This window comes from Pseudomonas kitaguniensis (genome assembly GCF_049199985.1).
In the GTDB taxonomy this organism is placed as follows: domain Bacteria; phylum Pseudomonadota; class Gammaproteobacteria; order Pseudomonadales; family Pseudomonadaceae; genus Aquipseudomonas; species Aquipseudomonas kitaguniensis.
On the sequence record NZ_JBLZPT010000001.1, the window covers coordinates 271,866 to 383,919 of the forward strand.

The window sequence follows — 112,054 nt, forward strand, 5'->3', positions numbered from 1 at the left end:
GTGTTTGTCTTCGCTCCCCCACTCCCACCACCCCGCCCCGGCCGGTGTGGGCCGGCTGGCCCCGCGGGCCCCCCCCCCCGCGGGCGGGGCGCCCCCCCCCCCCCCCAGCGCCTGGATGACTTGGACATGCGCCTGCGCCGCGCCTTCGAGCGCAGCCTCAATACCCGTCGCGAGCGCTTGATACGCCTGGAAACCCGCCTCGCCGGCCAGCACCCCGGCCGGCAATTGGCGCTGCTGCGCCAACGCCTCGACAGCCTCGCCGAACGCCTGCCGCGCGCCATGCGCGAAGGCCTCAAGGCGCGTCGCCTGCAACTGCAAAGCCAGGTGCAGACGTTGCAGGTAGTCAGCCCGCTGGCCACCTTGGGCCGTGGCTACAGCATTTTGCTGGATGAACGCGGCCATGCGATTAGAAACGCTGCGCAAACCCACACCGGCCAACGCCTGACCGCGCGCCTCGGTGAAGGCCAATTGCAGGTGCGGGTGGAAGATAACCACCTGACACCCGTCACCCTTTCGTTATTGGATTGATTGATGCCCCGTCTATTTAGCCTGCTGATGCTGTTATGCCTGACCTTCACTGCCCACGCCGACAGCTACATCACGCGGTTGCTGAACAAGCCGGTGCCGGGTGGCGTCGCAGTGGTCGACCTCGGCAGTTCGGCGACCGCGCCTAAAGCCACCTACCAGAACCGACCGGTATTGGTGGTCAAGGAACAGAACAATTGGCTGGCGATTGTGGGCATCCCGCTGACGGTCAAACCCGGCACCCAACGCCTCACCAGTGGCACGCAAAACCTGCCGTTTATCGTCGGTTTCAAAAAATACCCCGAGCAACACATCACCCTGAAGAACAAAAGCCAGGTGAACCCCGACCCTGCACAGCTCAAACGCATCGAGGCCGAACTGGCGGTGCAGCTCAAGGCTTACCGCAGCTTCAGCCCGAACACGCCGAGCAACTTGCTGCTGGACAAGCCGGTCAATGGCCCGCTGTCGAGCAAGTTTGGCGTACGCCGGTTCTTTAATGGCGAGGAGCGCAACCCGCATTCGGGCCTGGACTTCGCGGTAGGCGCGGGCACGCCGATCAAAACCCCGGCGGCAGGCAAAGTGATTCTGACCGGCAACTACTTCTTCAACGGCAACACCGTGTTCGTCGACCATGGGCAGGGCTTTATCAGCATGTTCTGCCACATGTCAAAGATCGACGTGAAGGTCGGCGACCCACTGCAACGTGGTGCGGTGGTGGGCAAGGTCGGCTCGACGGGCCGGGCGACCGGGCCGCATATGCACTGGAACATCAGCCTCAACGATGCACGCGTAGACCCGGCGATCTTTATCGGCGCGTTCCAACCCTGAATGACTCGATTGCGCGGGCAATAAAGGCCGCGCAATTAAATCCACAAGCAGGCCTGCTTCCAGCCATAAAATCTCGCCCCAACCGCAAATAGCAAAACTTATATCAATTTTTATCGGCTGCTTGCCATCTTTCACCCCTGCGGTTAGGGTTGAGCTTATGAAAACCTCTCACACCCTCATTCAGCTCCGCCAGCACCGCAGCCTGTGCCTCGTCAGCGCACGACTGCCAGGCTGAATCGATCTGCCTCGCCTATGCTTCACCCCAATAAAAAGCATCCCAATAACAGTTTCACGGCAGGCCGCCTTTTTTCGGCCCCTACAACCAAGGATTTCCCGATGAGCATGCTCAAAGACCCGTCTTCGAAGTACCGCGCGTTCCCGACCATCGACATCCCGGACCGCACCTGGCCGTCGAAAACCATCACCGAAGCGCCTATCTGGTGCAGCTCCGACCTTCGTGATGGCAACCAGTCGCTGATCGAGCCAATGGACGCGGTGAAAAAGCTGCGCTTCTGGAAAACCCTGGTTGCGGTGGGCGTGAAGGAAATCGAAGCCTCGTTCCCGGCCGCTTCGCAAACCGATTTCGACTTCGTGCGTACCCTGATCGAAGACAACCACATCCCCGAGGACACCACCATTCAGGTGCTGACCCAGGGCCGTGAAGACTTGATCGCGCGTACCTTCGAATCGCTGCGCGGCGCCAAAAAAGCCATCGTGCATTTGTACAACGCCACCTCGCCGTCGTTTCGTCGCATCGTGTTTAACCAGGACAAGGACGGCATCAAGGCCATCGCGGTTAACGCCGCCAAGCTGTTCGTCAAATACGCCGCCCAGCAGCCGGAAACCCAATGGACCTTCGAATACTCGCCAGAGACCTTCAGCGCCACTGAGCTGGAGTTCGCCAAAGAAGTGTGTGACGCGGTAATCGAGGTGTGGAACCCGACGCCTGAGCACAAGATGATCCTCAACCTGCCGGCCACGGTTGAATGCGCCACGCCGAACATCTATGCCGACCAGATCGAGTGGTTCGGTCGCCACATCAACCGTCGTGACAGCGTGATCATCAGCCTGCACACCCACAACGACCGTGGCACCGGCGTGGCCGCCACCGAGCTGGGCCTGATGGCCGGCGCCGACCGTGTTGAAGGCTGCCTGTTCGGCAACGGCGAGCGCACCGGTAACGTCGACCTAGTGACGGTGGCACTGAACATGTACACCCAGGGCCTCGACCCGCAGTTGGATTTCTCCGACATCGACGGCGTGCGCAAAGTCGTCGAAGAGTGCAACCAGATCCAGGTGCACCCGCGCCACCCGTACGTTGGCGACCTGGTGCACACCGCGTTCTCCGGCTCCCACCAGGACGCAATCCGCAAAGGCTTTACTCAGCAAAAAGCCGACGCGTTGTGGGAAGTGCCGTACTTGCCGATCGACCCGGCCGACATCGGCCGCAGCTACGAGGCGGTGATTCGTGTAAACAGCCAGTCGGGCAAAGGCGGTATCGCTTACCTGCTGGAGCAGGAATACGACATCAGCCTGCCGCGCCGCATGCAAATCGAATTTAGCCAAGTGGTACAGGCCGAAACCGATCGCGTGGGCCTGGAGATGACCGCACCACAGATTTACGCGTTGCTGCAGCGTGAATACCTGCAAGCCAACACGCCGTATGCGCTGGTCAGCCATCGCCTGCAGGAAGAGAACGGCAACAGCTTTGTCGAAGTGGAAGTGTCAGGCAAAGGCCAGGGCGAAACCAACCTGCACTGGAAAGGCAAAGGCAACGGCGCACTCGAAGCGCTGGTGGCTGGCCTGCCGATTGGCGTGGAGATCATGGACTACAACGAACATGCCATCGGCGCCGGCACCAACGCCAAGGCGGCGGCGTATATCGAGCTGCGTGTGAACGGCGAGCGTCCGGTGCACGGCGTAGGCATTGACGAAAACATCACCACGGCCAGCTTCAAGGCCTTGTTCAGCGCGCTGAATCGTTCGTTGAGCCAGCAGGAAGCAAAAGCCGCGTAACTGGCGGCTGAAATGCGAAAGGCCCTTGGGTGAGAATCCAGGGGCCTTTTTTGTAGTGTTTGTGAGGGCCTCATCGTGAGCAAGCCCACTCCCACATTTTGAATGTGTTCACAAATCACTGCCCTGCCCCCACATTTGCCTGTGTTCACCTACCTAACTGTGGAAACGGGCTAACTGTGGGAGCGGGCTTGCTCGCGATAGCGGTCTGTCAGGCCAACTGAAAACTATCAGCATCCAGATTCGCCGGGAATTTGCTGCGATACGCCGCCAGCTCCGCCGCCTCCAGGCAAACCTGAAACACACCATTCGCCTCCCCCGCACTCAGCAAGGTCTCGCCCTGAAAGTCCAGCACCTGGCTGTCGCCGGTGTAGGCAAAACCTTTGCCATCTGTGCCCACTCGATTCACCGCCGCCACGTAGCACAGGTTTTCGATCGCCCGCGCAGGCAGCAGGCGGTTCCAATGCAGGCGACGGGCGCCGGGCCAGTTGGCGGTGTACAGCAGCAGGTCAGTGTCTTGAGCATCCCGGCTCCACACCGGGAAGCGCAGGTCGTAGCAAATCAGCGGACGAATGCGCCAGCCCTTCAATTCGAACTGCACCTGACGCTCGCCGGGGGTGTAGTGATCATGCTCGCCGGCCATGCGGAACAGGTGGCGCTTGTCGTAATGCAGCACCTCGCCATCCGGGCGCGCCCATAGCAGGCGGTTGCGGTGGCTGCCGTCGGCGGCCTGGATGATCACGCTGCCGGTGATCACCGCGTTGTATTTCGCCGCCTGGGCCTGGAGCCAGCGATGGGTAGGGCCATTCTCGCGTTCGGCGAGCGTGGCCGACTCCATCGAGAACCCGGTGGTGAACATCTCCGGCAGCACGATCAGGTCGGCGCCCCTGGCCTGCTCAAGCAGCAGTTCAAAGTGTTCGAGGTTGGCCTGGCGGTCATGCCACACCAGGCTGGTCTGGACCAAGGCAATATTCAGGTCGGGCAATACACTCAGATCACGCATAGTTTTTGCGCTGCGTGTCGCAGCGTCTCCTCGCGTTTGGCAAAGCACAGGCGCACCAGGCGCTGGCCTTGCGGTGGGCTCTGATAGAACACCGAAACCGGGATGGTCGCCACGCCGTGTTCGCGGGTCATCCACAGCGACATGGCGACATCATCCAGGTCCGGGCGAATCTGTGAGTAATCCACCAGTTGAAAATAGGTGCCGGTCACCCGCGTAAAGCTGAAGCGCGACGGCGCCAGCAGGTCGCAAAACAAATCGCGCTTGGCTTGATAGAACGCCGGCAACTCCTCGACGTGTTCCGGGTGTTCGGCCATAAAGCCAGCCAATGCATGCTGCAACGGGGTGACGCCGCAGAAGCTGACATATTGATGCACCTTGCGCAGCTCGGCGGTGAGCGCCGGCGGCGCAACCACATAGCCGGTTTTCCAGCCGGTGACGTGGTAGGTCTTGCCAAAAGAGCTGACCACGAACGCACGCTGATACAGCTCTTCATGCGCCAATACGCTGACGTGCCCGATGCCATCGAACACCAAGTGTTCGTAAACCTCATCACTGACCAGGTAAATATCCCGGTCGCGGATCAGTTCGGCCAGTTGGTCCAGCTCGGCACGGCTGATCAAGGCGCCTGTGGGGTTGTGCGGGGTGTTGAGAATGATCATGCGCGTGCGTGGCGACAGCGCGGCCTTGATCCGCTCAAAATCCAGCGCAAAACCTTGCAAGCTCAGTTGCACATGCACGCAGCGACCGCCCGCCAGCTCAACCGAGGGCTCATAACTGTCGTAACAAGGGTCGAACACAATGACTTCATCGCCGTTACGAATAACCGCCTGAATCGCGCAAAAGATCGCTGCAGTCGCGCCGGGGGTGATGGTCACTTCGCTGTCAGGGTTAACCGTGGCGCCATAGCTGCGGGCTATCTTGGCCACCACTTGCTGTCGCAGCGCCGGCAAGCCGGTCATCGGGGCGTATTGGTTATGCCCGCTGGCGACATGTTTACCCACGGCATCGAGCAAGCCCTGTGGGCCGTTGAAGTCAGGAAACCCCTGGGACAGGTTGAGCGCGCCGGTCTCTGCGGCGAGTTGCGACATGGTGGTAAAAATCGTCGTGCCGACATTTGGCAGCTTGCTGGTGATCATTGGTGAGCCCCTGCTGAACACCCGGCTCTACGGCGGCACGGGAGCGTTCGAGAATAGCTTATGCATTGCGCACAAAAAAGACGTCGGCCCTTATGAAAGGCTCACTTTACCCGCCAGCCAGCAGCGAAGATAAGTCGACAAGTGGTCATGGGTAAACGAAAGAACAGGTAATTTTCACAGTTATGTCGGCCAAAAACCTGGCGCTTACTAACCCGACAACTGTTTCAGCCAGGAGAAACGTCATGCCTTTAAAAACTGACACACCCTCTGCCTACCGAGCGGCCGGCGATCTCGATACGTCCTACGGGAACGCGGGTTATCAATTGATCAACCCGAACGGTGTCGAGCACTACGAAGCGCATGGGCTGAGCCTGACCCACAACAACGAAGCGTTGATTGCGGGTGCTGCGCCATCGCACTTGCCCACGCACACCCAATTTCAGTTCATTTTGATGCGCCGAGACGAAAACGGGGCGATGGTCGAGGGGTTCGGTGAACAGGGAATGGCATGCGGGCACTTCAACCCTGACGAACCCGGGTGGGGCTCTCACGGCTTAAAAACATTCGCATTGAACAACTCTGGGTGGTTGCTGCTTGGTTTTGTCCACGATCACGCGAATATGCGCATGCCCTCATTTGCCTGGCTTCGTGATGATGGAACCGCTGATACCAGCCACGGCGATAACGGTACTTTCGTACTGAAATCACCACTGCCAAATGAGTTAGGCAGCCACGGCAAGCCTATCGTCAACGCCCGTATTCAATCAACGGGGTCGGTCGTGACGTTGTATGAGTACGTCTTCGAATTAAATTATTGGGGCGGCCTGCTATCGCGCATTCAACCGGCCGGGGTGCTTGACGCTACCTTCAACGAAGGCTTGGGGTATGCCGAAGCACTTACTCGGGGTGGTGAAGTTTTCATCCCCTCTGTACTCGCTCTACAGGCTGATGACCGTATTCTCGTAGCGGGTAACACCGACGACAATCGCGGCGTCAAAGGAGGCCTGATTAAACGATTCGATAAGGATGGAAGGACGGATGTAACTTTCGCCGTGGGTGGCGAGCAACGCGACCTGGACCGGCATTACGCTGATATGGTCTCAAACGAAGACGGCATTCTGATTTGCGGTTCAACCTCGCAGGGTGCGCTTCTGGTCAAACTGAACCCTGACGGGTCCCCACATGCCGATTTCGGTGGGCTGCCGGTCATTACGCCGCAGGTGAATGCATGGCACAAGGTGCTTGTGTATCAAGGCAACATAATCGCCCTCGGTATCATTGATACCGGCTTCAGCGCTCTAGCCGTACTGGCACGCTTCGACCGCAACGGTAACCCCGATAATGCCTTTGGCGCTGCGGGGAACGGCCGAGTGTTACTGGAATTTGGCGGCCAGTTCGACACACCGCTTGATCTCGCTATCGACCAGCAGCAACGTATTCTGGTTTTGGGTTCCGCCAAAGGACCTATCGGCGCAGTGAATTTCTACACCACTCGCTTGTTCTATTGAGCAAGGCCTGGCGCGCACAATAAAAAAAAGGCGCCATCGGCGCCTTTTTAACCTTAATCAGCGTTTGTCGCGACGCTTCTTATCGGCTTTTTTGTGGTGCGTCATCATCCGACGCTTCTTGTTGACCTGGCGGTCGGTGAGGCTGTTTTTGTTACCTTCGTACGGGTTCTCGCCACCCTTGAACTCGATACGGATCGGCGTACCGACCAGCTTCAAGACACGGCGATAGGTGTTTTCGAGGTAACGCACATAAGACTTCGGCACCTTCTCGATCTGGTTACCGTGAATCACGATAATCGGCGGGTTGGCACCACCCAAGTGGGCGTAACGCAGTTTAATCCGGCGGTTGTTGACCATCGGCGGCGCGTGGTCGCCCACTGCGTCTTCGAGGATCTGGGTCAGACGGTTGGTCGGCCAGCGGGTGACCGCAGACTTGAACGAGTTTTGTACCGACGCGTAGAGGTTGCCCACGCCGGTGCCGTGCAGTGCCGAGATAAAGTGAATATCGGCGAACTCGACGAAAAACAGGCGGCGCTGCAGCTCGATCTTGACAAAATCGCGCTCGCTCGGCGTCATGCCGTCCCACTTGTTGATCGCGATGACCAGTGCCCGACCGGCTTCCAGGGCGAAGCCCAGCAGGTTAAGGTCGTGGTCTACCACGCCTTCGCGGGCGTCCATCACAAAGATCACCACGTTGGCGTCTTTGATCGCTTGCAGGGTTTTCACCACCGAGAATTTTTCAACTTCCTCGTGGATCTTGCCGCGCTTGCGCACACCGGCAGTGTCGATCAGCGTGTACTTTTCTTCGTTGCGTTCGAACGGAATATAGATGCTGTCGCGCGTGGTGCCAGGCTCGTCATAGACGATTACCCGGTCTTCACCGAGCATGCGGTTAACCAGGGTCGACTTGCCGACGTTCGGGCGGCCGATGATCGCGATCTTGATACCGTCTTTTTCGCTCGGGCCAGGAATGCGCTTGGCTTCCTCACCTTCGGCGACGATTTCTTCTTCGCCTTCTTCAGGCTCGTCTTCATCTTTCGGGAAATCGCTGAGGGCGATTTCGAGCATCTGCGTGATACCACGGCCGTGAGCACCGGCGATCGGAATCGCGTGCCCCATGCCCAACGGGGCAAATTCGGCGCGAGCCATTTCCGGATCGATGTTATCGACCTTGTTGGCGACCACGTACGAGCGCTTGTTACGCTTGCGCAAGTGCTCCGCGATCATCTGGTCAGCCGCAGTAAAACCGGCTTTGGCGTCTACCAGAAACAGAACAACATCGGCTTCTTCAATGGCCAGCAGCGACTGCTCGGCCATTTTTTCGTCCATGCCATGCTCGTCACCGGAAATACCACCGGTGTCGACCAGAATGTAGGAGCGCCCCTGCCACTTAGCCTCACCGTATTGGCGATCACGGGTCAGACCGGACAAGTCGCCGACGATGGCGTCGCGAGTCCTGGTCAGGCGGTTGAACAAGGTGGACTTGCCGACGTTAGGTCGGCCCACCAGGGCAATTACGGGAACCATGCGGCTCTCCACTTCGTTATTTCAGAAAATACAAAAGCCGCTGCAAGGCAGCGGCTGGTGCTCGGGGCAGCATATTCAAATGCCGCATGCCCCGCCGTAGCGGGGCCGCCTGGGTTTTACCCCAAGCAGGGTTCTTTACTTGATGGTCAGGGCTTCGAGCTTGCCGCTGTTGCCAAACACGTAAAGCATGTTACCCACAACCAGCGGACGCACACGCACGCCGTCGCTGTCGATACGCTCACGGCCTACGAAACGGCCGTCCACCTGGCTCAGCAGATGCAGGTAACCTTCGAAGTCACCTACCGCTACGTAGCTTGAGAACACTTCCGGTGCCGACAGTTGACGGCGGGCCAGAGAATCGTTGCTCCACAGCGCAGTGGTGGAACGCTCGTCGACACTTTCTACTGTGCCGGAGGCCAGGCTTACATAGACGCTGCCAAACCCTTGGGCGACACCGGCGTAGCTGGAAGCATCACGCTGCCAGTTGATGCGCCCGCTTTGCAGGTCCAGCGCGGCAACGCGGCCTTGGTAGGTAGCGACATAAAGGGTTTCGCCCGACAGCAGCAAGCCACCGTCGATGTCGACAACGCGGTCCAGCTCGGAGCGACCTTGCGGGATTGCCACACGGGTTTCCCAGGCCGGTACGCCGTTCTGGGTATCCAGGGCGACTACTTTACCGGTCGACAGGCCTGCAACCGCCAGATTGTTGGTCACAATCGGACCACTGGTACCGCGCAGGGTCAATACCGCAGGCGTGCTGTCGTACAACCAGCGCTGATTGCCGGTGGCGGCATCCAGACCGATAACACGGTCATCCTGGGTTTGCACCACAACGATATCGCCGTTGGTAGCCGGTGCGGAGAGCACTTCGCTGGTCACGCGGGCGCGCCATTTCTCTTCACCGCTGGCGGAGTCCAGGGCGACCACGTCGCCTTTCAGCGTACCGACCAGGACCATGCCGTAGCCAACGCCCACACCGCCGGACACCGGCAGTTCGAGGTCTTTCTTCCACTTGACGTCGCCATTCATGCGGTCCATGGCAATGATCACGCCGGTGGAATCAGTGGCCACGATGTTGTCGCCGTCAATCGCCGGCTGCAACAGGTTGTAGAGGTCACCCTGGCCGTCACCGACCGAGCGGCTCCACTGCTTTTGCAAAACCACTTCTTCCTTGAAGCTGGTCAGCTCGGCAGGAGGCAGTTCTTTTTTACTGTTGCTGCTGCAACCCGCGGCCAGAACGGCCAGAGCCAGCAATGCTGCATGTTTCCAACGGATCACGTCACGCATCCCCTTTGGCCAAGTCGTCGAGCTTGATTTGTAAGCCACCGACCGCCGCTTCATCAGACAGCGCCGCCTTGGCTTTTTGGTACGCAGCATGGGCTTCGTCGGTACGACCCAATTGGACCAACAGGTCGCCCTTGAGCTCTTCACGAGTGGCCACAAATGCTTTGTCAGCATCGCCGTCGAGCAGTTTCAGTGCTTCGTCAGCCTTGTTCTGTGCCGCCAATACCTGCGCCAGGCGCTGACGTGCGATTTCACCCAGCGTTGGGTTGGCCGGCTTGTCGGCGATAGCCTTCAGTTCAGTGGCGGCGTCATCCAGCTTGCCGGTATCGACCGCGACTTTCGCGACGAACAGGCTACCGTATTGCGCGTACGTGCTGCCGCCGAATTCGCTTTTCAGCTTGCCGGCCAAATCCGCCACTTGGGCAGGGTCAGGCTTACCGTTAGGCGTCAGCGTGGTTTCCAGCAACTGCTGATAGAGGATCGAGGCACCTTGAGACTGGTTGGCCTGATACTTGTGCCAGGCTTGCCAGCCAAACACCACCACTAAAGCCAGCAGACCGCCAGTCACCAAAGGCTTGCCGTTGCGCTGCCACCAGTCCTTTAACTCGACCAGTTGATCGTCATCAGTACTCGACACCCCAATACTCCTTAATCGCTAAATTCGGCTGTTCGACAGCTTCAACCCTGCACGGCGCAGGTGGCCAGGTGCGCGGCGAGCGCATCAAAGGCAATGTTCTGTTGCTCACCCTGACCACGCAGGGGTTTGAAACCTATCACTTGCTGGGCCAATTCATCATCGCCAAGGATCAGTGCGTACAGCGCACCGCTCTTGTCGGCTTTTTTGAACTGGCTCTTGAAGCTGCCGGCGCCGGCATTGACTTGCAGGCGCAGGTTCGGCAACTGGTCGCGCACTTTTTCGCTCAAGGCCAACGCCGCCAATTCGGCAGCCTCGCCAAAGGCACAGAGGTACACGTCCACCTGCCGCGAAATTTCTTCGGGCACTTGCTCCAGGGTTTCCAGCAGCAGGATCAGCCGCTCGATGCCCATCGCAAAACCCACGCCGGTAGTCGGCTTGCCGCCCATCTGCTCAACCAGACCGTCGTAGCGACCACCGGCACACACGGTGCCCTGGGCGCCGAGTTTGTCGGTGACCCACTCGAACACGGTCTTGCTGTAGTAATCGAGGCCACGCACCAGCTTCGGGTTGATCACGTACGGAATACCGGCCGCGTCCAGGCGAGCCTTGAGGCCCTCAAAGTGCATACGGGATTCGTCGTCGAGGTAGTCGGCCATTTTCGGCGCATCGACCAGTACGGCTTGGGTGTCGGCGTTCTTGGTATCCAGCACGCGCAACGGGTTGGTTTTCAGACGGCGCTGGCTGTCTTCGTCCAACTTGTCGAGGTGCGCAGACAGGTATTCGACCAGCGCCACGCGGTAACGACCGCGGGATTCGCTGGTGCCCAGGCTGTTGAGCTCCAGTTTGACCGCATCACGGATGCCCAACTGGCCCCACAGGCGCCAGGTCATCACGATCAGCTCCGCGTCGATGTCCGGGCCGTCGAGGTTGAACACTTCCAGGCCAATCTGGTGGAACTGGCGATAACGGCCTTTCTGTGGGCGCTCGTGGCGGAACATCGGACCGATGTACCAGAGTTTCTGCGGCTGGCCGGCACCGGTGAGGCCATGCTCAAGCACGGCGCGCACGCACGCGGCAGTCCCTTCCGGACGCAGGGTCAGGGAGTCGCCGTTGCGGTCTTCAAAGGTGTACATCTCTTTTTCGACGATGTCGGTGACTTCACCGATAGAGCGTTTGAACAGCTCGGTGAACTCGACGATGGGCATGCGGATCTGCTTGTAACCGTAGTTATCCAGCAGGCGCGCGACAGTGCTCTCGAAGTAGCGCCACAGTGGCGTCTGCTCCGGCAGGATGTCGTTCATGCCACGAATGGCTTGCAGAGACTTGCTCACATCAAATCCTTAAATTCGTTCAATCAGCCGCGCGCGATCAGCGCTGCGTCAGCCGCAACCTTTTCGGCTGCTTTCTGGCGGATCAGCCTTTCGAGCTCATCCACCAGATTCTCATTCGTTAACTTCTGCGACGGCTTGCCGTCGATGTAAATCAGGTTTGGCGTTCCGCCGGTCAGGCCAACGTGCGCTTCTTTAGCTTCGCCGGGGCCGTTGACCACGCAACCGATCACCGCAACATCCAACGGCACCAGCAGGTCTTCAAGGCGCAATTCCAGGTCGTTCATGGTTTTCACCACGTCGAAGTTCTGCCGCGAACAGCTCGGGCAGGCAATGAAATTGATGCCACGCGAACGCAGACGCAGCGATTTGAGAATGTCGTAACCGACCTTCACTTCCTCGACCGGGTCTGCCGCCAGAGAGATGCGGATAGTATCGCCAATGCCTTCGGCGAGCAGCATACCGAGACCCACCGCAGATTTCACTGTGCCTGAGCGCAAACCGCCAGCTTCGGTGATACCCAAGTGCAATGGCTGGACGATTTCCTTGGCCAGCAGGCGGTAGGCTTCTACCGCCATGAACACGTCGGAGGCCTTTACGCTGACCTTGAAGTCCTGAAAATTCAGGCGTTCGAGGTGCTCAACGTGGCGCAGCGCCGATTCAACCAGCGCCGCCGGAGTCGGCTCGCCGTATTTCTTTTGCAGGTCTTTTTCCAGCGAGCCGGCGTTAACGCCGATACGGATCGGAATGCCGCGATCACGCGCCGCATCCACCACCGCGCGCACACGGTCTTCACGACCAATGTTGCCAGGGTTGATGCGCAGGCAATCGACGCCCAGCTCGGCTACGCGCAATGCGATTTTGTAGTCGAAGTGAATGTCGGCAACCAGCGGCACCTTGACCAATTGCTTGATGCGGCCGAAGGCTTCGGCAGCGTCCATGTCCGGCACGGACACGCGAACGATGTCGACGCCGGCGGCTTCCAGACGGTTGATCTGCGCCACGGTGGCGGCCACATCATTGGTGTCGCTGTTGGTCATGCTTTGTACTGCGATGGGAGCGTCGCCGCCCACCGGCACCGAGCCGACCCAGATCTTGCGCGATACGCGACGTTTGATTGGAGATTCGCCGTGCATGACTATTGTCCCAACTTGAGGCGAGCGGTCTCGCCACTGGTGAACGGCGCCACGTCCACAGGCTGGCCGTTGTAGGCCACTTGCGCGCCGCGGGCATAGCCCAGACGCAGCGTCAAAGGAGGCTTGCCGCCCTGGTCAAGAGTATCTCCCTTACGCTTCAGACCGCTGAACAGCACTTTGCCATTGCCATCGGTGACTTGCGTCCAGCAGTCACCGATGAAGGTAATCTGGAGGTGCCCATCACCGGCGATCAACGCAGGGGTGGTGGGTGGCGACATCGCTGGCGCGGCCGGGGCAACGGGAGCGGTGGCCGCAGCAGCCGGCGCCTGAACCGGGGCCGCCGGGGTGGCTGGCGCTGCAGGCACGACCGGCGCGGGCACGGCGGCGCTCGCAGCAGGTGCAGTGTCTGCTTGCGCTGCGGGCTGCTCGGCGGCGGCCGGCGCTTGCGGCGCGGCCTGCCCTTCGACAACGGCCTGGTCTTCCGGCTCGTCGAGTGGATGAATTTGCGTGGTGCCGTCGGCGCTTTCGACTTCGACGTGCTCCATGGCGTTGCTGGTCAGGTCTTTGCTGCGCTGGGAGGTCTGGTCTTGCCACCAGACGAAGCCACCACCGATCACGGCAATCAGCAGCAACAGGCTGACAATGCGCAGGATCGTGTGGGAGACCCGCACCGGCTCTTCGATACGGCCCAAGCCGTGGACGTTGCTGCCCTGGGAGTCGGTGCCGGTAAACAGGTCGAATTGCTGAACCAGCCCAGCTTGGTCGATGCCCAGCAATTTGGCGTAGGCACGGATGTAGCCGCGGGCAAAGGTATGCCCTGGCAGCTTATCGAATGCGCCGGTTTCCAGATTGCCCAGCGACGTCGTGGTCAAATTGAGCTTGAGGGCCACTTCAGCCAGCGACCAACCATTGCTTTCGCGGGCCTGACGCAAGGTCTCGCCTGGGTTTACGCGATTAGCTGCTACAACTTCCGGGTGCGCCGCTTTCATCATTGCTCCGACAGGTATTGCTGATATTCCGGCGTACCGGGATAGAGTCGTTCGAGTTGCTGGCCAAACTGTGCGGCCGTGTCGTGTTCTTCATGAACCGTCGCCAGGCGCACACCGAGCAATAGACTACGTGCATTTTGCCCGCTGAGCAGGCTAAAACGCTCGTAATAGTCACGTGCCGGCACATAATGCCTGTCTTCGTAAGACATCTCAGCCATTTCGAGCAATGCGCGTGGCTGGCGAGCGTTCAGGTGCAGGGCTTTTTCCAGATGCTGGCGCGCGCTGTCGCGCTGGCCGAGGCGCATCGAGGTCACCCCAAGGTTCTCGAACACCCGTGAACGTTGAGGGTAAAGCGTGTCGGCCGAGGCTTGCTGGAAATAACCGGACGCTTGGTCATAACGTTTCTGCTCGAACAGGAAGCTGCCGTAGTTATTCAGCAGCCGAGCGTCGGCAGGACGTGCGGCCATGGCCTTGTGGAAATATTGATCGGCCAGCGCAGGCTCGGCCTGAGCCTGGAACACCAGGGCCAGTGCCGCATTTGCGTCGGCATCATCGCCGTCCAGCTCAAGCGCTTTTTTCAGCGGCACCTTGGCCTGCTCGCTCATGCCTTTGTGCAGGTAGCCAAGCCCCAGTTGCACATACGCAACTCGCGCCTCGTCACGGCCTTTACCGGTATGCAACGGGCTGTCATGGCCCGATGAAACACAACCGGCCGTTAGGCCGGTAACAAGCAAAAGCAGCGCGAGGCGCAATGGCATAGAGATCCTCTCTCAGATTCGATTCACAGCAATTTGCGGTAAATCGTCGGCGGCGTTCAGTTCGCGCCCGGCGATATAACGCTCGCTGCGACGGGTGCGATCCAGCACCTGTCCTACCAATTGGCCACAGGCCGCGTCGATGTCTTCACCACGCGTGGTGCGTACGGTGACGTTGTAACCGGCCTGGTGCAGTTGATCCTGGAAACGGCGAATGGCGTTGTTGCTCGGCCGCTCGTAGCCAGAATGGGGAAACGGGTTAAACGGAATCAGGTTGATCTTGCACGGGGTGTTCTTGAGCAGCTCGATCATCTCGATGGCGTGCTCAACCTTGTCGTTGATGTCCTTGAGCATAGTGTACTCAATGGTCAGCACACGCTTTTCGCCCAAGGTCGCCATGTAACGCTGGCACGATTCGAGCAGCATCTTAAGCGGATACTTCTTGTTGATCGGCACCAATTGGTTACGCAATGCGTCATTGGGCGCGTGCAGCGACAACGCCAGCGAAACGTCGATGTGCTTGGCCAGCTCATCGATCATCGGCACCACGCCAGAGGTCGACAGGGTCACACGGCGCTTGGAGATGCCGTAGCCCAGGTCGTCCATCATCAAATGCATGGCCGCAATCACGTTGTCGAAGTTCAGCAGCGGCTCACCCATGCCCATCATCACCACGTTGGTGATGGCACGGTCGACGGTCGCCGGGACGCTGCCAAAGGATTTGTTGGCAATCCACACCTGACCGATGACTTCGGCGGCGGTGAGGTTGCTATTGAAGCCTTGCTTGCCGGTGGAGCAGAAACTGCAGTCCAGGGCACAGCCTGCCTGGGACGAAACGCACAATGTGCCGCGTTTGCCCTGGGGAATGTAAACGGTCTCGACGCAGCTGCCGGACGCCACGCGCACCACCCACTTACGGGTGCCATCGGTGGAGATGTCCTCGCTGACAACTTCCGGACCACGCACCTCGGCAATGGCCTTGAGCTTGTCGCGCAGGGCCTTGCTGACGTTCGTCATGGCGTCGAAATCGTCGACGCCAAAGTGGTGAATCCACTTCATTACCTGACCGGCACGGAAACGCTTCTCCCCGATTGAGTCGAAGAATTTCTCCATTTCCGGCTGAGTCAGACCCAGCAGGTTGGTTTTAACAGTCGATGTAGTCATGGATTCACCCTCACTCTTTAAGCCGATGCTTAGCGAGCGGTTACTTCAGTAGCAGCGAAAAAGTACGAGATTTCGCGAGCAGCAGCAGCTTCGGAGTCCGAACCGTGTACAGCGTTGGCGTCGATGGACTCAGCGAAATCAGCACGGATGGTGCCGGCAGCCGCTTCTTTAGGGTTGGTAGCGCCCATCAGCTCACGGTTCAGAGCGATAGCGTTTTCGCCTTCCAGAACCTGAACAACAACAGGGCCGGAGATCATGAAAGCAACCAGGTCGCCGAAGAAGCCACGTGCGCTGTGCTCAGCGTAGAAGCCTTCAGCTTCAGCTTTGGAAAGTTGCTTGAGTTTCGAAGCTACAACCTTCAGGCCGGCTTTTTCGAAACGAGTGGTGATCTCGCCGATGACGTTTTTTGCAACAGCGTCAGGCTTGATGATGGAGAAAGTACGTTGAACAGCCATGGTGTAACTCCAGAAACGGTAATTTACGAAAAATTAAACCCGCGAATTATACGCGGGTTATCAGGTATTGCCTAACTGCGTAAAAAGGCGACTCAGTCTGCTTCTTCGATCCACAGGCCTTGAATCGCCTCCAGAACCTTTTCGCCACCCCGGTCCGGGATGTCGTCGAAGTCCGGCAGCGCCATTACCAGGTTGCGCAGCTTGACGAAGTTGACCGTCAGAGGATTGACCTCAGGGTGCGCTTCAGCAAGTTGTATAGCGATTTCTTGTACATCAACCCATTTCAGGCTCATGACATTTCCTTGAATCAATGCGGCGCTTCGGCCGCATGGTTGAGCGAATATTTCGGAATTTCGACGGTAATGTCTTCAGTTCCTACCTTTGCCTGACAGCTTAGGCGCGATTGCGCTTCCAGGCCCCACGCACGGTCAAGAAAGTCTTCTTCCAGCTCATCGGCTTCTTCGAGGGAGTTAAAACCCTCGCGAATGATGCAGTGGCACGTGGTGCAGGCGCAGACACCACCGCACGCACTCTCTATCTCGATGTGGTTGTCATGGGCAACTTCGAGGATGGACTTGCCGGTCTCAGCCTCCACAACCATACCGTCCGGGCAATGCTCGGCGTGTGGCAGAAAAATGACCTGCGGCATTAATTATTCCTCGAGTTCATTCAGGTTGCGGCCCGCCAGAGCGGCTTTTACCGACTGGTCCATACGGCGGGCGGCAAAGGCATCGGTCACCTGCGACAGACGCTTGGTCTGTTGCTCGATGGCGTAACCATCGGTGCCTTTCATCAGTTCGGTCAGTTCTTGCATGTGCAGGTCGATGACCCTGCGCTCTTCGGCGTCCAACAAGCGCTCGCCGTCGACGTCGAGGGCGCTTTGCACCGCCTCAAGCAGACGCTGGGCGTCCACTTGCTGCTCACGCACTACGCGGGCAACTTTGTCGTCACCGGCATATTGGAACGAGTCCTTGAGCATCTTGGCGATTTCGCCGTCGGTCAGGCCGTAGGACGGCTTGACCTGAATGCTGGCTTCCACGCCCGAGCCCAGCTCACGTGCAGCCACGCTGAGCAGGCCATCGGCATCAACCTGGAAGGTCACGCGAATTTTCGCCGCACCCGCCACCATCGCCGGGATGCCGCGCAGTTCAAAACGCGCCAGCGAGCGGCAATCACTGATCAGCTCACGCTCACCTTGCAGCACATGAATCATCATGGCCGTCTGGCCGTCTTTATAGGTGGTGAAATCCTGAGCGCGGGCAACGGGGATGGTGGTGTTGCGCGGAATCACCTTCTCCATCAAGCCACCCATGGTTTCCAGCCCCAGAGACAGCGGGATCACGTCGAGCAGAAGCAGTTCGCCACCGTCACGCTTGTTGCCTGCGAGGGTATCGGCCTGGATCGCAGCACCAATCGCGACCACTTGATCAGGGTCGATTTCGGTCAGCGGCTGACGCCCAAAGGCTTCGGCTACCGCGTCGCGAACGCGCGGCACACGGGTTGAGCCACCGACCATGACCACGGCGACAACGTCTTCCAGCTCGATACCGGAATCACGCACGGCGCGGCGACAGGCTTTGAGGCTGCGGGCAACCATCGGCTCGATCAACGAATCGAAGGCTTCGCGCGTCAGTTGCGCCGACCAAGTACCGTAGGAGACTTCAACAACGCTGGCGTTAGTCAGCGCTTCTTTGGCAGCGCAGGCAGTTTGTAACAGGTTGCGCTGCGCGCCTGGGTCGAGGTCCGCCGACAGGCCAGCGCTGCTGATGATCCAGCCCGCAATGGCGTGATCGAAGTCGTCGCCACCCAAGGCCGTGTCGCCACCGGTAGCCAGCACTTCAAACACGCCGCCGGTCAGGCGCAGGATCGAAATATCAAAGGTGCCGCCGCCCAGGTCGTAAATAGCCACCAGGCCTTCAGCGTGTTGGTCGAGGCCATAAGCCACGGCCGCCGCTGTCGGCTCGTTGAGCAGGCGCAGCACGTTCAGGCCGGCGAGCTTCGCCGCGTCCTTGGTGGCTTGACGCTGAGCATCATCGAAATACGCCGGAACGGTAATCACCGCGCCGACCAGCTCGCCACCCAAGGTGGTTTCTGCGCGCTGGCGCAGCACCTTGAGAATATCCGCCGACACTTCCACCGGGCTTTTCGGGCCTTGAACGGTGTCGATGAACGGCATGTGCGATTCGCCACCGACAAAGCGGTACGGCAACTGGTCGCCCAACTGCTTGACGTCGGACAGACCACGACCCATCAAGCGCTTGACCGACAGCACGGTATTCAAAGGGTCGGCAGACGCAGCCAGCTTTGCCGACACACCCACTTCGGTGCGGTCAGCGTGATAGCGCACGGCAGACGGCAGGATAACCTGGCCATCGGCGTCGGGCAGCGGCTCGGACAGGCCGCTGCGCAACGCAGCGACCAGGGAATTGGTGGTGCCCAGGTCAATCCCCACCGCCAGACGACGCTGGTGCGGTTGAGGGCTTTGGCCGGGTTCGGCGATCTGCAGTAGGGCCATGGTAATCAGGTCTTATCTGTCTATCAGGCGTGCAACACGGGCAGCACTGGGTTAATCGTCGAGGCGCTCTTCTAGCTGGCGCACTTCGTAGGTGAGCTTGTCGAGGAACTGCATGCGCCGCATCAGGCGTTCGGCCTGTTCACGTTGCGCTGCATCATCCCAACAGGCTGCGAAGCTTTCGTTCAGCTCATCCTGGGCCGTTTTCAGACGACGCTTGAAGACCGCGACACCCGCCACATCGGCTTCGTCCTGCAAGTCTTCGAGTTCTTCGCGCCACTGCATCTGCTGCATCAGGAAGTCCGGATCATGCACCGTGACTTCGATCGGCAACTCGCCACCGTTCATCGCAAGCAGGTAGCGTGCGCGTTTGGGCGGGTTTTTCAGCGTCTGATAGGCTTCGTTGAGGCTGGCCGATTGCTCCAGCGCCAAACGTTGCTCACGCTCTGAAGCGTCAGCGAAGCGGTCCGGATGCACTGCACGCGCCAACTCTCGGTAGCGCGTAGCAAGCTGCTCAAGGTCCAGCCGAAAACTCGGCTGCAGCTCGAATAAAGCGAAATGACAAGGAGTACCCACAAATAGCCTCAGATGTTGAAGCTTTCGCCGCAGCCACATTCACCGCGCACGTTGGGGTTGTTGAACTTGAAGCCTTCGTTCAAGCCTTCCTTGACGAAATCGAGTTCGGTGCCGTCCAGGTAGGTCAGGCTTTTAGGGTCGATAATCACTTTTTCGCCGTGACTTTCGAACACTTGGTCTTCCGCAACCACCTCGTCGACAAACTCCAGCACGTAGGCAAGGCCGGAACAGCCCGTGGTGCGAACACCCAGACGAATCCCCTCACCTTTACCGCGCCCATTCAGGGAGCGGCGAATGTGCTGCGCAGCCGCTTCTGTCATGCTGATAGCCATCGTTGACTCCTTACTCGTCGCCAAATGCTTAGATCAAGCCTTTCTTCTGCTTGTAGTCGTGAACGGCCGCCTTGATGGCGTCTTCTGCGAGTACCGAGCAGTGGATTTTCACCGGCGGCAACGCCAGTTCTTCGGCCAGTTGGGTGTTGCTGATAGTCACAGCCTCATCCAGGGTCTTGCCTTTCATCCATTCGGTGGCCAGCGAGCTGGAGGCGATGGCGGAACCGCAGCCGTAGGTCTTGAACTTGGCGTCTTCAATAACGCCAGCTTCGTTGACTTTGATCTGCAGGCGCATCACGTCGCCGCACGCCGGAGCGCCGACCATGCCGGTGCCGACATCAGGGTCTTCCGCGTTCATCTTGCCGACGTTGCGCGGGTTTTCGTAGTGGTCGATGACCTTTTCGCTGTAAGCCATGGTACTGAATCCTCACTCATCAGGGCCGCTCTGGAACCCTGTAAAAACGCCTGCGTTTTCCGCCACGTTCTTACAGAGCTTGGGTGGCGGCTTCTATAGTTAGTGTGCCGCCCACTCGATCTTGGAGATATCGACACCGTCTTTGAACATGTCCCACAGAGGCGACAGAACGCGCAGCTTGTTGACGGCTTCGCAGACTTTCTGCGCGGCGTAGTCAACTTGCTCTTCCGTGGTGAAACGGCCGAACGTAAAGCGGATGGAGCTGTGTGCCAGTTCGTCGTTGCGGCCCAGGGCGCGCAGCACGTACGAAGGCTCAAGCGAAGCCGAGGTGCAGGCCGAACCGGACGAAACCGCCAGGTCCTTGAGCGCCATGATCAGCGACTCGCCTTCGACATAGTTGAAGCTCAAATTCAGGTTGTGCGGTACACGAGCAGTCATGCTGCCGTTGATGTACAGCTCTTCAAGGTTTTCGACCTGCTTGTAGAAGCGCTCGCTCAAGGCCTTGATGCGCACGTTTTCGGCAGCCATGTCTTCCTTGGCTACGCGGAAAGCTTCGCCCATGCCGACGATCTGGTGGGTCGCCAGGGTGCCCGAACGCATGCCGCGCTCGTGACCGCCGCCATGCATGCCGGCTTCGATGCGCACGCGAGGCTTGCGGCTCACGTACAGCGCGCCGATGCCTTTAGGGCCATACGTTTTGTGGGCGGAGAACGACATCAGGTCGACTTTCAGCGCCGCCAGGTCGATGTCGACCTTGCCGGTGGACTGAGCAGCGTCAACGTGCAGCAACACACCTTTGGAGCGAGTCAGCTCGCCGATGGCCGCGATGTCGTTGATGGTGCCGATTTCGTTGTTCACGTGAATCACCGAAACCAGGATGGTGTCTTCACGCATCGCGGCTTCGATCATCGCCGGGGTGACGATACCGTCGGTGGTTGGCTCAAGGTAGGTAACCTCAAAACCTTCACGTTCCAGTTGGCGCATGGTGTCGAGGACAGCCTTGTGCTCAATCTTGGTGGTGATCAGGTGCTTGCCTTTGGTCGCATAAAAATGCGCCGCGCCCTTGATTGCCAGGTTGTCGGACTCGGTTGCACCGGAGGTCCAGACGATTTCGCGCGGGTCGGCGTTAACCAGGTCGGCGACCTGACGACGAGCGTTCTCGACCGCTTCCTCGGCTTTCCAGCCGAATACATGGGAGCGCGACGCCGGGTTGCCGAAGTTTCCGTCAACCAGCAGGCATTCGCTCATCTTTTGCGCGACACGCGGATCAACCGGGGTGGTCGCTGAGTAATCAAGGTAAATAGGCAATTTCATGGACTTTCTCCTAATCAGGCTGGCTGGCGTGCCGTTAGCTCTTCGGCTGTCACTCGACGGCGGACGCTTCAATCTTGTCCAGACGCGGCGCCTTGGTGTTGCAACGGCGCTGGTCCTGACGCTGGGCTACTTCTTGCACCTCACGGCGAGTCACAAGATCAGCCAAGCTGATACCACTCAAAAACTCATGGATCTGCAGGCTCAAGTCACACCACAAGTGGTGCGTCAGGCAGGTGTCGCCGGCGTGGCAATCACCCAGGCCCTGGCATTTGGTGGCGTCGACGGATTCATTCACCGCGTCGATCACCTGAGCTACCTGAATGCCCTGCATGTCGCGGGACAGCTGATAGCCACCACCCGGCCCACGTACGCTTGACACCAAGCTGCTGCGGCGCAATTTGGCGAACAGCTGTTCGAGGTAGGACAGGGAAATGCCTTGGCGCTCGGAGATATCAGCCAGGGACACCGGCCCAGTTTGCGCGTGCAAGGCCAGGTCAAGCATGGCGGTTACCGCGTATCGGCCTTTTGTAGTCAGTCTCATGGACAAGTACCAAGGTGTTTCAGAATGGGAGCAAGTATGCTATTCCCGAGTATTTAAGTCAACTATAAGACCTAGTACTTTAGTCAGGATTACCCGTAAAAAGGGCGCGCGAATCATAGCAGGATGGCGCGAAACGGAATAGCGGAACGGGCCATACGAGGACCGATGGGAATATGCAGATCAAAATGTGGGAAGGGGGCTTGCTCCCGATAGCGACGTATCAGTGAGCACATCCAGTGACTGACCCACCGCTGGCGGGATCAAGCCCCCTCCCACAGAGGATTTGCGGTAACTGCCAAACCTCAGCCAACCTTGGTGGTGGCAGTTTCACTCTTGATCTCGGCAAAGTCCTCTTCGCGCAATTCAGGCAGGTCCTTGGCACAGTAGCCGCTGCCCAGCTCCTTGAGCGCGCCGCACATGCCGTCCAACTTGCCGTCCACCGCCTGCAAGTGATCGAGCAACTGGCCAATGGCGCGCGCCACCGGGTCCGGCATGTCTTCGCTGACGCCGTAGGCATCAAAGCCGATCTTCTCGGCCATCGCCTTGCGCTTGGCTTCCTGCTCCTCACCGACCTCCGGCTTGACGATGATTCGCCCCGGAATACCGACCACGGTGGCGCCAGGCGGCACGGCCTTGGTCACCACGGCATTGGAACCGACCTTGGCGCCGGCGCCGACGGTAAACGGGCCAAGCACCTTGGCGCCCGCGCCCACCACCACACCATCACCCAACGTAGGGTGGCGCTTGCCTTTATTCCAGCTCGTGCCACCGAGCGTTACACCTTGATAGAGCGTCACGTCGTCGCCGATTTCGGCAGTCTCGCCGATCACGATACCCATGCCATGGTCGATAAAAAAGCGACGGCCGACCTTGGCGCCCGGGTGAATTTCGATCCCGGTCAACCAGCGACCGAAGTTCGACACCAGCCGCGCCAGCCACTTCCAGCCCATCCCCCACAAGGCGCCGGACACGCGGTGAATCCAGATGGCGTGCATGCCGGGGTAGCAAGTCAGCACTTCAAAGGCGTTGCGCGCCGCCGGGTCACGGTGGAAAACACTCTGAATATCTTCTCGCAAACGCTCGAACATTTTTAATCCTTTCGCTTAAGAAGCTCGCCACGGGCCGCTTTTTGGGTTTCCGTGAGGATGCCACGCAATATATTCATTTCGGCTCGACTGACCGAGCTACGCCCATATAGCCGACGCAGGCGCGCCATCAAGTGCCGTGGCTTTTCAGGATCAAGGAATTCGATGGCCACCAAAGTTTGCTCCAGGTGCTCATAGAAGCGCTCCAGCTCGTCCATAGTGGCCAACTCGCCGCTTTTGGTCGACGCTACTTCGTCCTTTTCCACCTTACTCGGCTGGCCCGCCGCAGCCAGCCAGGCCATACGCACTTCATAACTCAACACCTGCACCGCCGCCCCCAGGTTCAGCGAACTGAACTCTGGGTCAGAGGGAATGTGCACATGGAAATGACATCGCTGCAGCTCGTCATTGGTCAGGCCGGAGTCTTCACGACCAAACACCAAGGCGATCTCAGCGCCGCCGGCGGCCTCCTCCACTACCTTGGTGCCGCACTCGCGCGGGTCCAGCAGCGGCCAGGGAATGCGACGGTCACGCGCGCTGGTGCCAAGCACCAGATTGCAGCCGACCAAGGCGTCTTCCAGCGTGGCGACGACCTGGGCATTGGCCAGCAGGTCATTGGCGCCGGACGCACGAGCATCGGCCTCGTGGTGCGGGAACACGCGCGGGTCGACCAGCACCAGGCGCGTCAGCCCCATGTTCTTCATGGCTCGCGCCACCCCGCCGATGTTGCCGGGGTGACTGGTATTGACCAAGACGACACGAATGTTTTGCAGCAAGGGAGGCGCTCTCGGACACAGGAAAGGGGAGCAAATCTTACAGAACAGCCTAAGGTTATGCCATGAAAGCTAACGTCGCCCTTCACCTGAACAAAGTTTCTGCTAGAATGCCCGGCTTTCTTTAACAACCTTAGGTGACACATCCATGCAGCCCATGCTGAATATCGCGCTGCGCGCCGCCCGCAGCGCCAGTGAATTGATCTTCCGCTCCATCGAGCGCCTGGATACCATCAAGGTCGACGAAAAAGACGCCAAGGATTATGTATCCGAGGTGGACCGCGCCGCCGAACAGAAAATCATCGACGCGCTGCGCAAGGCCTACCCTACCCACGGCATCCTCGGTGAAGAAACCGGCCTGCACAAAGGCAGCGGCGAAGGCGAAGATTACCTGTGGATCATCGACCCACTGGACGGCACCACCAACTTCCTGCGCGGCATCCCACACTTTGCGGTCAGCATTGCCTGCAAATACCGTGGCCGCCTGGAACACGCCGTTGTGCTGGACCCGGTCCGCCAGGAAGAATTCACCGCCAGCCGTGGCCGTGGCGCCCAACTGAACGGTCGTCGCCTGCGCGTCAGCGGCCGTACCAGCTTGGACGGCGCCCTGCTGGGCACTGGCTTCCCGTTCCGTGACGACCAGATGGACAACCTCGAAAACTACTTGGGCATGTTCCGCGCCCTGGTCGGCCAGACCGCCGGCATCCGTCGCGCAGGCGCTGCCAGCCTCGACCTGGCTTACGTCGCCGCCGGTCGTTTTGACGCGTTCTGGGAGTCGGGCTTGTCCGAATGGGACATGGCCGCAGGCGCCCTGCTGATTCAAGAAGCAGGCGGCCTGGTGAGCGACTTCACCGGTGGTCACGACTTCCTCGAAAAAGGCCACGTGGTTGCCGGCAACACCAAATGCTTCAAGGCAGTACTGACGGCGATCCAGCCGCACCTGCCAGCTTCGCTGAAACGCTAAGCGAGCGAGCACAAAAAAAGCACCCCAAGAGGTGCTTTTTTTATGCCTGCCATTCGTGCAACGGCACTAACCCAATGTGGGAGAGGGCTTGCTCCCGATTGCAGTGTGTCGGCCTACCTGTAGGCAGCTGACATACCGTCATCGGGAGCAAGCCCCCTCCCACGTTTTGAATTGCACCCGCCGGCAATTACTGCGGCTGGTTTTGACCCAGGATCAGACGACCTTCTTTGTCGACCGGGATCTGGCCGCCTGGATCACGGTCCATACGCACTGAACCTTCCTTGCCATCCAGGTTGTAACGCACGTCGTAACCTACCACCTTGTCGCTGATGTCGTTGACGGTGTTGCAGCGCGTTTGCGTGGTGGTGTAGGTATCGCGGTTCTGCATGCCTTCCTGAACCTTGTTACCGGCGTAACCACCACCGACCGCACCGGCTACAGTCGCCAGCTTCTTGCCATTACCACCACCGACCTGGTTGCCCAACAGGCCACCTGCCAGCGCACCAACCACGGTGCCAACGATCTGATGCTGATCTTCTACCGGCTTCTGCCGGGTTACCGCGACGTCCTTGCAGACTTCGCGAGGGGTTTTGATCTGGGTTTTCACCGGCTGCACTGCCAGCACTTGCGCATACTCAGGGCCGCTTTTTACCAGGCTGTAGGTGGCAACAGCACCCCCGGCAGTCACACCGACAGCACCCAATAACGCACCAACCAGTAACGACTTGTTCACATGAACCTCCTGACCATCACAAGCGGACCGAAACGTCCGCGCTATACCCAGCCTTGGAGCAAAAAAAAAGGCACGAGTTCAATACTCGTACCTTTTTTGTAACAGCAGATCAACGAACGCCCATCAAGGGCGGTCATCGACCTCCTTGCCGGTAGCGGAAGGAGGGATCAAGTCTTCGCTGTTGAGGTTCAACCAGATCAGCACCACGTTGGCGATGTAGATCGACGAGTAGGTACCCGCCAGCACGCCGATAAACAGCGACAGCGAGAAGCCCCACAGGTTGTCACCGCCGAAGATCATCAGGGCCGCGATCGCCAACAAGGTGGAGATCGAGGTGGCCATGGTGCGCAGCAGGGTCTGCGTGGTGGAGATGTTGATGTTCTCGATCAACGTCGCCTTGCGCAGTACACGGAAGTTCTCACGAACCCGGTCGAATACCACGATGGTGTCGTTGAGCGAGTAACCAATGATCGCCAATACCGCCGCCAGCACCGTCAGGTCGAAGGTGATCTGGAAGTAGGCCAGGATACCCACGGTCACTACCACGTCGTGGATCAGCGACACGATCGCGCCGACGCCGAACTTCCACTGAAAGCGGAACGCCAGGTAGATCATGATGCCGACCAGCGCCATCAGCATGCCGAGGCCGCCTTGGTCGCGCAGCTCTTCGCCCACTTGCGGGCCGACGAACTCGACGCGCTTGACCGCCGCCGGGTTGTCGCCGCCGACCTTCTGCAAGGCCTCCGCCACCTGGTGACCCAGTTGCGGGTCTTCGCCAGGCATGCGCACCAGCAGGTCGGTGGTTGCACCGAAGCTCTGCACGATGGCCTCGTGATAGCCAGCCTTGACCAGCTCGTTGCGCACCAGGGTAACGTCGGCCGGCTTCTCGTAGGTCAGCTCGATAAGCGTACCGCCGGTGAAGTCCAGACCGTAGTTCAGGCCCTTATGGAACCAGCTGAACAACGCCAGAACGGTAAGGAGCACAGTGACGCCGAACGCAACGTTGCGAACGCCCATGAAGTTGATTGTACGTAACATGGCAGCCCCTTAAATCCACAACTTCTTGAAGTCACGCCCGCCAAAGATCAGGTTGACCATTGCGCGGGTCACCATGATGGCCGTGAACATCGAGGTAAAGATACCGAGGGACATGGTTACCGCAAAACCTTTGACCGGGCCGGTGCCCATGGCAAAGAGAATCCCGCCGACCAGCAAGGTGGTCAAGTTGGAGTCGAGAATCGCGGTAAATGCCCGGCCGAAGCCTTCGTTGATTGCGCGCTGCACGGTCATGCCGTTGGCGATCTCTTCACGAATACGCGAGAAGATCAGCACGTTGGCGTCCACCGCCATACCCATGGTGAGTACGATACCGGCGATACCTGGCAGGGTCAGCGTAGCCCCCAGCAACGACATCAACGCCAGCAGCATCACCATGTTGCCCGCGAGGGCGACGGTGGCGATCACGCCGAAGAAGCGGTAGATGGCGATGATGAACAGCGACACGAACAGCATGCCCCACAAGGCTGCATCAACACCCTTGGTGATGTTGTCGGCACCCAGGCTCGGGCCAATGGTGCGTTCTTCAGCAAAGTACATCGGCGCCGCCAGGCCACCAGCGCGCAACAGCAGCGCCAGTTCGGACGACTCGCCCTGGCCGTTCAGGCCAGTGATACGGAATTGAGCACCCAGCGGCGACTGGATAGTCGCCAGGCTGATGATCTTCTTCTCTTCTTTGAAGGTCTGCACCGGCACGTCTTTCTCGACGCCGTTGACCATTTGCTTGGTGTAGGTAGTGACCGGGCGCTGCTCGATGAAGATCACCGCCATGCTGCGACCGACGTTGCTGCGCGTGGCGCGGCTCATCAGTTCGCCGCCGTGGCCATCCAGGCGGATGTTCACTTCAGGTGTACCGTGCTCGCCGAAACCAGCCTTGGCGTCCGTCACCTGGTCGCCGGTGATGATCAAGCCACGCTCGATCAACGCTGGAGGACGATTGCCTTCGCGGAACTCGAACTCTTCGGAAGTCGCGCGGGACGCACCCGGATCAGCCGCCAGGCGGAATTCCAGGTTGGCGGTTTTACCCAGGATACGCTTGGCTTCAGCCGTGTCCTGCACACCCGGCAGTTCAACCACAATGCGGTTGGCACCCTGACGTTGAACAATCGGCTCGGCCACACCCAGCTCATTGACGCGGTTACGTACCGTGGTCAAGTTCTGCTTGATGGAATATTCGCGGATTTCCGCCAGCTTGGCCGGGGTCATCGCCAGGCGCAGTACCGCCTGACCATTGAGGTCGGCCGGCACGATGTCAAAATCGGTGAAGCTCTTGCGGATCAGCGCACGGGCCTGTTCGCGGGAAGCTTCATCAGCAAAGCCCAACTGGATAGCGCCGTTGAGCTGCGGCAGGCTGCGATAACGCAACTTCTCTTTGCGCAGCAAGCTTTTCACATCGCCTTCGTAAACTTTCAGGCGTGCGTCCAGGGCTTTGTCCATGTCGACTTCCAACAGGAAGTGCACACCACCGGACAAGTCCAGACCCAGCTTCATCGGGTGCGCGCCAATGCTGCGCAGCCATTTTGGCGTGGTCTGTGCCAGGTTCAGCGCGACAACATAGTCATCACCCATGGCCTTGCGCACAACGTCTTTGGCCGGCAACTGGTCTTCTTGCTTGGCCAGGCGCAACAAACCGCCCTTGCCGTCAGCCGCCAATGTTGCCGCTTTAACCTGGATGCCCGCGTCGGTGAGCGCTTTGCTCGTGCGGTCCAGATCAGCCTGATTGACCTGCAACGCAGTGCTGGCGCCAGTGATCTGGATCGCCGGGTCATCAGGATAGAGATTGGGAGCGGAATAAATAAAGCCGATCGCCAGCACCGCCAGGATCAGTACGTATTTCCACAGAGGGTATTTGTTCAGCATCACGCCGCCCGCTTATAACGCGGGGCGCCTTGCGCGCCCCGTCGATTGGTAAAGGTTGAAACTTAGATCGCTTTGAGCGTGCCTTTTGGCAGCGTGGCAGCGATGGCGCCCTTCTGGAACTTCATTTCTACGGTGTCGGAGACTTCCAGAACCACGAAAGCATCGGCAACCTTGGTGATCTTGCCGGCGATGCCGCCAGTGGTCACAACTTCGTCGCCTTTCTGCAAGCTGCCCAGCAGGTTCTTCTGCTCTTTGGCGCGCTTGGCCTGTGGACGCCAGATCATCAGGTAGAAGATGACCAGGAAGCCGACCAGGAAAATCCACTCAAAACCGCCGCCCATAGGGCCAGCAGCGGCAGGCGCAGCGGCATCAGCCATGGCGTTAGAGATAAAAAAGCTCATTTAGCACTCCAGTTGCAAATAGTGAATCTTAGGGTCGGAAAACTCAGGCCAAGGGCGGCACAGGCAGCCCGCGCTTGGCATAGAAGGTATCGACGAAGGCGGCCAATGTACCCTGTTGAATAGCCTCGCGCAAACCAGCCATCAGGACTTGGTAGTGACGCAAATTGTGGATGGTATTCAACATGCTACCCAGCATTTCGCCGCACTTGTCCAGATGGTGCAGATAAGCACGCGAGAAGTTCTGGCAGGTGTAGCAGTCGCAGGTTGGATCCAGCGGCGAATCATCATGGCGATGGAACGCGTTACGGATCTTCAGCACGCCGGTATCGATGAACAGATGCCCATTGCGGGCATTACGGGTTGGCATCACGCAATCGAACATGTCCACACCGCGGCGAACACCCTCTACGAGATCTTCCGGTTTGCCAACGCCCATTAGGTAACGAGGTTTTTCAGCAGGCATCAGGCCCGGCAGGTAATCGAGCACCTTGATCATCTCGTGCTTGGGCTCGCCCACCGACAAACCGCCGATGGCCAGGCCGTCAAAGCCGATTTTGTCGAGGCCTTCCAGCGAGCGCTTGCGCAAGCTTTCATGCATGCCGCCCTGCACGATGCCGAACAACGCCGCGGTGTTCTCGCCGTGCGCGTTCTTCGAGCGTTGCGCCCAACGCAGCGACAGCTCCATGGAAACGCGCGCCACGTCTTCGTCCGCCGGGTACGGCGTGCATTCGTCAAAAATCATCACGATGTCGGAGCCCAGGTCGCGCTGCACCTGCATCGATTCCTCCGGGCCCATGAACACTTTGGAACCGTCGACCGGCGAGGCGAAGGTCACGCCCTCCTCCTTGATCTTGCGCATGGCGCCCAGGCTGAACACCTGGAAGCCACCGGAGTCGGTGAGGATCGGGCCTTGCCACTTCATGAAGTCATGCAAGTCGCCATGCTTCTTGATCACTTCCGTGCCGGGGCGCAGCCACAGGTGGAAGGTGTTGCCGAGGATGATCTCGGCGCCGGTGGCGATAATGTCACGCGGCAGCATGCCTTTTACCGTGCCGTAGGTGCCCACCGGCATGAACGCCGGGGTCTCGACGGTGCCGCGCGGGAACGTGAGGCGACCACGACGAGCCTTGCCATCCGTGGCCAACAATTCAAACGACATACGACTCATAGTTGTTCCTCATGGCCCGTCTCTACAGGAGCAGTCGGCGCAGGGTTACGGGTGATGAACATCGCATCACCGTAGCTGAAAAAACGGTAGCCATTGTCGATGGCGGCCTGGTAGGCGGCCATCGTTTCCGGGTAACCGGCAAATGCCGACACCAGCATCAACAGCGTGGATTCCGGCAAATGGAAATTGGTGACCAGGCAATCGACCACATGGAACGGCCGGCCAGGGAAAATAAAAATATCGGTGTCGCCGCTGAACGGCTTGAGCACGCCATCGCGCGCCGCACTCTCCAGCGAACGCACGCTGGTGGTGCCCACCGCCACCACTCGCCCACCGCGCGCCTTGCACGCAGCCACCGCATCCACCACTTCCTGGCTGACTTCCAGCCATTCGCTGTGCATGTGATGGTCTTCGATGTTATCCACACGCACCGGCTGAAACGTGCCGGCCCCCACGTGCAGGGTCACATAGGCAGACTCGACGCCCTTGGCGGCAATCGCATCCAGCAGCGGCTGGTCGAAATGCAGGCCGGCAGTCGGCGCAGCCACCGCGCCCAGGCGCTGCGAGTACACCGTTTGATAGCGCTCGCGGTCCGAGTCTTCGTCGGGGCGGTCTATATAAGGAGGCAGCGGCATATGACCGACACGCTCCAGCAGCGGCAACACCTCTTCGGCAAACTTGAGTTCAAACAAGGCGTCATGGCGCGCGACCATCTCGGCTTCGCCACCGCCGTCAATCAGGATGCCCGAACCCGGTTTGGGCGACTTGCTGGAGCGCACATGGGCCAGCACGCGATGGCTGTCGAGCACCCGCTCCACCAGAATTTCCAGCTTGCCACCGGACGCCTTCTGGCCAAACAGCCGCGCCGGAATCACCCGGGTATTGTTGAAAACCATCAAATCGCCTGGGCGCAAATGCTCAAGCAAATCAGTGAATTGACGGTGTGCAAGGGCACCACTGACCCCGTCCAGGGTCAGCAGTCGACTGGCGCGACGCTCGGCCAAAGGGTGGCGAGCGATCAGCGAATCAGGGAGCTCAAAGGTAAAGTCAGCAACGCGCATGATGGGGTTCGTCTAGCAGGGGCGGGAAGTCTAGCGGAAATAGTGAAAATAGACCATGAAACGTGATTGACCAACGGTAATCTCATCTCTATACTTCGCCGCCATTGAGCCCTGATGGCGGAATTGGTAGACGCGGCGGATTCAAAATCCGTTTTCGAAAGAAGTGGGAGTTCGATTCTCCCTCGGGGCACCACCTTAAAGAAAGACCTTGAAATTCAAGGTCTTTTTTTTCGCCTGTAGAAAAGTGACCGGCCAGCGACACCGCTGCTCGCCAGAAAAGCCCCTTGAGAAACACCACGAAAAACTGATTGAAGACGCCGTGCTTGCCCTGTTGGTAACTTTCAGTTTCGACCACGGCCATGCTTGGAAAGGGTTCGACTTCGACGCCATGAACCGATTGCATGAACAGGGATTCATCAGTAATCCGGTGAACAGGAACAAATCGATTTGGCTGACGGAGGAAGGTATTGAGCGAGGTAGGCAGATAGCCGACCGGTTGTTTGGGGTGAAAGGTAAATCGGAGCCTCTACCCGCGGATAGCTGACAGATGCAGCAAGCGGGTGCATGTGCTCTCCAGACGCCTTGCCGGCTTTGAATTAGGGTGCGTACGAATCTCCCTGATGCGCTGATTACCCTTCTAGAATTACCTCAAAGATACTTAGCGAGTCACTCATCAACATCCCGGCCAGATACACCATCAACACAGCAACGCCAACGTCCAAACATCGCCAGACCACAGCTGAGCGAAACAGCCCGGTCAAGCGCTGACAGCCCAGCGTAAGTAACACGAACCATATCAACGAAGCCGTCATTGCACCGGCCGCGAACAAGGCTTGTTGGCCAGCAGGTTTGGCTGCGCCGATGGAGCCAATCAGCACAACGGTATCGAGCCAGGCGTAGGGGTTGGCGAAACCAAGCACCATTGCTGTGCGCAGCAGCCCGCGTTGCGAGTTGCCGCCTTGAGTGTCCGGCATGGATTGGTTGCGGAGGCTGGCCAATAAGCGCTGGGCACCGAACCACAGCAGATAGGCTGCGCCTGAGAGTAACAAGAGCGCCATCACCTGTGGCCGACTGCCCAACAGCGAACCTAACCCGGTGACACCGAAAGCGATCAGCACAATGTCGGCCAGCACGCAGATAGCGACCACGCCCCAGACAGGGCCACGGCTGACACCCTGGCGGATGACCAAGGTGTCTTTTGGGCCTGGGGCAGCAAAAAGCCCAAGGCCAAGTATCAACCCCTCGATAAAGTAAGGCGTCACGGCTACCTTTCAAATCTGGCGTAAAGGAATGCAACAAACGCCAGATCCCAAGGGGTAGCGCGAGGAGTAGTGTGCATAACTCACTTAACGTAGCGGCGATCAGTGTGTCTTTTTTGGCGTACAACGGTGGGGCATGACTATCAGAACGCGGGACACCCTAAGGGCGCTGATCACCCGACGCGGCAGGGAACTGGGCAAATCCATGACCACCTTGGCCAAAGAAGCCTGCATTTCCAGAACCTATCTCTACGGTTTGGCGGGCGGTGCCTCTCAAGACCCTTCCGTGCGCACGCTGATTAAACTGGCCAAGGCGCTGCAGGTTTCACCGCTGCTGCTGTTCCGTTACTTCGCCGACCTGGCTGGTGCGCCGGTCGATGCCCACGCAATGGCTGGCACCAACCGCGCCATTGGCCTGCAGGACCCGAGCGACATTGCCGTGTTCAACGCAGATGTCACCACACCCGACCAAGCCGTGGTGCTGCCGGGTGAGATCTTTCAGAAGACCTGGGAAATCCAAAACCTCGGCGCCCGCCCCTGGCGCGCGCGCAAGCTGGTGCGGGTGGACGGCGAATACGTCATCGCTCAGCGCGCCGCTGCGGGGGCGGCGCTGGAAGTGGTGATGGACACGCACCTGCGCAGCCTGAATAACGAAATTCCAATTGCCGAAACATTGCCCGGTCAACCGGTGCACATCACCGTGGAGTTCGCCGCGCCCAAGGAGACGTGTACCGTCACGTCCATCTGGCGGATAGAGGATGAACACGGGCAACCCTGCTACGGGCCTGCCTTCATCCTGCATGTGATCGTCAACGTCATGGCACGCTGAACCCGTTACGTGTCGCGCTGACTGCCCCATCGCCAATGGCTTGCGCATTAAAATCAACGGCGCGGTCAGCACTTACCCAAGCAACCTTTACCGGGCAGGCGGCGTGAGCCTTGAGCAAGTCGAACGTCGGCCGCCCTTGCCGAATGGCCGTTAGCGCCAGTTCACTAAGCCCACCAACGTCACACTGTTCGCTGCACAAGGTCTTTTTTTTCACGCACAGAACAGTGATCATCGCGCTCCGCCCCGAACGCTGAGGAACCGAGACCATGGAATTGACGCTGGAAGCTGTTGCGCTCTTTGCACTTAAACTGGTGCACGAGACAGTCGGCGGCAGCCCAATTTTAAGGGATGACCTGGTCATGGACGGGTATGAGCGCGAAGTGTTTGGGTTGTTAGTGCGCCAGCGCGAGTTGGCGGTTATTCAATGCAAAATTGATGAATGTATGGCGCAGGCGCTGGCGGCACTCGGCGGTGCCGACACGGTACTAGGGCGCGAATTGCAGCGGCTGGCGACGGACGTGCAAAACGTCGATCAACTCGATGACCTGCCCGCGCCGCTCACCGTGCTCATGGACTACTTGAAAGCTATCCAGTGAACCGGTGAAACGTCATGGCGCGCCGAACCTAGCGCCGCCCTTCCACCGCCATGCGCACCGCCAAGCCCATCAGCACCGACCCCATCAGCCAGCGCTGCACCACCTGCCAACCCGGCCGGGTGACGAAGAACACCGCGATAGAACCCGCCATGACCGCAATCATCGAATTGACGCTAACGCTGATAAAAATCTGCGTAAAGCCCAGTACCAAAGATTGCGTCAACACACTGCCGTGGCCGTTCGGGTCGATAAACTGCGGCAACAACGACACATACATCACCGCCACTTTGGGGTTCAGCAGGTTGGTCAGGAAGCCCATCATGAACAGCTTGCGCGGGCTGTCCGGCGGCAGCTGCTGAACCTGAAAAGGCGACCGGCCACCCGGCTTGACCGCCTGCCAGGCCAGATAAACCAAATACACCGCGCCGCCGAGCCGCAGCGCGTCGTAGGCAAACGGAACCGCCATCACCAACGCAGTAATACCCAATGCCGCGCACAGCATGTACACCACAAAACCCAACGCCACGCCGCCCAGCGAAATCAAACCGGCCGTGCGCCCCTGGCAAATCGACCGCGAAATGAGGTAAATCATATTCGGCCCCGGCGTCAGCACCATACCGAGTGAAATAAGCCCATAGGCAAGCAAGCTGGACATATCGGGCATTGTTTGGCTCCTGGATTTTTGTTGCGTCGGCGTGAAACCCTTGGCCAACGTTGCAGTGTTGGGCGTCATGGTAGGGCGTTCAAAAAGAGCGCGTTAGACACAGATCCGCGAGTAAAACGTCATACACACGCGCAGGCGTTCACCGCACCACTCACCCAAGGACAGGCACATGATCGACTTCAACAACAAAGGCTTCTTCAAGCTCAAACAAAATAACGAATACGCCGAACGCGTCACCGCCCTGCTGCTCGACGGCGAAGAAGTGATCGACGCCTACAAAGCCATGCGCGACGGCGTGGTGTTCACCACCAAACGCATCATCGCCGTGAACGTGCAAGGGATCACTGGCAGCAAAAAGGACTTCACCTCGCTGCCGTACAAAAACATCGTCGCGTACTCAGTGGAAACGTCCGGGACATTTGACCTGGATTCGGAACTGGAGATTTACTTCTCATCGCTGGGCAAAGTGAAATTCGAATTCACCGGCAAAACCTCCATTGTCGAAATCTCACGGATCATTTCCAAACACCTGCTGAGCTGATCAACAGGCAAAAAAAGACCTTGGCATGCCAAGGTCTTTTTTATTGCCTACACGGTTTAAGCGGGCGTACCCCACTCAAACTGTGGGCGCTGGCTTGCCTGCGATGACGCCAGCCCAAACATCCTCAAACTACCCGCCTACAGAGCAACTGCCTCACCCTCCTCCGTTGCCCCATTCGGCAACATCCCGTTCGCCAAATCATCCACCACCGCCTTGGCCATCTCCCCCAAATAATGCGCCGCCCAGGCATAACGGTCCGCGCTTGTGTCCATGGCCGCGTCCAAGGCGAGCATTTTTGAACAGTGAAGCAGCTCGGAGGCATGCTCCAGGGCATCGCGAATGGGTACGCCCGCATTGACGCGGAACAGACGGTGAAGGTTGGGCTGCTTGCCGCAGGTGGAGAAGGTGATAACGCCGAGGGTTTTGTTGAGGGGTGGGTTGATCATTGGGCACCTCCGGCATGTGCGGGGGTGTGGGTTGCGGAGTTGCTAGGGTACGACTTTTCAGAAAAGCTCATTGGTGTAACTCCCGTTTTTCGATGAGAGCTGCACCATTCGTTTCCAGGCGAATGGTGGCAGCTGTGCGCAGGCTGGAAACCGGGGCAAAAGGGCAAACCCGGCAGACTCGAAAGTCTCCCACGCACAGCCGCCATAACACGCATATGCTGGCACAAAAATAGCACCAGCAGTCGTGATAAATGGTGGCGCCTGTGCGCCCTTTATTCCGCGGGTTTCCAGGCCCGGTCGCTGGGTTGGCAGCGACCGGCGAAAGTTAGCCCAAACAACATTCAGAATGAAGCTTCGGTGTGTGACGGAACGTTGCCAATCATGGCCGCTGCGAAAAATAGGTAACTAACCGAGTGCCTGGCCCTTTGTGCCTGTGGTTCGGATGCTTAGAGAAAGCCAAAATATACCCGCTTCAGTCTTAGCCGATTCGCCTCCACGCCACTATTTCAATATCATTTACACCATTAATCAAACAGCGCCAAGCTGCTCCCTGATCATTCATGGAAGTATGAAATGCGGATAATTATTGCAGCCTTGCTGATGTTCAGTACCAATGCCTATGCGGGTTGCCTCAGCATCAATGACATGAACCAGCGTAACTACTGTATCGCCAAAAAAACCGGCAGTGGCTGTAACTCCATAAATGATATGAACCTGCGAAACGCGTGCGAATCGGAAACCAGCCATTAATCGGTAGCATGGCCTCTCAAGTATCGTTTTAAGCATTATGCAGAAACGGGGGGACGAATCTATTCACGTGAGCACGCTGCGCTTCCATTCCTCATGAATCTAACTAGCCCACCGCGCCCGATACCTCCAGACAAACCCAGCCACATCAGTAAATCCCGGAGCGCGGCCAGGTATGCAACACACGCATCGTACGCCGCACTAAAAGGCGAACACCTCATCCGTCATAGCCCATTCTCAGCTCTTGGGCTTGTTGCGCCAGTGCGTCCATTGCCTCATGGCTTTCCTCATCGCGCCGCTGTTTGAACGCGATCAAATCCGGAAACCGAATTCGCCGATGCCGGCCGTTTTTTGTAAACGGAAGTGCGCCCTCCTCTAGCATCTTGACCAAGTGCGGGCGTGAAACGTTAAGCCGGTCGGCGGCCTGCTGCGAGGTCAGTTCGCGCTGGTCTTGCACGGCAGCTTCGACGTCCTTTCCCTGCGCAAGGGTCGTTTTGGGAAGGTGATTGATGATCATGAGGCGGCTCCGGCGTTACGCAATTCAGTTGACGCCCAAGCTAAACGAAACAAACAAACTAAAATCCCAATAATCGAAATAAGTCCGCCAGATCAGGCATCCGTCGACTTTTCCCACGCCCACCATCGAACAAAGCCGACATCAACGTCTGATTCCCCCTCGTAGGCTCACTCCCTCGCACAAGGAAGTGAGCCCGTCATGTCAGAACGCTCTTACCCCATCACCGAAGAAGAACAACTCAAACGGCGAATCCTGACCCCGCAGCCGAAGCGGGCGGCCTATTCGCCGCCGATAGCGGTATTCGACGCGCCACCGATGCCAGCGCCAACGCTGGCCAAACCTTGTGGCTGCACGTTCACCAAACCCTGCCAACTGCCCGACGGCATCATTCGCTACAACGATCCCGCCGGTCATGTGCCGCTGGAGCTGATCAAGGACTACGGCCATTTCAGCCTGTTGGGTGGGCGCGAGGTGGACAGCCAGGGCGCGGTTGCGCTGCGCAAGATCAGCGGCAGCGCACTGCCCGCTGGCTTGGGGCAGTTGGCGTTGCGCTCGGTGGTATTGGAGTCCGCTGCCAGCGCCGTTGGCACTATGGCCGGTGGCTTATTGGCGGGTTTGGTGGCGCTGGCGTGGCCATCGGAGCTGGGCGACAGCGCACTCTACAGCGAGGAGCAATTGCGCTCGATGCAGCGGGCGCGGTCGCAGATGCGCTTGCATGTTGAGCAGCGCGAAGACGGCACGCTCAAGGGGTATGGGTTTTACACAGGCAACAATGCCGATTGGCAGATGATCGATGTGGTGCAGTTCCAAAGCCGTGGCGATCAGTTTGTCGCGGATTTGGGTGAGGGCGTTGAGCTGATATGGACGCCTGCGGTTGATCCGGGCGATACGTTGGGTATTCCGGCGTTGGAGGCCGCGCCACAGGCACCGGTGATTTGGATTTATCCACCGACCGAGAAAGCTGCGCAGATTCTGGGAAACCCGGTTTATCCACCGCAATACCGGGACTTTATTCTGGTGTTCCCGGTGGAGTCGGGTGTTAGGCCGCTGTATGTAGTGGTTAACGAGCCCCGGAAAGGCTTGAGAAATCCGGATTATGATTATTTTCCAGCGCCCAGAACCGAGGACATCACTGGCTTCCCGGGCTTGATAGAACAAAAGAGAAAGACCCGAAAACAGAATGGTGGCGGGCTTAGGGAGCGTTGGAAGGACGCAAAAGGAAGAAAGCTATTTGAATGGGATTCAGAAAAGGGTGAACTGGAAGTCTATCGCTACAGCGATGTGAAACACCTCGGTTCGTTTGATCCCTATACCGGCGAGCAGCGTGGCCCAGCAAAAGATAACCGTCATATAGAAAGGTAGAATGGAGCGTTCGTTATGGCTATGAAAGTACGATTGCAATGGTTCAACAAACAAACCGACAACTTAGATGCCGACGAATACTCAGCAAACTTTGAGGACGACGACATCATTCTTAACGCACTCGGCCTGCACGAGGAACCACAAATCTATGCTGGAGGATTTGACGTTCTCCCAAATTGGATAGCGATTCTCCAGCCATATTTCCGGCAGGTGATAGAACCCGACCTTTTCTACTACCAGATATCCTTTCTCTACCAAGGCGCGTGGCCACCTCCGCCAAAGCAGTCCAAGGATGAGTCCTGATGCAATGAAAAAGCCCCTCTACCGCACAGTCAACACCCGAACCCATGGCGTACGCCACGGGAGCTGTGCTGCTTATAGATATGAACGGCACACCAAGAGCGAAAAGCGCTCACTGTCCAACCGCGGCTCAATGCACAGCCATCACCGACACGGCTTTGATTACACGCCGCTATTCCGGTTTCTCCTGTCCAAAGTCGGCCATCCGTGGGATGCCGTTTTCAGCGAAGCCAACGCCCGCCTGGATCGCCCGGAGCCTGTGTTTTGGATAGTTGCGCTGCATGAAAACGACAAGAAGGAGTATGTGGGACTAGGTGAGTCCACCTATTACAGCGGACTGTGGGTCGACGAGGCAGGTGTGCTGCAAAAGGTTAACGCCCAATTGACGCCCGAACAGATGAAGCCATTTTGTAACTGCTGCACCCACACCTTTAACGGTGTGGTTTTCCCCCAGGTTCCACCGCGCAAGCGTTGAAACATAACCGCGCACACAACCCACCCGTCGCCAAATTCTGCAACGTCAACCGCGTGCCGATCTTCCCCACGATCATCTCCACAATCGCCAAGCCCAACCCCGCGCCATTCGCGTTCCCCCGGCTGTAAAACCGCTCAAACAATCGCCCTAATTCCGCCTCATCGATGCCCGGCCCTTGGTCTTCCACGCTCAAACAATTAGCACCAATCACCACGCGCACCTCGCTGCCGGCCGGCGAGAAGTTGAGCGCGTTGGTCACCAGGTTTTGCAGCGCAATCGCCAGCGCCACCGGTTCGGTTTGCACCCAGCATTGTTCTTGCCCTTCGAGCACCAGTTCCACGCCTTTTTCCATGGCCAGCGGCGTCAGTTCAGCGAGTTCTTCGCGCACCAGTTCGGTGAGTTGCACGCGTTTGCACACGGGGTTGCTGAGGTGCGGTTCGATGCGCGCCATGGTCAGAAGTTGGCTGCCGATGCGGGTGGCGCGGTCGACGCCGTTGACGAGGAAGTCCAGTGCTTCGCGACGCTGTTCTTCGGTGGCGGCGCTTTGCGCGTTTTGCGCGTGGATGCGCAGTATCGCCAGTGGCGTGCGCAGTTCGTGGGCGGCGTCGGCGATGAAGCGGCGTTCGCGGTCGAGCAGGTCATCCACTTGCACCAACAGCCGGTTCAGCGCGGTTTGCATGGGTTCCAGGTCGGTTGGCAGGGGCTTTAAGTGCAGCGGTTGCAGGGTGTCGGTGTTGCGCCCGCGAATGGATAGCACCATGGCGCGCAGCGGTTTGAGGCCCCAGCCGATGGCCAGCCAGATCAATAGGGTCAGCAGTGGCACGCCGATCAGCGTGGGCCACAGGGTGTGGCGCACGATGCGTTCGATCAGGTCTTGGCGAATGTCGTCGCGCTCGCCCACCCAAATCAACAGGCCCTGTTGCGGGTCGGCGAGGAGGAAGGCGCACCAGTCGTTGCCGTTGTCGATCAGGTCGTGGGAGCCGAGGGTGGTGGGCGGCGCAGCCAGCACCGGCGCTTCGGCGGAGCGCACCAACAATTCACCATCAGTGCGCCATACCTGGAAGGTCAGGCGGGTTTCGTAGGGGTGGGCGACGCCCTCTTCGCCGACGCGGCTCATGGCGTGGTCGAAGGCTTGGTAGAGGCGGTTCCAGTCGGCCTCGCCGGGGTCGCGTTGGCGCAGCACGCCTTGCAGCAGGCGGGCGCTTTGGGCGAGTTGGGCGTCGTAGACTTCTTCGATTTCGTGGTGGCTGTCACGCAGCACCAGCCAGCTGATCAGGGCGTCACCGAGCAGTATCAGCACCAGCACCGGGATGAGAATACGCGCGCGAACCGAGGTCATGGTTTGAGCGCCAGCACGTAGCCGACACCGCGCACGGTGCGGATCAGTTCGGTGGAGAGTTTTTTGCGCAGGTTGTGGATAAGTACTTCGAGGGTGTTGCTCTCCACGCGGTCTTGCCAGCCGTACAGCGCGCGGGACAAGCGCTCGCGGGTCACGACTTTGCCGGGGCGCACCATCAGTTGGTGCAGCAGTTGGTATTCCATCGGGGTGACGATGATGTCTTCATCCTGGTAGCGCACGTGTTGGGTGGCCGGGTCGAGGCTGACGCCGGCGTGTTCCAGCAGCGGTTGCGCGCGGCCCTGGCTGCGGCGCAACAGGGCGCGCACGCGGGCTTTGAGTTCTTCGACGTCGAAGGGTTTGACCAAGTAGTCGTCGGCGCCCGCGTCGAGCCCGGCGATGCGTTCGGCGGTGCCGTCACGGGCGGTCAGAATCAGCACCGGCAGGTCGTGCTGTTCGGCGCGCAGTTGCTGCAGCAGGTCGAGGCCATCGAGGCGCGGCAGGCCGAGGTCGAGCAACAGCAAATCAAAGCTTTCAGTGCGCAGGGCATGCAGGGCGCTGAGGCCATCCTGCAGCCAATCGAGGGTGTAGCCTTCGGCGCCTAATGCCACGCGAATGCCTTGGCCGAGGGCGCGATCATCTTCGACGAGGAGTAGGCGCATAACGGAATCTCTGTAGGAATCGGCGGCATCATGCCGGGTTCTGGCGCGGGCTATTCCGGGAAAGATGTTACGGCTCATTGCCAACTAAGGTTGCGCTAAGGTTGGTTTTGCACTGTGCAATCTCCCACATCTGCTGAGAGCTTTTCCATGCGCAAAATTCTCTTGTTGTCCCTGATTATCGCCAGCCCTTTGGCCGTCGCCGGCCCGCAGTGCACCACCGCCGAGCGCTCGCAATGGCAAGACCAAAAGGTGTTTCAGGACAAGCTCAAGGCCGAAGGCTATGAGATCAGCAAGTTCAAGGTCACCGACGGCAATTGCTATGAAATCTACGGCTTTGACAAGGACAAGCGCAAAGTCGAAATCTACCATGACCCGGTCACCGGCAAAGCCGTGAAGACTGAGATCAAGGGCTGATGCAAGGCGAATCCCTGCGCCTGTGGGACCCTTTGGTGAGGCTGTTTCATGCGTCTATCGCCGGGGTCTTTGTCGCCAATTACTTCTTTAACGAAGCAGGCGACGACTGGCACGTTTGGCTGGGCTACTACGCCATGGCCTGGCTGTTGGTGCGCACCGTGTGGGGGTTCGTTGGGCCGCGCAGCGCGCGTTGGTCAGATTTCTGGCCAACGCCTGCACGGCTCGCCGCCCATGCGCGTAGTTTGGTCAACGGGCGTCCGCTGCATCGGCTCGGCCATTCGCCAATTGGCGCATTGGTAATGCTGTTGATGTTGCTGGCATTGCTGACCATCGGCACCAGCGGCTTCTTGATGCAGGAAGTCGACGCCTTGTGGGGCGCCGATTGGCCGCTGCACGTGCACGAGACCGCCGCCAATGTGTTGCTCGGTTTGGTCTGCGTGCATGTACTGGCAGCGGTGTTTGAAAGCATCCAGGTGCGGGACAACCTGCCGTTATCCATGCTCACCGGTCGCAGGAAGCGCCTGCCGGATGAACGTGCGCAGTAATCCTCTTTCCGACAGGTTCTCTATGCGCTCCGCTCTACTGATTTGCAGCCTGCTGGGCGTATTCATCGCCGCCTGGCTGAGCCATCCGCCCCACGTGCTGGCACCCTTTGCCCAGGCGAGCCCGAACACCTCGAAGGTGGCGGCCGCGCCGCAATACACCAGCCGTTTTGTGTCTTCCGAGCTCACCGACTTTGTGCATGCCTCGTCCGTCACCGCGCTGCCCGGCGGCGACTTAATGGCCGTGTGGTTTGCAGGCTCGCGCGAAGGCGCCGCCGATGTGCAGGTGCGCACCGCGCGGTTTGATGCAAGCAGTGCCGAATGGGGCGCCGAACAGGTGCTGGCCACGCGCGAAAGTACCCGCGACGGCACCCAGCGCTACATTCGCAAACTCGGTAACCCGGTGATTGCGCTGGGGCCGGATAAACGCCTGTGGCTGTTTTATGTGTCGGTGTCGGTCGGCGGCTGGGCCACCAGTGCGATCAACGTGATGGTCTCCGAGGACCTCGGCGCGAACTGGACCGCACCGAGGCAACTGGTGACGTCGCCGTTCTTCAATATCAGCACGTTGGTGCGCGCCGCGCCGGTGTTCCACGCTGACGGCTCGATCGGCTTGCCGGTTTACCACGAGTTGATGGGCAAGTTTGCCGAGTACCTGTACTTGAGCCCCGACGGTGCGGTGATCGACAAATTCCGCATCAGCCGCGGTAAAAACTCGCTGCAACCGACCATCGTGCCGCTGGATGGCCAACGCGCGGTGGCGATGTTGCGCTACGCTGGCGAAACCCATCACCGCGTGCTTGCCAGCCGCACCGAAGATGCCGGGCAAACCTGGAGCGAGCCCTACCCGCTGGAACCGGCCAACCCCAACTCATCGCTGGCCGCAGTGGCCACCCAGGATGACGGTTTGTTGGTGGCCCTCAACGACCTGCAAGACGGCCGTTTCAAGCTCAGCCTTTATGGCACCGACGCCCGGTTCAGCCAGTGGCGCACGGTGGTGGAGCTGGACCAATCGCCCGACCCGCTTGGCCAACCGTTTTCGCCCCAGGCTTACAAAGAAATTATCGGCGAAGGCTTTCGCGCCTCCAGTGGCGCCAAACGCTTGCCGCTGGAACAGCGTTTTCTGAGCAACCTGGACTACCGCGTATGCAAACCGCGTGGCTGCGATTTCGAGTACGAGTACCCGTACTTCAGCCGCAGCCCGGACGGTATGTACCACTTGGTGTACTCGTGGAATAACACCTTTATCAAACATGTCAGCTTCAACGAAGCCTGGCTGGAGGAGCGCTTGTGATAACGGCCTTCTGGCAAGCCCATTTGAGTTTTGTACTGCTGGGGTTTGTGCTCTTAAGCCTGTTTCGATTTACCGCACCGTGGCGGCCGTGGTTGTTGCCGATGTTGGTGGTGGTGAGTTTTATCCCGGTCAATGAGCTGCCCGTGGCGGCGTATGTGCGCAGCTTTACCGATGACCTGGCCATCAGCACGTTGGTGTTGTTGGCGTGGGTGGCGTTGTGCAGGTTAGGCGTGGTGCAGCCGCTTGGGCGCACACATCAAGTGCAAATGTTGCTGCTGTTTGGCGCGCTGAGCCTTGTGTTGTACCCGGCCACGATGGGGCTGACGTATGTCGACCCTTACCGTTGGGGCTTCAACCCCAGGCCGATGATTGTGCTGGTGGGCGCAGTGGCGTTGCTGATGCTGTGGCTGCGTAACACGCTGGCGGTGTGGATGTTGGCAATCGGCACGTTGGCGTTCGCGCTGCGGCTCAAAGCCTCGGAAAACTACTGGGACTACCTGGTCGATCCGCTGCTGCTGGTTTACTGCGTCATCGCCGGATTAATGCAACTCAACCTGTGGGAGCGGGCTTGCTCGCGATGGCGGTCTACCCGCAAAAAAATGCAGTGCTGACCCACCGCAATCACAGGTGTCTAGTGGGATTTATGAAAGTGAACAGAGGTTAATATGGGTGCGTTGCAATCGCGTCGCCTGCGCTACGGCGTGGGGGCCATCGGGCTGGTGTTTGTATTACTCGCGGCGTTGCGCCTGGTGTTTGTACTGGCTTTTTCCGGCCTCGACTTAAACACCCCGGCACTCCTGGAAACCGTGGGCATCGGCCTGCGTTTCGACCTGCGCCTGGCGGTGTTGATCCTGCTGCCGCTGGCCGTACTGGCGTGGCTGCCGCGCTGGAACCTGACCACCCTGCCCGCGCTGCGTTGGCTGGCACGCGGCTATTTGGTGGTGGCATTGGCCGTGGTCGGCCTGGTGTACATCATCGACTTCGGCCATTACGCCTACCTCGGCGTGCGCCTCAACGCGACGGTGTTGCGCTACCTGCAAGACGCGCAGATTTCTCAACAGATGGTCTGGGAAACCTACCCGGTGCTGTGGATAACCGCCTGTTGGCTGGCAGCGGTGGCACTGTGGGTGTGGGCGTTGGTGTGCCTGGAGCGCTTGACCCTCGACCGTGAACCCACCGTGAGCAGCAAATGGGCGCTGGCCTCGGTGGCCGTGGTGGGCGTGGTCGCCGTGTTGCTGGCGCTGCTCGGTCGCGTCGCCAACCTGAACCTGGAGAACCCGGTGCCGCTGCGCTGGAGCGATGCGTTCTTTTCCGGCAATACCCAAGTCGCCGCCGTGGGCCTGAACCCGGTGCTGTTTTTGTACGACACGTTCAAGGTCGGCCAATCGCAGTTCGATGAAACCCAGGTGCGCGCACACTACCCGCAAGTGGCGCAGTACTTGGGTGTTGATAAACCCGACCCCCAGCAACTGAATTTCATACGTGAACAAGGTGTACAGCCTTATCGGCTGCCGGGTGATCGCCCACCCAATGTGATCTTCGTGATGCTCGAATCGCTCGGCACCAGCGCCGTCGGCGCCTACGGCAACCCGCTGAACCCTACGCCGAACCTGGACCAACTGGCGACGCAAAGCTGGTTCTTCAAACACTTTTATGTGCCCGTCACCGGCACCGCCAAAACCGTGTGGGCCAGCCTCACCGGCGTGCCCGATGTGACGCGCCAGGAGACCGCCACGCGCAACCCGCTGATCACGCGGCAACACACGCTGGTGAACGCGTTCGAGGGATACCAGAAGTTCTACATGATCAACGGCAACGCCGGCTGGGCGAATATCAACGCCTTGATCCGCCAGAGCATCGACGGCGTGCAACTGTTTGAGGAAAGCTACTGGCGCTCACCACGGGTCGACGTATGGGGCATTTCTGACCTGGACCTGTTCAAGGAAGGTGATCAACTGCTGCGCGCCGTGCCCAAAAACCAGCCGTTCTTCGCCTACCTGCAAACCTCCGGCAACCATCGCCCGTTCACCATCCCCAAGCAAAACGATGGTTTTGAGGTGCGCAACGTGACCCTGGAGCAAGCACAGGAAGCCGGCTCGCGCAGCGTCGAGCAATACAACGCGGTGCGCCTGCTGGACTTCAACATCGGCCGTTTAATGGAAATCGCCAAGGCCGGCGGCTATTACGACAACACTATTTTCGTGTTTTTCGGCGACCACAACACGCGCATCAGCCAGATCCCGCACATGCTGCCCGCCTTTGAACAATTGGGCCTTGAAAGCAACAACGTGCCGCTGTTGATCCATGCCCCTGGCCTGCAACCTCGGGTGATTGAAGAGGCCGTGGGCCTGGCGGATTTGCTGCCGACGGTAGCGGGCATGGCCGGCGTGCCGTTTCGCAATGGGGCGATGGGCCGCGACATTCAGCAACCGGCGCCGGAAGGCGAGCGCATGGTGCCGTTGGTGTTGCACGAAGGCACGTTCCCGATAATCGGCGGCGTGACCCAGGACTTTTTGCTGCAGATGCAGCACGACGGCAGTTCGCCGACCCTGCATGACCTGGCCTCGCAAACCCCGCGCGAGGACGTGGCCGAGCAGCACCCGCAAGAGTTTCAGCGCCTGCAGGGGCTGACGCGCGGGCTGCATGAGAGTGCGCGGTTGATGCTGTTCAAGAATGTGCGCGAATGATTATTTGGGCTGGAAGGTTTCGAGGTACGCCAGGATGTTTTCGATCTTTTCCGGGTCGCTGATGCCCCAGAAGATCATGCGCGTGCCGCTGACTACTTTTTTCGGCGCCTCGATATAGGCGGCGAGCTTGTCGCGGGTCCAGACCACGCCGGAGTTTTTCATCGCGTCGGAATATTGATAGTCGGGCGTGGTGCCAGCAGGTCGGCCGATAATGCCGTTGAGTTCGGGGCCAAAGCCGCCGCGCGCGCCTTCGCCGACGCTGTGGCAACCGCCGCAGGTCTTGGTGAACAACTTGCCGCCCGCCTCGGCATCGCCAGCCGCGATAGCCGTGGCGCAGTTGAGGGTGATGTTGAAGATGACAGCAAGGCTCAATAAAGCGTATTTCATGGGGGACTCCACAGCGGGTGTTACTGACGATTATGCCTGTTTGTCAGGCCTGCATGCGCCGTGACGATGCACAACCCAGGCCCTCTAAATGACCACCCATCGCCTGGAACATATTCAATCGAACCTAACCCCGCACGCCCCACTCCACCTAACTGAACCCTGATGGTGGAGAAGGATCATGGCTCAGCCATCGATTTTAGTGCTGGAAGACGACGAGATCATTCGCTCGTTAATGGTAAATGTGCTTGAGGAGCTGGGTGCGCAGGTCACGTCCTTTCCGTCGGCGGATGAAGGCATGATCTATCTGGAGCGCGGCGATGACCCGGTCGACCTGATTGTCAGTGATATTCAGATGCCGGGGTTGCTCAACGGCTATGATTTGAGCAGAGTAGTGGCGCATCGCTGGCCATCGATGCCGGTGGTGCTGACCTCCGGCAATGCCAAGCTCGCGGCGCAACTGGGCAGTTCCGTGCGGTTTTTGCCCAAGCCGTGGAGTACCGAACATCTGGTTGAGTGCGTACAAACGGCCCTGACCCAACAGGGCTCGTCGCTGCATTGATGTCGTAGCGACATCATTCAAACCGACCGGGTGGGACGGCTTTGTGGCCATTACGTACGCCAGGTGCGACTTTTCTGATTCGCCGGTCAGCCTTTTCGCTTTATGCGCACGGTCGGCCGCAATGAGTTGTGTAGAATCGGCGCCTGTTTACTCGCGTCATTCATGGCCGAAAGGCCCACAGTTCGAGCGTATTGAATGCATTCACAGGCCCTTGAGGTTGGTGCGCCGTCATTGTTGGAATCGCTGCGCACAGGCACCGGCCTGCTGCACGTAGCGCTGGAAAAACGCCTGCCGTTTTTTTCCGAGCAGTTGGATGCTGATTGGTACCGGCGCTTGATCCAGGCGTATTACGGGTTCTATCGGCCGATGGAGACGGCGCTGTTTGACAGTGGCTTGATCCCGGATGGATTTGACAGCGTTTTGCGTGTGAAAACCCCCACGTTGGTCAACGACCTGCACGCCCTCGGCTTGAATGACACGGCCATCGGCGCCCTGCCCCGTTGCTGCGAACTGCCGACCTTGGCCACTCCCGCCGCCTGCCTTGGCGCCCTGTATGTGCTGGAAGGCGCGACATTGGGTGGCCAGGTGCTGCGCCGCGAAATGGCCCGACGCCTGGACCTCGACGCGGATAACGGCGGCGCATTTCTCAACGTGTACGGCGCCGAGACCGGTCGCCGCTGGAAAGACTTTCTCGATTACCTGGGCCGCCAGCCACTGAGCGCGGCCGCCAAGCAGCGCGCGGTGATGGCGGCGTGTGCAACGTTCAGTTGCTTTGAGCAATGGCTTGCCAGCCAGGAGGTACTGCTATGAAACCCGAGAATTTTGACGCGCTGCTTGCCAACTGTGCCGACGAACCCATTCGCTTCCCGGGGGCGATTCAGCCTCACGGTGTGTTGCTGACGTTGTCGGAGCCTGACCTGAACATCATCCAGGTCAGCGCCAACGTCGGCAGCGTGTTCAACCATGCGCCTGAAGCGCTGTTAGGCCAGCCGCTGCACACGCTGATTGGCGCAGAACACGCCCAGGCCGTGCGCGCCATGGCTGAAGACAATTGTTTTTTCGACGCGCCGCCGCTGCATGTCACGCTCAACGGTGCGCCATTCGAAGGCCTGCTGCATCGCCATCAACACGTGCTGGTGCTGGAGTTCGAACCCAGGCTCGAAGATTTCAAGCCACGCGCGCTGAATGGCCGCATCAGTGACTTGGGCAAAATGTTGCAACGCTTGCAGTCGGCAACAACCCTGCAAGCACTCTACGAAATCAGCGTGAATGAAGTTCAGGCCATCACCGGTTACGACCGCGTGCTGATCTATCGCTTTGAAGATGAAGGCCATGGCCAGGTGATCGCCGAAGCCTCGGCGCCGTCGATGGAGCTGTTCAACGGGCTGTTCTTTCCCGCGTCCGACATCCCCGAGCAGGCCCGCGAGCTGTATCGCACCAACTGGCTGCGCATTATCCCCAATGCTGCATACGAGCCGGTGCCGCTGTTGCCCACGTTGCGCCCGGACACCGGCCAGCCGCTGGATCTTAGCTTCGCGACGCTGCGCAGTGTGTCGCCGATTCACTGCCAGTACATGCAAAACATGGGCGTGCTGTCGTCCATGAGCATCTCGTTGATGAAGGGCGACAAACTCTGGGGCTTGATCAGTTGCGGCAACCGCGAGCCATTGCTGGTACCCAATGACCTGCGCACCGCGTGCCAAACCATCGGCCAGGTGCTGTCGTTGCAGATCAGCGCTATGGAGGCGCTGGACCTGAGCCGTCAGCGCGAAGAAAAAGTCGAGGCGCTGGCGCTGCTCGATCAGGCGATGAAAGCCTCTGAGCAAGGCGTGTTCGAGAGCCTGGCCCAGCAGCCGCAGTGGTTAATGGACCTGACCCATTCGAGCGGCGTGGCGATCATCGAAGACAAGCAACTGCACGTTTACGGCGATTGCCCACAGCCAGCGCAGATTCGCGCGCTGCACACGTGGCTGCAAGCGCGCGGCACACCGGTGTTTGCAAGCCACAACCTGGCCTCGGTGTACCCGCCTGCACTTGACTATCAGCAAGTGGCCAGTGGCGTACTGGCCATGAGTTTGCCCAAGCCGGTGGACAACGGCGTGCTGTGGTTTCGCCCGGAAGTGAAAGAGAACATCAACTGGAGCGGTAACCCGAACAAACCGCTGGACCTGGACAATTCCGACGCTGGTATGCGCCTGCGCCCACGCACCTCGTTTGAAATCTGGAAAGTGGAAATGGCCGGCATCTCCACTCGATGGAGCCATGGCGACCTGTTTGCCGCCAACGACCTGCGCCGCTCGGCGCTGGAAAACGACTTGGCGCGCCAGGTACTGCGCGAGCAGCAAGCGGTGCGTGCGCGTGATGAGTTGGTGGCGGTGGTGTCCCACGACCTGCGTAACCCGATGACGGTTATTTCGATGCTCTGCGGCATGATGCAAAAGACCTTCAGCTCTGAAGGCCCACACACGTCGCGGCGTATCTCGTCGGCCATCGACACCATGCAACAGGCGGCCGGGCGTATGAATGTGCTGCTGGAAGACTTGCTCGACACCTCAAAAATCGAAGCCGGGCGTTATGTGGTCAAGCCGGTGGCACTCGACGTCAGCCATATGTTTGAAGAGGCCTATTCGTTGCTCGCGCCGCTGGCGATGGAGAAAGGCATCGAACTGTCGTTCAACGCAACACCCGGCCTGCACATCAATGCCGACCCGGAGCGTTTGTTCCAGGTGCTGTCGAACCTGGTCGGCAACGCGATCAAATTTACCCCACGCCTGGGCGCCATCGACATCAACGCCGTAAGCGACGGCGACGATGTGTTGTTTTCGGTGCGCGACTCCGGCGAAGGCATTGCGCCTGAGCAATTGCCGCATGTGTTTGAACGCTACTGGACACAGACTGAAAACAACCCCAACGGCAGCGGCTTGGGGCTCTACATCACCCAAGGCATCATCCAGGCGCACGGCGGCATGATCGTTGCTGAAAGTGAACTGGGCAAAGGCAGTGAATTCCGCTTTACCGTGCCCAAGGCGGTTGAAGGGTTGTGTACCTGATAGAGGCTGGATGTGTGTGTGGCGAGTGGGCTTGCCACACAGGCCCGCCAGCCGGGGCTTAACAAAACGCTGACATCCGCTGGGTTAAGCTGGGTGCTTTATTTGCACAGAGCTGTCTTCCCTATGCGTCAAGCAGGCACCCTGCCCGCCGTTATTGTTGGGCCACTGTTGCGGGGATTGGAACCCAAACGCTTGGTGCTGTGGCTGATGGCAACCCGTGAACTGTCGCCAACCCTGAGGCTGCACGTTGGCGAACACACCCGCGAAATTCAGTTGGACCAGGGCCAGTGCCAGGTCGTGGCGGTGGGGCGCCACGCTTTCATCCACCTGATCGACGTGCCGCTGGACGACGCTCTGCCGCTGGACGTGGTGATCGGCTATGACCTGCTGATCGATAACCTCGGCATTGCCGAATGGGCGCCGCACCTGCTGTATGCCGAAGCGCCCACCGCGACGTTCGTGTTGCACAGCCGCCTGCACCAGTTGGTGCATGGCTCGTGCCGTAAACCCCACCACACAGCGGACGAAGGCTTGCTGTGCGTCGACCGCCTGCTGGCCGACGCACACACGCTGGCCGAACGCCCGGCGCTGATGATGATGAGTGGCGACCAGATCTACGCCGACGATGTGGCCGGGCCGATGCTGCGCGCGATTCATGCACTGATCGCGCGCCTCGGGCTGTTCGACGAATACCTGGAAGGCGCGGTGGTGGATGACAGCGCAAGCCTCTATGGGCATCGCGCCAGCTATTACAATCGCGCCGACCTGCTGCCCGCGCTGGACAGCAACGAGACCTTGCGCGAACGGTTTTTTGGTGGCGTAAAAAAGCCGATTTTCACCAGTAGCACCGCCGACAACCACTTGGTGACCTTTGCCGAAGTGATCGCGATGTACGCACTGGTCTGGTCGCCCACGCCCTGGGCGCTGATCACCCTGCAACCGCCGACACTGAGCGCCGAAGAACAGCCGCGTTATGCCCGCGAGCAGGTGCAGATCGACCGTTTCCGTGACGGACTGCCCGGTGTTGCACGGGTGTTTGCGCACCTCTCGACGCTGATGATTTTCGATGACCACGACATTACCGACGACTGGAACCTCAGCGCCCAATGGGAAGAAACCGCCTACGGCCACCCGTTCTCCAAACGCATCATCGGCAACGCGCTGCTCGCTTACATGCTATGCCAGGGCTGGGGCAACCAGCCGGATGTGTTTGTCCCATTGGTGAACCAAACCCAGGCACTGACCGCCCACCCACACGGCAACCATCTGGACGCCGGCGCGCAGGATAACCTGCTGCAAACACTGCTGAAGTTTCAGCACTGGCATTACGTACTGCCGACCACGCCCGCCCTGGTGGTACTCGACACGCGCACACGGCGCTGGCGCAGCGAGTTCACCCTCAAGCAACCCTCCGGCCTGCTGGACTGGGAAGCCCTGAGTGAGCTGCAACAAGCGTTGCTCGACCACCCGTCAGCGATCATCGTCTCGCCCGCACCGATCTTTGGCGTGAAGTTGATCGAGACCGTGCAGAAGGTGTTCAGTTGGTGCGGCTACCCGCTGCTGGTAGACGCCGAAAACTGGATGGCCCATCGCGGCGCGGCGCAGGTCATCCTCAACATCTTCCGCCATTCGCGCACGCCGGGTAACTACGTGATTCTCTCGGGTGACGTGCATTACTCGTTCGTCTATGAAGTGCTGATCCGCCACCGCACCGCGGGACCCAGGATCTGGCAGATCACCAGCAGCGGCATCAAGAACGAGTTCCCGCCACGCCTGCTGGAATGGTTCGACCGCCTCAACCGCTGGCTCTACTCGCCGCGCTCGCCGCTCAACGGGTTTACTCGCCGCCGCACCATGCAGGTGGTGCCGCATATTCCGCAGCATGCCGAGGCCGGTGAACGGCTGTGGAATTCGGCGGGCATCGGCCAGGTGTTTTTCAATGAGCAGGGCCAGCCTGAGGCGATTTACCAGCACAACGCGAATGGCACACCGAAAACGCGGATGGTCGCGCCGAAGTAAGGCGCGGCGCTTGCGCAGATTAAATCAGCATCAGCCCGGTTTTTTTATCGCCAAACAGATGAAGGCATAGCGCGCCTGTTGTCGATTCAGGCAATAGCACATAGCCATTCGACTAAAACATCGCCCCCCCATCTATCCAATCCGATGTACAGTAAAATTAGCCCCGGAGTCTCGGCGTCAATAAAGACTGGCCTGCGCGCCAGCCAACGCAGGAAACCGTGCAAAATGGATGATGCTCCGGGCAACAGGAATAATTTTTCCGAACTGAACGCCGACATGTTGCATGCCGTCATGGAACTGGTCAGCGATGGCGTATGGGACTGGAACGCCAACAGCGGTTTCGTTTATCGCAACCCCGGCTGGTACGACATTCTTGGCTACGCCCGCCACTCCCTGGAGAACAGCGTGTTCACCTGGGAAAGCGTGATCCACCCCGATGACTATCTTCAGGTCATGGCGCAGTTTGATGAATACATCAGTCGGCGAGCCACTCATTACCAAGTCGAATACCGTTGCCTCAAGAGAGACGGCACGTATATGTGGGTAGAGGACCATGGCTACGTGATTTCGCGTAACGCCGACGGTTCAGTCGCACGCATGGTCGGCGCGCAACGCGATATTCAAGCGCGTAAACACTCCCTCGAAACGCTGCAACAGCGTAACCACTCCCTGGAGACCCTGGTGTCTGAACGCACCCGTGAGTTGTCGCGGGTCAACCTGCAGTTGCAACTGCAGGTGGACGAAAACCGCTCCCTGGCCGAGCGCGATACCCTGACGCGCATCGCCAACCGCTATCGCCTGGAAAAAGTGCTGCTGGAAGAGTGCGAGCGTGCCGAACGCTTCCGCTTGCCGCTCGCGCTGGTGGCTATGGATATTGATGACTTCAAGCCGATCAACGACCAATATGGCCACGGCGTCGGCGACCAAACCCTGGTGAATTTGGTGGAAGCCCTGGAAGCCTGTGTGCGCCCAGGTGACTTGCTGGCTCGCTGGGGCGGGGATGAATTTGTGGTGGTCATGCCCAAAAGTACCTTGGGCAGTGCCAGGCAACTGGCGCAAAGAATTCGTCGCAAAATCATCGAGATTCCCACCGTGGGCAACCACACATTAACCCTGAGCCAGGGTGTCGTAGAGCGGCTATCGGGTGAGTCACCCGCGGCCCTGCTGCAACGCGCCGATCAAGCGCTGTATCGGTCCAAGGCGGCGGGCAAGGACAGCGTGTCGGAGTAACGCCGCGACAAGGGCAGTGTGCCGCCTTGACCTGATCCCCCTCCCCGCTGAAAATGCGCGACGCTTTTTTGTCCCGTTTACTGAAGTAGTGAAATTTCAATGTCCGAATCCGCAGAAGCATCCGTGATCGCCTTGCAATCCAAAGCTGAATACGAAAACGCCATCAATCTTTCACAGCATGTGCCGGCCGCCAAGATCATCAGCGAGATGGTGCTGGACGCATTTCACACCTCCAAGGAAAGCGACCAGATACGCGAGCTGCGCGTGGCTATCCGCCAGGCACAGGACGCCTTCGACGACGACAAGGCCTATGACCTGATGGGCCAGCTCAAGCAACTGAAAGACGCCGAGGCCGCCGACAACATTGCGCTGGAAGACCTCAGCAGCAAATTCTCGATCAGCCGCATCCTGTCCAGCTTCAAGGACGACCCGCAGTTTCAGGAGCTGGTCTACGGCCTGGCCCTCAAGGTGCTGAACCAGTCTCACCAGGCCATCAGCAACCCAAGTACCGGCAAGAGCAAAGCTGCACGGCCGAAGAAAGACGCTGAAGTGTTTGTGATCAGCAAAGATGACGTCAGCGTCACCCTGGCGCTGCGCACCCCGCGCACCAAACTTAACGTTGACCGTGAAGCGCTGGAGTTCCTGGGCTTCACGTTTGTGGGTGAAGGCAGTGAGGCGGAGCTGGAAAACGCAACCTTCGTCGACAACAGTGGCGTGGAGCAGCCGGTCACGCGCAAAAGCATCGTGACCGCACTGCAACAGCAAAGCGCGTTTGACGGTTACAGCATCGCCGCACAGTAAGTGCCAGGCGCTACACGCTGCGCAGGGTCAACAGCGCCTGTTCGACTTGCGCGAGGGTGATATGCCGGCCCACCGAGGCGCGCACAAAATGGCTCGCGCCGAGGTCCTTCAACAGCAACGGCGTATGCGCGGCAGTGCCCGCCCACAGGTTGAGCCCCAACTCGCGGGCTTGGCCGACAAATGCCTTGGCCGGCAGGTTGTGCGGCAACTGCCCCAGCGACTGGCACGCATCCACGGCATACAGCGCGTTCGAACCCTTGAGCAGCGCGCCCAGTGCCTCTATCGGGTTGATCACGCCACAGCACGACGGAAGGTGCGAGACGCTGACCAGAAACACATCGTCGTCCAGACATCAAACCCGCACCGGCGGTGTTCGAATGCACGATATTCATTTCACGCTTCCTTGTTCCACAAAAGAGTCGAGCTTTTCATCACGCCCACTGCCACTGCGAACAACAGCAACACGCTCCCGGCCAACAGCCAGGGCGAAGGCAGTGATGGCTGGGACACCAACATGAACGCCAGCGACGGCGTGATCATGACCCCAATGTTCACGCCCGCCGAGTAATAGCCAAGGTTGCGGTCGACGGTATGCCGGCTGGAAATACTGCTGACATAGTGGGTGATGCCGGGAAACACGATCATCTCGCCCAGGCTCCAAAGCACCGTGGCCACGAGTAACAGCGCGCCGATGTGGCTGAACCCCATGAGGAAGAAACCCACACCCGCCAGCAGGAAACCGGCCACCAGTGAGCGGCTGCTCGACAGGTGCGACATGCGTTGATTGATCGGCACTTCGAACAGAATCACCAACAGTGCATTGATGAAGAAAATGATGCCGACGTAATACGCTGGCAACTCGGTGTAATTGATGATGTAGGCCGAAAGAAACGTCGGCGGCAGCGCGTAGGCCTTTCGGGTCAGGTCACCTGCGTCGCAAACACCTCACGAAAGCGTTGCATCTCGTGTTTATTGCCCACCGTCACGCGTACCCACTGCGGCCAGTCTTTCCACACGCGCCCGATCAGTACGTTGTGTGCGGCCAGCCGTTCAATCACCTGCTGCGCCGGTCGCTTCACATCGACCATGAAGCAATTGCTCTGCGACGCCGTGCAGGTAAACCCCCGGCCCTGCAGCCAGGCCACGGTTTCATCACGCAGTTGGGTGTTGAGCGCCTTGCGATGCGCAAGCAGTTTGATGTCCTCCAGGCTTGCACGCGCGCCAAGCAACGTGGAAGCCGCCGGCACATTGTCGCCGCCGAACACCGCCAGCCGTTCCAGCAGCGCCGGGTGGCCGATCGCGAGGCCAAGACGCGCGCCGGCCATGCCGTAGATTTTCGAGAACGTGCGCAACACCAACACGTCGTCATGGTCCTTGACCCAACTGACGCAACTGGCCGCCTCAGAGAAGTCGATATAGGCCTCGTCCACCACTAACACGCTGCCTTTGGGTTTGTTCGCCAAGGCCTGCCGAAGCGCCTCGGGCGGCGTCAGCGTGCCAGTCGGGTTGTTGGGGTTGCACACATACAGCATGCCCGCCTGGGGGTCGGCTGCGAGCATCGCCGGCAGGTCATGCGCGTGCGTAGCGTTCAGGCTCACCTCGTGCACCGGCGCCTGCCACGATTCGGCAGCCTGGCGCGGCACTTCGTAGGACGGCGTGGCCATCACCAGGCCGCGGCTTTGGCTGGTGAACGCCAAAACGGCGTAACGCAGGGCCGCCATGGAGCCGGCAAACACCGCCACCTGTTCTTCGGCAATGCCTTGCTGCTGGGCAAACAGCGCGGCCAACGCGTACATGTGCCTGTAGGGATAACGCGCGCAAATGCCAACCCCGCGCTGCATCGCCTCGCGGGCGGCGGCTGAAGGCCCGTAGGGGCTTTCGTTGTAATTGAGCCGCACCGTGTCGGCCTTGGTCGGCGAAGGGCTGGCGACCGCCCAATCCAGGCGCCCGAGTACCGGCAGGGCCGCACCGAGGGCGAGAAGGGAGCGACGGCTGACGCTGACCATGGGGACTACTCCTTGTAGGCGGGTGATGGGTTCGCACTGCTCGTACACAGGAATATGACGAGGAAAGCGCCGGCTGATTTAACCGGGCACCCGCGAATCAGCCCTCCAGGTAGTCGCCAATCGGATACTCCGCGCACAGCGTTTGCACCTCGGCACGCAACTGCTCGCGCACCGCCGGTTGCAGTTGGTAATCCAGCTCGCCCAGCGGCGTGACGTTGTCGAGTACTCGGCACACCAGCGCAACAACTTGCCGGCAGCCCTCACGGTCGACCAAACGTTGGGCCATGGCGCCGGTGCCGATACATAACCCGCTGGTCACCCAGGACGAGCGCGCATCGCCCGGTACGCGATGCTTGTTGACGACGATGCCGCACGACTCCAGCGCCGACTCCGCAATGTAGCCAGTCATGCCACCCTGCAACGTGACCAGCACCGCTGGGTTTTCACTGCAGCCACCGACGACGTGGTAGCCGTGGGCCTGAAACGCATCGGTGACTTCATCGGCAAGTGTGCGAAAACGCCCCATGCAGGCGTCGAATTGCGCGGTTTTTGCGTAACCGAAGGCGGCGGCTTTTGCCGCGATCAGGTTGACCGCCGGTGCGCACTGCGTGCGCGGCGACGCGGCGTGATCGAGCACGCGGCTGAACGTCGAGCGCAAGCCGGGCACCTTGGTGTTGGCATCTCGACCACACAGAATCAAGCCGCCACGCGGGCCACCGAGTTGCGTGTGGGTGCACGTGACGGTGACATGTGCAGCGTTGATCGGGCTCGGATGGCGCCCGGTCACCACCAGCCCGGCGATGTCGGAAATATCCGCCAACAAGATCGCACCCGCCTCATCGGCAATCGCGCGAAACCGCTCGAAATCCAGCCCTCGCGAGTAAGCCGAGGCGCTGCACAGAATGATGCGCGGGCGGTGCGCCAGGGCCAGGCTGCGCACCTGCGCGTAATCGATCAGGCCTTCGCGGGTGATGCCGTAGCGAACGGCCTTGTAACACGCCGCGCTGATGAACACCGCCGGGCTGCCGAGGGCAACATCGCCGGCATCGTCATTGGCCATGTCCAGTAAGGTGTCGCCAGGCTCAAGCAGCGCCGAGAGCACCTGCGAAATCGCGCTGCACGCCGATTCCGACTGCACGCCGGCGTAGTGGGCATCGAACAGCTCGCGCGCTCTGCGAATGGCCAGCGCTTCGACCTGTTCGACGTTCTCGCAGCCGCTGCCCCGGCGTTTGCCAGGCCTGCCTTCGGCCGTCACATTGACCAGGGCCGAGGCGCAGGCCACCAGGGTTCGCGGCGTTACGGCGCAGGATGAGGCAACCAGAGAGAGCGTGCGGTGTTGCCGGGTGACTTCGGCATCGAGGAGGCTCGCAAGCTCGAAATCTTCTGCTTGCAGCGCCGTCAGGCCACGACGCAGCAGGTCGGCCTGGTTTTTCAGTTGTACGGTATTGACTGCCATTAGTGCAGGTCCCTTGCTGGGCGTGAGGTGCCGATTCGTCCTGAACCGAGCGGTTAATTAAACAGGAAATTAAACATTTTCCAAATTAAATGTGTTTTTTTGCATGCCCTGAGCTCCGGCAAAGCGCCGTGGCAGCGCAGCAGGGGCTTTATTGTTGGGGTTAACGCATGCAACACTTGCGCCGCCGCAACGCCAGATGCGCCTCGGGAACGGTCACTCCAGCGCGTGATTGGCTGCAAAAATGGACAGTTATGATTTAAAGGGAGTGGTGAGCACTTGATACACCGACGGGAAAAAACCGAGCACTTGAAGAGCAACATCAAGTATTTGATCAAGAGTCGTGGCGAAACGCAGCTGTCGTTATGCAGTGCGGCCGGCCTGACCAGAACCACCATCTACAACATCCTTGAAGGCAAGGTCGTCAACGTCCAGCAGTCGACCATCCGCAAGATCTCCGACTTCTTCGGCGTGTCTTACGACGAAATCGAGACCCTCGATTTTGAAGCCAAGGAAATCATCGAAAGCAGTGTTTCGCCGCAGGGCAACATGAACCCGGCGGCGGTGCCGATCCTCAAGCAAAGCCTGGTGATTCGAAACCTGGACAAGCGTATTGGCGAACTGGCCACGCTGTACCCGCTGACCTACTACTTCGGCACCTCCCACAACCTGATCGGTGTGCGGCTTGAGCATGCGATTTCCGGCAGCTATGAACCGGGCGATTTACTGATCGTGCAAAAAGGCGCGTCGAGCCTCGGCAAAGACAAGCTGGTGTACGACCGGGCCACTAAAAAAATGTTCATCACCCTTGAGGCCTGTGCCAGCTCAGAGCGCGTGTGTGTGGTCGGCGACATCATTGAGGAGCGCTTCAATGACAACGCATGAAGGCGCTGTTGAAAACAGCAAATACAAGTTGCTGGGGTTTGAGAATGACAAGCGCCTGGCGGTGATCATGGTGATCGCCACCGGCAAGGTCATCAAGAAAAAGATCAGTGAAGTGATCAACAGCGAAATAATGGATAACCTCAACAAAATGGAAGTTAAGAACATGTACAAGAAGTTTTACTCACAGGGGGAGACACTCACGGCCTACGACCTGAATGACCGCAATGAAAGCTCGTGGATGATTTACATCATCCTGAACTTGCTGCTGTTCACTTTTTATATTTTTACCAGTATTGCCGCGACCAAACCGCTTTACCTGGAGTCGCTGGGCATCATCGTCACGCCGGGCACGTTTCTTTACCCGCTGACGTTTTTGATCGTGGATTTGCTCAACGAGCAATTCGGCTTGCGCCTCGCCAGAAGGGCCATTCTGTTCGCGTTTGCGAGTAACGCGATGATCATTATCTTGCTCTATGGCTCTACGTTTTTGCCGGGGCTGCCGGGCTGGAAGCTTGATGGCCCGTACAATGACGTGATCATTCAAGTGTCTTCGGTGTTGGTCGCCTCTTCGGTGTCGTTCCTGGTGTCCGAGAATATAAACTCGTACTTGCTGTGCAAGATCAAAGAACTGACCAACTCCAAATACTTGTACCTGCGCATCTTCCTCAGCACGTTCTTTGCGGTGATTATCGACAGCTTCCTGTTTTGCTTCATCGCCTTCTACGGCGCCATGCAGACCAGTGACATCCTGAGCATGATCTACGTGCAAATCGCGATCAAAGTCGGCTTTGCGTTTTTCAATATCTTGCCCGCCTACGGCGCGCGTGCGTTGTTCAAACGCTGGATCACCGGTAGCGCTGCCGCTGCCTGATTCAACAAGACGCCGACGGGGCAACCCATCGGCGTCAGTGACTTAGTTCAGCTGCAACTTCTGCTTCAGGCTCTGCATGACGGCCGGCTTGTTCTGCAGGTAGTCATTCAGGCCACGCGCGCGAAGGTTGCACGCGTCGCAATTGCCACAGCCGGTGCCGATAATCCCGTTGTAGCAGGTCAGCGTCTGCTCACGCACCAGCTCGAGCTGGTGGTGATAATCGGCCAATGCCCACGTCTCGGCCTTGTTCAGCCACATCAACGGGGTTTCCAGGCGTACGTCGTATTCCATGCCGAGTTCAAGCGCCTTGTTCAGCGCTTTGACGAACTCATCGCGGCAATCGGGATAACCCGAGAAGTCTGTTTCGCAGACGCCGGTAATCACGGTTTCGGCCTTTACCTGGTAGGCGTAGATCGCAGCCAGGGTCAGGAACAGGATATTACGCCCCGGCACAAACGTGCTCGGCAGGCTGTCGCCTGAGCTGCTCACGGTCGGCACGGGGATGTTGTCGCGGGTCAGGCTGCTGATGGCCAACTCGTTGAGCAACGACACGTCCATGACTTTATGAACGGTGGCGCCCAGTTGTTTTGCCAGCTTTTGTGCGACTTCGATTTCTGCGACATGGCGCTGACCATAATCGAAGGTAATGCAGTGCACTTCGTCATACAGCGGCAGCGCCTGGATCAGACACGTCGTCGAGTCTTGCCCGCCACTGAATACGATAACGGCTTTTTTACTCATTGCTTTGCTTCCTGCAGGTGTAAAGGGTGGGAATAGTTTAAAGGGCACGCCATAAAAAACCCCGCGCTTCTTGCGAAGGCGGGGCCTTTTATTGCTCGAACACTCAGTGGGCGTAGGTCAGCAACAGCTCTTTGGGCACTTGGAAATCCAGGGACATCATCACGCTGAGCGCGGTGATGGTGAAGATCGAGAACACGAACAGCTTGCGCGCCCACACGGTGTCATCCACCGCTTTGTAGCCGGTCCAGGCCATGTACAACCAGTACATGCCCATGGCGGCGGCAACGGCGAGGTAGCTCATGCCGGCGTAGCCACTGAAGGTCAGCATCAAGGTCGCCACGAGGAAGGCCAGGATGTAGAGCAAAATGTGTTTCTTGGCGACTTGAATGCCACGTTTAACCGGCAGAACCGGAATCGAAGCAGCCAGGTAGTCATTAAAACGGAAGATCGCGATGGCATAGGAATGCGGCATCTGCCACAGGCTGAACATCACCAGTAGCACCAGCGCGGCCATGTCGAAGCTATTGGTTACAGCCACATAACCAATCACCGGCGGCATCGCCCCCGACAGACTCCCCACCAGCGTGCCGTGAACCGACTTGCGCTTGAGGTACAGGCTGTAGAGGCCAACGTAGATAACAAAGCCGATCACGGCAAACAGCGCCGCCAGCGGGTTAGCTACCTTGTACAACAGCACCACACCGGCAACACCCAGGACGGTCGCGAACAGCAGTGCCAGTTTCAGGGAGATAAGGCCCTGCACCAGCACGCGGTTCTTGGTGCGCTCCATCTTGACGTCGATGTCACGGTCGATGCAGTTGTTGAACACACAACCGGAAGCTACCACCAGGGACGTACCGATCATTGCTGCCAGGAAGATGGCCAGATCGACATGTCCCTTGGAGGCCAGGAAGAAGCCGCCTGCCACAGAAAGCACGTTACCGAAAATGATCCCCGGTTTGGTGATTTGGATAAAGTGCTTAAGCGACATCGGGTCTTACCTCACTTCGCCATCATGAAGGTGTGGATGCTGAACATGATCCACAGCGACAGACCAACCAGCAGAACGATCACCAGGCCTGCGAACACGAACGCAATCACGTTCTCACGCTGGGCTGCCGAGCGGTCCAGGTGCAGGAAGTACACCAGGTGGACCAGCACCTGAATCACCGCGAACGCCAGGACGATCATCAAGGTGATCGACTTCGGCAGGGTTGGGTACATCACCAGGCCGAACGGGATCAGGGTCAGGATTACCGACAGGATGAAGCCGATAGCGTAAGACTTTACGCTGCCGTGGCCTGCATCGTGGCTGTCATGGGAGTTTGCATTAGCCATTACAGAGTCCCCATCAGGTAGACGACGGTGAATACGCAGATCCAGACCACGTCCAGGAAGTGCCAAAACAGGCTCAGGCAGCTCAGACGCGTCTTGTTGGTGCTGGTCAGGCCGTGTTTATTGACCTGATACATCATCACTGCCATCCACAGCAGGCCTGCAGATACGTGCAGACCGTGGGTGCCTACCAGCGTGAAGAACGCAGACAGGAAGCCGGAACGGTGCGGGCCGTAACCTTCGGAGATCAGCAGGTGGAACTCGTTGACCTCCATGCCGATGAAGCCCAGGCCGAACAGGAAGGTCAGAGCCAACCAGGTCAGTACGCCCTTCTTGTTGCCCTTGTAGAAGGCCAACATGGCAAAGCCGTAAGTGATCGAGCTGAACAACAGCAAGGCGGTCTCGCCGAGCACGTAAGGCAGTTCGAAGATGTCGTGGCCCGACGGGCCACCGGCAGTATTGTTTACGAGTACCGCGTACACCGCGAAGATCGACGCAAACAAAATGCAGTCGGTCATCAGGTAGAGCCAAAAACCGAATACGGTCGTTGGCCCGGCGTCGTGGTGATGGTCATCGTGCCCATGGTCATCGACATGGGCGTGTCCAGCATTGGTCACTAAGTTCGACATGGTTTAAGCCTGTTCCAACGAGGTTTCTACACGGTTGGCCGGGATTTTTTTCTCGGCTACCAGGCGAGCGTGTTGCTCGGCTTCGATGCGTTCGATCGTTTCGACCGGCACCATGTAGCCTTGATCGTCACGCGCTGCGTGAACGATGAAGTAACCGATGGTGCCTACCAGGCCCACGATTGCCAGCCACCAGATGTGCCAGATCATCGCGAAACCGAACACCGTCAACAGCGCACCCATCACCACGCCGGTGGCGGTGTTGTTTGGCATGTGGATCGGCTCGTAATGCTTCGGTTGCTGGTACGCAGTACCGTCTTCCTTGGCTTCGGTGAACGCATCGATCGTGTTCGCAGTAGGGATCACAGCGAAGTTGTAGAACGGCGGTGGCGACGAGGTCGACCATTCCAGGGTGTGACCATTCCATGGGTCGCCCGACTCGCACATGTTCTGCTTGCGATCACGCACGCTGACGTACAGTTGAATCAGCTGGCAGGCGATACCCGCAGCGATCATCAGTGCGCCGAACATGGCAACGTACAGGTACGGTACCCACTCAGGGTTGGTAGTGGCGTTCAGACGACGGGTCATGCCCATGAAGCCCAGTGCATAGAGCGGCATGAACGCGACGAAGAAGCCCGAGATCCACAGCCAGAATGCAGCCTTGCCCCAGCCTTCGTGCAGCTTGAAGCCGAACGCTTTCGGGAAGTAGAAGCTGAAACCAGCGATGTAACCGAATACCGCACCGCCGATGATCACGTTGTGGAAGTGAGCGATCACGAACAGGCTGTTGTGCAGCACGAAGTCAGCCCCCGGAATGGCCAGCAGTACGCCGGTCATGCCGCCGATAGCGAAGGTCACCATAAAGCCCAGGGTCCACAGAACCTGGCTGGTGATACGCAAACGGCCGTGGTAGATGGTGAATAGCCAGTTGAATAGCTTCACCCCCGTCGGGATCGAAATCAGCATCGTCGCTAGGCCGAAGAAGGCGTTGACGCTTGCCCCCGAGCCCATGGTGAAGAAGTGGTGCAGCCAAACCATGAAGCCCAGTACCGAGATCGCGCCGGAAGCGTAGACCATCGAGTGGTGACCAAACAGGCGCTTGCCGGTAAAGGTCGAGATCACTTCAGAGAAGATACCGAACGCTGGCAGGATCAGGATGTACACCTCAGGGTGACCCCATGCCCAGAACAGGTTCACGTACATCATTGGATTGCCACCAAGTTCATTGGTGAAAATGTGGAAATCCAGGTAACGGTCAAGCGACAGCAGCGCCATGGTAGCGGCCAGGATCGGGAACGAAGCCACGATCAGGACGTTGGCCCAGGTGCAGGTCCAGGTGAAGATCGGCATGTCCATCAGCTTCATGCCAGGGGCGCGCATCTTCAAGACGGTGGCCAGGAAGTTGACCCCCGTCAGTGTCGTCCCGAGTCCTGATAACTGTAGCGCCCAGATGTAGTAGTCCACACCCACGCCAGGGCTGTACTGAATACCCGACAACGGCGGGTACGCCACCCAGCCGGTCTTGGCGAATTCGCCGACGCCCAGCGACAGGTTGATCAGTACAACGCCCGATACCAGCAGCCAGAAGCTCAGGGAGTTCAGGAACGGGTAGGCAACGTCACGCGCACCAATCTGCAGCGGCAAGGCAAGGTTCATCAGGCCGGTGAAGAAAGGCATCGCCATGAAGATGATCATGATCACACCGTGAGCGGTGAAGATCTGGTCATAGTGTTCAGGCGGCAGGTAGCCAGGCGAACCCTCGGTGGCCATGGCCAACTGGGTACGCATCATGATGGCGTCAGCAAAACCACGCAGCAGCATGACCATGGCCACGATGACGTACATGACACCGATTTTCTTGTGGTCAACCGAAGTCAGCCACTCGGTCCACAGGTAGGTCCACTTCTTGAAGTAAGTGATACCTGCAAACAGTGCCAGACCACCCAGCGCGATCATGGCGATGGTCACCATCACGATCGGCTCGTGGAACGGGACCGCATCCCAACTTAATTTACCAAACATCGTTTACTCCTCTGCCCCAGCAGTTGAATGCGAGCCTGTGTCAGAACCTTCAACCGCAGCCACTTCTTTCTTCTCGTGCTTGACCGGCTTGCCTGGTTTCATACCTTCGTACTTGTCGACGATTTTCTGAAACAGGTTCGGCGTGAACGCGGAGTACAGCGCAACAGGGTTGTTTTGGCTTGGTTTGGCAAGGGCGTCGTATTCAGCTTGATCAAGCTGTTTAGGTGCGGCCTTGACTTCGGCTACCCAGGCGTCGAAATCTTCCTGGCTCGTCGAGATCGCTTTGAATTTCATGCCGGTGAAGCCAGCGCCGCTGTAGTTAGCGGAGATGCCTTCCATTTCAGCTTTCTGGTTGGCGATCAGGTGCAGGCGGGTCTGCATGCCTGCCATCGCGTAGATCTGGCCGCCCAGCGCAGGGATGAAGAACGAGTTCATCACGGCGTCGGAGGTGATCCTGAAGTTAAGCGGAGTGTGCTCCGGGAACCGGATCTGGTTCACAGTGGCGATACCCAGGTCCGGGTAAATGAACAGCCACTTCCAGTCCAGCGCAACCACTTGGATGTTGATCGGCTTGACGTCCGATTCCAGCTCGCGGTACGGGTCCAGCGCGTGGGTGGACTTGTAGGTCACATAACCCAGGGCAACGATGATGAGGATCGGCACCAGCCAAACTGCGACTTCGATCTTGGTGGAGTGCGACCACTTCGGCGCGTACGTAGCGCTGGTGTTCGACGCACGGTATTTCCAGGCGAAGGCGAAGGTCATGATGATCACAGGGACCACGACCAGCAGCATCAGCAGGGTGGCGGTGATGATCAGGTTTCGTTCATCCAGACCGACCTGTCCTTTTGGGTCGAGCAAGGTCCACTTGCAGCCTCCCAGCATTAACATCATGCCAAGCAGCGGCAAAAAGCCTAGTAATCGGGGGTACCTGTTTTTACTCATCTCACGACCTCTAAAGCAGCTTGCGCAATGCAGTTGGGTTTTGATCGCCAACACTTCACCCTGCCAAGGGTTGGCATTTCTCTTCGATTGAATAAGAGCCTGCCCGGCACGCCATGACGGGGCGTTTCACGGACCTGCGGTGAGTTCTTATTCGATTTCGTGGCTAAAGGCCTTGTTACAGACCAATTCCATTTGGTGCGGATAGTTGAAAGGCTGCCGGAAACTGGGGTCGCACAGAGCGATCCGTCTGCCCCTCGACCACTCCGATGCTCAAATACTGAACAGCATCGGACTTCCACTGCGGGCGATTGTAGTTAGCTAGCGATGTATAAACCATGTCTTATAAAGAAATAATTTTTATCGATTCCAGCAACAATCCTTCACCAATCCTGCAAAGATTCAGGATCTTATCGTGTTCGATTCTCAACAAAAACCACAAAAATTGCCGTGTTATTGCGCAGGCCACACCCTCCCCTGCACCGTGTAGGGGCACGCAAACACGAAGAAAGTCCCCATAAAACAAGGCATTCGGACATCACCGAATGGCGCGGGCCGGGATGCATTTGTGGCAGCGTTCAAACGACGAACTGACAGCACAATTTACCCGCCGGGCGCAAATTTATGCGGCGTTTCTACGCGTCAGGAGCCTACCGCGACAGGCTCCGTGTGACAACATGTCGCATGCTGCGCGCCACAGACATTACCGCTTGTCACAGCCCTTTCACACATCCCTGAGCACAAAAAACGCCCCGCCCTTCCTTAAAGGAGGGTCGAGGCGTTTAGGTGAATCGGTTCAGGCCCGGCGTTGGCGATTGCGGTAAATGCACAGTGGCACCAGGATCACCGTCAGCACGAACGCCACCAGCGCCCATTGCGCCAAGGACAGGCCGAGCACCGGCGGGTATGGCGTGCTGCAAAAGCCGTCAACCTGAAAGCCCAGAGGGAACACTTTGGCCAGCGGCAGCTCATCAACGATAGGCTGCAGCACGTCGACGCCGCAGCTCACTTCGGGGAAGAACTGCGTGTACACATGATGGCCGGCCACCGCCACGCCACCCAAGGCGCTGACCACCACCAGCCCTTCAAACAGAGTGACCGCGCCTTTGCTGCGCATCGCGGCGCCGATGAATGCAAACACCGCGATCAACAGCAACGCATAGCGTTGCAGGATACACAGCGGGCACGGCGCCTCGCCCAACACCACTTGCATGTACAGCGCGCCGCCAATCAGCGCCAGGCAGATGATGCCCAGCAACACTAGAAAGCGTCGCTCCCTGCCTAAACGCAATTCGTCACTCATCCCCGTTTCCCTTTGCCTGATTATGGTTGTGCCTGATGGCCGCAAGTTTACACACAGAGTGTGGTTAAAACAGAGAGGGGTTAACGGGGGATTAATCAGCGCAAATAGCCAAGCCACTCTCTCAAGCAGAATGCAGTCAACTGTGGGCGCGGGCTTGCTCGCGATAGCGGTGTGTCAGCTAAGTATTTCTCAACTGACACACCTACAAAAAGCACATTGTTAACCGTGTCACTCCAGCGCCGCAGCCGGGCCAAAAAACTCATAGCGGCTTTGCTGCTCCGGCACACCCAACGCCTTCAGGTGCCGTTTGACCGCCGCCATGAAGCCTTTAGGGCCAAGAAAGTAAGCATCCAGATCACGCTGCTCGGGCAACCACGCCGCCAGTTGCGCCTGGCTCAGCATGCCCACCCTGTGCGGCGCCGGGCGTGTGCCATCCTCTTCGGCATAGCAGTAAAAGCGTTTCAGTTGCGGGTGCATGGCCGCCAAGCCATCGACCCACTCGCGGAACGCATGCACCGAGCCGTTACGCGCACAGTGGATAAAGTGCACCGGCCGCTCAGTCGCCAACGCCGCTTCGAGCATCGGCAATGTCGGCGTAATACCCACCCCGCCGCTGATCAGCACCAACGGTTTATCGCTGGCGGCCAGGGTGAACTCACCCGACGGCGGGAACAGGTCGATAGTCGCGCCCACGGGCACTTGGTCATGCAGGTAGTTGGACACCCGCCCGCCAGGCTCGCGCTTGACGCTGATACGGTACACGCGCCCATCGCTCAGCGCCGACAGGGAATAATTGCGGCGCACTTCTTCGCCATCAAGCAACAATTTCATGCCGATGTATTGGCCCGGAGCGGCGGCCAGGATCGGCCCGTTATCTGCGGCGGCGAAATACAACGAGGTGATTTCAGCGCTCTCCTCCACGCGTTTGACCAGCACAAACGGCCGCGCACCGCGCCAGCCACCCGGCGCCTGGGCTTTTTGATCGTAGATGGCGGCTTCGGCGCCTATCAGGATGTCGGCCAACTGGCCGTACGCCGCGCCCCAGGCACTCATGACCGCAGGCGTAGCGATCTCGCTGCCCAGCACTTCGCAGATGGCGCGCAGCAGGCAGGCGCCGACAATCGGGTAATGCTCCGGCAAAATCTGCAAGGCCACGTGCTTGTTGATGATTTTGGCAACGAGGTCACCCAACGCGTCCAACTGATTGATATGCCGCGCGTACATCAACACGCCGTTGGCCAGGGCGCGGGGTTGGTCGCCGCTGGCCTGATGGGCCTGGTTGAACAGCGGGCGAACGCTCGGGTGCTCCGCGAGCAGCATGCGGTAAAAATGCGTGATCAGCGCTTCGCCGCCACTTTCGAGCAGCGGCACAGTGGATTGGATGATGGCACGGTCTTGGGCACTAAGCATGGCAGACTCCTGAGTCTTCTAACTGAATGCCTTTGCTTAGTCAGGATGTGTGCCAATAAATAAAACCCTATTATTCAATAAGTTAAATGCAATGTAGTCAATATGACTTCTAGCACTTTATAGTCATACGGACTACAAGGAGTCATTATGACTGCACAATCGCTGCTCACTACCCTGCTGCCGCTGGTCGCAGACCTGTCTCGCGAGCTGCCTGAAGGCGAGCGTTACCGCCGCCTGCTGCACGCCCTGCGCGCCCTGCTGCCGTGCGACGCCGCCGCGTTGTTGCGGCTGGACGGTGAGTGGTTGGTGCCGTTGGCCGTTGATGGTCTGAGCACCGACACCCTCGGTCGGCGCTTCAAGGTCAGCGAACACCCGCGTTTCGCCGTGCTGCTGAGCAGCCCCGGCCCTACCCGTTTTGACAGCGACAGCGAACTGCCCGACCCCTACGATGGTTTGATCGATGGCCTGCACGGCCACCTGCCAGTGCATGACTGCATGGGCTGCCCGCTGTTTATCGAGGATAAGCCGTGGGGCCTGTTGACCCTGGACGCGCTGGACACTGAGCATTTCGAGCGCGTCGAGCTGGAAGCGCTGCAAGCCTTCGCCAGCCTCGCTGCGGCCACGGTCAACGTCGCCGAACGTATCGAGCGCTTGGCACTGCGTGCCGAAGACGCGCACCAGCGCGCCGAAATCTACCGCCAGGCCAGCGGCCAACAGCACAAGGAAATGATCGGCCAGAGCAAGACTCACAAGCGCCTGGTCGAAGAAATCAAGCTGGTGGGCGGCAGCGACCTGACCGTGCTGATCACCGGCGAAACCGGGGTGGGCAAGGAGCTGGTCGCTCAAGCCCTGCACGCCGCCTCCGCGCGTGCGGAAAAACCGCTGATCAGCCTCAACTGCGCCGCACTCCCCGAGACGCTGGTGGAAAGCGAGCTGTTCGGCCATGTGCGCGGCGCCTTTACCGGCGCGCTGAACGAGCGCCGGGGCAAGTTCGAGCTGGCGAATGGCGGCACGTTGTTTTTGGACGAAGTCGGCGAGTTGTCGCTGAGCGTGCAAGCCAAGCTGCTGCGCGTGCTGCAAAGCGGCCAGTTACAGCGCCTGGGCTCGGACAAAGAGCATCAGGTGGACGTGCGCCTGATCGCCGCCACCAACCGCGACCTCGCCGAAGAGGTGCGCAACGGCCATTACCGTGCAGACTTCTACCACCGCCTGAGCGTGTACCCGCTGCACGTGCCGGCGCTGCGCGAGCGCGGACGCGATGTGCTGTTGCTGGCGGGGTTTTTCCTGGAGCAGAACCGCTCGCGCATGGGCTTGGGCGGCCTGCGCCTGACCAGCGATGCCCAATCGGCATTGCTGGCCTACAACTGGCCGGGCAATGTGCGCGAGCTGGAACATTTGATCGGGCGCAGCGCGCTCAAAGCGCTGGGTAACTGTCGCGAACGCCCGAACATTCTGAGCTTGAGCGCGCAGGACCTCGACTTGCCCTGCGTCAGCGCGCCGCCGGTGCCCGAGGCGCGGGCGGATGCGGATGCCGCCGCCGTCACCGTCACCGGCGACCTGCGCCAGGCCACCGAACACTACCAACGCCAGGTCATCAGCACGTGCCTGCAACGCCACCAACACAACTGGGCCAGCGCCGCCCGCGAACTCGGCCTCGACCGCGCCAACCTGGGCCGCATGGCCAAACGGCTGGGCCTCAAATAACCCTCCCCCATTAGAACGATCAGGCAGAAGGGCATCGCAGGCTAGCCAGCGCGCGCGTTAGATGGCCTTGGCCTGAAGCGTCGGGCTCGCAGGCTTGGGCTTGCGAAACACCAATACATTCCCCAGCATCACCAGCACCAACCCCGCCAAGGCCGGCGCGGTCCACTGGTAACCCTCGGCAAACGCCGACACATTCAACGCCACCACCGGGAACAGCACCGTGCAATACGCCGCGCGCTCCGGGCCCATGCGGCCGACCAAGGTGAGGTAGGCGGTAAAACCGATCACCGACCCCGGGATCACCAAATACCACAGCGCCCCGACGTAGCGCGCACTCCAGTCCATGTCGAAGGGTATACCGCGCACCCCACAATAGGTCGCCAGCATCGCCGCGCCGTACGCCATGCCCCACGCGTTGGTGGTCAACGGCCTGAGCCCGGCCTTCTGTTGCAAGCTGGAGAGCATATTGCCCGCCGAAAAACACATCGTCCCCAACAACGCCAAGCCCAGACCCAGCAAGGTCTGCGGGCTGGCGGTGTGCCCCGCCAGCTCGGGCCAGAACAACAAGCCCAAGCCCATCAACCCCAGGCCGCCGCCCAGCAACACATTGCGCGCGACCCGCTGGCCGAAAAACACCCGCGCATTGAGGGCGTTCCACAGGGTGGCCGTGGAAAACACCACCGCCACCAAACCGCTGGGAATCCATTGGCTGGCGGTCAGAAAGCACATGAAGTTGACGCAAAACAGGCACAAGCCTTGCGCCAGGCAGATCAAGTGCCCGCGCCGGTTCATCACCTGCAACTTGCGGCTAAGCAGCAATACGACAAACAACACCAGCGCCGCCAAGCCGAAGCGATAGACGATCGACACGGGAATCGCCACGACGCCCAGTTGCCATTTAAGCGCGATCCAGGTGGTGCCCCAGATCAGTACGGTGAGTAAATACAGGGAAAGGTTCATGGCAGGCTCCGGAGGTTGAGCCACAGTGTTGCTCGGCAACCCGCCGGCGCTCTTGCATATTCTTGCGCTTTTGTTGCGCGGCGGGCTCACAGCCCGCGCGCTGCGGAGTACGATGCAAGGCGTCAAAGAGTACACACCATGCCTGATCTGGAATCGCTGCACGTGTTTCAAGCGCTTAACCGCTCGCCCAACGCACGCCTTGAAGCCTGCGCCGAGCTCGGTGACGGCGTGTCTGCGGCGGTGTGGAGCAACCATCACGATGCACAGGATTACCAGGCGCCCAGCCACCATACGTTGTCGTGCTATATCGGCGGCGGCACCGGCACCTTTCGCCGCGACCAGCCGGGCACCAAAGGCGGCCCCGACAAACTGTGCATTTTGCCCGCCGAGCACCAGTCAGCCTGGGTGATCAACGGTGAGATTCGCCTGGCCCATGTGTATTTCAGCCCCGAGCAATTTGCCCTCGGTTGCGTCACCCTGCTCGACCGTGAGCCGCGTGAACTGCAATTGCGCGAAAGCACCTTTCTTGAAGACGCACACCAGGCCCGGCGCTTTCACCAGTTGATCGCCCTCAACTGGCACGAGCCCGCCGAGCGCTTGCTGACCAGCAGCCTGGCGCATGAAATGCTCAGCCACACATTGCTCAGCCAAGTCGGCGCGCGCGACGGGCTGCGCTTGAAAGGCGGGTTGGCGGCGCACCAACGGCGGCTGTTGGTGGACTACATCGACCACCACCTGCAAGACCCGATCAGCCTGAGCCAATTGGCCGCGATGTGTACGCTGTCGGAATACCATTTTGCGCGGATGTTCCGCCAAAGCTTCGGCCTGCCGCCGCATCAATACCTGTTGGCGCGGCGCTTGGCCCATGCGCAAAGCCTGCTGCGCAGCGGCGCCCTGGCGCTGGGTGAAATAGCCTGGCTGTGCGGTTTCGCCAGCGCCAGCCACTTCAGCCAACGCTTTCGCCAGGCCATGGGCGCCACGCCTGGCGAATACCGCCAGGCGTTCTGCACCGTCTGAACCTTCACGCCATCAAGCCCAAAGTCTTCGCCTTGGCCACCGCTTGTGTACGCCGCTCCACGCCGAGCTTGCTGTGGATGCGCCGCGCGTGGGTCTTGACGGTGTGCAGGGAGATGAACAGCCGATTGGCGATTTCCAGGTTGGAGTTGCCGAGGGCGATCAATTGCAGCACTTCCAGCTCACGTTGGCTCAGCGGGTTTTGCAGCGCAGCGCTGGGTGCCGCCTGCGCCTCCAGGCCCAGCTCACTCAATAGCCCTGGCGAGCGCAAACGCAGCTCGCGAATCGCCTGCTGCACCTGGCAACGCCCGGCCAATGCCAACCCGGCTTGCAGGGCGCGACGGGCCAGGGCCGCATCGCCGAGTTGCCAGGCCACCTCGCCCAACACCAGGTGCAGCTCGGTCTCCAGGCACAGCATGCCGCGCTGTTGCGTGGTGGTCAGCAAGGCATTCAAGCGCGCCACAGGTTGATCGGCGCAGCCCAGTTTTACTTCGGCCAGCACCAACAAATATTCGAGCCGCGGGATCAGTTCCAGCGTGGCCGGCGGCGCCTGTCGGGCCTGTGGCCCACGAAAGTGACGCAGCACTCGGCGCACCGCCGCCACGGTCAACTCGGCGCGACCTTGTTGCAGCCAGAAGTGCCCGCTGACCAATAGCAGCACCGCGCGATACACCGTGTCCGGCACCTGCCGTTGTTGCATCAGGCGCTCGGCCTCACGCAGTTGGACAAAGGCCTGGGCGTAATCGCCGTGGTTCGCGGCGAGCAACGCCAGGCCGAGAAACCCGTACAGCACGCGCTTGTCCTGGCTGTGCAGGCACAGCTTCAACCCGGCCTCGAAACACTCGGTGGCCAGGCTGTCGTGGCCTTGGCGCAGCGCCAAATGCCCGCGCCGCAAAGCGATTCGGCCTTCCAATGGCTGCGCCTTGAGCCGCTGCCGAGCCAGCATCGCCTGTACGTTTTCCAGCAGGCTCTGCGCCCGATACGGCACGCCGCGCTGCTCCAGCAATTGCGCGTGGTCCAGCTCCAGCAACGCCTCCAGCACCAGCGAGCCCTGCGCCCGGGCCAGGCACAAGGCTTCGCGGTTCAAGCCTTGCGCCACGTCCAACTCACCGCGCAGCAAGGCTTGCTGGGTCAGGCCCGAAAGGCACATCAGGCGCGAAGTCCAGGCGCTGTCGGGCAAGGCTTGCAACGCCTCCAGAAAATGCTCGCGGGAGCGCTCGGCATCGCCGCCCAAATGCAGCAACCAGCCCCATTGCGCTTGCCAGCGGGCCAACAGATAGCGCTGTTGCGCCGCCGTCGGTTGCGGCGCGAACCGCGCGAGTTGGTCGATGCACGCTGCCGCCTGGTCGAACCGCCCGGCAAACAATAATGCGGCCGTCAACAGCCCCACAAGTTGCGCCGAGCCGAGCATCAGCTCATCGCCATGTTGCTCATGCAGGCGCAACAGCAGCACCACGTTTTGCTCGCGGAACAGGTCTTCAAAACTGAAATGCTGTAACAGGCTGACCGCCACTTCATAGGCTTCGGCCAACAGCGCCTGTTCGAAGGCGGCTTGCCAGTCTTGTTGGCGGGTGAACCATTGGCACGCACGCCGGTGCCAGGCGCGTTTGGCCGGCCAGGGCGCATCGCGGATCAATTGCGCCACGGGCGGGAACACCTGCAGCCAATCGGCGCTGTCGTCCCAGGCTTGGATAAACGCACCCAGCGCCTGCAAATCGCGCAGGTACTGATCGCCGTCGCCCGAACCGAACAGGTGCTCGCACAAGCCCGCATTGAATCGCGGCAAATGCGCCAACACCCGCCAGGCTTCGTCCAGTTCGACTGGCAAGCTGTGCAGCAACTCGTGTTGCAGATAGTCGAGCAGGGTTTTTTCGGGGTGCCCGTCACCGAGCAAGGCGATGCGTACGCCGGCGCACCAACCGGCACTGAACTGCATCACGCTGTCGACGCTGTGGCCGGGGCCGAGCAGCTGCTGGACCTCCGCACGGCTGAAGAGCAAGTCAGTGCATTCAAATAGCTCGTCGTCGAGCAACAGCCGGGGCCAGTTGCACACCGGGCGCCGCCGCGCCCCCAGCCACCAGGTCAGCGCGGGGCTGCTGGCGGTGAGCAAGCGGTCGAGCAAGGCGTCCAGCGCGGGCGCGGGCAAGCGACAGAAATCATCGAAAAATAGCCATGCAGGGTTTTGCCAACGGCTGAGGTCGAGCAGCAAGGTCGCTTCGTCGACAAACACAAGGCCGAGGTTTTGTGCGAGCCGCGAGCAGAAATCGAGAGGGCTGAGCACGCTGCCGTTGAGTGGCAGCCAATACACCTGGCAGCCCGTCGGGGCCTGCAATGCACACTCGGCGAGCAGCGCGCTCTTGCCACTGCCGCCCGGCGCGCAGAGCAATTTCACGCGTGCCTGCGCCGCGAGCAAAGGCCCGGCAAGGCGCGGGCGCAATAGATGATGGGCAGACAGCCGTGGCATGAATCCAGGACGGTCCAGGCAGCGTGTCATGGCGGTCATTGCTGCATCCTGCTTTTTATTGTTATGCAACCTGCCGCCTACCCTAGTCCTGTGGTCGGCGGTTGTTGAAGAAGTATTCAGCGGGTTGATTAATGACCATTACCTTAATTGTGCCGAGCGGGCTCAGCACACCTTACCCGTCCTCCTAAAGGATCAGCGAACGCCCTCTGCGCGCAACGCTGCCGGGGTGTAGTCGGCCGCCTTGGCCGCGAAGCCGAACACGAAGCTGCTCTTCTCTTCGTTCTTCATGCCGAGTGCGATGTAGCGGCCGGCGATGATGTCGTACAGGGTTTCCACGGTGTAGGCCGGCACTTGGTGGTCATAGTAGAACTGTGCATGGCCCTCGGCGATACGCCACAGTTGGCCACGGCCGTCGTAGTGGTCCACCAGCGCGACCTGCCAACTGTCTTCGTCGATGTACATGTGGCGCTTGGCGTAGATGTGCCGCTCGCTCGGCTTGACGGTGCCGACCACTTCCCACACCCGGTGCAGCTCATAGCGGGTCAGGTCCTGGTTGATATGCCCAGCCTTGATGATCTCGTCGTACTTGAGGCGCGGCGAATCCAGCTTGTAACTGTTGTAGGGAATGTACATCTCCTTCTTGCCGACCAGCTTCCAGTCGTAACGGTCGGGCGCACCGGAAAACATGTCGAAGTTATCCGTGGTGCGCAGGCCATCGGAGGCCGTACCGGGGCCGTCATACGAGACTTGCGGCGCGCGGCGCACGCGGCGCTGGCCGGCGTTGTAGATCCACGCCAGGCGCGGCTCCTTCACTTGGTCGAGCGTTTCGTGCACCAGCAGCACGTTGCCCGCCAGGCGCGCCGGGGCGGTGACCGACTGTTTGAAAAAACTCAGCACGTTGGCCGCCTTGGCCGGGTCGATGTCGGCGATGGCTTGCGGCACCGCGACTTCTTCCTCGAAGCGAATCGAGGTGTAACTGCCGTTGGTTTGCGGGGTGGCCTGGGTGATGATGCGGCGCAGGTTGCCGCCGTGGTAACGGGTGATGTGGTTCCACAGCACCTCCACGCCGTTCTTCGGAATCGGGAACGCGTAGTAGCGGTTGCCGGTGAAATTTTCCAGGCCGTTGCCGTCGTTGATCGCGTGCACGTTCAGCGCACTGCGCTTGATCGACTCATAAATATCCGGCGGCAGGTTGACCGTGCGGTGGCTTGGGTACACCGGGATCTTGTAGGTCTCGGGGTAGCGTTTGAACATCGCCACTTGGCCGTCGGAGAGTTTGTCTTTGTACGTGTCCACCGTGGCGGCGGTGATCACGAACAGCGGCTTTTCGTTGGCAAACGGGTCAGCGAGGAAGCCTTTGCTGTCGACCGCGCCAGCGTTTTTAGGGAGGCCACCGGTCCAGGCCGGAATCGAGCCATCGGCATTGCCGGCTTTTTCGGAGCCCATCGGCGTGAGGCTGGTGCCGAGCTTGGCAGCTTCTTCGGGCGGGACCGCCGCCAGCACACTGGTTGCCAGCAAACTCAGGGCCATCACTGCAATTATCTTGTGCATAGGTACTTTTCCTTGCTTAAACCCAATCAGAAGTTCACGCCGACGCTGAGGGCGATAAAGTCGCGGTCGGTGAGGGTGTTGTAGTCGCCGCCAAAAAAGTCGGTGTAGCTCAGGCTGGCGGTGTAGGTGTTGCGGTAGTCCGCGTCCACGCCGAGGCTGACCGCCTTGGCACCTTCGTTGAACAAACCGTTGGGGCCATAGCCGCTGACGTCTTGGGACCAAGACACGTTGGGCTTGAGGTTCACCCCGGCGAACACGTTGTTGTAGTCGAGGATCGCGCGGGCGCGATAACCCCACGAGTTGGCCGTGACAAAACCGTCGGTATCACCCTGAAAGCCGTAGGCGCCGAACACCGAATCGCGGCCGTAGCGCAGTTTGTTTTTGGCTTCCAGGCCGCCGACATGCACAAAGGCCGCCTCGCCCACCAGCGTCAGGCGTTCAGCGCCCAGCACCTGGTCAAAGAACTGGGTCATGGTGCTCTGGATCTGGGTGATTGCTTTACGCCGATAGCCGGCGTTATCGGCGCCAAACGAACTGCGAATCGGCGAGGCGGTGTTCCCCGCAATCGGGTTGACCAGCGCCAGCGTCAGGTCGGTGGTGTTGAGTTGCACCGGCGCATTCGGCCGGTAGCTGATCTCGCCGGTCCACGCCGTGCCCGTCGGCAAGGTGGTGGAGAAGCTGGCACCGTACAGGCGAATGTCTTCCGGGTAATCGAGGTAATACTGGCCACGGCCAAGCATCGTGCTTTGGGCCAGGCCCGCCCCGCTGCCAGGCGCGATGGCATTGGCGGTGGCGGCGATCCGCCCGATGGTGGCCAGGTTGGTGTTGGCGGTAATCGTGCCCACGGTGGGCGTACGGCTGTGGTAATTCATGAAGTACAGGCCGTACTCGGTGTCATCGCCGAGCCAGCGCAACGCCGCGCCAAACTGGCCACTGTCACGCGCATCACGGTCCTTGGCGCGCTGCACCACCACGCCTTCACGCGTGACCTGAAAGCCCTGGCCGAAGGCGGCCGCCACCGGTTGCAACGGTGCAATCGCCGGGCTGCCGACGGTGTAGTTGCCATTGCAACCGTGGGCCGCCACGTCGCCACCAAAGAATGTGCCGCAGTTATCCAGCACGGTGTTTTCCCAGTTCAACTGGTAAAAACCTTCCACCGACAACTGGTTGGTCAGGCTTTGGGAAGCGAACAGCATGTTGACCGGGATCAGGCCTTCCTTGATCTCGGCGCCCGGACGGCGGAAGGCCGAGACGTCGATGGGGTTGATGCTGTTGATCGAGTTACCGATAAACGTACTCTCGCCCCAACTCACCACCTGCTTGCCGACGCGCACGTTGCCCGGCAGGTCGCCAATCGAATAGTTGTGATAGAAGAACGCATCGAGCAATTCGTAGCCGGAAGAGCGGGCGCCCTCGTCGCGATGGTGATTGCTGATCTGCTTGAATTCGCGGTCTTCGTCCTGCAGCTCAAAGTCGTACCAGTACTTGCCGCGCACAAACACGCCGCTGTCGCCGTACTTGAGTTCCAGGTCGTGAATACCCTTGAAGATCTTGGAGAAGGTCTCGCCCTTCTTGAAGTTGAGTCGCCCGTCATCCCCGGTGGTTGCCTGCCCCGTGCCGCCGTTGGGTGTGCCCACAAGTTTTTTGTCGGCGTCGCGCATGCCCCAACTGGCACCCACTGACAGCGAGGAATCGAATTGCCCTTCGATCTCGCCGATGTTGAACGAAACAGCCTGTGCCTGGGCACAGCATCCCAACGCAACCGCAGCGGCAAGCGCCTGTGGCGTGAAGATGGCGCGCATTGTTGTTTTTGTCATGCGTCTTCCCCGGTGAGTGACAGAAGGCTCCACCGTACTGCCGCCGATCAAGAGCGATAAGCGCACCAAAGGAGTATTCGTGTTGTCGCTCGAAAGGATTAGCCGGCCCGCACGCCGGGGTTCGCGCAGGGCCATGGATTGGGTAGATAGCGGGTTATCAAGTGGATGGATAAACCTCACTTAAGCTGCAAGCTTTAAGCGGTGAGCTGCAAGGGGTGTTGAGGTGGGGCCGGGATTATTGTTGCTATTTTTGTAACAGTCCTTGTCGTGAACCGCTCTTACTCAATTTGTTACAGACGATTATTCTTAGCGGGCTTTCAGGGCCAATGGCCCGCTTGCGTCACTGCAAGAAAAGTCTGATTCCAATGGATTGATCTGCTGTATCAATCTGTTAGCGCTGTTCACTGACGTTGATTTGTCGCTCCTTGATCCAACGTCTGACTTCGGCCGCTGCTTTTGCAGCGGCTTTTTTTATGCGCGCAAAAAAACGGGGCGCCCTTCGCGCCCCGTATGATTGAACAATATTCAAGTAATGATCAGCCGCCGAACCTCTGCAAGTTAGCCATCATCTCCTTCAAAGACTCGACCGTGTCCTTGGGATGCGCGGCGCCTTCAAAGTCGCAAATCTGCGCCCAATGCGCCGCCACGTCGTCGGCTGAAAACCCGGCCTGCGGGTCAAACCCCACGCCCAGGCTGCGCTCCCAGCGGGTCTTGCCGACCCAGCCGCCACCCACTTCAAACAGCCCCGACGTTTCCTGGCAGACCTCGCTGCCCAAGTACACCACCAGTGGGCTGATCAACTCCGGTTTGAGACGCTCGAACACCTGCGGTGGGATCAGGCCCTCGGTCATGCGCGTGCCGCCGGTGGGGGCGATGGCGTTGACCAAAATGTTGTGTTTGCGCCCCTCCAGCGCCAGGGTGCGGGTCAAGCCGTACAAACCCAGCTTGGCCATGCCGTAGTTGGCTTGGCCGAAGTTGCCGTAGATGCCTGACGTGGACGCGGTAAAAATCACGCGGCCATAACCTTGCTCGCGCAGATGCGGCCAGGCGGCGCGGGTAACTTTGTAGGCGCCTTCGACATGCACCCGGTAAACCAGGTCCCAGTCGCTGTCGTCCATTTTGTGGAAGGTCTTGTCGCGCAGAATACCGGCGTTATTCACCACCACGTCGATGCGGCCGAATACGTCGAGCGCGTTCTGCACGATCTTGTCACCGTCGGTGACAGAGTCATGGTTGGCTTCGGCAATGCCGCCTGCCTCGCGTATTTCGGCGACCACCCGGTCAGCCGCCGACGCATTTGCGCCTTCGCCCTGAGCGGAACCACCCAGGTCGTTGACCAGCACTTTGGCCCCGTGCCTGGCGAACAGCAGCGCATGGGCACGGCCCAACCCGCCGCCGGCACCGGTGACGATCACGACCTTATCCTTAAACTGCACTGACTCACTCATACCGAACTCCGCTGGCCACAATGGGAATGGCGTGAGTGTCAGACACGCAGGCTTTGGTCACAATAAAGACGGCCGAGGCTGAATGGTGCCCGATAAGGCAACGCGATGATGATGGCTACCGGGTGCGTGTCGCTCAGGAACAGGCGACACGCGGCGCTGGCTGACCAATGCGCTCGCGAAACGCCAGGTAATGCTTAAGCACCAGCACCGGCGCCTCGATGTGTGGGTAGTGGCCAATAGTGGGCAACGACACGCTGTCGGCACCGGGCACCAACTGGTGATAGCGCTCCAGCATATGGGCGCCGGAGATCGGGTCGACTGCGCCGTCGATCACCCGCAACGGCACCTCGTCACGTTGCATCGCCGCCACCCAGCGCTCACGCAGGCGGCGACGCTGAGGAATGTAGGCGATCAGTTTGTGCAGGATGCGTGGGCCATCATTGCAACTGATCAGGCTCCAAAAATCATCCAGCGCGCTCTCACTGGGCGGCGTGTCGGGGCCGAAAATCTGCCTGAAACTGTTCGACAAGGCCGTGCGCCCATAGGCGCGACCGATCATCCAGCCGAGCGGGCTGAGCAACAGTTTTTGCGCCAGCGCCGGCCGATGGGTTTCGGGGAACAGCCCGCCGTTGAGGAAGACACAGCTGGCCAACTTAAAACGCCCTTCGTAATGGCGGGCCAATAATTCCTGGGCAACGCTGTCGCCGTAGTCATGGGCCAACACATGCACCGCCAGCTTGACGCGCAGGTGGTCGAGCAGCGCCTGTTGCAGGTCGGCCTGTTCCAACAGGCAGTATTCATGGTCCAGCGGCTTGGCCGATTCGCCAAACCCGAGCATGTCGCACGCGATTACCAGGTTGCGTTGCGCCAGCGGCTGCCACAGGTAATGCCAGTCCCAGCTGGCGGTGGGAAAACCATGAATCAACAACAACGGTTCGCCCTGCCCGGCCACCCAGTAACGAATCGTGTGGCCACGAAAGACGAATTCCTGGCCACGTTTGCGCCAGACGCTAAGCGGAATTTCGGCGAGAGGCATCAGCTTTTATACTCAGGGTCTTGCGCGTCCAATTTACGCAACAGCGCCGGCCACGCCAGCGCCCCTCCCATACCTTGGGCACTCTGGGTGACAGCCGCCACCATCGCCTTGGCACCGGCCAGAATCTGCGGCTCGATGGTGATCAACTCTGCCCCACCGTTTTGCGCCAGCACCTGTATATCGCAGGCGCGCTGGAAGGTGAACATCATCAGGAAAGTGTCGGCAATGCTGCTGCCGCAGGTCAGCAGGCCGTGGTTGTGCAGCATCAGGAAGTTGTTTTGGCCCAGGTCCGCCTGCAGGCGCGCCTTTTCTTCGGGGTTAAGTGCCACGCCTTCGTAGGCGTGATACGCCAGGCTCGCCAGCACAAACAGCGATTGCTGGCTGATCGGCAACACACCTTGCTTCTGCGCGGCAACCGCAACGCCGGCCGCCGTGTGGGTGTGCAGCACACAGACCACATCGTGGCGTACTTCATGAATGGCGCTGTGGATGGTGTAGCCCGCGGGGTTGATCTCGTAAGGGCTGTGCATCAGCTTATTGCCGGCCTGGTCGACCTTGACCAGGCTGGACGCCGTGATTTCATGGAACATCAGCCCGTAAGGGTTGATCAGGAAGTCGTCAGTACCCGGCACCTTGGCCGAAATATGCGTGAAAATCAGGTCATCCCAACCCTGCAGCGCCACCAGGCGATAGCAGGCGGCCAGGTCGACACGGGTTTGCCATTCGGCAGCGCTGACCTGCTCTTTGACAGTCTGTGAAGATTGAACGGGCGATAAGCTCACGGCAACGACCTCCTTGGCGGACTTTCTTATTGTTTTTTTGGGTGAAGGGCCAGTCTAGTCAGACGCCGCGCTGCCAGTAGTTGCCTTCGCAGCCAGCTTAATGACCGAGCGAGTCAGCCTTAAGAATAGTACACGCCGCGTCAGCGCGGCGGCGCCAATAAAAGCGCGAAAAGCCGCGTGACACGGGCGGGCAGCGAACCTGTGGTCAACCGCGCAGTGCAGTCACCAGCTCGGCGAGCCATGGTTCGGCGTCCGTTTCCGGGGTGACACTTTCACTCGCGTCCAGGCGCAGCATCGGCAGCACTTCGCGCACGCCGAGTTCGACGAACAGCTCACGCAGTTGCTCGCCGCCAGCGCAAAAGGTATCGCCATAACTGGCGTCGCCGAGGCCGATCACGGCGCCGGGCAGGCCGCGCCAGGCAGCAGGCAGTTGGTCGCGAATGCTTGAATACAAAGGTTGCAGGTTGTCCGGCAGTTCGCCCATGCCGGTGGTCGAGGTCACCGCCAAAAAGGCCTGCGGGGCAAAGGCCTGCACGTCTGCCAGGCTGGCACGAGGGTTGTGCCAGGCGTCAAAACCCGCTGCGTTGAGGATGTCGGCAGCGTGGCGGGCGACTTCTTCAGCCGTGCCGTAAACCGAGCCGGAAAGGATGGCGACTTTCATCAATCTGATCCTGTGGTTAAGCGAAAGCGTGGGATATTAGCAGTTGGCACAGATATTTCAGCGCGTGCCGTGCAACACTCAACCCGTGCCATACACTCCAAGTGCCAGAAACACGCCATGGACCGCTCTATGATTAACGCCCAACTGATGCAAATGGTCATCAATGCGTCCAACGACGGCATCGTCGTCGCCGAACGCGAAGGCCAGGACAAACCGCTGATCTACGTTAACCCCGCGTTCGAACGCATGACCGGCTACACATTGGATGACATCCTGTATCAGGATTGCCGCTTCCTGCAGTCGGGTGACCGTGACCAACCTGGCTTGTTGGCCATTCGTGAAGCGCTGGGGCAAGGTCGTTCCTGCCGGGAAATAGTGCGCAACTACCGCAAGGACGGCACACACTTCTGGAACGAACTCTCGATTTCGACGGTGTACAACGACGCTGACAAGCAGACCTATTTCGTCGGCGTGCAGAAAGACGTCACCACACAGGTGAAAGCGCAGTTGCGCGTGGCGCAGTTGGAAGCGCAAGTGGCCGAGCTTAAAGCGCAGTTGGCGGCACTCAAGTCGACAAGCGGTGATAACACGCTGTAAATAACCCAGTCGTTAGAGCAGTATTGGCGTTTTATTACTTAACCCTTGAGCAACATCATGCAACGCGACGCTTTACTGACGCAGGACGAAATGGAGTTTATCCAGGACATGGCGCATAACCCGCAGCTCAACCTGCGGGATACGTGGTCGAGCCTGACCGTCAACGGCGGTGCACAGATTCGCGATTTGCTCACCCGGTTGGCCGCTCACGACAACGTGACCATTCAGGCGCAGTTCGACAACCAGCAACTGACCTTCCCCTTGCACCTGGTGGAAGACGAGTTTCATGCGGTTCATCTGCGCTTGGGCGTGCCGAGCATTTTCGAAGACGGCCCGATGATCCGCCCCTGGCGCCTGGTGCTCGAAAAGCCGGTGGCACTGGAGAACGTGAAAAGCATCCCTGGCGCTTTGTGGGTGCATGAGGTGTCGTTCAAGGGCGTGCTGCTGGAGAACCGTGGCCGCGGCAAACCACCCAAAACCTTTTGCCTGCGGTTCAGCCCGTCCGGTTACGAACGCATTGCGTTGCGCGGCACGCTGGAGCGGGAAACCGCCCGGGGTTTATTCGCCTACCGCCTGAGCCAAAGTGATACGGACGAAATAGCGCGCCTGCGCCAGTTCATCCTGCACCAGCACCGCCTGGTTCACCCACACTTACACGCCTGATTCAGCTGTCCAACCGGCCACTGATAAATTGCTGCAGACGGCGTTGCATCAAACGCCCTTCATTGCCCAGACAGCCGATGGAACTACCTGCCAGGCTGTCTTGCGCCAGGTCGCACGCATCGCCGGCCAGCAGCAAGGGGCAATCGAGCGTCAGCGCAAGGCGCTTGAGCCGCGCCGGTAAATCGCTGGTGGGCGAGCGGTTGGAAAACAGCACCAAGGCCTGTGGCCGGATTTTTTCGCAGACCAGCGTTAATTCATCGAACGGCTGACCGACGCCGATGATTTTCACCGCCAGCGCTTCTCCCGACATCAATAAGCCTGCGACCAATAATTCAAGCTCGCGGCACTCTGCATCAATCGCCGACAAAAGCACCCTGGGCACCGGCAGCTCGCAGGCCAACTGCAAGCGCTGCGCAGTGCGCGAACGCAGGAAGTTATCAAAGAACAGCCATTCACTGGCTTGACCAAAACGCCCTTGATGGCGCTGCAGTTGCTGCCACAGCGGCATGAAGATGTTTTGAAAAGCGACATTGACAGGGTAAGCCGAGAAAATCCGGCCATACACGCGGTCCAGTTCGCGGTCATCAAAATCACTGATTGCCAGGCGCATCTGTGCTTGCAGTTGGCCCAAATCATCTTGGGTATCCGCAGACTGCGCGGCGCCGGGTACTTCGTGCGATTCGTCACGCGCGAGAATCTTGCCGACCTTGCTCACGGCCACGCCGCGTTCGATCCACTCGAGAATGCGCTGCACGGTGTTGATATCGGTGCTCGAATACAACCGATGCCCGCTTTCGGTGCGCGTAGGCTGGATCAAACCGTAGCGTCGCTCCCACGCGCGCAAGGTAACCGGGTTTACCCCGGTGACTCTTGCGACTTCGCGAATCGGAAACAACCCCTCGGCGTCGGCGTCGTCGACCTGTGTGGTTTCGCGTTGAAGCTCAATGATTTCAGGCATCAGTGGGGGCAAGCTGCCGGTTGAAGTTGAATCCCATTAACGCTGATTGAAGCGTCTGATTCAAGGGCTACGGCAATCCGTCCGAAGTCTCTGGCGTATTCAGGTAAAACAGGAATAATCCTTGCTTGCTGCTTTTGCGACAAAGAGCAACGCAGTGGCCTACCCGCCTCCGCGTTTGTGCGCCGCCTACCCGGCTTAGCGCACCTGATTACTTGGAGATACACAATGTCTACCTCACCCGTTACCTTGATGGTTGCGCGCCGCGTGGCAAAAGGGCGCTATGAAGAACTGATGGCCTGGCTGCGCGAAGGCGAGCAACTGGCCACTGACTTCCCCGGTTACCTGGGTTCCGGCGTGCTGGCACCGCCGCCCAATGATGATGAATTCCAGATCATCTTCCGCTTCGCCGATGAAAAAACCCTGCATGCCTGGGAATTCTCCGCCTCACGCAGCACTTGGTTAAGCCGTGGCAGCGAGCTGTTCGCCGACCCGTCCGAGCACCGCGTCAGTGGCATTGATGGCTGGTTTGGCACCGTGGGTGCACGACCGCCACGCTGGAAGCAGGCAGTGGCGATTTGGCTGGCATTCTTCCCGGTGTCGCTGCTGTTCAACTTTGTGCTGGGGCCACTGCTCGGCGAGCTGGACCTGTTCACCCGCGTGCTGGTCAGTACCCTGGCGCTCACACCGTTGATGGTTTACGTGTTCATCCCGCTGTCGACGCACCTGCTGGCGAGCTGGCTGCACCCGACCGTAGCGCGCAAGGTCACCGAAGCCGCTGCGTGAGTACAGGGGCGACCGCTCGCTGGTATAGTTTCAACTTGCCCGCGACGTGAGCCTCCCATGACTGCAACAGACGCCCCGATCCTGATCACCGGTGCCGGCCAGCGTGTCGGCTTGCATTGCGCCGAGCGCCTGCTGGACGAAGGCCATTCGGTGATTTTCAGCTACCGCAGCGAACGCGCCGGCGTGCACACGTTGCGCGAGCGCGGGGCGGTCGGGGTGTTTGCCGACTTCTCAAGTGAGGCCGGCATTCTTGCGTTCATCACAGCACTGAAAGCGCACACCCACAGCCTGCGCGCGATCATCCACAACGCCTCGGCCTGGGTCGCGGAAACCCCTGGCGACGAAAGCCGCGCTTTCGCCGACATGTTCAGCGTGCACATGCTTGCGCCTTACCTGATCAACCTGCATTGTTCACCCTTGCTGCAACGCTCTGCACCTGCCGACATCGTGCACATCAGCGATGACGTGGTGCGCAAGGGCAGCCGCCAGCACATTGCCTACTGCGCCACCAAGGCCGGGCTCGACAGCTTGACGTTATCGTTCGCCGCGCAATTTGCGCCGCAGATCAAGGTCAACGGTATCGCACCGGCCATGGTGATGTTCAACGAAGGCGACGACGCGGCCTACCGCGCCAAGGTGCTGGCCAAATCCGCCGTGGGCATCGAGCCCGGGCCGGAGGTGATCTACCAGAGCGTGCGTTACCTGCTGGACAACCCCTATGTCACCGGAACCACCCTGACCGTCAACGGCGGGCGACATATCAAGTAAGCCGTTCGTGAGGATGTTGTATGACCTTGTCCCTGCCCCACCACTACCACGAGATACTCAAAGGACTGGGTGAAGACCCGGCACGCGAAGGCCTGCTCGACACCCCGAAGCGCGCCGCCAAGGCCATGCAGTACCTGTGTCACGGCTACGCGCAGAACCTGGACGAAATCGTCAACGGCGCGCTGTTCGCGTCCGACAATGACGAGATGGTGATCCTCAAAGACATCGAACTGTATTCGCTGTGCGAGCACCACTTGCTGCCCTTTATCGGCAAGGCCCATGTGGCCTATATTCCGACCGGCAAGGTACTCGGCTTGTCGAAGCTTGCGCGCATTGTCGACATGTTCGCGCGGCGCCTGCAGATTCAGGAAAACCTCACGCGGCAAATCGCCGACGCGATCCAGCAGGTCACTCAGGCCGCCGGCGTAGCGGTGGTCATCGAAGCCAGGCATATGTGCATGATGATGCGCGGCGTGGAAAAACAGAACTCAACCATGAACACCTCGGTGATGCTCGGCGCCTTCCGCGAATCGAACACCACGCGCATGGAGTTCCTGCAACTGATTGGACGGAGCAAGTAACAATGCCACAACTTCAACCAGGCATGGCGCGCATCCGGGTCAAGGACCTGTGCCTGCGCACCTTCATCGGCATCAACGAGGACGAGATCCTCAACAAGCAGGATGTGTTGATCAACCTGACCATTCTGTACGCCGCTCAGGAAGCAGTGCGCGACAATGATATTGATCACGCGCTGAATTACCGCACCATCACCAAGGCCATCATCGCCCACGTCGAAGGCAACCGCTTCGCCCTGCTTGAGCGCCTGACCCAAGAACTGCTGGACTTGGTGATGAGCAACGAATCGGTGCTGTACGCCGAAGTCGAAGTGGACAAACCGCACGCGCTGCGCTTTGCCGAATCGGTGTCGATAACGCTCGCGGCGAGCCGCAACCAGCAAGTTTGAAGCTACAAGCCGCTAGCTACAAGCTACAAGCTGACCCTGTTCCAACTTGCAGCTTGAAGCTTGAAGCTTGCCTGCTGAAAGCTGCCCCTGTTCCAACTTGCAACTTGAAGCTTGCCTGCTGAAAGCTGCCTCGAAGAGACCTCTATGAACGATCAACAACGCCTGGAACTTGAAGCCGCCGCCTTCCGCCGCCTGGTAGCGCACCTGGACAGCCGCAAGGATGTACAGAACATCGACCTGATGAACCTCGCAGGCTTCTGCCGCAACTGTTTGTCCAAGTGGTACAAAGCCGAAGCCGACCAGCGCCACATCGAGCTGAGCCTGGATGACGCCCGCGAAGTGGTGTACGGCATGCCGTATGCGCAGTGGAAAGCCGAGTATCAAAAAGAAGCCAGCGCCGATCAACAGGCGGCGTTCGCCAAAGGAAAAACCCATGACTGACCTGAACACCCTGCGCGCCAGCCTCGACAGCGGCGAACACCTGTTTGCCGACACCCTGGCGTTTATTGCCGCAGGTTACGACTATCAGCCGCAAGCCTTCACCAACGGCTCGGTGGAAAACGCTGCCGGGCAGAACGAAGGTTCGTGCAAAACGTTGGGCCTGGCGTTGCTGGAAGGCTTGAGCGATCAGCAAGCGCTGCTCGCGTTTGGCGAGCATTACCGCTCGGTAGTGGCGACGCCTGAGGGCAGCGACCACGGCAACATTCGTGCTTTGATTGCACAGGGTTTGGCCGGTGTGAAGTTCACCGCGCAACCGCTGACGCGAAAGTCCTGAGTCAGCCCCGCGTACAAAAAGTCTCGGCACCTGAGAGGGTGTTATCAAGCCATCCCTTTCAACTTGGTTTACAGCCTTGAACGCTGGGTAGCGCTGACGCGCTATCTGGCACATGGCGTGTGAGATTTAGCCCTCTATAACCGCAAAGTGCGGTAACCGCCCAAGTCATGCAACGTGACTTCGGCGCAGGCTTACGAACGGTCGGACAGCCGTGTCGGAAGCGTCCTGCATCAGTTCTTTTGCCGCTTTGTTAGCGTGCCCGGCACTTAAGCGTGTTCAAGCCAGAGGCCTGAGCATTGCCTGCCGCCCCGCAATCGGATCAAGGATAAGCGCATGTACGCGCCGGCCAATACTGCGCACTTCGCGTTGGTGATTCCCGCTGTTCGCAACGACTTCAAGGTGCTGGCGTTTCACGGCACCGAAGCCATCAGCAGCTTGTACGCGATCCAGGTTGAACTGGTCAGCGAGTACCCTGATTTCGATCTGGAGAGCCTGCTCAGTCAGCCGGCTTTTTTACAGTTTGGCCTGAACGGCGAAGGTATTCATGGGCGCATCGAAGATGTCTGCGTGGGTGAAGCCGGCAAGCGTCTGACCCGTTATCACCTGACCTTGGTACCGGCTCTGTACTACTTGCAGTTCAGCCACAATCAACGGATTTTCCAACAGTTGACGGTGCCGCAAATTGTCAGCCAGGTACTCAACGGCCATGGCATTCAGGGCGACTCATACACCGTTCATGTCAGCGCCCGCCCCGCGCGCGAATACTGCACTCAATACCTGGAAAATGACTTCGAATTCGTTCAACGGTTGTGCAGTGAAGACGGGATTTCGTGGCACCACCAACACAGCCCGGATGGCCACCAGTTGGTCTTCACCGACAACCAGGCTTGCTTCCCTTTGCTGGGTGACACGCCGTATCAGCAAGGCACTGGCCTGGTGGCTGATCACCCGGTCGTCAGCGAGTTCTGCATGCGGTTCAGCACCCGCACCAGCAAGGCCACACGCCGGGGCTATGATTTCAAACGCCCGAGGTTGCTGCGCGAAAGCCAGTTCACCGCCGAGTTCAGCCCTGCGCTTGAAGACTACGGTTACCCGCATCTGATCGAGAATGAAAAACTCGGCAAGCAGCTGGCCCGACAAGCCCTGGAGCGACACCGCGCCGACTACCAGTTGGCCGAGGGCAAAAGCGACCAGCCAACCCTGCGCAGTGGTTACTTCTTTAACCTGACTGAGCATCCGCGTGCGCAGTGCAATGAGTTGTGGTTGTTGCTCAATGTGACCCACTCCGGCAAACAACCGCAGGTGCTTGAAGAAGCAATCAGCGATGAGGCTAAACCCGAAGACGGCTTTACCCAAGGTTACCGAAACAGCTTCAACGCGATCCCGTGGGACATTTTCTACCGCCCGCCGCTGGTCTCGCGCACGTCGGTGTTGGTCAGCCAGACCGCCCGTGTCACGGGTCCTGAGGGCCAGGAAATTTTCTGTGATGACCACGGGCGGGTCAAAGTTGAGTTCCACTGGGACCGCGCCGAATTGGGCAGCGACAAAAGCAGCCGTTGGCTGCGGGTCTCATCCAGTTGGGCGGGCGATAGTTTTGGTTGCGTGACCATCCCGCGCGTCGGCATGGAAGTGGTGGTGACCTACCTGGAAGGTAACCCCGACAACCCGCTGATTACCGGGTGTGTGCCTTACCAGCTCACGCCGGTGCCATACCCGTTGCCCGAGAACAAAACCAAAACCGTGCTGCGTAGCCAAAGCTCTCCGGCGAGTGGCGGCTACAACGAGCTGTCGATTGAAGACCGCAGCGGCCAGGAGCTGATTTACCTGCGGGCTCAGCGCGACATGGAGCAAAAGGTCATCAATGACAGCCGACTGGAGGTGGGTAACGAGCGCAGGCAAACCATCCACGGCAACAGCACCACGCTGCTCGGGGCGCAAGAACACCGCACCGTCAGCGCTGACCGCAAAGTCCAGCTCAAGGCTAACGACCATTTGCAGGTCGCCAGCAGCAGCCATACCCGTGTGGGTCAAACGCTGGTGATTGAAGCCGGCCGAGAAGTGCACCTCAAATCCGGGGCCAACATCATCATTGATGCCGGGGCCAGCATTACCTTCAAAGGCGGTGGCCAACACATCGTGATAGGCCCTGACGGTATTTTCAGCAGTAGCGAGATTCAAATCGGCGGGGCTCCTGCGCGAGGAACGCCCGCCAAACCACTATTGCCGGGCATAGCGACGGCGCTGTCGAACACACCCGAACTGCCAATACTCGCCCCGACGCAAGCGTTGCTGACAACCGCCAGCAACGTCAAAGGCGCTGACGCGTGCCCGCTTTGCGAGGCCTGCAAGAACGGCCTTTGCCTGCCCCAAGGAATGACAGCATGACGGCCACCTGCCCTCGGCAATGGATGCTCGAACAGCTAACACTCGACCGCACGCTGTGCCTGATCCTCGGCTCGGAGAGCCAACTCGGCGCCCGCCACGCCTTGCTGAACACCCGCACACCTGATCAGCACCGCAACGTATACCGGGAAACCCAAGCCTGCGATTTGGCCGATGCGGGGCCTTTAATACTCCACGTCGACCACCCGGACGATGAGCGCATCACAGAACTCGTGCAGGTGCCCGAGCGCAATTGGGGCTGGCTGGCGAGTATTGGCAAGGATGACCTGCCTGCGCTGAGCCAGCACTGGCGCGAGCGCGTGGTTACCGGCACACGGCCCAACCAAGCGCTGTACCGTTTTCACGATAACCGCGTGCTCGGCCGAGCGGTGCGGCATATGCCGGAAGAGGCACGCCCTGCGTACCTCGGGCCGGCGATCAGTGTGTGTTATTGGCACGGCGCAGGCTGGGAAATCGCCCACAACCCGGCTCCCGGCGAACACCCGCTGCCTGCCGACCCGCCGTGGCTGAGCGTTCCAGTGCCGGCGAGCCTGTCGATGGAGATGCTTCAGTCGAATATTTACCGGTATCTGTGGGCAGAACACAGCGACGACCTGATGCGACTCAGCCAACGCCACGACCCCGGCGAGTGGCTGACGGAACAACTCTCGCAGGCTCAGGAGTGGGGATGGTCGGCGCCTGAACAGGTGCATTTTTTGATTATCAGTAAATTAAATGAAGCTGAGCCGCCGCTTATAAAAAATTGGTTACCTCATAACGGCGAAGCACCGCAGGTTCACTTCGAGCGCCTGTTTAATGAAGTGAAGTTTTGGTCTGGGGAGTCATCAGTGTGAGGGTTTTAGGTCGGGTTAATCCGCAGTGCTTTCGGGGCTTGTTTGCGTGCGCAATGGCGTTGGTATTTTCGGGCTGTTCGATAGTGCAGACGGAGAGCTTTACTTTTCAGGCTGAATTGCCGGAAAACTTTACTGTTGGTGCGGTTACGCATTATGAATCTGTATCTGGTGAGATGTGCTCTAAGCGTAAAGCTTTTCGCAGCAAGGAACGCAACGCGGCGAACCTTGTGGAACTGCAGCTACCGCTCACAGACACAGCGAAGGGCTGTTCAATGGTTCTGAAAAAAGTTGTGCTACATATAACGGGGCAGTGGGGCACGCGTGAACTGGACATGAGTCTACAACAGGCCAGTATATTAATACGCGACGAGCCTTCAGAAACAGTTCGCCCTTTCCCTATTTCGGGACCGCTTGTCTTTCAGGCGCAGTGCCAGTGGTTTTTCCGCACGGCAGGACCGAAACGGTATATCAGGAAAATTCTAGAGTGCCGAGCGCTAGACGCAAATGGCGTTTTGCAAAAACAGCTTGCGGGTGCTGCGTTGCAGCGTGATCAGTTAGCGGGCAAGACAGTGAAAATGGTGCTGACGGTGGCAAAAGAAGAAAAGCCTTATTTTGACCGCTACTGGATAAAAACGACTAGTGGATGGAAACCGTGCAAGGGTAATTGGGGTCGCGACATTGAAGAGCTGTGTGTAAATCCACCTCAATTCAAACCTTTCAAAATGCCTGATGGACGTGACTGCACCGTATACCCCAACTGCACTGAATAAGGACATAAAACAATGGGCTCGTATAAACCTATGTCACTGGAGCAATCCGCATGATGTGCATACGACACGTTACGCCCCACTATATTAGATTAATACTTGCTAGCGCGATGGCGTTGGTCGTTTCGGGCTGCTCAATAGTGCAGCCAAAGAGTTTCACTTTTCAGGCTGAATTGCCGGAAAACTTTACTGTTGGTGCGGTTACGCATTATGAATCTGTATCTGGTGAGATGTGTTCTAAGCGTAAAGCTTTTCGCAGCAAGGAACGCAACGCGGCGAACCTTGTGGAACTGCAGCTACCGCTCACAGACACAGCGAAGGGCTGTTCAATGGTTCTGAAAAAAGTTGTGCTACATATAACGGGGCAGTGGGGCACGCGTGAACTGGACATGAGTCTACAACAGGCCAGTATATTAATACGCGACGAGCCTTCAGAAACAGTTCGCCCTTTCCCTATTTCGGGACCGTTTGTCTTTCAGGCGCAGTGCCAGTGGTTTTTCCGCACGGCGGGGCCGAAACGCTATATCAGGAAAATCCTAGAGTGCCGAGCGCTAGACGCAAATGGAGTTGTGCAAAAACAGCTTGCGGGTGCAGCGTTGCAACGTGATCAGTTAGCGGGAAAGACCGTGAAAATGGTACTGACGGTGGCGAAAGAGGAAACGCCGTACTTTGGGCGTTCATGGCTAGAAACACCAAAGGGTTGGAAGCCTTGCGTCGAAACGAAAGAGACTTTTCGCTGCCAGGCTCCACCGACCTTTACCGATTTCAAAATGCCTGATGGACGTAACTGCACCGTCTATCCCAACTGCACTGAATAAGGACATAAAAATGGGCTCGTATAAACCTATGTCACTGGAGCAATCCGCATGATGTGCGTACGACACGTTACGCCCCACTACCTTAGATTCATATTTGCTAGCGCGATGGCGTTGGTCGTTTCGGGCTGCTCAATAGTGCAGCCAAAGAGTTTCACTTTTCAGGCTGAATTACCGGAAAACTTTACTGTTGGTGCGGTTACACATTACGAATCAGAATCAGGTGAGATGTGCTCTAAGCGTAAAGCTTTTCGCAGCAAGGAACGCAACGCGGCGAACCTTGTGGAACTGCAACTACCGCTCACAGACACAGCGAAGGGCTGTTCAATGGTTCTGAAAAAGGTTGTGCTACACATCGAGGGGAAGTGGGGCGAGCGTGAACTGGAGATGAGTCTGCAAAGGGCCGGTTTATCAATACGCGACGAGCCGTCAGAAACAGTTCGCCCTTTCCCTACCTTGGGACCGCTGATCTTTCAAGGCCAGTGTCAGTGGTTTTTCCGCACTACAGGTCCACGTCGCTACATCGTCAAAATACTGGAGTGCCGAGCGCTAGACGCTAACGGCATTGTGCAAAAACAGCTTGCGGGTGCTGCGTTGCAGCGTGATCAGTTAGCGGGCAAGACAGTGAAAATGGTGCTGACGGTGTCGAAAGAAGAGCTTCCAGCAGTTGGTGACAGTTGGATTAAATTTCCAAATGGATGGAAGCGTTGTATGGGTAAAGGACCCGACGACTTTTACGGATTTTGCCGGGGAAATACCAAGGACTTCATACCTTTCAAAATGCCTGATGGAAGTAACTGCACCATCTATCCCAACTGCACCGAATAAGGACATCACCGATGGGTTCGTATAAACCGATGGAAGATTCACATAAGCCGGCTTTTAGCGACAAGATGCTTGCCTGCCCGTTAAGAGGCCACTGTGTAAGTTTTCAGTTGGTGGACGAGTTCGGTGATGGTAAATCCTACGCTGGTCTTGCTTATACCCTTCAAGACAGCGCAGAACAGAAATATTCCGGAGCCTTAGACGCCCAAGGGTTTGCCAAAATTGAAGACTGCTACCGTGGGCCAGTTGCACTCAGTTTTGACACTGCATATGACGGAAGCGAAGATTTGTACCGCAACTTGATCAAACGTGAATTTTATCCACTCCCAATCACCGAACTCCAAGTCCGCGCCGAACAAACCCGCTTCTTTCACAAAGATGGATTCCCTGCCGAACACAACCCCGCGTTAAAAGCGGGAGACACATTTATCCAAGTGGAAGCGCGGGACTTGGTCAAACAGCGCGCGCATTTACCGCCGCCCCTTAAACGTAAATACCCACCGAATGACCTCTTAATCAGAGCACTTGATGAACTGAGGCTTAGTCCAGAGCCGTTATCTCTGAAGGGTGTCGGGCTGCTGTCTAACCGGCACACGCTACTACAAGTTCGCCCCCTGCGTGCATTCAGGCCCATGCTCTCAACCGACAATGCCTTCAGCGCACTCAACCTTTACCAGCTCGCAATCATGTCGAACCTGAGCTATAACGATTTCGGCCAAAAACCCGCCAAAGAACCTGTGGACACCGTGAGCTTTCCACTGGAACCCAGTGTGGGTAACTTTTTTGGTGAAGCGCTTCCCAACTATCGAGAAAGCTGGAAGGTAGACAGTTCGCAGTCGCCGGTTCACCGTTTCTACCCACTGTATGAGGAAGTTCCTTACTCGAAGCGCTTTGAGATTTTACCGTTCGACCCAACCCTATATGAGCAAAACAAGCCGAGCGACATTCAGGAACATCCTGCCAATCTGCATTTTTTTGATGACACCAGCGAGTACTGGCTAAGCGGCAAGAGCACGCAGGCGTTCATTACCCATCATGATGAGGTGATTTTGATCGCTATCCGTGGAACATTGGAGTTGTCAGATTGGTGGCGTGATGCGGATGCAGCACAAGTTCCTTTCAGCGAGGGGAAAGGGAACGTCCATCATGGCTTTTACGATGCGTATAAGGCGTTAAAAAAGTTTGTTCAGGACTATCTGAATAGGTTTCACATCGACCAAAAAATCATTATCAGCGGCCACAGCCTGGGCGGTGCGATTGCTTTACTGCTGGCGGAAGCATTGCGATCTGATAAAACCAAGAACTACGACGTTCTCCTCTACACCTACGGATCGCCGCGTGTAGGTGATGCCACATTCGTCGCCGCTGCCGAGCCGCTGACCCACCACCGCATGGTCAACAACAACGACATGATCCCCGGCGTACCCGCACCGTGGATGAATGCACGGCGAAGCATTTGGATTACCGGGCTTGCGGGACTTTTTATTACCAACCCGGTGTTAGGTATTTTGATTTTCGTCGCAGGCCTGGTTCGTGTGGGTGGCGCGCCCTATGAGCATCACGGCACGTTGCATCACTTTATGCCGGTGAACTTCAACGAAAAGCAAATTTCGTCGATTCTCTGGAACCCGGGGTGTGACTCCATTGAAGAGGCCGCGTGCACGCGTGCGCTGGCCAAGGACGGCGACCTGCCGTTTCGGGGTGGTTTTATCGATCAGGCCATGAGCTTTGCTGATCACAGTATACCGGGGGCCTATATCCCGTTTTCCTGGGCAACCTTTAGACGCTGGCAACAAACCGAGGAAACCAAGGGCACGGTGGTGACTAAACGTGAATATGATGTGGTGGCGTCGGCACTGACGACCATGCGCAGCAAGGTGTACGACCAACGCAAGCGAACAATGGACACGCTGCGCTATTGCAACAACGACCCCGAGTACCTGCAAACGGTGACCGAGTTGTCCGGCGAGTATTACAAGCTGCAAGATTCACTGCAGCGGCTTGAACGATTACGCGTGCGCGCACTGAGGCGGGTGGATGTTTACGGCAGCGCGGCGCACTCGCCCAACCTGGAAGCCGCTCTGCAACGCTGGAAGGGCCAGCGGGAGAACACACTGCAGGTGCAAATTGCGATGATTCCCGAGCCGGACGATGTCGCTTCGATGTTCGCCTCCCGCAGCAGTGGGCCATATACATTCGACATCGATTCGATTACTTAGCGGGCGTGATGCGCGGACAATCGGTCGCGAATTCTCGTCATGATTGTTCCCATGCTCTGCGTGGCAATGCTGCCTCAGACGCTCTGAGTCCCGCTATAGAGGAAACTCTCGATGCCTGTGCAATGTGACGCGGAGCGTCACGGGACGCATTCCCGCGCAGAGCGCGGGAACGATCAATCAGCTGTGGATCAGCATGTGCCGGGATTGTTTATTTCCTGGCTACGCGCCCATTCGCGTAGCGCCTCGACGAACATTCGCAAGGCCATCGGTGGATGCCGGTTAGCGGGATAGTAAAGACAGGCGCCTGAATAGTACGGCCCCCAATCCGGCAACAGATGCACCAGGCGACCGGCCTGCAAGTGGTCTTCAACCTGGTGTTCCGGCAGCCACGCAATGCCGATGCCAGCCAGCGCCGCCTCCGTCATTAAATTGAGGTTATCCATCGTCATTGGCCCATCGACATCAATGCTGGCGGATCGGCCCAGATGATCCAGGTCCCAGCGAAACAGCGTGCCGCTGGCGAAGCGGAACCGGATGCATCGATGCGCTTTTAGGTCGTGGGGTGCCACTGGCGCCGGGTGCCGACTCAGGTAGGCGGGAGAAGCCACTGCGGCAAATCGCACATCAGCGCCGAAGCGCACCGCGATCATGTCGCGCGGCACGTCGTCATATAGGCGAATACCTGCATCGAAACCATCAGCGACAATATCCACCAGGCGGCTATCGGCCACGCACTCGATATGGATCTGCGGATTGTCCTGAAGAAATTGCGGCATCACGTGACGGAGCAGAGGTTTGAATGACGACTCGGATGCGCTCAGGCGGATCAGGCCCGAGGGCGTATTGCGCTCTGAGGTGACGTCGTTAACCGCGCATTCGAGTTCGCCCAACAGCGGCTGCACGCGCAAAAAAAGTTGCTCACCGGCCTCGGTCAAGGCGACCGAGCGCGTGGTTCGGTTGAACAAGCGCAGTTGCAGGCGCGATTCAAGCCCGCGCATGGAGTGGCTAAGCGCCGAGGCCGACACACCCAGAATCTTGGCCGCGCCGCTGAAACTGCGTTGCTCAGCGATAGCGACAAATGCGGTCAACTCGGGTAGGCCAGCGCGGATCATTGGTGAATTTTCCTCAGGTACTCATGAAGCGATGTGCCAATTGTTGAGCAATGCACAGGAATCTAAAGTGTACCTGTGCATTACAACTTTGCGAAGGAGACGAAAGATGCTGAAACGTCAGCTCGGCAGAAGCGGTTTGGAAGTGTCCTCTATAGGCTTGGGCTGCATGGGCCTGAGTTTCGCGTATGGCCCCGCCCTGGAACGTAAAGCAGCGATTTCGCTGCTCCGTAGCGCGTTCGACAAGGGCGTGAATTTCTTCGACAGCGCCGAGGCGTATGGCCCGTACACCAACGAAGAACTGCTGGGCGAAGCATTGGCGCCTATCCGCGATCAGGTGGTTATCGCAACCAAATTCGGTTTCAAAAATGGCCTGACGGCTGAAGGCCTCGACAGCCGCCCCGAGACCATCAAAGCCGTGGTCGAAGCCTCGCTGAAGCGGCTCAAGACTGACCGCATCGAGCTGCTCTACCAGCACCGCATTGACCCGCAGGTTCCGATTGAGGAGGTTGTAGGGGCGGTAAAGCAACTGGTCGAAGCAGGCAAAGTGCTGCACTTTGGCATGTCGGAAGCCGGGCCTGAGGCTATCCGCCGCGCGCACGCCGTGCTGCCCGTTGCCGCGCTGCAAAGTGAGTATTCGTTATGGTGGCGTGAGCCTGAAGAGGCGATTCTGCCGGTACTGGAAGAACTCGGAATCGGCTTCGTTCCGTTCAGCCCGCTGGGCAAGGGTTTTTTGACCGGCGCCATCGACGCCGATACAAAATTTGCGCACGACGACTTCCGTAATCTGGTGCCGCGCTTCACCGAAGAAAACCGTAAGGCCAATGCGAAACTGGTCGAAGTGCTCGGTCAAATCGCCGAGGGTAAAGGCGCAACCCGTGCGCAGGTTGCGTTGGCGTGGCTGTTGGCGCAAAAACCCTGGATCGTGCCCATCCCAGGCACCACCAAACTGAATCGACTGGAAGAGAATATCGGTGCCGCCAGCCTCGTTCTGAACAACACCGATCTGGCTGCCATCGCAACGCAACTGGAGCAGATCAAGGTTGCGGGTGATCGCTACCCTGCGCATTTGCAGGAGAGGGTTGACCGCTAACGCGAACGCCCTCCCCTTGGCCTTAGTGCGCTCAGCTGACTTTGCGCCCTTCGACCGGGTAGCCCGGGTCGGTGAAACCGTGGGTGGACGCATGGCCCGGCACCACCAGGCTGTCGACCCGTTTTTCGTCATCCGGCCCAAGCTCCAGCCCTAACGCTTGCAGGTAGCTGTCCCAGTGAGCCTCAGTGCGAGGGCCGGCGATCGCCGCACTGATCAGCTGATTCTTGAGTACCCAAGCGATGGCAAACGCGACTGACGTGGTGCCGCGATCGGCCGCATGCTGGGCGATGGTTTGCGCAATCTTCAACGACTCAGGGCGCCATTCAGTCTGCTGGATACGCTTGTCACCGCGCCCTGCGCGCGTGTCAGCCGGCGGCGGCGCGTCCACCGGGTACTTGCCGCTGAGCACACCGCGTGCGAGCGGGCTGTAAGGGACTACGCCAAGGCCATAGTGACCGGCGACTGGCAGTTGCTCGACTTCAGCAATACGGTTGACGATGTTGTACAACGGTTGGCTGACGGTCGGCCGCTGGATGCCCAACGAATCGGCGATGCGCACCATCTCGGCGATTTTCCAGCCGTGGAAGTTGGACGCGCCGTAATAACGAATCTTGCCCTGGCGAATCAGGTCGTCGATTGCGCGCAAGCCCTCTTCCATCGGCGCATCGCTCAGGGTGCGGTGGAAATACAGGATGTCGATGTAGTCTGTGCCCAGACGTTTCAGGCTGGCCTCGACGTTCTGCATGATCCACTTGCGTGACTGGCCCTGTTGATTCGGGCCAGCCTCAGCCGACGACGGGTAGCCGAATTTGGTCGCCAGCACCCAGTTATCACGCTGCGCTGCAATGGCGCGCCCCACCACCTCTTCGGAGCGCCCGCCGTGATAAGCATCTGCGGTGTCAATGAAGTTGATGCCGGCGGCACCGGCCTTGTCGATGATGCGCTGGCTGGTGACTTCGTCGGTCTCGCCGCCGAACATCATTGCGCCCAGGCACAAAGGCGACACTTTCAAGGCACTGCGGCCCAGATAACGGTAATTCATCATTAACCCTCAACGGCGTTCAAAAGATCGATTGATCCTAGACCGATTGGCTGGGGTGATTAAGGCGCAAAAAAAGGATACGGCCATGAGGCTCACTCATGAATGGTGGGTGCCGTGTAGCGCAGAGCCTCCACTACCAGCGCCAGCGCGCGTGACGACTGCCGTCGGCTCGGGTAGTAGATGTGCAAACCCGGAAAGGTCGGAAACCACGCTTCCAGCACCCAGCACAAGCGCCCGGCGGCAACGTGTGCCTTAACCAGATCTTCAGGCAGATACGCCACACCGCAGCCATCCAACGCCGCCGCGAGCATCGGGTACGTGCCATTGAACGTCAGTTGGCCGCGCACCCGAACCTGTAACTCACGCTCACCGTTGGCCAACTCCCATGGGTAGCAACCGCCATGCGTGGGCAGCCTGAGATTGATGCAGTTGTGCGCGGCCAAGTCGTTCGGCTCCCGAGGCGCCGGGTGCGTTTGCAGATACGCCGGCGATGCAACCATCGCCATGCGCAGGTCGGGGCCGATTCGAACGGCAATCATGTCTTGGGCAACCTGGTTGCCCAAGCGCACGCCCATGTCATAGCGCTCGGCGACAATATCGGTCAGGCCATAGTCGGTGGTGATTTCGATGTTGATATCGGGGTAGCGCGGCATAAAATCCGCCAGGCGCGGCCACAGCACTGCGTTTGCCGCGTAGTCGGTGGCCGAGATGCGCAGTGTGCCGCGCGGCGAATCGCGCAGCTCGACCACTTCGGCAAGGTCGGCCTCAATCTCGTCGAAGCGCGGCGCGAGCTTGTTGAAGAGCTGCTCGCCGGCTTCGGTTGGCGCCACACTGCGCGTGGTGCGCGTGAGCAAACGCACGCCCAGCCGGGCTTCAAGCGCGCGAATGGTGTGGCTCAGCGCCGACTGCGACACACCGAGCTGTGCAGCCGCACGGGTAAAGCTGCACTCGCGCGCCACCGCCACAAATGCCAAAAGGTCGCCGTATCCTTCGCGCGCCATTGATGAACCTCATTCATAAACTGATCGCTGTAAGCCTACATCAGATCACACTGCATTGATGAGCCGAACTCATGACGCCATGCAGGTTATGCCTCTTAATCAATAGGTCGTGGTTGCCTACCATGGGCAGGTCTATTCGTTTCGACACGCCAATGGGGACACTCGATGAAAATGCTCCGCGCGACCACCTTCGCCACCCTCCTCTTCGCCGCTGCCGTGGACGCCGACCAGGGGCAGCCGCGGCCTGATCCAAAGCCGTCACCGGAAGTGCTCGAAGTCACCCCACAGCTTTACGCCTACACCACCGAATTGCTGTTCGGCGAAGTGTGGAAACGCGCAGAGCTGACACCGCGAGACCGCAGCCTGATCACCTTGTCTGCGCTGATCGCCAGCGGCCAGACCCCGCAACTCACCGGGCACATCAAACTGGGGCTCGACAATGGCCTCAAGCCCAGTGAGATCAGCGCATTGGTTACCCACTTGGCGTTCTACGCCGGCTGGCCCAACGCAATGTCGGCGGCCGGCGTGGCCAAGCAAGTCTTCAGCGAGCGAAATATCCCCGCCGAGCAGATCTCGCCACCCCCAGGCGCCGCGCTGACACTTGACCCGGACAGCGAAGTAAAACGCCGCGCCGCCGTCGAAGCCGGGGTTGGCGAGGTCGCGCCGGAGCTCGCGCGCTACACAAATGACGTGTTGTTCGGTGACCTTTGGCGACAAAGCACCCTCAGTGCGCGTGACCGCAGCCTGGTCACCGTTGCAGCGCTTATCGCCCAAGGCCAGGCGGCGCAGTTGCCGTTCCACCTCAACCGCGCCATGGACAACGGCCTCAGCCACGCCCAGGCCGCCGAGGTGGTGACGCACTTGGCGTTCTATGTGGGCTGGCCAAAGGCGATGTCGGCGGTGCCGGTACTCAAGGAAGTCTTCGCTTCGCGCGCGTGAGGTAAAGCCACGTTGAGCAATCGTGAATTCAGCTCACAGGCTACCGAACGCCACCGCGTCAATCCGGCCCTGCGCCCGGCGCTCAAGCGCCATCTGCAGGTCATAGTTGTTGTTGCCGATAAACGCCCCTTCGAACTGCGCGCTCAGCGCGACCGGTCCACGCCCTCAGGCACGGTGCGCGAGGTGGCGGTGGCGCGCTTGTACTGCTCGATGATGCCGGGGATCTCGGCTGTCTCCAGCGCACGCGGCATCGACACCTCGACAAAAGCCTTGTCGGTGTAAGTGCCGCCCTCGGCTTTGATCGCCGATGAAGCGACTGGGGCTTCACCATTCGGCTGCAATTGGGTGCCGGAAAAACGGCCGACGTGCCAGAGCTGGCTGACGATTTTGCCGCCCGCCGCGTGCACCGCATCTGTTATTTTTTTCCAGCCTGCTACCTGTGCGTCAGTCCAGATGTCAGGCGTCATCGCGCAACCACGACCTTGAGCAGAAATGTTAGTGGCTTCGGCGATAATCAGGCCGGCGCTGGCTCGCTGGGCGTAGTACGTAGCGTGCAATTCGTTGGGTACGCCGTCGTCGGCCATCCGGCTGCGTGTCACCGGGGCCATCACCATACGGTTGGCCAACTGCAGGGCGCCCACCTGCGTAGGCGAAAAAAGAGCGGGAAAAGTGTGCGGGTCGGTTCTAGCGGTATAGATAGAGTAGGATGCCGCTCATAAGAAAAGGAATCTGCGTGCCTCAAATAAATTCGATAAAGCTAACCCGCTATCCTGGTTTTGATTTAGTTCGACTACTTTTAGCGTTAGAAGTTGTTGTCGCGCATGGGTGGCCGGTGATTGATCCAACGGTGGGCTGGCCAGGCTTTATAATGGCCGTCCCCGCCTTTCTTGCAGTCAGTGGTTTCCTTTTACTTAAAAGCTACGCCACCTCAGGATCATGGGTCATCTTCACAAAAAAACGCGCATTACGCATATTTTCAGCACTTGTCACGTCATTCGTATTAGGTTTTTTACTGTTTGACCGGACGTTCGTTGAAGCGTCTTTTATAATGTGGATTTCCGGTGGACTGTACGACTTTCCGGGCCTTGCCAACGCACCCGTGTGGTCATTGGCGTGGGAGGAATTGGCCTATTTATGCCTGGCCCTGCTCTGGACGGTTGGCGCTTATAAAAAACCAATCTTCATCTGGGCGCTCCTCGCCGTGTCATCAGCCCTCTCAGCGTACGTGGTCCATTCCGGGCTTAGCCCACTCACACAAATACTCTCATTTCTCGCGCCGGCTTTTTTTGTCGGGAATCTAACGTACATTTACAGCCTCATACTTTTAAAATTAGGCAATATTTTGCCTTGGCTGTTTTTTATTGGCATCTGTTGGTGGGGCACGTCTTCACCCCCCGTACTTCAAGCCTTCGCTACCGTATGGGCAGGCATGGCGGGTCGACAGGTGTTGCCTGTTCGCATTCCGGATATAAGTTATGGCATTTATATATACCATATGCCGGTGTTGCTATATCTCACCGTCGTGTGTGGCGTAACCTCTGCAGTCACGCTTATCACGCTAATGATTGCTACACTTATTCCGCTGTGCCTGGCGAGTTGGTACCTGATCGAAAAGCCATTTTTACGACTGAAATAAAAGGCACAACAGAGAGGGCAAACCGCTTAAGCCGAGCTACCCTGTCGAGGCAGTGAGCGCGCACTACCGTAGCGTGGGCGTAGTGGTGCGGGCATTGCAGAATTGATGCAAGACTCAAAATGGAGCTAACAATGAAATACAGGATATTCGCCCTCTGCATACTTGCGTGCGCACCAGCATTCGCCGACGAACAAGCACTGTCAGTGCCGTCTGACTCAAAAGCCCACTATAGCGTCCTGCAAAAGGACGCCTCAGGCAATCAGCGCACGATTACCACCAAGCGCGAAGGCCCCAGCGGGGTCAGTTACTCGAAGCGCCTCTACAACTGTTCACAAAGTACGGTCAAGTACTTGGGCAGTGGCGACACGATCGAACAGATGAAGGCCTCGAAACCAGATGCGCTTATGGCGACAATCGTACCGGGCTCGATCGCTTATTACGTCGGGGCTGAAGCCTGTCGGTGATTAAACTCAATTTGAGACGTGCAGACGCCGCGCGCTGGCGCGAATGATCAACACGCAAGGATAGCCCGCCACTAAGCGGGCTTTGCTTTGCCTGCGGTTTATTGCGCAGTAGCCGAGGCTTGCGGTTGCAATGCAAGTGGGAGCATTACGGCGTTCAGCTTTCCAGTAGCGTCATCAGGCAGCGTGTACATGGCGCCTGTCAGCGGGTCGACGATTAGCATGCCGATCAAGCCGCCAATCAGCAGGTTCCCCCAGTACCAGCCACTCACTGTGGATTTCAGAGGAACAGTCGTTTCTGTATAGCCGTCCTTCTGGAAGGTCACGGTATAGCTCTGGCTTTTAAAGTAGCCTCGGCTCGTCTCCAAAATTGCCGCGCCCGGCGTAACGCCCTTTAGTACCACGCCTCCGTTGCTATCTTTGATGACGTAGTTGGCATTTGTCGGCAGGCTATACAGCCCTACCTTAGGCTTGCTATCGCTGACGATACTTGCGCAGCCGCCCAAGGCAATCATTGCAGCAAAAACGGTGGCGCCCGCCACCTTCCCCATCTTCATACCATCACTCCATTGCGCCTTCATTGGCACGGCCGAGGTACGGCCGGCGCGAAGTGTATATGAGTGATGGCTTTTCGACATCTAGCAAGATGAGTGGATTTTCATGGCCGCAAAATGGCCGATATATGCCGCCGGAGAGTGTGGAAGGCTAGAGCATGAACGCCCGCCTTCTGCGCTCAGCCCAATCCCAAACCCCAGAAACGCAAAAGCCCCGCTTTCGCGGGGCTCTCGTGTAAATCTTGGCGGGAAACCAGGGATTCGAACCCTGGGAACGCTATTAACGTTCGCCGGTTTTCAAGACCGGTGCATTCAACCACTCTGCCAATTTCCCTTTTGCATCACAGGATTATAGTAGACCTTCCTGCCTCAGCGGGCGCCATAATACCCGAATGAAACACACTGTCAAACTCTCGCCATCGCTTGTTACAGAGCGTCTGTTATGATCTTTGCGACTGAACGTTTCAAAACTGAAGGAGTGTCGCCATGCGCGAACAGAATTACGCAGTGAATGGCAACGCGCAGGCTGAGCAGCTTGAAGTCAGCCGCGTCTTGCGCAATACCTATGGCTTGCTCGCCCTTACGCTCGCATTCAGCGGCGTGATGGCGTTCGTGGCGCAGCAAATGCGCGTTGGCTACCCGAATATCTTTGTCGTGTTGATCGGCTTCTACGGTCTGTTTTTCCTGACCAACAAGCTGCGTGACTCGGCGTGGGGCTTGGTGTCGGCGTTTGCCTTGACCGGTTTCATGGGCTTTATCCTCGGCCCTATCCTTAACCGTTACCTAGGCATGGCTGGCGGCGCGGAAGTGGTCAGCTCGGCGTTCGCGATGACGGCGCTGGTGTTTGGTGGTCTGTCGGCTTACGTGCTGATCAGCCGCAAGGACATGAGCTTCCTGGGTGGTTTCATTACCGCAGGCTTCTTTGTGTTGCTGGCGGCAGTGGTTGCGGGCATGTTCTTTCAGATCAGCGGCCTGCAGTTGGCGATCAGCGCAGGTTTCGTGCTGTTCTCCTCTGTGTGCATCCTGTTCCAGACCAGCGCGATCATCCATGGCGGTGAGCGTAACTACATCATGGCGACCGTTAGCCTGTATGTATCGATCTACAACCTGTTCATCAGCCTGTTGCAGATCTTCGGCATCATGAGCCGCGATGATTGATTGTTAGTGCTATAAAAAATGCCCCGTATCGAAAGATACGGGGCATTTTTGTTTCGCGCGGTTACAGGCTCAGTACTGGTTGGGTTCCATTTCCAGAGTCACCTTGAAGCGTTGAGCAATATCCTGCTGGATACGCAGCGCCAGGTTGGCAATATCCTGCCCGGTGGCGGCGCCATAGTTGACCAGCACCAGTGCCTGCATTTTATGCACGCCCGCATCGCCTTCACGAAAGCCTTTCCAGCCTGCCTTATCGATCAGCCAACCGGCGGCAAGCTTCATTTGCCCGTCAGGCTGCGGGTACGCCACCAGGTCGGGATACTTCGCCTGTAGTTCTGCGGCCAACGCCTTGGACACCAGCGGGTTTTTGAAGAAGCTGCCTGCATTACCCAACTCAGCCGGGTCCGGCAATTTTTCACGGCGAATGCTGCAAATGGCGCGGCTGACATCGCTGGGCGTCGCCTCAGTGATGCCCTGCCCGGCCAAGCGCTGTTGCACGGGGCCGTAGTCGAGTTTCAAGTGGCTGACGCGGCTCAAGGCAAAACGCACGCGCAGGATCAGCCAGCGCCCGGTTTCGTGCTTGAACAGACTGTCGCGATAGGCGAAGTTGCATTCTGCCAGGCTGAAGTCGCGCAGTTCGCCGGTTTGACGATCCAGCGCGGTCAGGCCGGCAAACACATCCTTGATCTCCACGCCGTAAGCGCCAATGTTCTGCATTGGCGCGGCGCCGACGGTGCCGGGGATCAGGCTGAGGTTTTCCAAACCGCAAAAACCGTGTTCCAGGGTCCACAGCACAAAGGGGTGCCAGGCTTCGCCCGCTTCAGCCTCGACTACCACGTGCAGGCCATCATCCTGGAGCACTCGAATGCCTTGGGTGGCCATGCGCAACACCAACGCCTGTATGTCTTGGGTCAACAGCAAATTGCTGCCACCGCCGATCACCAGCAGCGGCAACGCTTGGGCGGCGGCGTAGGCCAAGGCTTCGCGCACCTCGGCGTCGCTGCGCGCCTCTGCGAACCATTGGGCGCGTACGTCGATGCCAAAGCTGTTGAATGGCTTGAGCGATACCTGCGCAAGCACGTGCAGGCTCATAACCGCCCCTTCAATTCGATCACCAACAGGTCACATGCACGCTCGATCAGATCGAGCACCCGTTCAAAGCCTTGTTCGCCTTCGTAGTAAGGGTCTGGCACTTCTTCCACTTCGCCGTCGTAGCGGCGCAGGAACACGTCCAGCTCCGCCTTGCCTTGCGCCGGCTGCAAGGCCTTGAGGTTGCGCAGGTTGCTATGGTCCATGGCGAGGATCAGGTCATAACGCGCAAAGTCGGCGCGAGAGACCTGTTGGGCACGTTGCGCCGACAGGTCATAACCGCGCACCCGTGCCGCACGTTGGCTGCGCTGGTCCGGCGGGTTACCGACGTGCCATTCGCCCGTCCCGGCTGACGCTACTTCGACTTGGCCGGCCAGCCCCGCTTCGCGCAACTTATGCCGCAGGACGCCCTCGGCAGTCGGCGAGCGGCAGATATTGCCCAAGCAGACAAACAGAACCTCCATCAGGCCCCCAGAACGCGACGGACGCGCTCAAGGTCTTCCTGAGTGTCAACACCTGCTGGGGGCGCTTCGAGGGCGTCGCCTACGTGGATGCGCACGCCGTGCCACAAGGCACGCAGTTGCTCCAGCGACTCAGTGCTTTCCAGCCAGCACGGGCCCCAACTGACGAAATCATGCAAGAAACCGGCGCGGTAGGCGTAGATGCCGATGTGGCGGCGGTACGGCACACCCTCCGGCAATACGTCGGGGTGCTTGGCGAAGGCGTCTCGCGCCCAAGGCAGGATCGACCGGCTGAACGTCAGCGCCAGGCCATTGATGTCGCTGACCACTTTCACCACGTTGCGGTTGAACAGCGTGTCGATGTCTTCGATTGGCTCAGCCAACGTCGCCATACGCGCTTCGCCATGCGCCGCCAGGTTGGCGGCCACTTGGTCGATCACGCTCGGCGGGATCAACGGCTCGTCGCCCTGCACATTGACCACGATTGCATCGGGCGCCAGGCCCAACTGCGTGGCGACTTCGGCCAGACGGTCGGTGCCGGAGTTGTGGTCTTCGCGGGTCAGCACCGCTTCGGCACCAAAACCCTTGCAGGCTTCGATGATGCGCGGGTCATCGGTGGCAATTACAACGCGCTCGGCGCTGCTTTTGCAGGCCTGCTCCCACACCAGCTGGATCATCGGCTTGTTGCCGATCAAGTGCAGCGGTTTGCCCGGCAGGCGGGTCGACGCGTAACGCGAAGGAATAATAACGGTAAAGGCGGTGGTCATTTATCCAGGCGCTCATCGGTGGTCAGGGTACGGGCTTCGCTCTCCAGCATCACCGGGATGCCATCACGGATCGGGTAAGCCAGGCCGGCGCCCTTACTGATCAGCTCGGTTTTGTCGGCGCTGAGCTTGAGCGGGCCTTTGCAGATCGGGCAAGCGAGAATATCGAGCAGTTTGGTGTCCATGAGTGTTTCCTGGAAAAAAGCGATTTAAGGCAAACGTCGGGCGGGCAACAAGCGCATCAGTTGCGTGTCGAACCAGGCGACAAACGCGGGCGACGGCAGCGCATCCACCGCAAGGTACCACCAGTCGGGCTGGGCAAAGGCGCGGCACTTCACCGCGTCCTTTTCGGTCATGACCAGCGGCAATGACGGGGCAAAATTCAGGACCTGCGCGCTGTACGGCGCGTGGTCGGCAAAAGCATGCGGTATTGGCTGCCAGTGTAGCGTTTCAAGGGTATGGAAGAAACGATTCGGGTTGCCGATACCGGCGACCGCATGCACCGGCTGACCAACCGGAAAATAGTCGACCGGCTGGCGCTCACCGGTGCTCAGGTTAACCAATGCCGCGGGGACCAGTCGAAAAGCAAAACCGCCTTCGGGATCAGAGCCTGCGCCGTTGTAGAGCAGCGCATCGACGCTGTGCAGGCGTTCCACCGGCTCGCGTAACGGCCCGGCGGGCAGGCAACGGCGGTTGCCGAGGCCGCGCGCGGCGTCGATCAGCACCAGCTCAAGGTCACGCGCCAAACGGTAATGCTGCAAGCCGTCATCGGAAAGGATCAAGTCCAGCGGCTCGCTGGCCAGCAGCGCCTTTACTGCGCGACCGCGATCAGGGTCAATCATCAACGGAACGCCGCAGCGCTGCACGATCAGCAATGGCTCATCACCCGCAAGCCCGGCGCTATGGCTGGCCTCGACTCGCCACGGCAACTGCGGCGGTTTGGCGCCGTAGCCACGGCTGACAACGCCGACGCGCAAGCCACTGCGACGACAGTGCTCGATCAGCCACAAAATTAAGGGGGTCTTGCCGGTGCCGCCCACCGTAATATTGCCAACCACCACCACCGGCACGGGCGCTTGATAGATCTCGCCCTCGCCCGCCAGGAAGCGCGCACGTTTGCGCTGCACCACTCGGCGGTACAGCGATTCGAGCGGGCGCAGCAGCGCGAGTGCCGGATGGCCCTTGTACCAGGCGTTGACCAAACGATCAGACAGGGCCATCAGGGCTGCGCCGCCGCCTCAACGGTGGTCATGCGCAAGTGGCTGAAACCCAGCTTGCCAGCCGCGTCCATCGCGGTGATCACGGCTTGGTGCTGGGTTTTGCCATCGGCGCTGATGGAGAGCGGCATGTTGGTATCGCCGCCAGACTCTTTCTGCAGCGCCTCCATGAGGCTGGTGAGGTCGTTTTTCTCGAGCAACTGGTTATTCACCGAAAACACCCCATCGGCACTGATGGCAACGTCCAGTTGTTTGACTTCCTGGTCCTCGGCTGGCGAGCCGCTCACCGCTTCCGGCAAGTCGACACGCAGCTGGGTTTGCCGGGTAAAAGTGGTGGTGACGACAAAAAACAGCAGCAGGATGAACACCACGTCGATCAGCGACGCAAGGTTGATGTCGACATTTTCCCGTCGCTTGCGGCGAAATTTCACACTCGGCCCTCGACAAAATCTACATCACGATCGCCCTGCACCACTTCCACCAACTTGATCGCTTCTTGCTCCATACCGACCACCAACTCGTCGATACGCCGCTGCAGGAAACGGTGGAAAAATACCGAGGGAATGCCGACCATCAAGCCCGCTGCCGTGGTTATCAGCGCCTTGGAAATACCGCCGGCGAGGACGGCGGCGTTGGTGGTCATGCCCGAGCCCATGAACGAGCTGAAAATATCAATCATGCCCAGCACTGTACCCAGCAGGCCGAGCAACGGCGCCATCGCGGCAATGGTGCCGAGCGCGTTGATATAGCGCTCCATTTCATGGATGACGCGGGCGGCGGCCTCTTCAATGCACTCCTTCATGATCTCGCGACCATGCTTGGAGTTGGCGAGGCCGGCGGCCAGAATTTCACCCAACGGTGAATCGGCGCGCAGCGCTTTGAGCTTTTCCTTGTCCAACTGCTTGTTCTTGATCCAGCCCCACACCTGCCCCAGCAGGTGTTCAGGGGTGATGCGGCTGGCGCGCAGGGTCCACAGGCGTTCGGCTACGATGCCGAGTGCGGCGATGGAGCTCATGATGATCGGCAACATCATCCAGCCGCCGGATTTGACCAATTCCCACACAGTGAATGTCCCCTCGAAAAAGTGCGCCACTTTACCATATAGGTTCGCCAGCGGGGTTCGTCGGCCACACACCCGCGCGTGGCGGGCCTTGGTCTTTGGTAACGCGCGATTACGGTAACGCTTCGCGCCAGAAACGTCGTTGACTTCGCGCAACTTCAGGCGGCTTGAAGGCCCCCAGTTGCAGGCGAATGGCACCCTGCTCGGCGCTGTCATAGACCCGGCTGCCGACGGCCTGATAACGCGCCATCACTTGCGGATGCGGGTGACCAAAGGCGTTGCCACGGCCTCGGGAAATCAACACCGACTTGGGCGCCAGGCCTTGTACAAAAGCCTCGGAAGAAGAGCTGCGGCTGCCATGGTGGGGGGCTTGCAGCCAATCGGTGGGCACTGACAGGGGTGAGTCGAGCAGCGCGCGTTCCGCCGCGCGGTCAATATCGCCGGTCAGCAGCAAGCGCTCGCCATTGGCCTGCACCTGCAACACGCAGGACTTCGGATTGCTGCTGGTGGCGCCAGGCCACTGCCACAGCTCAAACGACACGCCATCCCACTCCCACTGTTCACCGCTGATGCACGGCTGGGTGCCCAGAAATACCGGCAGCCCTTGGGTTTCTCCGCCCACCACCCGTTTTACCGCAAGCGCACGCACAACAGCCGCCGCGCCGCCTGCATGATCGGCGTGGGCATGGCTGATGACCATCATGTCCAGCGCGCCCACCCCGAGTTTTCTCAACGATGGCAATACCACGCGCGCGCCGAGATCAAAGTCCCCGGAGCGCGGCCCAGCGTCGTAGAGCAATGTGTGATGACGCGTGCGCAGAATCAACGCCAGGCCTTGGCCGACGTCCAACTGCACCACCTCCACCTGCCCGTGCGGCACCAGCTCTCGCGGTGGGTAGAGCGCGAGCAACAGCATTGGCCAGCCCAGCAGCCGAAACGGCACGCCTTTGGGCAACAGCAATAACACCGCGCCCGCCAGACTCACCCACCAATAACCGATAGGCACCTGCGCCGGTATCCAGGCCGGGCGTTGCTCGGCCAGCAGCGCCAAGCCGCGAAACAGTCCATCCAGCGCCCCGCCGGCCAGCCACAGCAAGCCCTCCCCGACAACAGGCACCGCCAGCAACGCGGTCCCCAGCAGTGCCAGCGGCAACACCACCAAGCTGATCCACGGCACGGCAAACAGATTGGCGACCGGCGCAGTGAGGCTGATCGGCAAGCCGAGCACCAGCAATACCGGAAACAAGCCGATGGCAATCAGCCATTGCGGGCGCGCCCAGACTTGCCACAGGTTCCACGGCCCCAGGCGCCCGCTGAACGTCAGCAGCAGAACCGCGACGGCGGCAAATGACAGCCAGAACCCAGGTTGCAAACTGGCCAACGGCTCAAGCACCAGCACCCCATTGAGTGCCAACAATAACGGCCACCACACGCCCAAGTGCCGAAAGCGCAAACGCCACAGCAATACCAGCCCGGCCATCACACACGCCCGCTGTACCGGCACGCCGAATCCCGCCAGCAAGCCGTAACCCAGCGCTGCGGCGAACGCCAGGCCGCACGCCCACGGCAGCCACGGCAAGGCCCGCGGCCAAAAACCATAACGCGCCAGCCCCGCCACCAACCCGTAGATCAAACCCGCCAGCAAACCGATGTGTTGGCCGGAAATCACCAGCAGATGCACCGTGCCGGTGTCTTGTAGAATCCGCCAATCATCAGCACCCAGCCCCGAACCGTCGCCCAGCACCAGCGCTGCCAAACCCGCCTCACGGCCTTGAGCATCCAGCGCTTGCAGGCGTTGCCGCACGCTGTCGCGCCACGCGTTGCGGGCCGGCGCCAGGCGCTGGCCATCTTTCACCGAGCCGGTTGCACCAATGCGCTGGGCCAGCAGCCAGGCCTCGTGATCAAAGCCATGAAAATTAAGCAACCCTGACGGCCGCTTCAATGTGATTGCAAGGCGCCAACGCTCGCCGCTGTGTACCGGCGGGCCTCCATGCCAGGACACGCGGATACGCTTGGGTAATCGAGCGTTGCGCGACCAACCGTCGGATAACTCAAAACGTACCCCGGTGCTTGTTTGTTGCGGCAACCCGATGACTCGGCCTTCTACCCAGCGCGTTTGACCGTCCAGCGCAAGCGTGAGGCGATCGTCCAGGGCCCCTTGCGCGCTCAGGCTGGCCCAACTCAAGCCCAGCAGGAAGAACGCCACGGGGTAAGTGCGAAACGGCAACAGCATCAATGCCAGTACCAACAGGGCCAGCAGCCAACCCGCAGGCGGCAGCGCCGGTAAAAACCGCAGCGACAATAAGCCAAGCCCGAGCGCGAACATCCCTGTTCTCATGAATCATCCCTTTCAAGTGATCCACTCAGTCTTAGTCGAACGTCGAGCACGGCCTATGATGTTTTGTCACAAAGTCTGAATTTTCTGTTTATGGAATGCGGGCATACTTGCCCCTCGAACTGACCTGGACCCCTTATGCCCCGGCGCCTATTCAAACGGTACATGCCCGATCCCGTGAGTATCAGGGAACACAAGTCCTTACGATTTCTCGGCACGCTGCTGCATGACCCTAACCTCTGGCACCTGAACCGGCACTCGGTGGCACGCGCGATGGCGGTGGGTTTGTTCGCGGCCTTTATCCCCATTCCATTGCAGATGTTGTTGGCGGCGATTCTCGCGATTACCGTGCGCGGCAATATGCCCATCGCCATCAGCCTGGTGTGGCTGACCAACCCGATCACCATGCCGGTGGTATTTTTTTGCACCTACCTGACCGGCGCCTGGCTGATGAATGTGCCGCCGCGCAGCCTGCCCGACAACCTGACCTGGGAATGGATCAGCGGCCAGTTGAGTACACTGTGGCAGCCGTTCCTGTTGGGTTCGGTGGTGTTGGGGCTGGTGTTAGGCGCGCTGGCCTATTGCCTGACCATGGGCTACTGGCGCTGGTGGGTCGCGCACCAATGGAACAAGCGCAAACAGCGCCGTGCTTGAGCAATAACCGGCCAACAAACGCGGTCGCATCCGCGTGTTTTGTGCACACAAGCAACCTCCCCGCCGCTGCACGCCATTGAGCGCAATGCTCAAACGCAAGCCGATTTGAATGCCCCAACATTGCCATATGTCATTAATTTGCGAGATTCCAGACCCCGCAAATGGCTACACTGCGCAGGTGGCGCGGGCCGGATGCCTGCGTGAGTCATTGACATCAATGTGGTAGCAGGAGAGTGGCGTGCTTAGAAGAATGGGGATAAAAGGCCGCGTACTGTTGCTGACCTTGTTACCGACCAGCCTGATGGCCCTGTTGTTGGGGGGCTATTTCACCTGGATGCAGCTGTCGGAGCTGCAAAGCCAGTTGCTGCAACGCGGCGAAATGATTGCAGAGCAATTGGCGCCGCTGGTGGCCCCGGCCTTGAGCAGCAAAAACACCGACTTGCTCGAACGGATCGCCACCCAATCGCTGGATCAGCAGGACGTACGCGCGGTGTCGTTCCTGGCGCCGGATCGCTCGCCGCTGGCCCACGCCGGCCCGACGATGCTCAACCAACAGCCGGTCGGCAACAGTTCCCACTTGCTGCAACGCACCGGCAATGACGCCACACGCTACCTGCTGCCGGTCTTTGGCCGCCATCGCAACCTTGCGGGTGAACTGATCCCCGACGAAGCCGACCGCCTGCTGGGCTGGGTCGAACTGGAACTGTCGCACAATGGCATGCTGCTGCGCGGTTATCGCAGCCTGTTCGCCAGCCTGATGTTGATCGCGATTGGCTTGATGTGCACCGCCGCCCTGGCGCTGCGGATCAGCCGCACGATCAACGCGCCGATTGGCCTGATCAAACAAGCCGTGGCCCAGCTCAAGGACGGTAACCTGGAAACCCGCTTGCCGCCGCTGGGCAGCCAAGAGCTGGACCAATTGGCCTCGGGCATCAATCGCATGGCCGGCACCTTGCAAAATGCCCAGGAGGAGCTGCAACACAGCATCGATCAGGCCACTGAAGACGTGCGCCAAAACCTCGAAACCATCGAGATCCAGAACATCGAGCTGGACCTGGCGCGCAAGGAAGCGCTGGAGGCCAGCCGTATCAAGTCGGAATTCCTGGCCAACATGAGCCATGAAATCCGCACCCCGCTCAACGGCATCCTCGGCTTTACCCACTTGCTGCAAAAAAGCGAGCTGTCACCGCGTCAGCTGGATTACCTGGGCACCATCGAAAAGTCCGCCGACAACCTGCTGGGCATCATCAACGAAATCCTCGATTTTTCGAAAATCGAAGC

At 59.2% G+C, this 112,054-nt stretch carries 114 protein-coding genes, 2 tRNA genes and 2 pseudogenes (1 of these 118 running past the window's edge); 49 read left to right on the forward strand and 69 right to left on the reverse strand.

Going from position 1 to position 112,054, the window contains the following annotated elements; genetic code table 11:
- Positions 1–105: 105 nt before the first annotated feature.
- The 3 genes and pseudogenes from ACOZK9_RS01300 to leuA all read left to right on the forward strand — a co-directional run.
- Positions 106–528: pseudogene (locus ACOZK9_RS01300) on the forward strand (exodeoxyribonuclease VII large subunit); the annotation flags it as partial.
- Positions 529–531: 3 nt separating this feature from the next.
- The gene (locus tag ACOZK9_RS01305; protein ID WP_152748776.1) at positions 532–1,353 is read left to right on the forward strand and encodes a M23 family metallopeptidase; all 822 of its coding nucleotides are present in this window, start codon (positions 532–534) and stop codon (positions 1,351–1,353) included.
- Positions 1,354–1,689: 336 nt separating this feature from the next.
- Entirely contained in the window at positions 1,690–3,369 is a 1,680-nt protein-coding gene (gene leuA, locus ACOZK9_RS01310) for a 2-isopropylmalate synthase (RefSeq protein ID WP_152746618.1), read from the forward strand.
- 208 nt (positions 3,370–3,577) lie between these two features.
- Here leuA and ACOZK9_RS01315 read toward each other — a convergent pair whose 3' ends face one another.
- Positions 3,578–4,369, reverse strand: coding sequence for an amidohydrolase (locus ACOZK9_RS01315; RefSeq protein WP_058414848.1), 792 nt, complete (start codon positions 4,367–4,369; stop codon positions 3,578–3,580).
- Positions 4,357–5,505 (reverse strand): pyridoxal phosphate-dependent aminotransferase, encoded by a 1,149-nt coding sequence (locus ACOZK9_RS01320; RefSeq protein WP_421555131.1) that lies wholly within the window; start codon positions 5,503–5,505, stop codon positions 4,357–4,359. The genes ACOZK9_RS01315 and ACOZK9_RS01320 overlap by 13 nt, the downstream gene beginning before the upstream one ends.
- A gap of 242 nt (positions 5,506–5,747) precedes the next feature.
- Between ACOZK9_RS01320 and ACOZK9_RS01325 the strand changes: the two genes are divergently transcribed.
- Positions 5,748–7,013 carry an NHL repeat-containing protein gene (locus ACOZK9_RS01325; protein ID WP_172979608.1) on the forward strand — a complete coding sequence of 422 codons (1,266 nt, stop codon included), beginning with the start codon at positions 5,748–5,750 and terminating at the stop codon, positions 7,011–7,013.
- Positions 7,014–7,070: 57 nt separating this feature from the next.
- On the opposite strand, the gene der is transcribed toward ACOZK9_RS01325, so the two are convergent.
- The 19 genes from der to trmJ all read right to left on the reverse strand — a co-directional run bounded on the left by der (position 7,071) and on the right by trmJ (position 23,839).
- Positions 7,071–8,540 carry a ribosome biogenesis GTPase Der gene (der, locus tag ACOZK9_RS01330; RefSeq protein WP_058414851.1) on the reverse strand — a complete coding sequence of 490 codons (1,470 nt, stop codon included), beginning with the start codon at positions 8,538–8,540 and terminating at the stop codon, positions 7,071–7,073.
- Between the two features lie 135 nt (positions 8,541–8,675).
- A complete protein-coding gene (bamB, locus tag ACOZK9_RS01335; protein ID WP_152748778.1) occupies positions 8,676–9,827 on the reverse strand; it encodes an outer membrane protein assembly factor BamB in 1,152 nt (383 codons plus the stop codon).
- Positions 9,820–10,461 (reverse strand): YfgM family protein, encoded by a 642-nt coding sequence (locus ACOZK9_RS01340; RefSeq protein ID WP_058414853.1) that lies wholly within the window; start codon positions 10,459–10,461, stop codon positions 9,820–9,822. Before ACOZK9_RS01340 ends, bamB begins: the two co-directional genes overlap by 8 nt.
- A 41-nt stretch (positions 10,462–10,502) precedes the next feature.
- Positions 10,503–11,792 (reverse strand): histidine--tRNA ligase, encoded by a 1,290-nt coding sequence (gene hisS, locus ACOZK9_RS01345; RefSeq protein ID WP_058414854.1) that lies wholly within the window; start codon positions 11,790–11,792, stop codon positions 10,503–10,505.
- A 23-nt stretch (positions 11,793–11,815) separates the two neighbouring features.
- Positions 11,816–12,925 (reverse strand): flavodoxin-dependent (E)-4-hydroxy-3-methylbut-2-enyl-diphosphate synthase, encoded by a 1,110-nt coding sequence (gene ispG / locus ACOZK9_RS01350; protein WP_099235481.1) that lies wholly within the window; start codon positions 12,923–12,925, stop codon positions 11,816–11,818.
- Positions 12,926–12,927: 2 nt separating this feature from the next.
- Positions 12,928–13,914 (reverse strand): RodZ domain-containing protein, encoded by a 987-nt coding sequence (locus ACOZK9_RS01355; protein WP_421555132.1) that lies wholly within the window; start codon positions 13,912–13,914, stop codon positions 12,928–12,930.
- Entirely contained in the window at positions 13,914–14,672 is a 759-nt protein-coding gene (pilW, locus tag ACOZK9_RS01360) for a type IV pilus biogenesis/stability protein PilW (protein ID WP_421555133.1), read from the reverse strand. Before pilW ends, ACOZK9_RS01355 begins: the two co-directional genes overlap by 1 nt.
- A gap of 12 nt (positions 14,673–14,684) precedes the next feature.
- Entirely contained in the window at positions 14,685–15,833 is a 1,149-nt protein-coding gene (rlmN, locus tag ACOZK9_RS01365; RefSeq protein WP_058414858.1) for a dual-specificity RNA methyltransferase RlmN, read from the reverse strand.
- Positions 15,834–15,862: 29 nt separating this feature from the next.
- Positions 15,863–16,288, reverse strand: a complete 426-nt coding sequence (gene ndk / locus ACOZK9_RS01370; protein WP_003175956.1) for a nucleoside-diphosphate kinase — start codon at positions 16,286–16,288, stop codon at positions 15,863–15,865.
- Positions 16,289–16,380: 92 nt separating this feature from the next.
- Positions 16,381–16,581, reverse strand: a complete 201-nt coding sequence (iscX, locus tag ACOZK9_RS01375; protein WP_032879605.1) for a Fe-S cluster assembly protein IscX — start codon at positions 16,579–16,581, stop codon at positions 16,381–16,383.
- 14 nt (positions 16,582–16,595) lie between these two features.
- Entirely contained in the window at positions 16,596–16,937 is a 342-nt protein-coding gene (gene fdx / locus ACOZK9_RS01380) for an ISC system 2Fe-2S type ferredoxin (protein ID WP_032890689.1), read from the reverse strand.
- A 3-nt stretch (positions 16,938–16,940) separates the two neighbouring features.
- Positions 16,941–18,803: a Fe-S protein assembly chaperone HscA gene (hscA, locus tag ACOZK9_RS01385; RefSeq protein ID WP_421555134.1), complete on the reverse strand. Its 1,863-nt coding sequence runs from the start codon at positions 18,801–18,803 to the stop codon at positions 16,941–16,943.
- A 51-nt stretch (positions 18,804–18,854) separates the two neighbouring features.
- Positions 18,855–19,376: a co-chaperone HscB gene (hscB, locus tag ACOZK9_RS01390; protein ID WP_058414860.1), complete on the reverse strand. Its 522-nt coding sequence runs from the start codon at positions 19,374–19,376 to the stop codon at positions 18,855–18,857.
- A gap of 8 nt (positions 19,377–19,384) precedes the next feature.
- Complete coding sequence (iscA, locus tag ACOZK9_RS01395) at positions 19,385–19,708, reverse strand: iron-sulfur cluster assembly protein IscA (RefSeq protein WP_003175963.1); 324 nt, start codon at positions 19,706–19,708, stop codon at positions 19,385–19,387.
- Positions 19,709–19,736: 28 nt separating this feature from the next.
- On the reverse strand, positions 19,737–20,123 hold the full coding sequence (gene iscU / locus ACOZK9_RS01400) for a Fe-S cluster assembly scaffold IscU (RefSeq protein WP_058414861.1): 387 nt from the start codon (positions 20,121–20,123) through the stop codon (positions 19,737–19,739).
- A 99-nt stretch (positions 20,124–20,222) separates the two neighbouring features.
- The gene (locus tag ACOZK9_RS01405; protein WP_122250690.1) at positions 20,223–21,437 is read right to left on the reverse strand and encodes an IscS subfamily cysteine desulfurase; all 1,215 of its coding nucleotides are present in this window, start codon (positions 21,435–21,437) and stop codon (positions 20,223–20,225) included.
- Between the two features lie 49 nt (positions 21,438–21,486).
- Entirely contained in the window at positions 21,487–21,978 is a 492-nt protein-coding gene (gene iscR, locus ACOZK9_RS01410; RefSeq protein ID WP_058414863.1) for a Fe-S cluster assembly transcriptional regulator IscR, read from the reverse strand.
- A 302-nt stretch (positions 21,979–22,280) separates the two neighbouring features.
- On the reverse strand, positions 22,281–23,066 hold the full coding sequence (cysE, locus tag ACOZK9_RS01415; protein WP_122250691.1) for a serine O-acetyltransferase: 786 nt from the start codon (positions 23,064–23,066) through the stop codon (positions 22,281–22,283).
- A 2-nt stretch (positions 23,067–23,068) separates the two neighbouring features.
- Positions 23,069–23,839, reverse strand: a complete 771-nt coding sequence (gene trmJ, locus ACOZK9_RS01420) for a tRNA (cytosine(32)/uridine(32)-2'-O)-methyltransferase TrmJ (RefSeq protein WP_058414865.1) — start codon at positions 23,837–23,839, stop codon at positions 23,069–23,071.
- A 145-nt stretch (positions 23,840–23,984) separates the two neighbouring features.
- On the opposite strand from trmJ, the gene suhB reads away from it, so the two are divergent.
- Entirely contained in the window at positions 23,985–24,800 is an 816-nt protein-coding gene (suhB, locus tag ACOZK9_RS01425; protein ID WP_003175971.1) for a type III secretion system regulator SuhB, read from the forward strand.
- Positions 24,801–24,987: 187 nt separating this feature from the next.
- On the opposite strand, the gene ACOZK9_RS01430 is transcribed toward suhB, so the two are convergent.
- From ACOZK9_RS01430 to queA, 6 genes are all read right to left on the reverse strand, one after another.
- Positions 24,988–25,533 carry a glycine zipper 2TM domain-containing protein gene (locus ACOZK9_RS01430; protein ID WP_421555135.1) on the reverse strand — a complete coding sequence of 182 codons (546 nt, stop codon included), beginning with the start codon at positions 25,531–25,533 and terminating at the stop codon, positions 24,988–24,990.
- 123 nt (positions 25,534–25,656) lie between these two features.
- Positions 25,657–26,571, reverse strand: coding sequence for a protein translocase subunit SecF (gene secF / locus ACOZK9_RS01435; protein WP_421555136.1), 915 nt, complete (start codon positions 26,569–26,571; stop codon positions 25,657–25,659).
- Positions 26,572–26,580: 9 nt separating this feature from the next.
- The gene (secD, locus tag ACOZK9_RS01440; protein WP_122250692.1) at positions 26,581–28,449 is read right to left on the reverse strand and encodes a protein translocase subunit SecD; all 1,869 of its coding nucleotides are present in this window, start codon (positions 28,447–28,449) and stop codon (positions 26,581–26,583) included.
- A gap of 62 nt (positions 28,450–28,511) precedes the next feature.
- On the reverse strand, positions 28,512–28,850 hold the full coding sequence (yajC, locus tag ACOZK9_RS01445; protein ID WP_003238439.1) for a preprotein translocase subunit YajC: 339 nt from the start codon (positions 28,848–28,850) through the stop codon (positions 28,512–28,514).
- A 43-nt stretch (positions 28,851–28,893) separates the two neighbouring features.
- Positions 28,894–30,009, reverse strand: coding sequence for a tRNA guanosine(34) transglycosylase Tgt (gene tgt / locus ACOZK9_RS01450; RefSeq protein ID WP_421555318.1), 1,116 nt, complete (start codon positions 30,007–30,009; stop codon positions 28,894–28,896).
- Between the two features lie 5 nt (positions 30,010–30,014).
- A complete protein-coding gene (gene queA / locus ACOZK9_RS01455; RefSeq protein ID WP_421555137.1) occupies positions 30,015–31,079 on the reverse strand; it encodes a tRNA preQ1(34) S-adenosylmethionine ribosyltransferase-isomerase QueA in 1,065 nt (354 codons plus the stop codon).
- Positions 31,080–31,187: 108 nt separating this feature from the next.
- Here queA and ACOZK9_RS01460 point away from each other — a divergent pair.
- Both ACOZK9_RS01460 and ACOZK9_RS01465 read left to right on the forward strand, forming a co-directional pair.
- A tRNA-Leu gene (locus ACOZK9_RS01460) sits at positions 31,188–31,272 on the forward strand.
- 15 nt (positions 31,273–31,287) lie between these two features.
- Positions 31,288–31,623, forward strand: coding sequence for a DUF6429 family protein (locus tag ACOZK9_RS01465; protein ID WP_421555138.1), 336 nt, complete (start codon positions 31,288–31,290; stop codon positions 31,621–31,623).
- 85 nt (positions 31,624–31,708) lie between these two features.
- Here ACOZK9_RS01465 and ACOZK9_RS01470 read toward each other — a convergent pair whose 3' ends face one another.
- Positions 31,709–32,341 carry a LysE/ArgO family amino acid transporter gene (locus tag ACOZK9_RS01470; protein ID WP_421555139.1) on the reverse strand — a complete coding sequence of 211 codons (633 nt, stop codon included), beginning with the start codon at positions 32,339–32,341 and terminating at the stop codon, positions 31,709–31,711.
- Between the two features lie 133 nt (positions 32,342–32,474).
- On the opposite strand from ACOZK9_RS01470, the gene ACOZK9_RS01475 reads away from it, so the two are divergent.
- Together ACOZK9_RS01475 and ACOZK9_RS01480 are read left to right on the forward strand one after the other, a co-directional pair.
- Entirely contained in the window at positions 32,475–33,167 is a 693-nt protein-coding gene (locus tag ACOZK9_RS01475; protein ID WP_421555140.1) for an NBR1-Ig-like domain-containing protein, read from the forward strand.
- 266 nt (positions 33,168–33,433) lie between these two features.
- Positions 33,434–33,763, forward strand: a complete 330-nt coding sequence (locus tag ACOZK9_RS01480; protein WP_421555141.1) for a hypothetical protein — start codon at positions 33,434–33,436, stop codon at positions 33,761–33,763.
- Between the two features lie 28 nt (positions 33,764–33,791).
- Here the strand turns inward: ACOZK9_RS01480 and ACOZK9_RS01485 are convergent, their stop codons facing one another.
- Positions 33,792–34,427: a LysE family translocator gene (locus ACOZK9_RS01485; RefSeq protein ID WP_421555142.1), complete on the reverse strand. Its 636-nt coding sequence runs from the start codon at positions 34,425–34,427 to the stop codon at positions 33,792–33,794.
- Positions 34,428–34,596: 169 nt separating this feature from the next.
- On the opposite strand from ACOZK9_RS01485, the gene ACOZK9_RS01490 reads away from it, so the two are divergent.
- Positions 34,597–34,968: a PH domain-containing protein gene (locus ACOZK9_RS01490; protein WP_058414876.1), complete on the forward strand. Its 372-nt coding sequence runs from the start codon at positions 34,597–34,599 to the stop codon at positions 34,966–34,968.
- Positions 34,969–35,105: 137 nt separating this feature from the next.
- On the opposite strand, the gene ACOZK9_RS01495 is transcribed toward ACOZK9_RS01490, so the two are convergent.
- Positions 35,106–35,414, reverse strand: a complete 309-nt coding sequence (locus ACOZK9_RS01495) for a DUF3077 domain-containing protein (protein WP_152751386.1) — start codon at positions 35,412–35,414, stop codon at positions 35,106–35,108.
- Between the two features lie 964 nt (positions 35,415–36,378).
- Entirely contained in the window at positions 36,379–36,678 is a 300-nt protein-coding gene (locus ACOZK9_RS01505; protein ID WP_421555143.1) for a helix-turn-helix domain-containing protein, read from the reverse strand.
- Positions 36,679–36,876: 198 nt separating this feature from the next.
- On the opposite strand from ACOZK9_RS01505, the gene ACOZK9_RS01510 reads away from it, so the two are divergent.
- Genes ACOZK9_RS01510 through ACOZK9_RS01520 form a run of 3 tightly spaced genes read left to right on the forward strand, consistent with a single transcriptional unit; the run spans position 36,877 to position 38,815 of the window.
- Positions 36,877–38,040, forward strand: a complete 1,164-nt coding sequence (locus tag ACOZK9_RS01510; protein WP_421555144.1) for an S-type pyocin domain-containing protein — start codon at positions 36,877–36,879, stop codon at positions 38,038–38,040.
- 15 nt (positions 38,041–38,055) lie between these two features.
- Positions 38,056–38,343, forward strand: coding sequence for a colicin E3-like toxin immunity protein (locus tag ACOZK9_RS01515; protein ID WP_152751383.1), 288 nt, complete (start codon positions 38,056–38,058; stop codon positions 38,341–38,343).
- 4 nt (positions 38,344–38,347) lie between these two features.
- Complete coding sequence (locus tag ACOZK9_RS01520) at positions 38,348–38,815, forward strand: hypothetical protein (RefSeq protein WP_421555145.1); 468 nt, start codon at positions 38,348–38,350, stop codon at positions 38,813–38,815.
- On the opposite strand, the gene ACOZK9_RS01525 is transcribed toward ACOZK9_RS01520, so the two are convergent.
- Both ACOZK9_RS01525 and ACOZK9_RS01530 read right to left on the reverse strand, forming a co-directional pair.
- Positions 38,772–40,154 (reverse strand): sensor histidine kinase, encoded by a 1,383-nt coding sequence (locus ACOZK9_RS01525; RefSeq protein WP_421555146.1) that lies wholly within the window; start codon positions 40,152–40,154, stop codon positions 38,772–38,774. The two genes, ACOZK9_RS01520 and ACOZK9_RS01525, sit on opposite strands and share 44 nt — an antisense overlap.
- Positions 40,151–40,813 carry a response regulator gene (locus ACOZK9_RS01530; RefSeq protein ID WP_122251775.1) on the reverse strand — a complete coding sequence of 221 codons (663 nt, stop codon included), beginning with the start codon at positions 40,811–40,813 and terminating at the stop codon, positions 40,151–40,153. Before ACOZK9_RS01530 ends, ACOZK9_RS01525 begins: the two co-directional genes overlap by 4 nt.
- 147 nt (positions 40,814–40,960) lie before the next feature.
- On the opposite strand from ACOZK9_RS01530, the gene ACOZK9_RS01535 reads away from it, so the two are divergent.
- The 5 genes from ACOZK9_RS01535 to ACOZK9_RS01555 are packed head-to-tail and all read left to right on the forward strand — an operon-like array spanning position 40,961 to position 45,750.
- Positions 40,961–41,227 carry a PepSY domain-containing protein gene (locus tag ACOZK9_RS01535; protein WP_099235507.1) on the forward strand — a complete coding sequence of 89 codons (267 nt, stop codon included), beginning with the start codon at positions 40,961–40,963 and terminating at the stop codon, positions 41,225–41,227.
- Positions 41,227–41,772: a cytochrome b/b6 domain-containing protein gene (locus tag ACOZK9_RS01540; RefSeq protein ID WP_421555147.1), complete on the forward strand. Its 546-nt coding sequence runs from the start codon at positions 41,227–41,229 to the stop codon at positions 41,770–41,772. The genes ACOZK9_RS01535 and ACOZK9_RS01540 overlap by 1 nt, the downstream gene beginning before the upstream one ends.
- Positions 41,773–41,794: 22 nt before the next feature.
- Positions 41,795–43,063 (forward strand): sialidase family protein, encoded by a 1,269-nt coding sequence (locus tag ACOZK9_RS01545; protein ID WP_152751373.1) that lies wholly within the window; start codon positions 41,795–41,797, stop codon positions 43,061–43,063.
- The gene (locus ACOZK9_RS01550) at positions 43,063–43,674 is read left to right on the forward strand and encodes a hypothetical protein (RefSeq protein ID WP_421555319.1); all 612 of its coding nucleotides are present in this window, start codon (positions 43,063–43,065) and stop codon (positions 43,672–43,674) included. The genes ACOZK9_RS01545 and ACOZK9_RS01550 overlap by 1 nt, the downstream gene beginning before the upstream one ends.
- Before the next feature lie 54 nt (positions 43,675–43,728).
- Positions 43,729–45,750 carry an LTA synthase family protein gene (locus ACOZK9_RS01555; protein WP_421555148.1) on the forward strand — a complete coding sequence of 674 codons (2,022 nt, stop codon included), beginning with the start codon at positions 43,729–43,731 and terminating at the stop codon, positions 45,748–45,750.
- Here the strand turns inward: ACOZK9_RS01555 and ACOZK9_RS01560 are convergent, their stop codons facing one another.
- Positions 45,751–46,137 (reverse strand): c-type cytochrome, encoded by a 387-nt coding sequence (locus ACOZK9_RS01560; protein WP_122251769.1) that lies wholly within the window; start codon positions 46,135–46,137, stop codon positions 45,751–45,753.
- A gap of 178 nt (positions 46,138–46,315) precedes the next feature.
- Between ACOZK9_RS01560 and ACOZK9_RS01565 the strand changes: the two genes are divergently transcribed.
- The 6 genes from ACOZK9_RS01565 (at position 46,316) to ACOZK9_RS01590 (ending at position 53,796) form a co-directional block, all read left to right on the forward strand.
- Positions 46,316–46,696 (forward strand): response regulator, encoded by a 381-nt coding sequence (locus tag ACOZK9_RS01565; RefSeq protein WP_058414889.1) that lies wholly within the window; start codon positions 46,316–46,318, stop codon positions 46,694–46,696.
- A 195-nt stretch (positions 46,697–46,891) separates the two neighbouring features.
- Entirely contained in the window at positions 46,892–47,506 is a 615-nt protein-coding gene (locus ACOZK9_RS01570) for a biliverdin-producing heme oxygenase (protein ID WP_421555149.1), read from the forward strand.
- Positions 47,503–49,746: an ATP-binding protein gene (locus ACOZK9_RS01575; RefSeq protein WP_152751365.1), complete on the forward strand. Its 2,244-nt coding sequence runs from the start codon at positions 47,503–47,505 to the stop codon at positions 49,744–49,746. Before ACOZK9_RS01570 ends, ACOZK9_RS01575 begins: the two co-directional genes overlap by 4 nt.
- Before the next feature lie 123 nt (positions 49,747–49,869).
- Positions 49,870–51,765: an alkaline phosphatase D family protein gene (locus ACOZK9_RS01580; protein WP_421555150.1), complete on the forward strand. Its 1,896-nt coding sequence runs from the start codon at positions 49,870–49,872 to the stop codon at positions 51,763–51,765.
- A 225-nt stretch (positions 51,766–51,990) separates the two neighbouring features.
- Positions 51,991–52,995 (forward strand): diguanylate cyclase domain-containing protein, encoded by a 1,005-nt coding sequence (locus ACOZK9_RS01585; protein WP_421555151.1) that lies wholly within the window; start codon positions 51,991–51,993, stop codon positions 52,993–52,995.
- Positions 52,996–53,094: 99 nt separating this feature from the next.
- The gene (locus ACOZK9_RS01590; protein ID WP_099235520.1) at positions 53,095–53,796 is read left to right on the forward strand and encodes a hypothetical protein; all 702 of its coding nucleotides are present in this window, start codon (positions 53,095–53,097) and stop codon (positions 53,794–53,796) included.
- 10 nt (positions 53,797–53,806) lie between these two features.
- Here ACOZK9_RS01590 and ACOZK9_RS01595 read toward each other — a convergent pair whose 3' ends face one another.
- The 4 genes from ACOZK9_RS01595 to glyA all read right to left on the reverse strand — a co-directional run bounded on the left by ACOZK9_RS01595 (position 53,807) and on the right by glyA (position 57,258).
- Positions 53,807–54,133 (reverse strand): aminotransferase class V-fold PLP-dependent enzyme, encoded by a 327-nt coding sequence (locus tag ACOZK9_RS01595; RefSeq protein WP_172979970.1) that lies wholly within the window; start codon positions 54,131–54,133, stop codon positions 53,807–53,809.
- Positions 54,134–54,189: 56 nt separating this feature from the next.
- Positions 54,190–54,720, reverse strand: a complete 531-nt coding sequence (locus ACOZK9_RS01600) for an MFS transporter (protein ID WP_318284173.1) — start codon at positions 54,718–54,720, stop codon at positions 54,190–54,192.
- Complete coding sequence (gene ptaA, locus ACOZK9_RS01605) at positions 54,717–55,802, reverse strand: pyoverdine biosynthesis transaminase PtaA (RefSeq protein WP_152751361.1); 1,086 nt, start codon at positions 55,800–55,802, stop codon at positions 54,717–54,719. Before ptaA ends, ACOZK9_RS01600 begins: the two co-directional genes overlap by 4 nt.
- 97 nt (positions 55,803–55,899) lie before the next feature.
- A complete protein-coding gene (gene glyA, locus ACOZK9_RS01610) occupies positions 55,900–57,258 on the reverse strand; it encodes a serine hydroxymethyltransferase (protein WP_058414897.1) in 1,359 nt (452 codons plus the stop codon).
- A gap of 276 nt (positions 57,259–57,534) precedes the next feature.
- Between glyA and ACOZK9_RS01615 the strand changes: the two genes are divergently transcribed.
- Together ACOZK9_RS01615 and ACOZK9_RS01620 are read left to right on the forward strand one after the other, a co-directional pair.
- On the forward strand, positions 57,535–58,140 hold the full coding sequence (locus tag ACOZK9_RS01615; protein WP_152751359.1) for a helix-turn-helix transcriptional regulator: 606 nt from the start codon (positions 57,535–57,537) through the stop codon (positions 58,138–58,140).
- Entirely contained in the window at positions 58,127–59,011 is an 885-nt protein-coding gene (locus ACOZK9_RS01620; protein WP_122250027.1) for a queuosine precursor transporter, read from the forward strand. Before ACOZK9_RS01615 ends, ACOZK9_RS01620 begins: the two co-directional genes overlap by 14 nt.
- A gap of 42 nt (positions 59,012–59,053) precedes the next feature.
- Here the strand turns inward: ACOZK9_RS01620 and queC are convergent, their stop codons facing one another.
- The 8 genes from queC to hmpA all read right to left on the reverse strand — a co-directional run bounded on the left by queC (position 59,054) and on the right by hmpA (position 67,393).
- Positions 59,054–59,752, reverse strand: coding sequence for a 7-cyano-7-deazaguanine synthase QueC (gene queC / locus ACOZK9_RS01625; protein ID WP_152751357.1), 699 nt, complete (start codon positions 59,750–59,752; stop codon positions 59,054–59,056).
- Between the two features lie 103 nt (positions 59,753–59,855).
- Positions 59,856–60,743: a heme o synthase gene (cyoE, locus tag ACOZK9_RS01630; RefSeq protein WP_058414900.1), complete on the reverse strand. Its 888-nt coding sequence runs from the start codon at positions 60,741–60,743 to the stop codon at positions 59,856–59,858.
- Between the two features lie 11 nt (positions 60,744–60,754).
- Positions 60,755–61,090, reverse strand: a complete 336-nt coding sequence (gene cyoD / locus ACOZK9_RS01635; protein WP_058414901.1) for a cytochrome o ubiquinol oxidase subunit IV — start codon at positions 61,088–61,090, stop codon at positions 60,755–60,757.
- Positions 61,090–61,716 (reverse strand): cytochrome o ubiquinol oxidase subunit III, encoded by a 627-nt coding sequence (locus ACOZK9_RS01640; RefSeq protein WP_058414902.1) that lies wholly within the window; start codon positions 61,714–61,716, stop codon positions 61,090–61,092. Before ACOZK9_RS01640 ends, cyoD begins: the two co-directional genes overlap by 1 nt.
- A 3-nt stretch (positions 61,717–61,719) precedes the next feature.
- A complete protein-coding gene (gene cyoB, locus ACOZK9_RS01645; RefSeq protein ID WP_099235533.1) occupies positions 61,720–63,738 on the reverse strand; it encodes a cytochrome o ubiquinol oxidase subunit I in 2,019 nt (672 codons plus the stop codon).
- A gap of 3 nt (positions 63,739–63,741) precedes the next feature.
- Positions 63,742–64,683 (reverse strand): ubiquinol oxidase subunit II, encoded by a 942-nt coding sequence (cyoA, locus tag ACOZK9_RS01650; protein WP_058414904.1) that lies wholly within the window; start codon positions 64,681–64,683, stop codon positions 63,742–63,744.
- 793 nt (positions 64,684–65,476) lie between these two features.
- A complete protein-coding gene (locus ACOZK9_RS01655; protein WP_058414905.1) occupies positions 65,477–65,983 on the reverse strand; it encodes a disulfide bond formation protein B in 507 nt (168 codons plus the stop codon).
- 228 nt (positions 65,984–66,211) lie between these two features.
- Complete coding sequence (gene hmpA, locus ACOZK9_RS01660) at positions 66,212–67,393, reverse strand: NO-inducible flavohemoprotein (protein WP_421555152.1); 1,182 nt, start codon at positions 67,391–67,393, stop codon at positions 66,212–66,214.
- Positions 67,394–67,540: 147 nt separating this feature from the next.
- Between hmpA and norR the strand changes: the two genes are divergently transcribed.
- Positions 67,541–69,097, forward strand: coding sequence for a nitric oxide reductase transcriptional regulator NorR (norR, locus tag ACOZK9_RS01665; protein WP_152751355.1), 1,557 nt, complete (start codon positions 67,541–67,543; stop codon positions 69,095–69,097).
- A gap of 57 nt (positions 69,098–69,154) precedes the next feature.
- Here the strand turns inward: norR and ACOZK9_RS01670 are convergent, their stop codons facing one another.
- Complete coding sequence (locus ACOZK9_RS01670; protein WP_058414908.1) at positions 69,155–70,057, reverse strand: DMT family transporter; 903 nt, start codon at positions 70,055–70,057, stop codon at positions 69,155–69,157.
- A 138-nt stretch (positions 70,058–70,195) separates the two neighbouring features.
- On the opposite strand from ACOZK9_RS01670, the gene ACOZK9_RS01675 reads away from it, so the two are divergent.
- Positions 70,196–71,074 carry a helix-turn-helix domain-containing protein gene (locus ACOZK9_RS01675; protein WP_058414909.1) on the forward strand — a complete coding sequence of 293 codons (879 nt, stop codon included), beginning with the start codon at positions 70,196–70,198 and terminating at the stop codon, positions 71,072–71,074.
- A 4-nt stretch (positions 71,075–71,078) separates the two neighbouring features.
- Here ACOZK9_RS01675 and ACOZK9_RS01680 read toward each other — a convergent pair whose 3' ends face one another.
- The 7 genes from ACOZK9_RS01680 to ACOZK9_RS01710 form a co-directional block, all read right to left on the reverse strand.
- Positions 71,079–73,574, reverse strand: coding sequence for a LuxR C-terminal-related transcriptional regulator (locus ACOZK9_RS01680; RefSeq protein WP_152751353.1), 2,496 nt, complete (start codon positions 73,572–73,574; stop codon positions 71,079–71,081).
- A 153-nt stretch (positions 73,575–73,727) separates the two neighbouring features.
- A complete protein-coding gene (locus tag ACOZK9_RS01685) occupies positions 73,728–75,086 on the reverse strand; it encodes a DUF1329 domain-containing protein (RefSeq protein WP_058414911.1) in 1,359 nt (452 codons plus the stop codon).
- 26 nt (positions 75,087–75,112) lie between these two features.
- The gene (locus ACOZK9_RS01690; protein WP_082649087.1) at positions 75,113–76,903 is read right to left on the reverse strand and encodes a DUF1302 domain-containing protein; all 1,791 of its coding nucleotides are present in this window, start codon (positions 76,901–76,903) and stop codon (positions 75,113–75,115) included.
- 536 nt (positions 76,904–77,439) lie between these two features.
- Positions 77,440–78,351 carry an SDR family oxidoreductase gene (locus ACOZK9_RS01695; RefSeq protein WP_152751349.1) on the reverse strand — a complete coding sequence of 304 codons (912 nt, stop codon included), beginning with the start codon at positions 78,349–78,351 and terminating at the stop codon, positions 77,440–77,442.
- 133 nt (positions 78,352–78,484) lie between these two features.
- Positions 78,485–79,387: an alpha/beta fold hydrolase gene (locus ACOZK9_RS01700; protein ID WP_152751346.1), complete on the reverse strand. Its 903-nt coding sequence runs from the start codon at positions 79,385–79,387 to the stop codon at positions 78,485–78,487.
- Complete coding sequence (locus ACOZK9_RS01705) at positions 79,387–80,169, reverse strand: class II aldolase/adducin family protein (protein WP_058414915.1); 783 nt, start codon at positions 80,167–80,169, stop codon at positions 79,387–79,389. The genes ACOZK9_RS01700 and ACOZK9_RS01705 overlap by 1 nt, the downstream gene beginning before the upstream one ends.
- A 205-nt stretch (positions 80,170–80,374) precedes the next feature.
- Positions 80,375–80,830 carry a flavodoxin gene (locus ACOZK9_RS01710; RefSeq protein WP_058414916.1) on the reverse strand — a complete coding sequence of 152 codons (456 nt, stop codon included), beginning with the start codon at positions 80,828–80,830 and terminating at the stop codon, positions 80,375–80,377.
- A 129-nt stretch (positions 80,831–80,959) separates the two neighbouring features.
- Here ACOZK9_RS01710 and ACOZK9_RS01715 point away from each other — a divergent pair, with 129 nt between their 5' ends.
- Together ACOZK9_RS01715 and ACOZK9_RS01720 are read left to right on the forward strand one after the other, a co-directional pair.
- Positions 80,960–81,427 (forward strand): PAS domain-containing protein, encoded by a 468-nt coding sequence (locus ACOZK9_RS01715; protein WP_122252040.1) that lies wholly within the window; start codon positions 80,960–80,962, stop codon positions 81,425–81,427.
- Positions 81,428–81,484: 57 nt separating this feature from the next.
- Positions 81,485–82,090 (forward strand): hypothetical protein, encoded by a 606-nt coding sequence (locus tag ACOZK9_RS01720; protein ID WP_058414918.1) that lies wholly within the window; start codon positions 81,485–81,487, stop codon positions 82,088–82,090.
- A 1-nt stretch (position 82,091) separates the two neighbouring features.
- Here the strand turns inward: ACOZK9_RS01720 and ACOZK9_RS01725 are convergent, their stop codons facing one another.
- Positions 82,092–83,048, reverse strand: coding sequence for a MerR family transcriptional regulator (locus ACOZK9_RS01725; RefSeq protein ID WP_421555153.1), 957 nt, complete (start codon positions 83,046–83,048; stop codon positions 82,092–82,094).
- A gap of 225 nt (positions 83,049–83,273) precedes the next feature.
- Here ACOZK9_RS01725 and ACOZK9_RS01730 point away from each other — a divergent pair, with 225 nt between their 5' ends.
- From ACOZK9_RS01730 to ACOZK9_RS01785, 12 genes are all read left to right on the forward strand, one after another.
- Complete coding sequence (locus ACOZK9_RS01730) at positions 83,274–83,831, forward strand: putative antibiotic biosynthesis monooxygenase (protein ID WP_152751344.1); 558 nt, start codon at positions 83,274–83,276, stop codon at positions 83,829–83,831.
- A 57-nt stretch (positions 83,832–83,888) separates the two neighbouring features.
- On the forward strand, positions 83,889–84,599 hold the full coding sequence (folM, locus tag ACOZK9_RS01735) for a dihydromonapterin reductase (protein ID WP_058414921.1): 711 nt from the start codon (positions 83,889–83,891) through the stop codon (positions 84,597–84,599).
- A gap of 20 nt (positions 84,600–84,619) precedes the next feature.
- A complete protein-coding gene (gene folE / locus ACOZK9_RS01740; protein ID WP_058414922.1) occupies positions 84,620–85,180 on the forward strand; it encodes a GTP cyclohydrolase I FolE in 561 nt (186 codons plus the stop codon).
- A 2-nt stretch (positions 85,181–85,182) separates the two neighbouring features.
- Positions 85,183–85,566, forward strand: a complete 384-nt coding sequence (gene folX, locus ACOZK9_RS01745) for a dihydroneopterin triphosphate 2'-epimerase (RefSeq protein ID WP_099235551.1) — start codon at positions 85,183–85,185, stop codon at positions 85,564–85,566.
- A gap of 144 nt (positions 85,567–85,710) precedes the next feature.
- Positions 85,711–86,007 carry a DUF1244 domain-containing protein gene (locus ACOZK9_RS01750; RefSeq protein ID WP_058414924.1) on the forward strand — a complete coding sequence of 99 codons (297 nt, stop codon included), beginning with the start codon at positions 85,711–85,713 and terminating at the stop codon, positions 86,005–86,007.
- A complete protein-coding gene (locus tag ACOZK9_RS01755; protein ID WP_152751342.1) occupies positions 86,000–86,341 on the forward strand; it encodes a HopJ type III effector protein in 342 nt (113 codons plus the stop codon). Before ACOZK9_RS01750 ends, ACOZK9_RS01755 begins: the two co-directional genes overlap by 8 nt.
- Positions 86,342–86,674: 333 nt before the next feature.
- Positions 86,675–88,726: a type VI secretion system Vgr family protein gene (locus ACOZK9_RS01760; protein WP_421555154.1), complete on the forward strand. Its 2,052-nt coding sequence runs from the start codon at positions 86,675–86,677 to the stop codon at positions 88,724–88,726.
- The gene (locus ACOZK9_RS01765) at positions 88,723–89,577 is read left to right on the forward strand and encodes a DUF4123 domain-containing protein (RefSeq protein WP_152751338.1); all 855 of its coding nucleotides are present in this window, start codon (positions 88,723–88,725) and stop codon (positions 89,575–89,577) included. Before ACOZK9_RS01760 ends, ACOZK9_RS01765 begins: the two co-directional genes overlap by 4 nt.
- Positions 89,578–89,630: 53 nt before the next feature.
- Positions 89,631–90,347, forward strand: a complete 717-nt coding sequence (locus tag ACOZK9_RS01770) for a hypothetical protein (RefSeq protein WP_421555155.1) — start codon at positions 89,631–89,633, stop codon at positions 90,345–90,347.
- Positions 90,348–90,454: 107 nt separating this feature from the next.
- A complete protein-coding gene (locus tag ACOZK9_RS01775) occupies positions 90,455–91,162 on the forward strand; it encodes a hypothetical protein (protein ID WP_421555156.1) in 708 nt (235 codons plus the stop codon).
- A gap of 105 nt (positions 91,163–91,267) precedes the next feature.
- On the forward strand, positions 91,268–91,987 hold the full coding sequence (locus ACOZK9_RS01780) for a hypothetical protein (protein WP_421555157.1): 720 nt from the start codon (positions 91,268–91,270) through the stop codon (positions 91,985–91,987).
- 11 nt (positions 91,988–91,998) lie between these two features.
- On the forward strand, positions 91,999–94,203 hold the full coding sequence (locus tag ACOZK9_RS01785; RefSeq protein ID WP_421555158.1) for a lipase family protein: 2,205 nt from the start codon (positions 91,999–92,001) through the stop codon (positions 94,201–94,203).
- Positions 94,204–94,391: 188 nt separating this feature from the next.
- On the opposite strand, the gene ACOZK9_RS01790 is transcribed toward ACOZK9_RS01785, so the two are convergent.
- Positions 94,392–95,315: a LysR family transcriptional regulator gene (locus ACOZK9_RS01790; RefSeq protein WP_421555159.1), complete on the reverse strand. Its 924-nt coding sequence runs from the start codon at positions 95,313–95,315 to the stop codon at positions 94,392–94,394.
- Between the two features lie 106 nt (positions 95,316–95,421).
- Here ACOZK9_RS01790 and ACOZK9_RS01795 point away from each other — a divergent pair, with 106 nt between their 5' ends.
- Entirely contained in the window at positions 95,422–96,405 is a 984-nt protein-coding gene (locus ACOZK9_RS01795; protein WP_421555160.1) for an aldo/keto reductase, read from the forward strand.
- Positions 96,406–96,436: 31 nt separating this feature from the next.
- Here the strand turns inward: ACOZK9_RS01795 and ACOZK9_RS01800 are convergent, their stop codons facing one another.
- Positions 96,437–97,447: an aldo/keto reductase gene (locus ACOZK9_RS01800; RefSeq protein WP_421555161.1), complete on the reverse strand. Its 1,011-nt coding sequence runs from the start codon at positions 97,445–97,447 to the stop codon at positions 96,437–96,439.
- 92 nt (positions 97,448–97,539) lie between these two features.
- Entirely contained in the window at positions 97,540–98,448 is a 909-nt protein-coding gene (locus ACOZK9_RS01805) for a LysR family transcriptional regulator (RefSeq protein WP_058415453.1), read from the reverse strand.
- A gap of 165 nt (positions 98,449–98,613) precedes the next feature.
- Between ACOZK9_RS01805 and ACOZK9_RS01810 the strand changes: the two genes are divergently transcribed.
- Entirely contained in the window at positions 98,614–99,387 is a 774-nt protein-coding gene (locus tag ACOZK9_RS01810; RefSeq protein ID WP_421555162.1) for a carboxymuconolactone decarboxylase family protein, read from the forward strand.
- A 36-nt stretch (positions 99,388–99,423) separates the two neighbouring features.
- Here the strand turns inward: ACOZK9_RS01810 and ACOZK9_RS01815 are convergent.
- Positions 99,424–100,085 (reverse strand): annotated as a pseudogene (locus tag ACOZK9_RS01815) (oxidoreductase); the annotation flags it as partial.
- 35 nt (positions 100,086–100,120) lie between these two features.
- Here ACOZK9_RS01815 and ACOZK9_RS01820 point away from each other — a divergent pair.
- Both ACOZK9_RS01820 and ACOZK9_RS01825 read left to right on the forward strand, forming a co-directional pair.
- Positions 100,121–101,023: an acyltransferase family protein gene (locus ACOZK9_RS01820; RefSeq protein WP_421555163.1), complete on the forward strand. Its 903-nt coding sequence runs from the start codon at positions 100,121–100,123 to the stop codon at positions 101,021–101,023.
- Positions 101,024–101,154: 131 nt separating this feature from the next.
- Positions 101,155–101,487, forward strand: a complete 333-nt coding sequence (locus tag ACOZK9_RS01825) for a hypothetical protein (RefSeq protein ID WP_152748626.1) — start codon at positions 101,155–101,157, stop codon at positions 101,485–101,487.
- Positions 101,488–101,585: 98 nt separating this feature from the next.
- Here ACOZK9_RS01825 and ACOZK9_RS01830 read toward each other — a convergent pair whose 3' ends face one another.
- Positions 101,586–102,041: a hypothetical protein gene (locus tag ACOZK9_RS01830; RefSeq protein ID WP_152748625.1), complete on the reverse strand. Its 456-nt coding sequence runs from the start codon at positions 102,039–102,041 to the stop codon at positions 101,586–101,588.
- Between the two features lie 240 nt (positions 102,042–102,281).
- Positions 102,282–102,372 (reverse strand) — tRNA-Ser (locus ACOZK9_RS01835).
- A gap of 152 nt (positions 102,373–102,524) precedes the next feature.
- Between ACOZK9_RS01835 and ACOZK9_RS01840 the strand changes: the two genes are divergently transcribed.
- On the forward strand, positions 102,525–103,196 hold the full coding sequence (locus ACOZK9_RS01840) for a Bax inhibitor-1/YccA family protein (protein WP_058415459.1): 672 nt from the start codon (positions 102,525–102,527) through the stop codon (positions 103,194–103,196).
- Positions 103,197–103,265: 69 nt separating this feature from the next.
- On the opposite strand, the gene murB is transcribed toward ACOZK9_RS01840, so the two are convergent.
- From murB to ACOZK9_RS01880, 8 genes are all read right to left on the reverse strand, one after another.
- Entirely contained in the window at positions 103,266–104,285 is a 1,020-nt protein-coding gene (gene murB / locus ACOZK9_RS01845; protein WP_152748581.1) for a UDP-N-acetylmuramate dehydrogenase, read from the reverse strand.
- The gene (locus ACOZK9_RS01850) at positions 104,282–104,746 is read right to left on the reverse strand and encodes a low molecular weight protein-tyrosine-phosphatase (protein WP_152748021.1); all 465 of its coding nucleotides are present in this window, start codon (positions 104,744–104,746) and stop codon (positions 104,282–104,284) included. Before ACOZK9_RS01850 ends, murB begins: the two co-directional genes overlap by 4 nt.
- The gene (gene kdsB / locus ACOZK9_RS01855; protein WP_152748580.1) at positions 104,746–105,510 is read right to left on the reverse strand and encodes a 3-deoxy-manno-octulosonate cytidylyltransferase; all 765 of its coding nucleotides are present in this window, start codon (positions 105,508–105,510) and stop codon (positions 104,746–104,748) included. Before kdsB ends, ACOZK9_RS01850 begins: the two co-directional genes overlap by 1 nt.
- The gene (locus ACOZK9_RS01860; protein ID WP_003174668.1) at positions 105,507–105,692 is read right to left on the reverse strand and encodes a Trm112 family protein; all 186 of its coding nucleotides are present in this window, start codon (positions 105,690–105,692) and stop codon (positions 105,507–105,509) included. Before ACOZK9_RS01860 ends, kdsB begins: the two co-directional genes overlap by 4 nt.
- 24 nt (positions 105,693–105,716) lie before the next feature.
- Positions 105,717–106,727, reverse strand: a complete 1,011-nt coding sequence (gene lpxK, locus ACOZK9_RS01865) for a tetraacyldisaccharide 4'-kinase (protein WP_421555164.1) — start codon at positions 106,725–106,727, stop codon at positions 105,717–105,719.
- Positions 106,727–107,155: an ExbD/TolR family protein gene (locus tag ACOZK9_RS01870; protein WP_099239487.1), complete on the reverse strand. Its 429-nt coding sequence runs from the start codon at positions 107,153–107,155 to the stop codon at positions 106,727–106,729. Before ACOZK9_RS01870 ends, lpxK begins: the two co-directional genes overlap by 1 nt.
- Positions 107,152–107,787 (reverse strand): MotA/TolQ/ExbB proton channel family protein, encoded by a 636-nt coding sequence (locus ACOZK9_RS01875; RefSeq protein ID WP_058415465.1) that lies wholly within the window; start codon positions 107,785–107,787, stop codon positions 107,152–107,154. Before ACOZK9_RS01875 ends, ACOZK9_RS01870 begins: the two co-directional genes overlap by 4 nt.
- 109 nt (positions 107,788–107,896) lie before the next feature.
- Positions 107,897–110,122: a DNA internalization-related competence protein ComEC/Rec2 gene (locus tag ACOZK9_RS01880; RefSeq protein WP_421555165.1), complete on the reverse strand. Its 2,226-nt coding sequence runs from the start codon at positions 110,120–110,122 to the stop codon at positions 107,897–107,899.
- 135 nt (positions 110,123–110,257) lie between these two features.
- Here ACOZK9_RS01880 and ACOZK9_RS01885 point away from each other — a divergent pair, with 135 nt between their 5' ends.
- Both ACOZK9_RS01885 and ACOZK9_RS01890 read left to right on the forward strand, forming a co-directional pair.
- Complete coding sequence (locus ACOZK9_RS01885; protein ID WP_058415467.1) at positions 110,258–110,773, forward strand: DUF2062 domain-containing protein; 516 nt, start codon at positions 110,258–110,260, stop codon at positions 110,771–110,773.
- 238 nt (positions 110,774–111,011) lie between these two features.
- On the forward strand, positions 111,012–112,054 hold the beginning of the coding sequence (locus ACOZK9_RS01890; protein ID WP_058415468.1) for a response regulator. 1,711 nt of this gene lie beyond the right edge of the window; 1,043 of the gene's 2,754 nt are visible here — the first part of the coding sequence; its start codon is at positions 111,012–111,014; its stop codon lies beyond the right edge, outside the window.

Excerpts from the sequence above, each read along its gene's own strand:
- ACOZK9_RS01305 (WP_152748776.1), top strand. The coding sequence starts at position 532 with ATGCCCCGTCTATTTAGCCTGCTGATGCTGTTATGCCTGACCTTCACT.
- leuA (WP_152746618.1), top strand. The coding sequence starts at position 1,690 with ATGAGCATGCTCAAAGACCCGTCTTCGAAGTACCGCGCGTTCCCGACC.
- ACOZK9_RS01315 (WP_058414848.1), bottom strand. The coding sequence starts at position 4,369 with ATGCGTGATCTGAGTGTATTGCCCGACCTGAATATTGCCTTGGTCCAG.
- ACOZK9_RS01320 (WP_421555131.1), bottom strand. The coding sequence starts at position 5,505 with ATGATCACCAGCAAGCTGCCAAATGTCGGCACGACGATTTTTACCACC.
- ACOZK9_RS01325 (WP_172979608.1), top strand. The coding sequence starts at position 5,748 with ATGCCTTTAAAAACTGACACACCCTCTGCCTACCGAGCGGCCGGCGAT.
- der (WP_058414851.1), bottom strand. The coding sequence starts at position 8,540 with ATGGTTCCCGTAATTGCCCTGGTGGGCCGACCTAACGTCGGCAAGTCC.
- bamB (WP_152748778.1), bottom strand. The coding sequence starts at position 9,827 with ATGCGTGACGTGATCCGTTGGAAACATGCAGCATTGCTGGCTCTGGCC.
- ispG (WP_099235481.1), bottom strand. The coding sequence starts at position 12,925 with ATGCACGGCGAATCTCCAATCAAACGTCGCGTATCGCGCAAGATCTGG.
- ACOZK9_RS01355 (WP_421555132.1), bottom strand. The coding sequence starts at position 13,914 with ATGAAAGCGGCGCACCCGGAAGTTGTAGCAGCTAATCGCGTAAACCCA.
- pilW (WP_421555133.1), bottom strand. The coding sequence starts at position 14,672 with ATGCCATTGCGCCTCGCGCTGCTTTTGCTTGTTACCGGCCTAACGGCC.
- rlmN (WP_058414858.1), bottom strand. The coding sequence starts at position 15,833 with ATGACTACATCGACTGTTAAAACCAACCTGCTGGGTCTGACTCAGCCG.
- ndk (WP_003175956.1), bottom strand. The coding sequence starts at position 16,288 with ATGGCTGTTCAACGTACTTTCTCCATCATCAAGCCTGACGCTGTTGCA.
- iscX (WP_032879605.1), bottom strand. The coding sequence starts at position 16,581 with ATGAGCCTGAAATGGGTTGATGTACAAGAAATCGCTATACAACTTGCT.
- fdx (WP_032890689.1), bottom strand. The coding sequence starts at position 16,937 with ATGCCGCAGGTCATTTTTCTGCCACACGCCGAGCATTGCCCGGACGGT.
- hscA (WP_421555134.1), bottom strand. The coding sequence starts at position 18,803 with ATGGCCCTACTGCAGATCGCCGAACCCGGCCAAAGCCCTCAACCGCAC.
- iscA (WP_003175963.1), bottom strand. The coding sequence starts at position 19,708 with ATGGCTATCAGCATGACAGAAGCGGCTGCGCAGCACATTCGCCGCTCC.
- iscU (WP_058414861.1), bottom strand. The coding sequence starts at position 20,123 with ATGGCTTACAGCGAAAAGGTCATCGACCACTACGAAAACCCGCGCAAC.
- ACOZK9_RS01405 (WP_122250690.1), bottom strand. The coding sequence starts at position 21,437 with ATGAAATTGCCTATTTACCTTGATTACTCAGCGACCACCCCGGTTGAT.
- iscR (WP_058414863.1), bottom strand. The coding sequence starts at position 21,978 with ATGAGACTGACTACAAAAGGCCGATACGCGGTAACCGCCATGCTTGAC.
- cysE (WP_122250691.1), bottom strand. The coding sequence starts at position 23,066 with ATGTTCGAGCGTTTGCGAGAAGATATTCAGAGTGTTTTCCACCGTGAC.
- suhB (WP_003175971.1), top strand. The coding sequence starts at position 23,985 with ATGCAGCCCATGCTGAATATCGCGCTGCGCGCCGCCCGCAGCGCCAGT.
- secF (WP_421555136.1), bottom strand. The coding sequence starts at position 26,571 with ATGTTACGTACAATCAACTTCATGGGCGTTCGCAACGTTGCGTTCGGC.
- secD (WP_122250692.1), bottom strand. The coding sequence starts at position 28,449 with ATGCTGAACAAATACCCTCTGTGGAAATACGTACTGATCCTGGCGGTG.
- yajC (WP_003238439.1), bottom strand. The coding sequence starts at position 28,850 with ATGAGCTTTTTTATCTCTAACGCCATGGCTGATGCCGCTGCGCCTGCC.
- tgt (WP_421555318.1), bottom strand. The coding sequence starts at position 30,009 with ATGTCGTTTGAATTGTTGGCCACGGATGGCAAGGCTCGTCGTGGTCGC.
- queA (WP_421555137.1), bottom strand. The coding sequence starts at position 31,079 with ATGCGCGTTGCTGACTTTACCTTTGAGCTCCCTGATTCGCTGATCGCT.
- ACOZK9_RS01475 (WP_421555140.1), top strand. The coding sequence starts at position 32,475 with ATGACTATCAGAACGCGGGACACCCTAAGGGCGCTGATCACCCGACGC.
- ACOZK9_RS01480 (WP_421555141.1), top strand. The coding sequence starts at position 33,434 with ATGGAATTGACGCTGGAAGCTGTTGCGCTCTTTGCACTTAAACTGGTG.
- ACOZK9_RS01485 (WP_421555142.1), bottom strand. The coding sequence starts at position 34,427 with ATGCCCGATATGTCCAGCTTGCTTGCCTATGGGCTTATTTCACTCGGT.
- ACOZK9_RS01490 (WP_058414876.1), top strand. The coding sequence starts at position 34,597 with ATGATCGACTTCAACAACAAAGGCTTCTTCAAGCTCAAACAAAATAAC.
- ACOZK9_RS01495 (WP_152751386.1), bottom strand. The coding sequence starts at position 35,414 with ATGATCAACCCACCCCTCAACAAAACCCTCGGCGTTATCACCTTCTCC.
- ACOZK9_RS01505 (WP_421555143.1), bottom strand. The coding sequence starts at position 36,678 with ATGATCATCAATCACCTTCCCAAAACGACCCTTGCGCAGGGAAAGGAC.
- ACOZK9_RS01510 (WP_421555144.1), top strand. The coding sequence starts at position 36,877 with ATGTCAGAACGCTCTTACCCCATCACCGAAGAAGAACAACTCAAACGG.
- ACOZK9_RS01515 (WP_152751383.1), top strand. The coding sequence starts at position 38,056 with ATGGCTATGAAAGTACGATTGCAATGGTTCAACAAACAAACCGACAAC.
- ACOZK9_RS01520 (WP_421555145.1), top strand. The coding sequence starts at position 38,348 with ATGAAAAAGCCCCTCTACCGCACAGTCAACACCCGAACCCATGGCGTA.
- ACOZK9_RS01525 (WP_421555146.1), bottom strand. The coding sequence starts at position 40,154 with ATGACCTCGGTTCGCGCGCGTATTCTCATCCCGGTGCTGGTGCTGATA.
- ACOZK9_RS01530 (WP_122251775.1), bottom strand. The coding sequence starts at position 40,813 with ATGCGCCTACTCCTCGTCGAAGATGATCGCGCCCTCGGCCAAGGCATT.
- ACOZK9_RS01535 (WP_099235507.1), top strand. The coding sequence starts at position 40,961 with ATGCGCAAAATTCTCTTGTTGTCCCTGATTATCGCCAGCCCTTTGGCC.
- ACOZK9_RS01540 (WP_421555147.1), top strand. The coding sequence starts at position 41,227 with ATGCAAGGCGAATCCCTGCGCCTGTGGGACCCTTTGGTGAGGCTGTTT.
- ACOZK9_RS01545 (WP_152751373.1), top strand. The coding sequence starts at position 41,795 with ATGCGCTCCGCTCTACTGATTTGCAGCCTGCTGGGCGTATTCATCGCC.
- ACOZK9_RS01555 (WP_421555148.1), top strand. The coding sequence starts at position 43,729 with ATGGGTGCGTTGCAATCGCGTCGCCTGCGCTACGGCGTGGGGGCCATC.
- ACOZK9_RS01560 (WP_122251769.1), bottom strand. The coding sequence starts at position 46,137 with ATGAAATACGCTTTATTGAGCCTTGCTGTCATCTTCAACATCACCCTC.
- ACOZK9_RS01565 (WP_058414889.1), top strand. The coding sequence starts at position 46,316 with ATGGCTCAGCCATCGATTTTAGTGCTGGAAGACGACGAGATCATTCGC.
- ACOZK9_RS01570 (WP_421555149.1), top strand. The coding sequence starts at position 46,892 with ATGCATTCACAGGCCCTTGAGGTTGGTGCGCCGTCATTGTTGGAATCG.
- ACOZK9_RS01575 (WP_152751365.1), top strand. The coding sequence starts at position 47,503 with ATGAAACCCGAGAATTTTGACGCGCTGCTTGCCAACTGTGCCGACGAA.
- ACOZK9_RS01580 (WP_421555150.1), top strand. The coding sequence starts at position 49,870 with ATGCGTCAAGCAGGCACCCTGCCCGCCGTTATTGTTGGGCCACTGTTG.
- ACOZK9_RS01585 (WP_421555151.1), top strand. The coding sequence starts at position 51,991 with ATGGATGATGCTCCGGGCAACAGGAATAATTTTTCCGAACTGAACGCC.
- ACOZK9_RS01590 (WP_099235520.1), top strand. The coding sequence starts at position 53,095 with ATGTCCGAATCCGCAGAAGCATCCGTGATCGCCTTGCAATCCAAAGCT.
- ptaA (WP_152751361.1), bottom strand. The coding sequence starts at position 55,802 with ATGGTCAGCGTCAGCCGTCGCTCCCTTCTCGCCCTCGGTGCGGCCCTG.
- glyA (WP_058414897.1), bottom strand. The coding sequence starts at position 57,258 with ATGGCAGTCAATACCGTACAACTGAAAAACCAGGCCGACCTGCTGCGT.
- ACOZK9_RS01620 (WP_122250027.1), top strand. The coding sequence starts at position 58,127 with ATGACAACGCATGAAGGCGCTGTTGAAAACAGCAAATACAAGTTGCTG.
- queC (WP_152751357.1), bottom strand. The coding sequence starts at position 59,752 with ATGAGTAAAAAAGCCGTTATCGTATTCAGTGGCGGGCAAGACTCGACG.
- cyoE (WP_058414900.1), bottom strand. The coding sequence starts at position 60,743 with ATGTCGCTTAAGCACTTTATCCAAATCACCAAACCGGGGATCATTTTC.
- cyoD (WP_058414901.1), bottom strand. The coding sequence starts at position 61,090 with ATGGCTAATGCAAACTCCCATGACAGCCACGATGCAGGCCACGGCAGC.
- ACOZK9_RS01640 (WP_058414902.1), bottom strand. The coding sequence starts at position 61,716 with ATGTCGAACTTAGTGACCAATGCTGGACACGCCCATGTCGATGACCAT.
- cyoB (WP_099235533.1), bottom strand. The coding sequence starts at position 63,738 with ATGTTTGGTAAATTAAGTTGGGATGCGGTCCCGTTCCACGAGCCGATC.
- cyoA (WP_058414904.1), bottom strand. The coding sequence starts at position 64,683 with ATGAGTAAAAACAGGTACCCCCGATTACTAGGCTTTTTGCCGCTGCTT.
- ACOZK9_RS01655 (WP_058414905.1), bottom strand. The coding sequence starts at position 65,983 with ATGAGTGACGAATTGCGTTTAGGCAGGGAGCGACGCTTTCTAGTGTTG.
- hmpA (WP_421555152.1), bottom strand. The coding sequence starts at position 67,393 with ATGCTTAGTGCCCAAGACCGTGCCATCATCCAATCCACTGTGCCGCTG.
- norR (WP_152751355.1), top strand. The coding sequence starts at position 67,541 with ATGACTGCACAATCGCTGCTCACTACCCTGCTGCCGCTGGTCGCAGAC.
- ACOZK9_RS01670 (WP_058414908.1), bottom strand. The coding sequence starts at position 70,057 with ATGAACCTTTCCCTGTATTTACTCACCGTACTGATCTGGGGCACCACC.
- ACOZK9_RS01675 (WP_058414909.1), top strand. The coding sequence starts at position 70,196 with ATGCCTGATCTGGAATCGCTGCACGTGTTTCAAGCGCTTAACCGCTCG.
- ACOZK9_RS01680 (WP_152751353.1), bottom strand. The coding sequence starts at position 73,574 with ATGACCGCCATGACACGCTGCCTGGACCGTCCTGGATTCATGCCACGG.
- ACOZK9_RS01685 (WP_058414911.1), bottom strand. The coding sequence starts at position 75,086 with ATGCACAAGATAATTGCAGTGATGGCCCTGAGTTTGCTGGCAACCAGT.
- ACOZK9_RS01690 (WP_082649087.1), bottom strand. The coding sequence starts at position 76,903 with ATGACAAAAACAACAATGCGCGCCATCTTCACGCCACAGGCGCTTGCC.
- ACOZK9_RS01695 (WP_152751349.1), bottom strand. The coding sequence starts at position 78,351 with ATGAGTGAGTCAGTGCAGTTTAAGGATAAGGTCGTGATCGTCACCGGT.
- ACOZK9_RS01700 (WP_152751346.1), bottom strand. The coding sequence starts at position 79,387 with ATGCCTCTCGCCGAAATTCCGCTTAGCGTCTGGCGCAAACGTGGCCAG.
- ACOZK9_RS01710 (WP_058414916.1), bottom strand. The coding sequence starts at position 80,830 with ATGAAAGTCGCCATCCTTTCCGGCTCGGTTTACGGCACGGCTGAAGAA.
- ACOZK9_RS01715 (WP_122252040.1), top strand. The coding sequence starts at position 80,960 with ATGATTAACGCCCAACTGATGCAAATGGTCATCAATGCGTCCAACGAC.
- ACOZK9_RS01720 (WP_058414918.1), top strand. The coding sequence starts at position 81,485 with ATGCAACGCGACGCTTTACTGACGCAGGACGAAATGGAGTTTATCCAG.
- ACOZK9_RS01725 (WP_421555153.1), bottom strand. The coding sequence starts at position 83,048 with ATGCCTGAAATCATTGAGCTTCAACGCGAAACCACACAGGTCGACGAC.
- ACOZK9_RS01730 (WP_152751344.1), top strand. The coding sequence starts at position 83,274 with ATGTCTACCTCACCCGTTACCTTGATGGTTGCGCGCCGCGTGGCAAAA.
- folM (WP_058414921.1), top strand. The coding sequence starts at position 83,889 with ATGACTGCAACAGACGCCCCGATCCTGATCACCGGTGCCGGCCAGCGT.
- folE (WP_058414922.1), top strand. The coding sequence starts at position 84,620 with ATGACCTTGTCCCTGCCCCACCACTACCACGAGATACTCAAAGGACTG.
- folX (WP_099235551.1), top strand. The coding sequence starts at position 85,183 with ATGCCACAACTTCAACCAGGCATGGCGCGCATCCGGGTCAAGGACCTG.
- ACOZK9_RS01750 (WP_058414924.1), top strand. The coding sequence starts at position 85,711 with ATGAACGATCAACAACGCCTGGAACTTGAAGCCGCCGCCTTCCGCCGC.
- ACOZK9_RS01755 (WP_152751342.1), top strand. The coding sequence starts at position 86,000 with ATGACTGACCTGAACACCCTGCGCGCCAGCCTCGACAGCGGCGAACAC.
- ACOZK9_RS01760 (WP_421555154.1), top strand. The coding sequence starts at position 86,675 with ATGTACGCGCCGGCCAATACTGCGCACTTCGCGTTGGTGATTCCCGCT.
- ACOZK9_RS01765 (WP_152751338.1), top strand. The coding sequence starts at position 88,723 with ATGACGGCCACCTGCCCTCGGCAATGGATGCTCGAACAGCTAACACTC.
- ACOZK9_RS01770 (WP_421555155.1), top strand. The coding sequence starts at position 89,631 with ATGGCGTTGGTATTTTCGGGCTGTTCGATAGTGCAGACGGAGAGCTTT.
- ACOZK9_RS01775 (WP_421555156.1), top strand. The coding sequence starts at position 90,455 with ATGGCGTTGGTCGTTTCGGGCTGCTCAATAGTGCAGCCAAAGAGTTTC.
- ACOZK9_RS01780 (WP_421555157.1), top strand. The coding sequence starts at position 91,268 with ATGGCGTTGGTCGTTTCGGGCTGCTCAATAGTGCAGCCAAAGAGTTTC.
- ACOZK9_RS01785 (WP_421555158.1), top strand. The coding sequence starts at position 91,999 with ATGGGTTCGTATAAACCGATGGAAGATTCACATAAGCCGGCTTTTAGC.
- ACOZK9_RS01790 (WP_421555159.1), bottom strand. The coding sequence starts at position 95,315 with ATGATCCGCGCTGGCCTACCCGAGTTGACCGCATTTGTCGCTATCGCT.
- ACOZK9_RS01795 (WP_421555160.1), top strand. The coding sequence starts at position 95,422 with ATGCTGAAACGTCAGCTCGGCAGAAGCGGTTTGGAAGTGTCCTCTATA.
- ACOZK9_RS01800 (WP_421555161.1), bottom strand. The coding sequence starts at position 97,447 with ATGAATTACCGTTATCTGGGCCGCAGTGCCTTGAAAGTGTCGCCTTTG.
- ACOZK9_RS01805 (WP_058415453.1), bottom strand. The coding sequence starts at position 98,448 with ATGGCGCGCGAAGGATACGGCGACCTTTTGGCATTTGTGGCGGTGGCG.
- ACOZK9_RS01810 (WP_421555162.1), top strand. The coding sequence starts at position 98,614 with ATGAAAATGCTCCGCGCGACCACCTTCGCCACCCTCCTCTTCGCCGCT.
- ACOZK9_RS01825 (WP_152748626.1), top strand. The coding sequence starts at position 101,155 with ATGAAATACAGGATATTCGCCCTCTGCATACTTGCGTGCGCACCAGCA.
- ACOZK9_RS01830 (WP_152748625.1), bottom strand. The coding sequence starts at position 102,041 with ATGAAGATGGGGAAGGTGGCGGGCGCCACCGTTTTTGCTGCAATGATT.
- ACOZK9_RS01840 (WP_058415459.1), top strand. The coding sequence starts at position 102,525 with ATGCGCGAACAGAATTACGCAGTGAATGGCAACGCGCAGGCTGAGCAG.
- murB (WP_152748581.1), bottom strand. The coding sequence starts at position 104,285 with ATGAGCCTGCACGTGCTTGCGCAGGTATCGCTCAAGCCATTCAACAGC.
- ACOZK9_RS01850 (WP_152748021.1), bottom strand. The coding sequence starts at position 104,746 with ATGGAGGTTCTGTTTGTCTGCTTGGGCAATATCTGCCGCTCGCCGACT.
- kdsB (WP_152748580.1), bottom strand. The coding sequence starts at position 105,510 with ATGACCACCGCCTTTACCGTTATTATTCCTTCGCGTTACGCGTCGACC.
- ACOZK9_RS01860 (WP_003174668.1), bottom strand. The coding sequence starts at position 105,692 with ATGGACACCAAACTGCTCGATATTCTCGCTTGCCCGATCTGCAAAGGC.
- lpxK (WP_421555164.1), bottom strand. The coding sequence starts at position 106,727 with ATGGCCCTGTCTGATCGTTTGGTCAACGCCTGGTACAAGGGCCATCCG.
- ACOZK9_RS01880 (WP_421555165.1), bottom strand. The coding sequence starts at position 110,122 with ATGAGAACAGGGATGTTCGCGCTCGGGCTTGGCTTATTGTCGCTGCGG.
- ACOZK9_RS01885 (WP_058415467.1), top strand. The coding sequence starts at position 110,258 with ATGCCCCGGCGCCTATTCAAACGGTACATGCCCGATCCCGTGAGTATC.